Source organism: Mesorhizobium bavaricum, from assembly GCF_056781655.1.
This window is the reverse complement of record NZ_CM165566.1, coordinates 4,133,746-4,246,789: the sequence shown is the minus strand read 5'-3', so window position 1 is coordinate 4,246,789 and position 113,044 is coordinate 4,133,746. Positions and strand designations below refer to the sequence as shown.

At 61.1% G+C, this 113,044-nt stretch carries 107 protein-coding genes and 1 tRNA gene (1 of these 108 cut by a window edge); 37 read left to right on the top strand and 71 right to left on the bottom strand.

Features of this window, described 5'->3' with window-relative positions; translation table 11 throughout:
* From AC1RZR_RS20810 to AC1RZR_RS20795, 4 genes are all read right to left on the bottom strand, one after another.
* Positions 1–844 carry the 5' portion of an ABC transporter ATP-binding protein gene (locus AC1RZR_RS20810; protein ID WP_481825804.1) on the bottom strand. It extends 215 nt beyond the left edge of the window, so 844 of the gene's 1,059 nt are visible here — the first part of the coding sequence; its start codon is at positions 842–844; its stop codon lies beyond the left edge, outside the window.
* 137 nt (positions 845–981) lie between these two features.
* A complete protein-coding gene (locus AC1RZR_RS20805; protein WP_481825803.1) occupies positions 982–1,899 on the bottom strand; it encodes a carbohydrate ABC transporter permease in 918 nt (305 codons plus the stop codon).
* 7 nt (positions 1,900–1,906) lie between these two features.
* Entirely contained in the window at positions 1,907–3,025 is a 1,119-nt protein-coding gene (locus AC1RZR_RS20800; protein WP_481825802.1) for a carbohydrate ABC transporter permease, read from the bottom strand.
* 74 nt (positions 3,026–3,099) lie between these two features.
* Positions 3,100–4,749 (bottom strand): type 2 periplasmic-binding domain-containing protein, encoded by a 1,650-nt coding sequence (locus AC1RZR_RS20795; protein ID WP_481825801.1) that lies wholly within the window; start codon positions 4,747–4,749, stop codon positions 3,100–3,102.
* 741 nt (positions 4,750–5,490) lie between these two features.
* Between AC1RZR_RS20795 and AC1RZR_RS20790 the strand changes: the two genes are divergently transcribed.
* Positions 5,491–6,273 carry a glutaredoxin family protein gene (locus tag AC1RZR_RS20790; RefSeq protein WP_481825800.1) on the top strand — a complete coding sequence of 261 codons (783 nt, stop codon included), beginning with the start codon at positions 5,491–5,493 and terminating at the stop codon, positions 6,271–6,273.
* Between the two features lie 113 nt (positions 6,274–6,386).
* Here the strand turns inward: AC1RZR_RS20790 and AC1RZR_RS20785 are convergent, their stop codons facing one another.
* On the bottom strand, positions 6,387–7,133 hold the full coding sequence (locus AC1RZR_RS20785; protein WP_481825799.1) for an SDR family NAD(P)-dependent oxidoreductase: 747 nt from the start codon (positions 7,131–7,133) through the stop codon (positions 6,387–6,389).
* Between the two features lie 150 nt (positions 7,134–7,283).
* On the bottom strand, positions 7,284–8,258 hold the full coding sequence (locus tag AC1RZR_RS20780) for a LysR family transcriptional regulator (protein ID WP_481825798.1): 975 nt from the start codon (positions 8,256–8,258) through the stop codon (positions 7,284–7,286).
* Between the two features lie 586 nt (positions 8,259–8,844).
* Between AC1RZR_RS20780 and AC1RZR_RS20775 the strand changes: the two genes are divergently transcribed.
* Entirely contained in the window at positions 8,845–9,609 is a 765-nt protein-coding gene (locus AC1RZR_RS20775) for a glucose 1-dehydrogenase (protein WP_481825797.1), read from the top strand.
* Positions 9,610–9,695: 86 nt separating this feature from the next.
* Here the strand turns inward: AC1RZR_RS20775 and AC1RZR_RS20770 are convergent, their stop codons facing one another.
* From AC1RZR_RS20770 to AC1RZR_RS20755, 4 genes are read right to left on the bottom strand one after another with little or no spacing between them, the layout of a single operon-like run.
* A complete protein-coding gene (locus tag AC1RZR_RS20770; protein ID WP_481825796.1) occupies positions 9,696–12,017 on the bottom strand; it encodes a xanthine dehydrogenase family protein molybdopterin-binding subunit in 2,322 nt (773 codons plus the stop codon).
* Positions 12,018–12,042: 25 nt separating this feature from the next.
* A complete protein-coding gene (locus AC1RZR_RS20765) occupies positions 12,043–12,846 on the bottom strand; it encodes an FAD binding domain-containing protein (protein ID WP_481825795.1) in 804 nt (267 codons plus the stop codon).
* A gap of 2 nt (positions 12,847–12,848) precedes the next feature.
* On the bottom strand, positions 12,849–13,331 hold the full coding sequence (locus AC1RZR_RS20760) for a (2Fe-2S)-binding protein (RefSeq protein ID WP_481825794.1): 483 nt from the start codon (positions 13,329–13,331) through the stop codon (positions 12,849–12,851).
* 21 nt (positions 13,332–13,352) lie between these two features.
* On the bottom strand, positions 13,353–13,769 hold the full coding sequence (locus tag AC1RZR_RS20755; RefSeq protein WP_481829088.1) for an SRPBCC family protein: 417 nt from the start codon (positions 13,767–13,769) through the stop codon (positions 13,353–13,355).
* 464 nt (positions 13,770–14,233) lie between these two features.
* Here AC1RZR_RS20755 and AC1RZR_RS20750 point away from each other — a divergent pair, with 464 nt between their 5' ends.
* A complete protein-coding gene (locus AC1RZR_RS20750; protein WP_481825793.1) occupies positions 14,234–15,262 on the top strand; it encodes a zinc-dependent alcohol dehydrogenase family protein in 1,029 nt (342 codons plus the stop codon).
* Positions 15,263–15,298: 36 nt separating this feature from the next.
* Complete coding sequence (locus tag AC1RZR_RS20745) at positions 15,299–16,792, top strand: aldehyde dehydrogenase family protein (protein WP_481825792.1); 1,494 nt, start codon at positions 15,299–15,301, stop codon at positions 16,790–16,792.
* A gap of 243 nt (positions 16,793–17,035) precedes the next feature.
* On the opposite strand, the gene AC1RZR_RS20740 is transcribed toward AC1RZR_RS20745, so the two are convergent.
* Together AC1RZR_RS20740 and AC1RZR_RS20735 are read right to left on the bottom strand one after the other, a co-directional pair.
* Positions 17,036–17,929, bottom strand: a complete 894-nt coding sequence (locus AC1RZR_RS20740) for a LysR family transcriptional regulator (protein ID WP_481825791.1) — start codon at positions 17,927–17,929, stop codon at positions 17,036–17,038.
* A gap of 196 nt (positions 17,930–18,125) precedes the next feature.
* On the bottom strand, positions 18,126–19,121 hold the full coding sequence (locus AC1RZR_RS20735; protein WP_481825790.1) for a DUF2332 domain-containing protein: 996 nt from the start codon (positions 19,119–19,121) through the stop codon (positions 18,126–18,128).
* A gap of 1,060 nt (positions 19,122–20,181) precedes the next feature.
* On the opposite strand from AC1RZR_RS20735, the gene AC1RZR_RS20730 reads away from it, so the two are divergent.
* Complete coding sequence (locus AC1RZR_RS20730) at positions 20,182–20,640, top strand: hypothetical protein (protein WP_481825789.1); 459 nt, start codon at positions 20,182–20,184, stop codon at positions 20,638–20,640.
* Between the two features lie 748 nt (positions 20,641–21,388).
* Here AC1RZR_RS20730 and AC1RZR_RS20725 read toward each other — a convergent pair.
* From AC1RZR_RS20725 to AC1RZR_RS20715, 3 genes are all read right to left on the bottom strand, one after another.
* A complete protein-coding gene (locus AC1RZR_RS20725) occupies positions 21,389–21,661 on the bottom strand; it encodes a hypothetical protein (protein ID WP_481825788.1) in 273 nt (90 codons plus the stop codon).
* A gap of 396 nt (positions 21,662–22,057) precedes the next feature.
* Complete coding sequence (locus AC1RZR_RS20720; RefSeq protein WP_481825787.1) at positions 22,058–23,548, bottom strand: deoxyguanosinetriphosphate triphosphohydrolase family protein; 1,491 nt, start codon at positions 23,546–23,548, stop codon at positions 22,058–22,060.
* A gap of 232 nt (positions 23,549–23,780) precedes the next feature.
* Positions 23,781–23,978 (bottom strand): hypothetical protein, encoded by a 198-nt coding sequence (locus AC1RZR_RS20715; RefSeq protein ID WP_481825786.1) that lies wholly within the window; start codon positions 23,976–23,978, stop codon positions 23,781–23,783.
* Here AC1RZR_RS20715 and socA point away from each other — a divergent pair.
* Positions 23,977–24,528, top strand: coding sequence for a type VI toxin-antitoxin system SocA family antitoxin (gene socA / locus AC1RZR_RS20710; RefSeq protein ID WP_481825785.1), 552 nt, complete (start codon positions 23,977–23,979; stop codon positions 24,526–24,528). The genes AC1RZR_RS20715 and socA overlap by 2 nt on opposite strands.
* Complete coding sequence (gene socB / locus AC1RZR_RS20705) at positions 24,506–25,222, top strand: type VI toxin-antitoxin system SocB family DNA replication inhibitor toxin (RefSeq protein ID WP_481825784.1); 717 nt, start codon at positions 24,506–24,508, stop codon at positions 25,220–25,222. Before socA ends, socB begins: the two co-directional genes overlap by 23 nt.
* A gap of 253 nt (positions 25,223–25,475) precedes the next feature.
* On the opposite strand, the gene AC1RZR_RS20700 is transcribed toward socB, so the two are convergent.
* Positions 25,476–25,551, bottom strand: a tRNA-Lys gene (locus AC1RZR_RS20700).
* A 303-nt stretch (positions 25,552–25,854) separates the two neighbouring features.
* Between AC1RZR_RS20700 and AC1RZR_RS20695 the strand changes: the two genes are divergently transcribed.
* On the top strand, positions 25,855–26,346 hold the full coding sequence (locus AC1RZR_RS20695) for a BA14K family protein (RefSeq protein WP_477277150.1): 492 nt from the start codon (positions 25,855–25,857) through the stop codon (positions 26,344–26,346).
* Between the two features lie 92 nt (positions 26,347–26,438).
* Here the strand turns inward: AC1RZR_RS20695 and AC1RZR_RS20690 are convergent, their stop codons facing one another.
* From AC1RZR_RS20690 to AC1RZR_RS20615, 16 genes are all read right to left on the bottom strand, one after another.
* Positions 26,439–26,915 (bottom strand): DUF6882 domain-containing protein, encoded by a 477-nt coding sequence (locus AC1RZR_RS20690; protein ID WP_481825783.1) that lies wholly within the window; start codon positions 26,913–26,915, stop codon positions 26,439–26,441.
* 27 nt (positions 26,916–26,942) lie between these two features.
* A complete protein-coding gene (gene glpK / locus AC1RZR_RS20685; protein WP_481825782.1) occupies positions 26,943–28,436 on the bottom strand; it encodes a glycerol kinase GlpK in 1,494 nt (497 codons plus the stop codon).
* 93 nt (positions 28,437–28,529) lie between these two features.
* Positions 28,530–30,257 carry an ABC transporter substrate-binding protein gene (locus tag AC1RZR_RS20680; protein ID WP_477277156.1) on the bottom strand — a complete coding sequence of 576 codons (1,728 nt, stop codon included), beginning with the start codon at positions 30,255–30,257 and terminating at the stop codon, positions 28,530–28,532.
* A 79-nt stretch (positions 30,258–30,336) separates the two neighbouring features.
* Positions 30,337–30,624, bottom strand: coding sequence for a DUF2160 domain-containing protein (locus tag AC1RZR_RS20675; protein ID WP_481825781.1), 288 nt, complete (start codon positions 30,622–30,624; stop codon positions 30,337–30,339).
* Positions 30,625–30,626: 2 nt separating this feature from the next.
* Positions 30,627–31,541, bottom strand: a complete 915-nt coding sequence (locus AC1RZR_RS20670) for a carbohydrate ABC transporter permease (protein WP_477277160.1) — start codon at positions 31,539–31,541, stop codon at positions 30,627–30,629.
* 1 nt (position 31,542) lies between these two features.
* Positions 31,543–32,409, bottom strand: coding sequence for a carbohydrate ABC transporter permease (locus tag AC1RZR_RS20665; RefSeq protein ID WP_477277162.1), 867 nt, complete (start codon positions 32,407–32,409; stop codon positions 31,543–31,545).
* Positions 32,410–33,477 carry an ABC transporter ATP-binding protein gene (locus AC1RZR_RS20660; protein ID WP_481825780.1) on the bottom strand — a complete coding sequence of 356 codons (1,068 nt, stop codon included), beginning with the start codon at positions 33,475–33,477 and terminating at the stop codon, positions 32,410–32,412. It abuts the gene before it with no gap.
* 9 nt (positions 33,478–33,486) lie between these two features.
* Positions 33,487–34,566, bottom strand: coding sequence for an ABC transporter ATP-binding protein (locus AC1RZR_RS20655; protein ID WP_477277166.1), 1,080 nt, complete (start codon positions 34,564–34,566; stop codon positions 33,487–33,489).
* A 40-nt stretch (positions 34,567–34,606) separates the two neighbouring features.
* Positions 34,607–36,133, bottom strand: coding sequence for a glycerol-3-phosphate dehydrogenase (gene glpD, locus AC1RZR_RS20650; protein ID WP_481825779.1), 1,527 nt, complete (start codon positions 36,131–36,133; stop codon positions 34,607–34,609).
* 127 nt (positions 36,134–36,260) lie between these two features.
* Complete coding sequence (locus tag AC1RZR_RS20645) at positions 36,261–37,028, bottom strand: DeoR/GlpR family DNA-binding transcription regulator (protein WP_379104259.1); 768 nt, start codon at positions 37,026–37,028, stop codon at positions 36,261–36,263.
* Positions 37,029–37,154: 126 nt separating this feature from the next.
* A complete protein-coding gene (locus AC1RZR_RS20640) occupies positions 37,155–38,567 on the bottom strand; it encodes a pyridoxal phosphate-dependent decarboxylase family protein (protein WP_481825778.1) in 1,413 nt (470 codons plus the stop codon).
* Between the two features lie 110 nt (positions 38,568–38,677).
* A complete protein-coding gene (locus AC1RZR_RS20635; RefSeq protein WP_477277173.1) occupies positions 38,678–39,409 on the bottom strand; it encodes a proteasome-type protease in 732 nt (243 codons plus the stop codon).
* A 155-nt stretch (positions 39,410–39,564) separates the two neighbouring features.
* Positions 39,565–40,359 (bottom strand): transglutaminase family protein, encoded by a 795-nt coding sequence (locus AC1RZR_RS20630; RefSeq protein WP_477277175.1) that lies wholly within the window; start codon positions 40,357–40,359, stop codon positions 39,565–39,567.
* A 64-nt stretch (positions 40,360–40,423) separates the two neighbouring features.
* A complete protein-coding gene (locus AC1RZR_RS20625; RefSeq protein ID WP_379104255.1) occupies positions 40,424–41,365 on the bottom strand; it encodes an alpha-E domain-containing protein in 942 nt (313 codons plus the stop codon).
* Positions 41,366–41,386: 21 nt separating this feature from the next.
* Positions 41,387–42,799 carry a circularly permuted type 2 ATP-grasp protein gene (locus AC1RZR_RS20620; RefSeq protein WP_167392123.1) on the bottom strand — a complete coding sequence of 471 codons (1,413 nt, stop codon included), beginning with the start codon at positions 42,797–42,799 and terminating at the stop codon, positions 41,387–41,389.
* Between the two features lie 294 nt (positions 42,800–43,093).
* Positions 43,094–43,330 carry an Lrp/AsnC family transcriptional regulator gene (locus tag AC1RZR_RS20615; protein WP_010909609.1) on the bottom strand — a complete coding sequence of 79 codons (237 nt, stop codon included), beginning with the start codon at positions 43,328–43,330 and terminating at the stop codon, positions 43,094–43,096.
* A gap of 274 nt (positions 43,331–43,604) precedes the next feature.
* Here AC1RZR_RS20615 and AC1RZR_RS20610 point away from each other — a divergent pair, with 274 nt between their 5' ends.
* On the top strand, positions 43,605–44,024 hold the full coding sequence (locus tag AC1RZR_RS20610; protein WP_477277177.1) for a DUF4864 domain-containing protein: 420 nt from the start codon (positions 43,605–43,607) through the stop codon (positions 44,022–44,024).
* A gap of 3 nt (positions 44,025–44,027) precedes the next feature.
* Here AC1RZR_RS20610 and tgt read toward each other — a convergent pair whose 3' ends face one another.
* The 7 genes from tgt to coaD form a co-directional block, all read right to left on the bottom strand.
* Positions 44,028–45,158, bottom strand: a complete 1,131-nt coding sequence (tgt, locus tag AC1RZR_RS20605; protein ID WP_477277179.1) for a tRNA guanosine(34) transglycosylase Tgt — start codon at positions 45,156–45,158, stop codon at positions 44,028–44,030.
* Positions 45,151–45,420, bottom strand: a complete 270-nt coding sequence (locus tag AC1RZR_RS20600; protein WP_477277181.1) for a hypothetical protein — start codon at positions 45,418–45,420, stop codon at positions 45,151–45,153. The genes tgt and AC1RZR_RS20600 overlap by 8 nt, the downstream gene beginning before the upstream one ends.
* Complete coding sequence (gene queA / locus AC1RZR_RS20595; RefSeq protein WP_477277183.1) at positions 45,410–46,498, bottom strand: tRNA preQ1(34) S-adenosylmethionine ribosyltransferase-isomerase QueA; 1,089 nt, start codon at positions 46,496–46,498, stop codon at positions 45,410–45,412. The genes AC1RZR_RS20600 and queA overlap by 11 nt, the downstream gene beginning before the upstream one ends.
* A complete protein-coding gene (locus AC1RZR_RS20590) occupies positions 46,498–46,947 on the bottom strand; it encodes a DMT family transporter (protein ID WP_477277185.1) in 450 nt (149 codons plus the stop codon). Before AC1RZR_RS20590 ends, queA begins: the two co-directional genes overlap by 1 nt.
* A 12-nt stretch (positions 46,948–46,959) precedes the next feature.
* Positions 46,960–47,472 carry a peptidylprolyl isomerase gene (locus AC1RZR_RS20585; RefSeq protein WP_195174493.1) on the bottom strand — a complete coding sequence of 171 codons (513 nt, stop codon included), beginning with the start codon at positions 47,470–47,472 and terminating at the stop codon, positions 46,960–46,962.
* Positions 47,473–47,512: 40 nt separating this feature from the next.
* Positions 47,513–48,007: a peptidylprolyl isomerase gene (locus AC1RZR_RS20580; RefSeq protein WP_477277390.1), complete on the bottom strand. Its 495-nt coding sequence runs from the start codon at positions 48,005–48,007 to the stop codon at positions 47,513–47,515.
* A gap of 112 nt (positions 48,008–48,119) precedes the next feature.
* Positions 48,120–48,620 (bottom strand): pantetheine-phosphate adenylyltransferase, encoded by a 501-nt coding sequence (gene coaD / locus AC1RZR_RS20575; protein ID WP_477277187.1) that lies wholly within the window; start codon positions 48,618–48,620, stop codon positions 48,120–48,122.
* 194 nt (positions 48,621–48,814) lie between these two features.
* On the opposite strand from coaD, the gene AC1RZR_RS20570 reads away from it, so the two are divergent.
* Positions 48,815–48,967: a hypothetical protein gene (locus AC1RZR_RS20570; protein ID WP_095085054.1), complete on the top strand. Its 153-nt coding sequence runs from the start codon at positions 48,815–48,817 to the stop codon at positions 48,965–48,967.
* Between the two features lie 69 nt (positions 48,968–49,036).
* On the opposite strand, the gene gyrA is transcribed toward AC1RZR_RS20570, so the two are convergent.
* Both gyrA and AC1RZR_RS20560 read right to left on the bottom strand, forming a co-directional pair.
* On the bottom strand, positions 49,037–51,835 hold the full coding sequence (gyrA, locus tag AC1RZR_RS20565) for a DNA gyrase subunit A (RefSeq protein ID WP_477277189.1): 2,799 nt from the start codon (positions 51,833–51,835) through the stop codon (positions 49,037–49,039).
* Positions 51,836–52,169: 334 nt separating this feature from the next.
* Positions 52,170–53,021: a helix-turn-helix transcriptional regulator gene (locus AC1RZR_RS20560; RefSeq protein WP_477277190.1), complete on the bottom strand. Its 852-nt coding sequence runs from the start codon at positions 53,019–53,021 to the stop codon at positions 52,170–52,172.
* Between the two features lie 85 nt (positions 53,022–53,106).
* Here AC1RZR_RS20560 and AC1RZR_RS20555 point away from each other — a divergent pair, with 85 nt between their 5' ends.
* From AC1RZR_RS20555 to AC1RZR_RS20545, 3 genes are all read left to right on the top strand, one after another.
* Positions 53,107–53,643, top strand: a complete 537-nt coding sequence (locus AC1RZR_RS20555) for a hypothetical protein (protein ID WP_477277192.1) — start codon at positions 53,107–53,109, stop codon at positions 53,641–53,643.
* Positions 53,644–53,675: 32 nt separating this feature from the next.
* Positions 53,676–54,053, top strand: a complete 378-nt coding sequence (locus tag AC1RZR_RS20550) for a VOC family protein (protein WP_477277194.1) — start codon at positions 53,676–53,678, stop codon at positions 54,051–54,053.
* Between the two features lie 162 nt (positions 54,054–54,215).
* Positions 54,216–54,845, top strand: coding sequence for a MarC family protein (locus AC1RZR_RS20545; RefSeq protein WP_023670949.1), 630 nt, complete (start codon positions 54,216–54,218; stop codon positions 54,843–54,845).
* A gap of 26 nt (positions 54,846–54,871) precedes the next feature.
* Here AC1RZR_RS20545 and AC1RZR_RS20540 read toward each other — a convergent pair whose 3' ends face one another.
* From AC1RZR_RS20540 to AC1RZR_RS20530, 3 genes are read right to left on the bottom strand one after another with little or no spacing between them, the layout of a single operon-like run.
* Positions 54,872–55,297: an OsmC family protein gene (locus AC1RZR_RS20540; RefSeq protein ID WP_481825777.1), complete on the bottom strand. Its 426-nt coding sequence runs from the start codon at positions 55,295–55,297 to the stop codon at positions 54,872–54,874.
* Positions 55,298–55,346: 49 nt separating this feature from the next.
* Complete coding sequence (locus AC1RZR_RS20535) at positions 55,347–55,760, bottom strand: DUF2306 domain-containing protein (protein ID WP_477277198.1); 414 nt, start codon at positions 55,758–55,760, stop codon at positions 55,347–55,349.
* Between the two features lie 25 nt (positions 55,761–55,785).
* Positions 55,786–56,307: a single-stranded DNA-binding protein gene (locus AC1RZR_RS20530; RefSeq protein WP_379022846.1), complete on the bottom strand. Its 522-nt coding sequence runs from the start codon at positions 56,305–56,307 to the stop codon at positions 55,786–55,788.
* 212 nt (positions 56,308–56,519) lie between these two features.
* On the opposite strand from AC1RZR_RS20530, the gene AC1RZR_RS20525 reads away from it, so the two are divergent.
* The 6 genes from AC1RZR_RS20525 to uvrA all read left to right on the top strand — a co-directional run bounded on the left by AC1RZR_RS20525 (position 56,520) and on the right by uvrA (position 62,511).
* Positions 56,520–56,909, top strand: coding sequence for a cupin domain-containing protein (locus AC1RZR_RS20525; RefSeq protein ID WP_481825776.1), 390 nt, complete (start codon positions 56,520–56,522; stop codon positions 56,907–56,909).
* Between the two features lie 44 nt (positions 56,910–56,953).
* Positions 56,954–57,268 (top strand): ArsR/SmtB family transcription factor, encoded by a 315-nt coding sequence (locus AC1RZR_RS20520; protein WP_095085062.1) that lies wholly within the window; start codon positions 56,954–56,956, stop codon positions 57,266–57,268.
* A 14-nt stretch (positions 57,269–57,282) separates the two neighbouring features.
* Positions 57,283–57,771: an SRPBCC family protein gene (locus AC1RZR_RS20515; protein ID WP_481825775.1), complete on the top strand. Its 489-nt coding sequence runs from the start codon at positions 57,283–57,285 to the stop codon at positions 57,769–57,771.
* A 26-nt stretch (positions 57,772–57,797) separates the two neighbouring features.
* Positions 57,798–58,403, top strand: a complete 606-nt coding sequence (locus tag AC1RZR_RS20510) for an ATP-dependent Clp protease proteolytic subunit (protein ID WP_477277207.1) — start codon at positions 57,798–57,800, stop codon at positions 58,401–58,403.
* Between the two features lie 191 nt (positions 58,404–58,594).
* Positions 58,595–58,897, top strand: coding sequence for a hypothetical protein (locus AC1RZR_RS20505; RefSeq protein ID WP_481825774.1), 303 nt, complete (start codon positions 58,595–58,597; stop codon positions 58,895–58,897).
* Between the two features lie 692 nt (positions 58,898–59,589).
* Positions 59,590–62,511, top strand: a complete 2,922-nt coding sequence (gene uvrA / locus AC1RZR_RS20500) for an excinuclease ABC subunit UvrA (RefSeq protein ID WP_481825773.1) — start codon at positions 59,590–59,592, stop codon at positions 62,509–62,511.
* A 167-nt stretch (positions 62,512–62,678) separates the two neighbouring features.
* Here the strand turns inward: uvrA and AC1RZR_RS20495 are convergent, their stop codons facing one another.
* Positions 62,679–62,864 carry a hypothetical protein gene (locus AC1RZR_RS20495; RefSeq protein WP_481825772.1) on the bottom strand — a complete coding sequence of 62 codons (186 nt, stop codon included), beginning with the start codon at positions 62,862–62,864 and terminating at the stop codon, positions 62,679–62,681.
* Between the two features lie 128 nt (positions 62,865–62,992).
* Between AC1RZR_RS20495 and AC1RZR_RS20490 the strand changes: the two genes are divergently transcribed.
* The 3 genes from AC1RZR_RS20490 to AC1RZR_RS20480 all read left to right on the top strand — a co-directional run bounded on the left by AC1RZR_RS20490 (position 62,993) and on the right by AC1RZR_RS20480 (position 65,646).
* Entirely contained in the window at positions 62,993–63,463 is a 471-nt protein-coding gene (locus AC1RZR_RS20490; protein ID WP_481825771.1) for a GNAT family N-acetyltransferase, read from the top strand.
* A 25-nt stretch (positions 63,464–63,488) separates the two neighbouring features.
* Positions 63,489–64,295, top strand: a complete 807-nt coding sequence (locus tag AC1RZR_RS20485) for a DUF72 domain-containing protein (protein WP_477277215.1) — start codon at positions 63,489–63,491, stop codon at positions 64,293–64,295.
* A gap of 202 nt (positions 64,296–64,497) precedes the next feature.
* Positions 64,498–65,646 carry a GGDEF domain-containing protein gene (locus AC1RZR_RS20480; RefSeq protein ID WP_481829087.1) on the top strand — a complete coding sequence of 383 codons (1,149 nt, stop codon included), beginning with the start codon at positions 64,498–64,500 and terminating at the stop codon, positions 65,644–65,646.
* Positions 65,647–65,697: 51 nt separating this feature from the next.
* Here the strand turns inward: AC1RZR_RS20480 and AC1RZR_RS20475 are convergent, their stop codons facing one another.
* From AC1RZR_RS20475 to urtA, 6 genes are all read right to left on the bottom strand, one after another.
* Positions 65,698–65,874 carry a hypothetical protein gene (locus tag AC1RZR_RS20475; protein WP_477277219.1) on the bottom strand — a complete coding sequence of 59 codons (177 nt, stop codon included), beginning with the start codon at positions 65,872–65,874 and terminating at the stop codon, positions 65,698–65,700.
* A 443-nt stretch (positions 65,875–66,317) separates the two neighbouring features.
* Positions 66,318–67,013, bottom strand: a complete 696-nt coding sequence (gene urtE / locus AC1RZR_RS20470; RefSeq protein WP_481825770.1) for an urea ABC transporter ATP-binding subunit UrtE — start codon at positions 67,011–67,013, stop codon at positions 66,318–66,320.
* 69 nt (positions 67,014–67,082) lie between these two features.
* Positions 67,083–67,829: an urea ABC transporter ATP-binding protein UrtD gene (gene urtD, locus AC1RZR_RS20465; RefSeq protein WP_481825769.1), complete on the bottom strand. Its 747-nt coding sequence runs from the start codon at positions 67,827–67,829 to the stop codon at positions 67,083–67,085.
* Between the two features lie 6 nt (positions 67,830–67,835).
* Entirely contained in the window at positions 67,836–69,065 is a 1,230-nt protein-coding gene (gene urtC / locus AC1RZR_RS20460) for an urea ABC transporter permease subunit UrtC (RefSeq protein ID WP_481825768.1), read from the bottom strand.
* A complete protein-coding gene (gene urtB / locus AC1RZR_RS20455; RefSeq protein ID WP_481825767.1) occupies positions 69,062–70,678 on the bottom strand; it encodes an urea ABC transporter permease subunit UrtB in 1,617 nt (538 codons plus the stop codon). The genes urtC and urtB overlap by 4 nt, the downstream gene beginning before the upstream one ends.
* A gap of 118 nt (positions 70,679–70,796) precedes the next feature.
* Entirely contained in the window at positions 70,797–72,107 is a 1,311-nt protein-coding gene (gene urtA, locus AC1RZR_RS20450) for an urea ABC transporter substrate-binding protein (RefSeq protein ID WP_184874024.1), read from the bottom strand.
* A gap of 312 nt (positions 72,108–72,419) precedes the next feature.
* Here urtA and AC1RZR_RS20445 point away from each other — a divergent pair, with 312 nt between their 5' ends.
* Positions 72,420–72,827, top strand: coding sequence for a hypothetical protein (locus AC1RZR_RS20445; RefSeq protein WP_481825766.1), 408 nt, complete (start codon positions 72,420–72,422; stop codon positions 72,825–72,827).
* A 203-nt stretch (positions 72,828–73,030) separates the two neighbouring features.
* Here AC1RZR_RS20445 and AC1RZR_RS20440 read toward each other — a convergent pair whose 3' ends face one another.
* The 3 genes from AC1RZR_RS20440 to AC1RZR_RS20430 all read right to left on the bottom strand — a co-directional run bounded on the left by AC1RZR_RS20440 (position 73,031) and on the right by AC1RZR_RS20430 (position 75,725).
* Complete coding sequence (locus AC1RZR_RS20440) at positions 73,031–74,602, bottom strand: GMC family oxidoreductase (protein ID WP_477277229.1); 1,572 nt, start codon at positions 74,600–74,602, stop codon at positions 73,031–73,033.
* Between the two features lie 46 nt (positions 74,603–74,648).
* Complete coding sequence (locus AC1RZR_RS20435) at positions 74,649–75,179, bottom strand: gluconate 2-dehydrogenase subunit 3 family protein (RefSeq protein ID WP_477277231.1); 531 nt, start codon at positions 75,177–75,179, stop codon at positions 74,649–74,651.
* A 150-nt stretch (positions 75,180–75,329) separates the two neighbouring features.
* A complete protein-coding gene (locus tag AC1RZR_RS20430) occupies positions 75,330–75,725 on the bottom strand; it encodes a VOC family protein (protein ID WP_379104191.1) in 396 nt (131 codons plus the stop codon).
* A 226-nt stretch (positions 75,726–75,951) separates the two neighbouring features.
* Here AC1RZR_RS20430 and AC1RZR_RS20425 point away from each other — a divergent pair, with 226 nt between their 5' ends.
* Positions 75,952–76,257, top strand: a complete 306-nt coding sequence (locus AC1RZR_RS20425; protein WP_477277233.1) for a ribbon-helix-helix domain-containing protein — start codon at positions 75,952–75,954, stop codon at positions 76,255–76,257.
* Between the two features lie 120 nt (positions 76,258–76,377).
* Here the strand turns inward: AC1RZR_RS20425 and AC1RZR_RS20420 are convergent, their stop codons facing one another.
* Together AC1RZR_RS20420 and cckA are read right to left on the bottom strand one after the other, a co-directional pair.
* On the bottom strand, positions 76,378–77,091 hold the full coding sequence (locus AC1RZR_RS20420; RefSeq protein WP_481825765.1) for a purine-nucleoside phosphorylase: 714 nt from the start codon (positions 77,089–77,091) through the stop codon (positions 76,378–76,380).
* Between the two features lie 86 nt (positions 77,092–77,177).
* Positions 77,178–79,751, bottom strand: coding sequence for a cell cycle histidine kinase CckA (gene cckA / locus AC1RZR_RS20415; protein WP_481825764.1), 2,574 nt, complete (start codon positions 79,749–79,751; stop codon positions 77,178–77,180).
* A 223-nt stretch (positions 79,752–79,974) separates the two neighbouring features.
* Between cckA and AC1RZR_RS20410 the strand changes: the two genes are divergently transcribed.
* Complete coding sequence (locus tag AC1RZR_RS20410; protein WP_477277239.1) at positions 79,975–80,718, top strand: hypothetical protein; 744 nt, start codon at positions 79,975–79,977, stop codon at positions 80,716–80,718.
* 172 nt (positions 80,719–80,890) lie between these two features.
* Here the strand turns inward: AC1RZR_RS20410 and dksA are convergent, their stop codons facing one another.
* Positions 80,891–81,307 (bottom strand): RNA polymerase-binding protein DksA, encoded by a 417-nt coding sequence (dksA, locus tag AC1RZR_RS20405; RefSeq protein WP_006202025.1) that lies wholly within the window; start codon positions 81,305–81,307, stop codon positions 80,891–80,893.
* Positions 81,308–81,649: 342 nt separating this feature from the next.
* On the opposite strand from dksA, the gene AC1RZR_RS20400 reads away from it, so the two are divergent.
* From AC1RZR_RS20400 to AC1RZR_RS20385, 4 genes are all read left to right on the top strand, one after another.
* On the top strand, positions 81,650–82,153 hold the full coding sequence (locus tag AC1RZR_RS20400) for a SixA phosphatase family protein (RefSeq protein WP_481825763.1): 504 nt from the start codon (positions 81,650–81,652) through the stop codon (positions 82,151–82,153).
* A 63-nt stretch (positions 82,154–82,216) separates the two neighbouring features.
* A complete protein-coding gene (locus AC1RZR_RS20395; RefSeq protein WP_481825762.1) occupies positions 82,217–83,695 on the top strand; it encodes a YcjX family GTP-binding protein in 1,479 nt (492 codons plus the stop codon).
* Complete coding sequence (locus tag AC1RZR_RS20390; RefSeq protein ID WP_481825761.1) at positions 83,692–84,801, top strand: YcjF family protein; 1,110 nt, start codon at positions 83,692–83,694, stop codon at positions 84,799–84,801. The genes AC1RZR_RS20395 and AC1RZR_RS20390 overlap by 4 nt, the downstream gene beginning before the upstream one ends.
* A gap of 135 nt (positions 84,802–84,936) precedes the next feature.
* Positions 84,937–85,491: a hypothetical protein gene (locus AC1RZR_RS20385; protein ID WP_379104176.1), complete on the top strand. Its 555-nt coding sequence runs from the start codon at positions 84,937–84,939 to the stop codon at positions 85,489–85,491.
* A gap of 180 nt (positions 85,492–85,671) precedes the next feature.
* On the opposite strand, the gene AC1RZR_RS20380 is transcribed toward AC1RZR_RS20385, so the two are convergent.
* Positions 85,672–85,938 (bottom strand): hypothetical protein, encoded by a 267-nt coding sequence (locus AC1RZR_RS20380; RefSeq protein WP_379104174.1) that lies wholly within the window; start codon positions 85,936–85,938, stop codon positions 85,672–85,674.
* A 245-nt stretch (positions 85,939–86,183) separates the two neighbouring features.
* On the opposite strand from AC1RZR_RS20380, the gene AC1RZR_RS20375 reads away from it, so the two are divergent.
* Together AC1RZR_RS20375 and AC1RZR_RS20370 are read left to right on the top strand one after the other, a co-directional pair.
* The gene (locus AC1RZR_RS20375; RefSeq protein WP_481825760.1) at positions 86,184–88,019 is read left to right on the top strand and encodes a monovalent cation:proton antiporter-2 (CPA2) family protein; all 1,836 of its coding nucleotides are present in this window, start codon (positions 86,184–86,186) and stop codon (positions 88,017–88,019) included.
* Between the two features lie 15 nt (positions 88,020–88,034).
* Positions 88,035–88,580 carry a DUF924 family protein gene (locus AC1RZR_RS20370; protein ID WP_481825759.1) on the top strand — a complete coding sequence of 182 codons (546 nt, stop codon included), beginning with the start codon at positions 88,035–88,037 and terminating at the stop codon, positions 88,578–88,580.
* Positions 88,581–88,658: 78 nt separating this feature from the next.
* Here AC1RZR_RS20370 and folK read toward each other — a convergent pair whose 3' ends face one another.
* The 3 genes from folK to folP are packed head-to-tail and all read right to left on the bottom strand — an operon-like array spanning position 88,659 to position 90,369.
* On the bottom strand, positions 88,659–89,171 hold the full coding sequence (folK, locus tag AC1RZR_RS20365; RefSeq protein ID WP_481825758.1) for a 2-amino-4-hydroxy-6-hydroxymethyldihydropteridine diphosphokinase: 513 nt from the start codon (positions 89,169–89,171) through the stop codon (positions 88,659–88,661).
* On the bottom strand, positions 89,155–89,514 hold the full coding sequence (gene folB, locus AC1RZR_RS20360) for a dihydroneopterin aldolase (protein WP_056582260.1): 360 nt from the start codon (positions 89,512–89,514) through the stop codon (positions 89,155–89,157). Before folB ends, folK begins: the two co-directional genes overlap by 17 nt.
* 3 nt (positions 89,515–89,517) lie before the next feature.
* Positions 89,518–90,369 (bottom strand): dihydropteroate synthase, encoded by an 852-nt coding sequence (gene folP, locus AC1RZR_RS20355; protein WP_477277255.1) that lies wholly within the window; start codon positions 90,367–90,369, stop codon positions 89,518–89,520.
* Between the two features lie 116 nt (positions 90,370–90,485).
* Between folP and AC1RZR_RS20350 the strand changes: the two genes are divergently transcribed.
* Together AC1RZR_RS20350 and AC1RZR_RS20345 are read left to right on the top strand one after the other, a co-directional pair.
* Entirely contained in the window at positions 90,486–91,127 is a 642-nt protein-coding gene (locus tag AC1RZR_RS20350; RefSeq protein ID WP_477277257.1) for a DUF922 domain-containing Zn-dependent protease, read from the top strand.
* Positions 91,128–91,341: 214 nt separating this feature from the next.
* Positions 91,342–92,820 (top strand): MDR family MFS transporter, encoded by a 1,479-nt coding sequence (locus tag AC1RZR_RS20345; RefSeq protein WP_481825757.1) that lies wholly within the window; start codon positions 91,342–91,344, stop codon positions 92,818–92,820.
* A 31-nt stretch (positions 92,821–92,851) separates the two neighbouring features.
* On the opposite strand, the gene AC1RZR_RS20340 is transcribed toward AC1RZR_RS20345, so the two are convergent.
* The 3 genes from AC1RZR_RS20340 to AC1RZR_RS20330 all read right to left on the bottom strand — a co-directional run bounded on the left by AC1RZR_RS20340 (position 92,852) and on the right by AC1RZR_RS20330 (position 94,853).
* The gene (locus tag AC1RZR_RS20340; RefSeq protein WP_481825756.1) at positions 92,852–93,880 is read right to left on the bottom strand and encodes an NAD(P)/FAD-dependent oxidoreductase; all 1,029 of its coding nucleotides are present in this window, start codon (positions 93,878–93,880) and stop codon (positions 92,852–92,854) included.
* Between the two features lie 183 nt (positions 93,881–94,063).
* On the bottom strand, positions 94,064–94,384 hold the full coding sequence (locus tag AC1RZR_RS20335) for a 2Fe-2S iron-sulfur cluster-binding protein (protein WP_095085095.1): 321 nt from the start codon (positions 94,382–94,384) through the stop codon (positions 94,064–94,066).
* A gap of 100 nt (positions 94,385–94,484) precedes the next feature.
* Positions 94,485–94,853, bottom strand: coding sequence for an Hpt domain-containing protein (locus AC1RZR_RS20330; protein WP_477277264.1), 369 nt, complete (start codon positions 94,851–94,853; stop codon positions 94,485–94,487).
* Between the two features lie 270 nt (positions 94,854–95,123).
* On the opposite strand from AC1RZR_RS20330, the gene AC1RZR_RS20325 reads away from it, so the two are divergent.
* Positions 95,124–101,588 carry a kinesin gene (locus AC1RZR_RS20325; RefSeq protein ID WP_481825755.1) on the top strand — a complete coding sequence of 2,155 codons (6,465 nt, stop codon included), beginning with the start codon at positions 95,124–95,126 and terminating at the stop codon, positions 101,586–101,588.
* Positions 101,589–101,741: 153 nt separating this feature from the next.
* Here the strand turns inward: AC1RZR_RS20325 and AC1RZR_RS20320 are convergent, their stop codons facing one another.
* The 4 genes from AC1RZR_RS20320 to AC1RZR_RS20305 are packed head-to-tail and all read right to left on the bottom strand — an operon-like array spanning position 101,742 to position 105,816.
* Positions 101,742–102,380 carry an ABC-type transport auxiliary lipoprotein family protein gene (locus AC1RZR_RS20320; protein WP_477277268.1) on the bottom strand — a complete coding sequence of 213 codons (639 nt, stop codon included), beginning with the start codon at positions 102,378–102,380 and terminating at the stop codon, positions 101,742–101,744.
* A gap of 37 nt (positions 102,381–102,417) precedes the next feature.
* Positions 102,418–103,791 carry an MlaD family protein gene (locus tag AC1RZR_RS20315; protein ID WP_481825754.1) on the bottom strand — a complete coding sequence of 458 codons (1,374 nt, stop codon included), beginning with the start codon at positions 103,789–103,791 and terminating at the stop codon, positions 102,418–102,420.
* 14 nt (positions 103,792–103,805) lie between these two features.
* Positions 103,806–104,627 (bottom strand): ABC transporter ATP-binding protein, encoded by an 822-nt coding sequence (locus AC1RZR_RS20310; RefSeq protein WP_477277272.1) that lies wholly within the window; start codon positions 104,625–104,627, stop codon positions 103,806–103,808.
* 1 nt (position 104,628) lies between these two features.
* Positions 104,629–105,816, bottom strand: coding sequence for an ABC transporter permease (locus AC1RZR_RS20305; protein WP_481825753.1), 1,188 nt, complete (start codon positions 105,814–105,816; stop codon positions 104,629–104,631).
* A gap of 78 nt (positions 105,817–105,894) precedes the next feature.
* Between AC1RZR_RS20305 and dgcA the strand changes: the two genes are divergently transcribed.
* Complete coding sequence (gene dgcA / locus AC1RZR_RS20300; protein WP_481825752.1) at positions 105,895–106,878, top strand: N-acetyl-D-Glu racemase DgcA; 984 nt, start codon at positions 105,895–105,897, stop codon at positions 106,876–106,878.
* On the opposite strand, the gene AC1RZR_RS20295 is transcribed toward dgcA, so the two are convergent.
* Both AC1RZR_RS20295 and AC1RZR_RS20290 read right to left on the bottom strand, forming a co-directional pair.
* The gene (locus tag AC1RZR_RS20295) at positions 106,849–108,063 is read right to left on the bottom strand and encodes an MFS transporter (protein ID WP_481825751.1); all 1,215 of its coding nucleotides are present in this window, start codon (positions 108,061–108,063) and stop codon (positions 106,849–106,851) included. The genes dgcA and AC1RZR_RS20295 overlap by 30 nt on opposite strands.
* Before the next feature lie 123 nt (positions 108,064–108,186).
* Complete coding sequence (locus AC1RZR_RS20290; protein ID WP_481829086.1) at positions 108,187–108,969, bottom strand: UDP-2,3-diacylglucosamine diphosphatase; 783 nt, start codon at positions 108,967–108,969, stop codon at positions 108,187–108,189.
* 152 nt (positions 108,970–109,121) lie between these two features.
* Between AC1RZR_RS20290 and AC1RZR_RS20285 the strand changes: the two genes are divergently transcribed.
* Entirely contained in the window at positions 109,122–109,901 is a 780-nt protein-coding gene (locus AC1RZR_RS20285; protein ID WP_477277278.1) for an SDR family oxidoreductase, read from the top strand.
* A gap of 175 nt (positions 109,902–110,076) precedes the next feature.
* Positions 110,077–112,401 carry an NADP-dependent malic enzyme gene (locus AC1RZR_RS20280; protein WP_477277280.1) on the top strand — a complete coding sequence of 775 codons (2,325 nt, stop codon included), beginning with the start codon at positions 110,077–110,079 and terminating at the stop codon, positions 112,399–112,401.
* A 6-nt stretch (positions 112,402–112,407) separates the two neighbouring features.
* Here the strand turns inward: AC1RZR_RS20280 and AC1RZR_RS20275 are convergent, their stop codons facing one another.
* Positions 112,408–113,028 (bottom strand): DUF1287 domain-containing protein, encoded by a 621-nt coding sequence (locus AC1RZR_RS20275; protein WP_481825750.1) that lies wholly within the window; start codon positions 113,026–113,028, stop codon positions 112,408–112,410.
* Between the last annotated feature and the right edge of the window lie 16 nt (positions 113,029–113,044).

Here is a 113,044-nt window from a genome sequence, read left to right as displayed (position 1 = left end):
GCTCCGGCCGGATCCCGACGATCACCTTGCGGCCAGGCGTCATGCCCGCACGCGCTGGCACAGCCAAGGGCACACCTAGTATTTCGACCGATGCGCCATCGGAACCGACAATACCCTGCAACATGTTCATTGATGGTGAACCGATGAATCGGGCGACGAACGTATTGGCCGGTTCGTCGTAAAGCTCCAACGGGGCGCCCTGTTGCGAGACATGGCCATCATCCATGACGACGATCCTGTCGGCCATCGTCATGGCTTCAATCTGGTCATGGGTAACATAGACCGTCGTGGTCTTGAGACGCAGGTGCAGCTCGCGGATCTCCGTGCGCACTTGCACACGCAGTTTCGCATCCAGATTGGAGAGTGGCTCGTCAAAGAGGAAAACCTGCGGATCGCGTACGATTGCGCGTCCCATAGCAACCCGCTGGCGCTGCCCACCGGATAATTCCCGGGGATAGCGTGCGAGATAGGGTTTCAGACCAAGGATATCTGCCGCGCGGTCGACGCGCTCCTTGATCTTGTCCTTGGGCATTCCGCGCATCTTCAACGGGAAGCCCATATTGGCCGCCACTGTCTTGTGTGGATAAAGCGCATAGTTCTGAAAAACCATAGCAATGTCACGCTCAGACGGTGGGAGGTTGTTGACCCCGCGTTCGCCGATATGGATGGTTCCCGACGTTACGCTCTCCAAGCCGGCGATCATCCGCAGAAGGGTCGACTTGCCGCAACCTGACGGTCCGACGAGCACTAGAAACTGCCCGTCCTCGACCGCGACATCAACGCCGTGGATGACTTCCAGCGTGCCGTAGGACTTGCGTATATCTCGGATCGTTAAACCGGCCATTTTCTCTCCCATAGTAGTCTCGTCAGCTGTTGTTCCAACAGCAAGATTGAATTGCCTCCAGTGCCGGCGATCGCCGTTCGACGCTGCAGTCCCCCGGTCCGGGAACCGCAACGTAGAGAGCCCGCCTTGGCCAAAGTCTATTTGATGGCACCAGCGGCCATACCCTTGATGATGAACCGTTCCAGGAAGATGCCTATCAGCAGAAGCGGTAAGATCGACGCAAAGCTAATGGCCGCCATCGTCCACCACTCGATCCCCTGGCTGCCGGTCTTGCTGGCCACCATTACCGGCAGGGTATTGGCCAGCGTCGATGTCAGTAGCGTTGCAAAGAAATATTCATTCCAAGTCAGCACCAGGCAAAGAATCGTGGCGGCCACCATGCCGGGCAGCGCGATCGGCAGTATGATCGTCATGAAGGCACCCCAGACGGAAAGGCCATCGACCATCGCCGCTTCCTCCAACTCCGTCGGAATGCTTTCGAACTGGTCGCGCATGATCCATACGACGATCGGAAGTACCGACAGCGCATAGATAGCAATCAATCCGGTTTTGGTGTCCAGAAGGTCGAGTTCTTTGTAAAGCGCAAGGAACGGCAGAGCCATGACGACGGGGGGCATGATCAATTGGCTCAGGAAGAAGAAGCTGATGTCGGAATTCCTGAAATGTAGGAATTTGTATTCGAACCGGCTCAGTCCGTAGGCCGCCATACTTCCCAACACTACCGCCAGTGCCGATGACACGCATGAGATGATAATCGAATTCGAGAAACGGTGCAGGAATTCTTCGCGCGCTGCCGAATATTCGAAGAACGTGTCCGGCGACAGCCCCAGCTTCTTCCACCCCAGCCATTTCGGCGTGAAATCGAGCCAGGGAATCAAATTCCCCTTCATCACATCCGGCGCGGTCTTGAACGAGGTGGTCGCGGTCCAGAAGATCGGGAACAGGCAAATGAAGGCCCAAATCAGAAGCGCCGCGTAGATTGCGGTCCGTCCTGTCCAGAATTTTGCCCTGAACAGGCCGTCCGCAGCAGAGTCATGAAAGATTTGCGAGGTCATTTTCGTTTCAGCTCCGGGACCGTGTCGCCCTGTCGGCGAATTTCGTCAGGGCGGTCATGATAATCACGATCACGATCAGGTAGACGAAGGCCAGAAGCGTGCCGTAGCCGACGTTGGAGCGTTCTCGATATTCGCGGTAGATGAATGAGGTCACACTGTCCGTGGCGCCCCCCGGCCCGCCCGCAGTCAATGTGATCACCAGATCGGCAAGCTTCAGCTTGAAGATGATTCGGATCAGCAAGGTGGTGATGGAAACCGGAAGCATCAACGGAAAGGTCACTTCCCAGAATGCGCTCCAACCCTTGGCACCATCGACCCTTGCGGCTTCCTGAAGTTCTTTCGGGATCGCCTGCAACCCGGCGAGAATCATGATCATCATGAAGGGGATGAAGATCCAGGCGTCAAGCATCATGACAATCAGCCGCGCCACCCAAGGGCTCGAGTAGAAGGTCGGCCGGTCAAGACCCAGGAACTGAAGGAAATAGACAACTGGCCCCGCGGGCTGAGTCACGAACATTGACTTGCCGATCATCCACGAGACGGCCACCGGCGACAGCATCAGCGGCAGAAGGAAGGCGACGCGAAAGAACTTCTGCGCCCTGATTTGCGAGTTGAGCATCAGGGCAAGTCCGAACGCAATCACGAATTCCGGCAGGACCGCAAGGCAGTACCAAACCATGTTGCCCATGGAATTCCAGAAAAATTGATCGGAAAGCAACTGCCGGACGTTCGCAAGGCCGTTGAACCGCCGCCCTTCAGCCGAAGCCAGGTTCCAGTCGGAAAACGCTAGGACCAATCCGAAGATCAGAGGAATGATGGCAAGGCTGAGAACGAACATCAACGGTGGCACGATGAACAGGGAGCGCTTGCCATGCTCACCGCCCTTCAGTACCTGGGCGATACACAGGCAAATCGAAAACCCAAGGTAGGCATAAAGCGTCGGGCGCCAGTTCAAGAACCCAAGATTGGTTTCGCCAGAGGATTGCAGGGCCTGGGCCAGCGCCACCAACCCAAGCAAAGCCAGAGAACCCCAAAGCAGCACCGTGCCGAGCGTCCGCCGCGTGCGTCCGATATTGTCTTTTGTCACGACATGTAGCATTTCGACTTGCCGCCCACATTGGCCCATGGTGGGACCGGGCGCTCAACGCGCCCGGTCAGAGGAAGGGTGGCAGAAATGGGCCCCCTTCGATGGAACTACCGTCAAAGGCCCATGGCGGTCTGGTAATTCTTGATCATGGCTTCGCGGCCCAGCTGGTCGGTGATCTTTTCCCAACTGGCAGCGATCGCGTCGCACGCTTCCTGCGCGGTTGCGTATTGGCCCGTGTAAAACTTCGCCAACTCGTCCTCCGCAACGGAGTAGTACTGCGACAGGCCGGGCAGACGCGGTTCGATGGCCGCGTTCGGGTGGTTGTAGCTGTCTTCCAGAGACTTGAGATAGCCCGTGATGTACTCACGGTCATAGCCACCGGCCACCCACTCTTCGATGTTGAAGTGGCTCTTGCGGTAAGGCTGCTGGCCCGAAGGATAGGCCGAAGTCCACAGGCTGATGTCCTTGCCGCCAAGGTGCGCTGCGGCACTCCATGCCGCTTTCCGCTTCAGTTCGTCGCCCGAAACGCGGTTGGTCACGTAAAAGCCCCATCCGATCGTGGCCATGTTCGGTGCCACGTTCGGCTCTGGCGGGGTTTCCCAGGCGTTTGTTGCCAGGTTATAGATGCGGTCGGAACCTGGGCTGACGCCGAACCCGATCACCCCACCCACGACCGAGGCGTCGTCGGTATTGGCGCGCGCGCCGATGTCGCCCCACCATGCGAGGCCCGAACCCGTGCCGGCCAGGAACTGCTGGAACCCGGTCGTCAGCGGGTCTGCATTAATCTGGTCGTCGGGCTGGTTTTGCAACATGTCCTTGTGGTCCTGCATCCCCTGAACCCAGCCGGGCGTGTTGACCAGGGGCTTCATGGTTTTGGGGTCGAACAGGTAGTTCGGGTTCCCCAGCTGCTTCACATAAGAAACCGCACGGTTGGTCAGGTAGTAGAAGTCATAACCGCCCCACGGCTTGTAGGAATCGAGATAGCCATAGGCCGGACCACCCGTCAGCGGGTCTTTCTGGCCCTTGACCTTGATGCTGAACTCGGCCCACTGCTGCCAGGTCTTTGGTACTTCCTTCATGCCGGTCGCTGCGGCAATGGCAGGATCGGTGAAGTAGTCTTTGCGATAGTTCATGCTGAGAACGTCGCCGTCGCCCGAGACGCGATAGGTCTTGCCTCCCCAGGTGCCGACCGGCGCCTTGAGGAAGTCGACGTAGTCGTCAATATCGATCAGGTCGGCGACCCATTTTGGCATCTCGTCCAAGAGCCCTTTGGCCATGACGTCGCCTTCCAGCAAAGCGCCCATTTCCATCAGATCCCAGTCCATGGTGCCGGTCGCGATCGACTGCATCAGACGCGGGTTGTAGTCCATCTGCACCAGGTCGATCCAGGTAATCTTGGCACCGGTATAGGCTTCCCATGGCTTGAGGAATGCACGGAATAGCACGTTGTGCACGCCAGAGGTGACCGCGCCCATGAAGGTCAGCTCGACACCAGCGAATTCTCCCTCCTTGACGGTTGCCTTGGTCGGGCCAAGGCACAATTCGCCGACCTTAATGTGGTCGGATTCCGCCGGCGTGCCTTTTCCGATGCCCGGGATAGCAAGGATCTGGGCACGGATATTCTCCTGCGCGAAGGAAGGACCTGAGCCCAACCCGACGCCGCCAAGTGCGGCAATACCGCCGAGAGCCGTGGCCCCCTTCAGCATGCCTCGTCTCGTCATGGCGGACTGCTTCACCAAAGCTTCGTAGATTTCGATTTTCATTCTTGAACCTCCCTGTCGTTGAGTGACCACACGCCGTCCGTTCGTCAGGCTCGATCCTTGACGGAGCACCTGACTTCGATGACTGGAATGCTGCCGTGGTTGGCCTCCTCCAGCCAAGAAAACCAGGCACGTTGCGGTTTCCAAGAAAATGTTTGCAGCGACGGACTAGCCCGGTCAACAGCCAAGCAGGGGCCCAAATGAGTAGTGATAAATCTTTTTATTATCGGTGATGGTAGTTCAGAACATCGGGTACATATTAGGTGATTGATGCTATCCTTAACTGTACCCGGCATCGGAATTGTCGTTTGAAGGTCAAGCTCTGCGTATGCTTGGCAGAGATCGTTTTCGCCGGTAAAATGTTGCACCGCATCTGGGCAATCCTCATGCAGTCCACACTTTACGATACCCGGCGTTGGTAGCTGCCTAGGATCATGCGACCACTGCTGACGGATACCGATGACCACAGCTGCAGCCTTCCTCGGGCGTCTCTGCACAAACGCCATAGCCAGGCCGACACAATGCCTGTTGATACAACTCGATATTATAGCTCCACTCGTCGGTCGTCTCGGTGCAGGCGTTCCTTATCTAGGAGTGGGTTGACCTGTGATTCCGCCTTCGCAGCTTCGCGAAGAATGCCCCTAGCGGAATTGGGGAATGCCGGGCGGCCGCGGCGCCGCAAACGCAAGCACAGCGATTTGCTTTGGTGCCGGAGCCAAAAACATACGTTGAAAGGAAGCCGTGATGTCTTCAACCGTTTTGTCTTCTTCCATCGTCGGCCGGGCCGAAATCTCGATCTACTGGATCCCTGGGTGCTCTAGCTGCGCCAAGCTAAAGGAGTTTGTTGCAGAGCATGGCCTGGAGTTCGAGTCTGTCAATGTCTTGGAGCATCCGGAGGCAATGGAAGAAGTGACAGCTGCGGGGCTCCGTGGTGTTCCAGCCATACGTAGAGGTAGCACGTTCGCTTACGCTCAATCTCTGGATGAAGTGGCGAAGCTCCTTGGCGTGACGCACAGACACACGAAACTCCCGCGCGACGTTCTGCTCCGGCGATGGGACGAGATATTGGAGAAGGCAAAGCGCATCGTTGCCACTTTCGACGGTGACATTCTGGAACGTCAGGTTATCCCACAGCGAGAGAGGAAAATTTTGCAGCTCGGCGTTCATACTTTTCAAGTCGCCGAATCTTTTCTAAGGCAGGTCGCGGATGACACGATTGATGCGCGAGCGATCTATCTAGATCCCCGGACTGATATCAAAACAAAGGATGATCTACTTTCATATACTGAACATATTCACACCGATTATCGCGAGACTTTTCTGCATGGCAATTCCTTTCCCGCGGCTACCCATCTCAACACGCACTACGGACGACAGCCGTTCGATCAGGTGCTCGAGCGTGGCGTTTGGCATACCGCGCAGCACGCCAGACAGCTAGATTTTGTTGCCGCTGGCATGGGCGCCGAGTTGCAGATCCCGGAGCAACTATACTCTGGCCTCCCTCTGCCCAAGCGCTTGTGGGGGTAGTGACAACAGATCAGCATCAAGGTCACGACGCCGGGGAACCAGCCACGCGAAAAGCGGCACGCCGAAGGATCAACAAATGCGCTTCCCGTATCGCGGTCGCCGCTTATCCCGATTCAGTGAAACGTCCGGCCGCCGTCTACGGCGAGCACTGATCCAGTGATATATGATGCCTCGCTGCAGCTCAGGAACAACATGGCCCTCGCAATCTCACGAGGATCAGCGAGCCTTTTGAGCGCATAGCTGCCCACGTTCTGACGGAACCCATCCGCCATTGGGGTGTCAACCATCCCCGGGCAGACGCAGTTGACCCGAATAGACGGCGCCAGGTCTGATGCCAGTGCTTTCGTTAGCGCGATGACACCGCCCTTTGATGCTGCGTAAGCTGCAAGCCCGGGCGCGTTGGGCAACAGGCCCGCGCCAGACGCAACATTGACGATGGTTGCGCCCTCCTGCTTGAGAAGCCACGGAAGGCATACTTTTGCAACGATAAAACTGCCTGAGAGATTGACGTCAATGACTTTACGCCAAGTTTCGAACGACATGTCTACCGTTGGACCAGTCAACATGATTCCGGCAGCATTTATGACACCGTCGATCCCGCCGACCTGTTTTGCGCAAGAATCGATCACCTCCTGCACATCGCCTTCTCTGGTGATATCCACCTCGCCGACAACTCCATTGCCACCCTCGAGCGTGGCCTCCAGACCCTTCTGATTGCGGTCGAGAAGGATGACGCGTGCACCCTCCTCCATGAAGAGACGCGCAGTGGCGCGCCCTATGCCCGATGCGGCTCCGGTTATCACGATCCGTCGTTCAGAGAGACGCCATTTGCTGGGCGGGTTCGACAATGTTTGCGACATTAGGTTGACGCTCCTGTTGGTTTTTAGCGCGAAGCATGTCGTCCGCTGATCTGACGCGAAGCAGCCCGGAAGATCGCCTTTTCGTGTGGCCTCGCAGGCAATCCGGATTCCATTTGAAACGTGCGGTGTGATGAAGCGCTTTCCACGCGCTCAAAGCACTGGCCGGCTCTCCTTCAGATAACGCAGCCTGCCCTGCTCTTGGATTAGTTCGAGTAGTGCTAAACTCGGCTCATCGAGACAGGTGTTTTCCCGCAAGAAAACAGCGATGTTGCGTGCGAGATTATCCTGATCAAAAGGCAGCAACATTAGCTTTCTACTTAGTATTTCATCTTGTACCGCATGGGCTGGAAGTAATGCCAGATTGTTGGTGTCGGATATAAGCGATTTCAATAGCGAAATTGAGCTACAGACCGTTACCTTATGCTGCAAAGTGAGGCCCTCAGCCTCGAGAATGTGCTCAAGGGCCGTATTCCGCCACCCTGTTGTTGGCGAGACCCACGCGAAGTGGGTCAGATCATCCAATGTAATGGAATCTTGGGTGGCAAGTGGATGCTCAGGTCGGCCTATCACGTAAAGGCGTTCGCGAAACAGAACGCGCTGCCGCAACCCGTAGGCATGATTGTCGGCGTCTACTACCCCAACTGAAAAATCATACTCCCTCCGAAGCAATCCCCACAGAAGCTCGTTCTGAGGCCGTTCCGTCACCTGAAGCTCGAGCTCCGGATGGTCTGTCCTCCAGCGGCAGATGGCTTGCGGCACGACACTACCCGCCAACGTAGGCAAGCAACCGAAATGTAGAGCGGCTTTCTTGGTGGCCCCGCACGCGAACATTTCATCCTCGACTGCAGAAATGCACTCCAGGATTTTCCGCGCATGACGTACTATGGCCTCCCCTTTTTCGGTCGGTTCCACCCCCGTAGGGGTGCGGATCAACAGTTTCGCTTCAAGCTCGACCTCCAGTCTATCCATCGAAATCGACAAAGCAGGCTGGGACATCCGTAGGGCCTTGGCGGCCTTTCCCAGGCTTCCGTGTTGGACGATGAGAGCGAAGTACATCAATTTGCGCGCGTCGATCGTTCGACCGAGAGAAATACCACCTTCGTCCATTTGCGAAATCATCGACATTCTACCCGTAGGAGGTGACCCGCCAAGGCTTAGTCGTGCGCCAAGCTCGAGTTCGCCCGTAGTGCTGTCCAGCTTCGGCTCTACCGTCTTGCAGCATTTTCCATGGACTTGCCACCTAAGGGTATAACCTAATCTATTAACCCTGGAACCGCGCCGAGTTTAGCCGTTGACGTTGCGGACAGCATTGCCTCAGAATTCATCCCCGGAGGCCTGAACATGCGCTTTCTCGGTCCGCGCCCGCGGCGGGTGTTGATCGGAAACATTCCATCGAATCTTCGATGAAAATCGGCGCTTGGGAGAAGGTGATCTCCATGGCGGACCCGCGTATCGCTGTCGTGTTTAGTGGCATCCAGCAGATACGGTGCAGCTAGGCGATCTCTTTGGCCGCAATGGTGCCGGGGAGGTTCACCTTGATCTCGATCATCACCGGGATGGTGTCGCACGACCGGACCAGTGTGTGGCCGCATGATTGGAACGACATCCGCCGTCGTGGAAATTCTGGCTGAATGAGACTGTGCCGAGAACGGTGCCCCGCCGCCCGAAAGACTTGCGCCGATCGGGAAGTACAACGGAAGGATCCCCATCTATGACAATCCAGGAATTCACCGGCAAAGTGGCATTTGTCACGGGGGCCGGCAGTGGCATCGGCCGTGCTACAGCGCTTGCGTTCGCTCGCGCAGGCGCGAGTGTCGCCCTTGCAGACATCGATCAGCCAGGCTGCGAGGGTACGGCACAGCTCATTCGCGAAGTCGGTGGCCGTGCCCTGGTGCTGAGATGCGACGTCACGCTAGAGGCCGACATCAAATCCGCGCTTTCGCGAACGGTGAGCGAGTTGGGCGGTCTTGATATCGCTTTCAACAATGCTGGCAAATTCCAGAGGGTCGCGCCGCTGGCGGATTCCAGGGAAGACGAATGGCGAAGGATCATGGATATCAACGTCAGCAGCACGTTTCTATGCATGAGGAACGAGATACCGATCATGCTCGAGCGGGGCGGCGGCGCAATTGTAAACGCCTCTTCAGGAGCAGGCATCGTTGGCACCAAAGGAGGCGCCATTTACGGCGCCGCCAAACATGCCGTGATCGGGCTCACTCGATCGGCAGCGCTCGACTACGCCACCTCCGGAATACGCATCAACTGCGTCTGCCCAGGGGTGATAGAGACCAACATGATGCGGGAGGTCTCCGGCGGGACTGAGGATGGGCGCGCGGCAATGGTGGCCTTGGAGCCGGTAGGAAGATTAGGCCAACCTGAGGAGATTGCCTCCGCAGTCCTGTGGCTATGCTCCAGCGGAGCCAGCTTCGCGATTGGACATGCGATGGTCGTTGATGGCGGACACACCATTCGATAGGGGCATGGCAAGAATCGCGACCCACTGAGGAGCGGGTCAGAAGGGTTGCGATTGGGTGCCCGGCCTCCTCCCGCCGGGCACCTTTTCTATGACTTCGCGGTACGAAGTGCGTTCCACACCTTCGCTAGCGTCGCGGGCATGTCGACCGGTTGCGCGCCGGCAGTGGTCAACGCGTTGTTGATCGCATTCATCACCGCCGCGAGAGAGCCGACCGTACCGGATTCGCCTACGCCCTTCACACCATACGGATTCGTGGCGGTCGGCACCGGGTGACTTAGTATTTTCATTCGGGAGATATCCGTGGCGCGCGGCATCGCATAGTCCATAAACGATCCGGTCAGCACTTGACCGTCGGCGTCGATTGCAAGATTTTCCATCAGGGCCTGCCCCGCGCCCTGTACGATCCCGCCCATAAGCTGGCCTTTGACAAGCAAGGGATTCAGCTCGAAGCCGACATCATCGCAAATAGTATGGGCAACCATTTCGACGACACCCGTCTCCGGATCGATCTCGACTTCTGAAACGTGGCAGCCGTTTGGAAAGGCGTTAGCATGGATAACGGCTTCCCCCATTGCCTGAACGCCCTCGCCTCCTTCGTCAAAACTGGCGCGTACAACGTCGCCAAACGATATCCGCTGACTTCCGCCCTCGACATTGTAGTGCCCGAGATCGAAGGTCACAATTTCGGGCGCTGCCTGTAGCAGCCGCGCCGCAACGGCCTTGCCCTGCTCGACGCACTTTTCAATCGCGTGCCCGATAGCCGCAGCGTTATAGGCCGCACTGCGTGAACCACCAGTTCCGTCGCCTTTCTTCACACGCCGCGTGTCGGACTCGACCACCTCTACGTCTTCCGGGGGGATCCCGAGTTGACCCGTGACATACTGTACGAATACGGTTTCGTGCCCTTGACCATGATTGGTAGACCCGGCGAGGACTACGGCCTTTCCCTCTGGCGTGAACTTCAGCTCGCAGTTCTCGGTGCCTTTGCCTACCGATGTCTCGATACACATGGCGACGCCGATGCCGCGCAGCATGCCGCGTGCTTCAGCTTTCGCGCGCCGTTTGGCAAATCCCGAATAGTCCGCTGCAGAGATCGCCTTTTCCAGAACCTGGTCAAATTCACCGCAGTCATATGTAAATGTCAGCGCTGTTCGGTACGGCATCGCGCCTGCAGGGATCAGATTGCGCCGGCGCATCTCGACAGGATCGACCTTCAGATCTGCCGCGGCCAGATCAATCAGGCGTTCGATGACATAGGTGGCTTCGGGACGACCCGCGCCTCGGTAGGGAGCCACCGGGCTGGTATGGGAAATTACACCGGTCACTTCCGCGTAGGCGGCGGGAATGGTGTAAGGGCCGACAAGGCCCCCGATGTTCACGAGCGCGGGTGCGATGCCGAAGAGTTCGACATAGGCCCCGTGGTTGTTGATGTTTTCTGTGCGGACGGCAAGAATCTTCCCGTCATCGTCATAAGCGAGCGCAGCATCTGAAACCAAGTCTCGGCCGTGATTGTCTGCGGTGATCATTTCCGTGCGGGTAGCGGTCCATTTTACTGGACGTCCCAGGCGGCGAGCTGCCCAAGGCAGCAAAGCCATTTCCACGGGAATGGAATCCTTTATTCCGAACGAACCACCCAGGTCGCCCGGAACCACATCGATTTTGTCCTTGCCGATTTTGAACACGTGTTCTGCGAGAATGTCCCGAAGCAGGAAAGCATGCTGGGTGCCGCCCCAAATGGTCAAATGATCGGTGCCTGCGTCGTACGAGGCATTGATCGAACGAGGCTCCATCGGATTAGCATGCACACGATTGTTGACCAATCGCTGGCGGATCACGTGCGGTGCCGACGCAAATGCAGCCGCGGTTGCTGCCTCGTCGCCAAATTCATGAATGAAGATGATATTGCGAGGCACGTCATCTCGGACCAGCGGGGCATCCTCGGCGCAAGCGGAAGCCGTATCGGCGACGGCGGGCAACGCTTCGTAATCGACGACGACCTGCTCTGCCGCATCGATGGCAAGGGCGGGCGTCTCGGCGACAACCATCCCGACTACCTCCCCCACGAACACAGCTCTCGCGCCTGCCAGAGGCTTGCGCGGTGGGTTTACGAATTCACGCCCGTCGGGAAGGCGCAAAGGCTTGTCGAGGAAATTGCTAAAGGCAAAGAGCGAGCCGAGGCCGTCCTCTTCCCATTCCCGGGCCGTCAGGACGCCCAATACTCCTGCCGTATTCTCCACGGCCGAAGCGTCGATATTCAGAATTCTCGCATGCGCATGGGGCGACCGGATCATGGCCGCAAAAGCTTGTTCCGGTAACATCAGGTCGTCGGCGTAACTGCCCTTTCCTGTAAGGAATCGTCGATCTTCTGTGCGCGGCGTAGAGGCCCCGGGCAAGAACTTGGTATTCATGTCGTCGATTTCTCCTGCCCCAGGACTATCGCATGTCGGCGATCGCCCGGCGCGTAACTGCGGCGATCAGATGCGCACGGTAGAACGCATCGCCATGAAGGTCGGCGACGAGACCATTGGGATCAGGAATAAGACCGCTCAGAGTTTCCTCCGCGAAGGCGATGTTGAGAGCGGCCTCGGCCTCCTCCCAGCGGAAAACGCCGTTCTCGCCTGCCCCAGTAACGGCGACGCGGACCCCCCCGGCAGCCCTGGCGACAAAGCTGCCGGCCATGGCGTAACGAGACGCCTGGCTGCAGACCTTGGCATATCCCGCCGCACTCGGAACCGGAATTTCGATCCGGACGATCATTTCGCCGCTTTCGAGTGCGGTCGCAAACAATCCGACGAAGAACTCGTCGGCGCCAACGCGGCGTGTGTTGGTAACTACGGTCGCGCCAAGGCCAAGCAGGGCGGAGGGATAGTCGGCGGAGGGATCGTTGTTGGCGACCGACCCGCCCATTGTTCCCATGTTTCGCACCTGGGGATCCGCAATCGATCCGGCGAGCAACGCCAGCGCTGGAATCGCCTCACGGACTGTTTTGGAGGTGGCAACGGCCGCATGCGTCGAGGCGGCCCCGATGATCAGTTGGTCGCCGTTCCGCGAAATGCCATGCAGATCCCTGATGCCCCTCAAATCGATGAGTCCGTTCGGAGCCGCAAGCCGATTCTTCATTGCCGGAATCAGCGTATGCCCACCCGCCAGGAAGGCGGCATCGTCGTATTGCGCAAACAATGTAAGAGCCTCGTCGATCGAGGTTGGGCGGTGATAGCTAAAAGGAGAAGGATACATACCTAGTCCTTCCCCACAGTCCGAAACTCGCGAGCCGCATCAAGAACGGCATCGACGATATTCTGGTAACCCGTGCACCGACAGATATTTCCCTCCAGTTCTTCACGGATGAGACGTTCATTGACTTCGCCCTGGTGGCGTTCAAGAAGCCCTATCGCGGCCAACACCATGCCAGGTGTGCAGAAGCCGCATTGCAAGGCGTGCCTTTCGTGAAATTTCTGCTGCATTGGATGCAAGGTGTCGCCGTCTGAGATGCCTTCGATTGTCGTAATCACGGCGTCACCCGCGGCGGCGACAAGAATAGTGCACGACTTCACAGGAACGCCGTCCATAAGCACGGTGCACGATCCACACTGGGTGGTGTCGCAACCAACATGCGCGCCAGTCAAACGAAGCGTGTCTCGGATGAAGTGGACAAGTAGAGTGCGGTCCTCGACTACATGCTCCACGATCTGCCCGTTTACCGTCAGTCTCGCATGAGCCATGTCAAATCGCCTTCCGCATCGTCAAGCAACCGAGGACGCGCGGGCCGCGAACGCGGCAAAAAACTGGTCAGCCAGTTTTGAAGTCGTCGATTGCAATAGTCGTGATCCAAGTTGTGCCAGCTTTCCCCCGATTTTGACTCCGACTTCGTAGTTCAGAATCGTGCCAGCGTCCGAGGTTCCCAGCCGCACTATTGCCTCGCCGCTGGCAAAACCTGCTGCACCACCCTTTCCCGCCCCCACGATCCGATAACTGCTCGGCGGGTCGAGGTCGACAAGATCAACAGTCCCATTGAACGTAGCCTTGATCGGACCCACGCCGATTTTGACGGTCGCGGCGAAGCCCTCCTCGGCACTTCCCTCAAGGCTTTGGCAACCTGGAATACAAGCACGCAGTATTTCCGGATCATTTAACATGATCCAAACCCGCTCCCGCGGCATAGCAATAGTGTATTGCCCGCTGAATTCCACACGCGCCTCCCGGGAATATATGGTCGATTGAATCGAAACGACTTATCGCCGGATCTCGAACGAGGCAACGGCTCTGCCTTCGCCAATTGCCTGACAATAGGGCTAGGCGCTTTAGGCGGTCAAATTCAAATCTCGCGAGCGCCTAACCATAATAAATTCTTTTATGGGCTCTCACAATGGCCTTACGTGCTTGGTTTTCATCGAGAGCGGGAGCCCTTATTCAGTTGTCATCAAAGGATGCCGTCTGCGGATAGTCGTCGAGCGCCAAGTCGGGTTGGGCACGGTTGGAAGATGGCCTCCGCTAGACGGCCCGCAGCGCAAGCGGCAGGCGTTTTCCCGGACAAGACCGGACAAGAACGAAACCCGGTGGACGCGCGCGTCACGTGTGCGCGGTTCTGCCGCTAGACACGAATTACGATGATCAGGAGGAGATCATGAAGGCAGTCGTTTTCCTTGGAGAAGGAAAGCTTGAAATTCGCGACTATCCCGACCCGGTTCCGGCCCCGGACGAGGTTGTCATCCGGATGAAAGCATCGGGAATGTGCGGCAGCGACCTGCACCATCTGTATGAACCAAAGCGGCGCGAATATCAGATCGTGATCGAAGGACATGAGCCTTGCGGTGTCGTCGAAGCCGTCGGCTCAGCGGTTCGTTCTTCTGAGGCGATAGCTGGCAACAGAGTTATGGTGCATCACTATGACGGCTGCCGCACCTGTGAGCATTGCAGATCTGGCTGGACGCAGTTCTGCGAGACCAATCGCATCGTCTATGGCGGGTTGAATGGCGACGGCGCCCATGCTGAATTTATGAAGGTCCCTGCGCACACTCTGATCAATCTGCACGATAACATGTCGTTCAAGGCTGGCGCGGCTGTTGCCTGCGGCAGCGGTACTGCATTTGCGGCCCTGAAGCGCATCGATCTCTCGGGCGATGAAACCGTTGCTGTTTTCGGGCAAGGACCTGTGGGCCTTAGTGTCACGATGTTCGCCAAAGCTATGGGTGCCCGTGTCATCGCACTTGATATCAGCGATGAGCGCTTGAAGATGGCCGAAAAATTCGGGGCCGACATCCTGGTAAACCCGCTCAAGGATGACCCTGTTCAGGCAATCAGGGATGTAACCCGAGGCGGCTTCGGCGCTGACAAATCCGTTGAATGCAGTTCAAATATCGAGGCAAGACGTCAGGCGATACAGTGCACTCGAACTTGGGGAACGACGTGCATCCTAGGCGTTACGGGCAATCTTGAGTTCCATAGCAACGACATCATCCTGAAAAACAGGTCCGTTGTCGGTTCGCTTACATTCTCCAAGAACCTTCAGGCCGCTTGCGCCGATTTCGTCATGGAGCGCGGGGTCGACGTCGACGCCTTGTTCACCCACGAATTCCGGCTCGAACAGGCCGAAGAGGCCTACGCGCTTTTCGACCAGAAAAAAATCGGCAAAGGCGTCTTTGTTTTTGACTGAGCTAGTTGCCGACACCCTATCGAGGATTAACCCCCTATGCTAGTTGCTCAACACGGCATCAGTGAGAACGCAGAGCGGTTTCTTGCCCGGACCAGACACAGTCTCCTGATCGGCGGCGAGCTTGTCGCTGCGGTCGCCGGCAAACTGATAGAAGTCCGAAATCCGTCGTCAGGAGAGGTGCTCGGTCACCTTGCGGCCGGCGACGCGCAAGACATGGACAAGGCTGTCAAAGCAGCTCGCGCGGCTTTCGAGGGTGAGTGGAGTCGCTGGACACCCTACGAACGCCAAGCCTTGCTGATGCGCGCTTATGATCTGCTATCTAGACGCTTTGACGAAATTGCGGAGATCGAATCACTGGACATGGGTGCGCCTATATCCCGTACGCGGGCATCCAAGGCGGCTGCCCTGCGGATGGTCCAATTCTTCTCCTCAATGGCACTCAGCGTCCGGGGTGAGACCCTCCCAAACGGACTGCCGGGTGATGTCACGACAATGACCCTCAAGGCACCTGTAGGCGTTGTGGGAGGGATCATCCCCTGGAACGGCTCGTTGAGCGCCGTGTGGTGGATCATAGGCGCGGTCCTTGCCACAGGATGCACCACGGTTATCAAGCCCGCTACCGAAGCCTCGCTAAGCGTCCTCTACCTGGTTGAGATGCTGCAAGAGATCGGCATCCCGAACGGCGTTATCAACGTCGTGACCGGTCATGGATCGACGGCGGGCGATGCATTGGCTCGGCATCGGGACGTCGATCGCATTGCTTTCACAGGGTCGACTGAGACGGGCCGACGTATCATCGACGCTTCCAAAGTAAACATTAAGCGCCTGCAACTCGAACTTGGCGGGAAGTCGCCCGATATCGTTTTTGCAGACGCCGATCTGGAAAAAGCCGTTCCAGGGGCCGCGATGGGGATCTTCGCGAATTCCGGCCAGATTTGTTATGCGGGTTCCCGTATCCTGGTCGACCGCCGAATTGCGAAGGAGTTCACGGCTCGGATCGCCGACTTTGTAAAGGGCCTCCGCATGGGGCATAGCCTCGATCCCGAGGCACAGCTTGGTCCGCTGATATCCGAGAAACAACGAGATATCGTAAGGGCCTACGTCTTAAGCGGGAAGGCGGATGGTGCGAAGCTGGTGGCGGGGGGCGAACGGCTCGAGGGTGAGTTTCGAAAGGGCTATTTTGTTCCACCGACTGTCTTTGCCAATGTCGACATGGAGATGACCATCGCGCGCGAGGAAATCTTCGGCCCGGTGGTTTCCATTATCCCTTTCGACACGGTGGACGACGCCGTGCGAATTGGCAATCAAACTGAGTACGGGCTAGCCGGCGCAGTTTGGAGCCAGAACATTTCGACGGCGTTGAATGTCGTTGACCGCATCCATGCAGGGGTCATGTGGGTCAACTGCTATGGCCTGATCGATCCTCTCGTTGGCTTTAATGGAGCCAAAATGAGCGGCTATGGCGCCAAAGGCGGAATTGCCCACCTGGATACATACCTCTACACGAAAAGCGTCTACATCAAGCGCTGACTGAGCGCTTGATGAGGCTCAGGAACGCTATATCCGATTTGCTGCAGGTGTGCGGGCAACAGCGACTTCCCGAACAGCCATTTCCGCACTGGCCAAAGGAGCCCCTCGGGCACTTTGTGGCTCGGGGGAAAAACCCTGTTTTCGTCCGAATGAAGCGCATTGAGGCGGCCTACCTGGGATATCCCTTCCACGATGGCGGCCAGGCGGCCTCAGTTTGAATTCGTGGGCCTCGCGGCGGCTCGGTCAATCGCGATAGCGCAGGGCCTCGAGGATAACGGAGAAGGCGGCGGAGTGTTGCCGTTTGCTAGGGTAATAAATGTAATAGCCGGGGAAGATCGGGGAATGATCCTCCAGCAAGGCGACGAGATCACCGGAACGAAGGTATGGAGCCGCCAGTACTTCGGGCACATAAGCGAGTCCGGCTCCGTCCACCGCCGCTCGTATGACGGGGAGGATGGTATTGAATGTCAGCTGCCCCTGAACTCTGATTTGCATTTCCTTGCCGTCTTTTTCAAACTCCCAGATGTAAATAGCACCCTTCGTCTGATGGCGTATGTTTATGCAATTGTGGGCCGTCAGGTCGGGTGGGGATTGCGGCGCGGGGTTTGCTCGAAGGTATGACGGCGAACCCACGACGAGCAGCCGCATATCGGGCCCAATGCGGGCAGCAATCATGCCGTTCTGCAGCTGCTCGCCAAGTCGAACTCCCGCATCGAAACGATCCGCCACGATATCGGTCAGGCCGTAGTCAATGACAAACTCGATTTCTATATCGGGATAGTCGGAGATCACCTTTTGAAGCTTGGGCCAGAGAACCGTCATCAATGCGGTATCTTCCGCCACGATGCGCAATGTCCCGGAAGGCTTGTCGCGCAGCTCGTTCAACGACGAAAAACCGTCCTCAATTTGTATGAGTCCGGGTTCGATCTTAGTCAGCAGCTTTTCGCCGGCCGGCGTCAATGAGACTTGTCGTGTAGTTCGCGCGACCAGCCGTACACCCACCTGAGCCTCGAGCTGTCGAATTGTATGGCTCAGGGCCGACTGAGATATCCCGAGCTTGCCAGCGGCGCGCGTGAAACTTCCCTCGTTCGCGAGGGCGACAAACGCCCGCAGATCGCGCAGTGAGTCCCTTAGCATCGGTATCCCTTCAGAATGGTGCCTTGATTTCAAGGGCCAGAGACCGTCGTAATCCTGCAGTCAATACAGGGGGGTTCGCGGCCGATTGATGAGCTGTAGATAACTGAAATACGCTCGTACGTGCTATTTGAATCGTCGCGCTTTCGTCTGTCGCTAAAGCGAGGGCCTGATCGGTGAAAGCCACGACTATCGCGGCCTAAGACCCGTCAGCGATCCATTCGAGCGAGGCGCCATGCGGATCAGTCCAAGCGACGAGGGAGCCGTTCACCGACAGGAGGAAGCGGCCCGGTGGCCAGGTCGCTTCGGTGCACGCGGCAATGGTCGGGAATACCCGAGGAAATTCGTTCGATACCCAATACGGACAGAGATTGATGACCTGCTCCGCGAAAGCCAGTCTTTCTGCGGGGTTGGAGACGTAGTCAAGGACAGCCGTGTGGAAGACGACGAGCGTGGCGTTCCTTGGAGCCTGGCGGCAGAGCTGCACGAGGTCGCTACCGCGCAGGTCGCCCTTCACCACCCGGGGCTTGACCGCAGCGGCGATCTTTACGGCCGCCCGCAGATTGGCTAGGCGCTCCGTCTGCTCGGGCCATACCAGCGTCTCTAGCCATGCAACTCGCGTGGGGTCAGAAGCATCAATCGGATTCAGATCCAACCCTGCACGCCAAACGACCTGCGGCGCGGCCGTCGGCAACGGCGTCGTCTCGCTGGCGGAGCATCGAAAGAGAGGCGATTCAGAGCCCATCGCAGGGGCGCGGATGACCTTGCGTCCATAGTCATAACTGTAGAGGTCGGGCAAAAGGCACAACCCTGCGGATGCCCCAACCTCTATGAGGGCGAGCGGTTGCGGCAGCCGCGCTAGGATGGGCAGCAGTGTAGCACACCTCGCGGGCTCGTTGGTTTGCGTTGAGCGCTCGAGCATGAGCGAGCGGACAGCGTCAGGATGCGCCAGAAGCGCTTGGCGAAATTCGGTCCACCCCGTCGGCGTGCCGAAGAGGTGGCGCACCGCGGCGAGCAGAAGGTTCGGTTGCCGCTTCATATCCGGGAGGGACGCCAGGAAGAGCAGTGTCTCCCGATCCCCCGCGACTGCACGCGCCAGATCCTCGTAGAGCGACGAGCGACCGTGAGCTTCCGCATCGGCGAATCGAACGTAGCGGGCCGATATCTCAGCCAAGCCGTTCTCGTCCATATCCATTGGTTCTCGAAGTAGCATCAGTCTACGGACTTATGTTTCGTCATCAGCACCAGCTGTCGCTTGGCACTTAGTCATGAGAATAACGGCCGTCGCAACCGCATTGGCCTTGTGCCCCGCGGCGGTCAGCTCCCTGACCAGCGCCTGAATGCGATCTGCTCGGCGTGCGCCCAAGACGTCGGTCGCGCCTCACTCGGCGAGATGATGCGCCGTAACGTCGCCTAGCCGCTGCTGGCACCGGTAATGACAACGACTTTGTTTTCAATTCCTTGAGATATGACGATCTCTTTCACTTCCGCCCACCAACGCCTTCTTCCTCGGTGGCAAAGGCACTTGTTAACGCGTATTACGATGCGGCCAACGCACTTGTCACCGCCGTTTATCTCGCCGAAGCGGGACGCCGGAACAATGTCACAGTCGTGGGTCTGCGGGAAGCAATGAGCTGGACAATCCGTTGTGTCCATGGCCGTTGACAGTTAAAACGCACCGGGCGTGTTATTTTTCATGAGGCGCAAGGATTCGCAGACCGCGCCTAACGCGGCGACCCAACACACTAGATCGCTCCCAACATCTCCAAGCTCAACCTCGACCGGTTTAACGCCTACAAGGAAGGGCGGCCGCGGTTGCCGGGCGGCACGGCACATTTCCTCTACCGGCGACGGGGTGACGCTGACCCCAGTTGGTCATCCGAACTGCGGCTTTGAAGCGTTCTCCTGCGCCGGGCTGCGCTAGGTCCCGCCAAACCGCTATCGTTAGCCCGCTCCCCTTGGCAGCAGACTGCCGATGATCATTTGAGGGGACTGCATTCGCCGGCGATTAGACGCATGGCAGCAGAAATATTCTTTCGGTGGAGTCTCGCGAAAGTGGCTCAGCAGTCGGTCCGGGATCCTCCAGTTCGCAGAAATTAACTCGCCCCCCTATCCACTCGCCCCCCAAAGAGGGAATAGCTTCGCCATTTTCTCTTTTATTTTCAAAGTGTTATATCCTTGACGAGATCGAGGTGCGGCCCCACACTGTCCCGAGAAACTTAGCCAAGGGACCATCCATGCTCACATTTGGCCCGATGATCGTGCTCGCGGTGGTCGCCATTGTGGCGGTGATCGGCCTTATCCCGGAAAGCGCTGAAGATGCCGCGCTCAAGTTCCGCCGCCAATGTCGAGCCGACGGAATGGGCTTTGCCGAGACAGAGGCGGCAATCGGCATTCGGAAGGCCTTCATCCAACTGCGCCGGCTGTCGTCCGACCAATGCGTTGCGAGAGGCGGCAAGATGGATCGTGAACAGATCAACCAGATTGCGTCCCACGTTGCCATTGGTCTCGCGGCTGCATATGGGCGTGAAGCTGCCAAGTCATTCGTCGGCTGGATCGACTCCTGTTCAGACGAGGAAATCCTTTACGATGACGCCCGCTCGGCGCGGCATCACCACACAGTCGGCGCGTTGCGCGAAATGGGCTTCTGTTATCCGCCAAAGCGCGCCGGCATGAGCGAAGACTTCCGTAATTCCTTCAAGGTAGTCCGATAGCCAATCATCTGTTGAACGGATGCCGCGTCGGAACCGTCTGCGCCGACTTCGCCGCTGTAGCCATGAACCTGAAGAGCGGCTTACGAGCGCGCCAGAGCCACCTGACCGCCATTGCCAAAGCCGCGGCCTTCGGGCGGCGGCTTTTTTTGTCTTTCCGAAGAGGCCCCGTCCGCCGCCTAAAACAACTGTGTTGTGCCGCTTCGTAAAAGGCTGCAATCTTCCGTGCCAGGTTCGGGCGAGAGGGGGAGTTGCCGTGGGCATCTTGGGGTGGCTGCTGGGGTCAAAACGCGAACCAAGATTCACACGCCCAGAATTCGCGGATCTTATCGCTCCAGTCGCTGGCGATGAGGGTTTCCCAGCCACCGAATCTCAAATGAAGGAGCTTCGCAAGCTCGCATGTGGCGAACCGCCTCCAGACCTGACGTTGCGACAGGCATCCTTGATACTATCCGCACGGGACTTTTCACGCGTCCTGCTAGAGGATGCGCTGACAAAGCGCGTCGGGCAGGACGGCTACTATGACCTTCAATCGCACGTGGTTGCCTACATCGTCAGCGACAACGATGTCTCGGCGGCCGTCAGGCGATGGAGCCGGCGAAATTATGAAGGCGAGGACTGGAAACCGCCAAGGAAAGACCAGCATTGGCGACAAGTGCTAGATTTCATCGGCCCCGCGATCGATCGTCTAGGTGGCAGACAAGTTCTGTGAAACTAACCTCCGTCGGGCTTGTGGCATTTGCCAAGGGCATTAATCGCCAGTGCAACCGCCTGCCCAATAATGACTTTCGGAGGCTTGTTTTTCCGAATCCGACCCTAGCTCCAATTTACGGATATCAGCCTCGATATCAGGTGTCTCATAGGTCAAATGCTCTTCGCTGTGGGCAAACCTGTTTCTGATGTCCCTGATCTTTTTTAGTTCCGCGGCCAACGCCGCCGAAATAACACCGGAGGCGCGGGCAATCCTGATTTTCGCCGAGAACGTCGCGAGCGGCCCATTTCCCTCGTAGAGCTCTTTTGCCAATTTTCCCGAAAGATCTCAATGCCCACGATTTGCGCGACATGGCCTTAGAGGACCGCCGCGAGATCCTGGCCGAGATGACCCCGGACGGTGGCCGTATCCAGTTCAGCCAAGCGTTGCCAGGCGATGCCAAGGCGATCTTGATCTTGTCGAACAAGCCGGGCTTGAAGGCATGGTGTCGAAGCGCAGGGACAGTAAGTTTCGCAGCGGCACCTCGACCAACTGGCTGAAGGCCAAATGCTACTCGATTGATGAATATGAATTGCTTAGTTCGAACGTGAAGCAGGCAAGCCGGCTTTCGCTCTGATGGCAGAGCGTGGCACCGGGCGCCATGTCGGGAGCGCCTTTCATTTCCCAGCTATCGCGTGAAGCCATGGGCCGAATACTTGCCTAGCAATTTCAGTGGGGTTTCCAGATTGTGATAGGGGTTTCACTTGTCAGTCTGGCGTACATTTCAACGCAGTATCGGTCGGTCATGCCCGCTATGTAATCGCAGACCACTCTCGCTTGCCATGTTTCATTGTCGATATCGCCATACATCTCTCGCCAGTCGGTCGGCAGGAGATTCCGGTCGCTCATGAAGCAATCGAATAGCGTTGAAATTATCTGATCTCCCCGCTTCTCGGCAATTTTGAGCATGGGGGAGGCAATCAAAAGTTCAAATGCGAAATGCTTCAGCGTTTCGACCCACTTGAACGTTTTGGCGTTCAATGCCACCTGGGATAGGGCAGGAAAATCTTCATTCGGCTGGGCCTCGATGCCTCGAATGAACCGGCCAACTAGGTCGGACGTAAAAGAGGTTCTGAGATAGCCCTTTTCCACTAACGCTTGTGAAGCGGCTTGTGTTTGAGATGACACCACAAACGACAGTTCAGCGAACGTGACGCCTCTGGAAAGCTCTGCGATCTTTGTGTCGTCTAGCTCCAAAAGTGGCCGAAATAGCTCTCCTAAAATGTCGTTGACGTCTCCGAGGTTGAAATTCCGGTCCTCATCTCCCAGTCGGCCCGCCTTGCTTCCCATGCTATCTCGCACTTTGGAGGCTATGCGCTCCTTGAAGGCGTCATCCTTAGAGATCATGGTCAGCGGCGACAGGAAATTCGCCTTGAATGCATCTTCCAGATCATAGGTCGAGTAGGCGATATCGTCGGCGATATCCATAATGCTGCATTCAATAGTCTTGAATTTTCCGGGGTACCCTAGAGCTACGTGGCCCTTGATTCGGTCGACCAACTTTGCTTCCGTGGCATAGAAGCCCTTTACAGGTTTCCTTTCCGATGACGAGCTTTCCCGCGCGGCCTTTGTTTCCGGAATGATCCGGTCATATTTCAGGATCGCCGCCAACGAACGGTATGTGAGATTGAGCCCAAGTCGGATGTCGGTTGATGAAACGGGATCGACTGCTCTCGGGTTGCTGGACAGGCCTGGAAACTCGATGGTTTCCTTCTTCTCGATTTTTGCGAGCAGCCTCAGCGTTTGAGCGTTTCCCTCAAATCCGCCATAGCGCTGCATCAGCCTATCGAGAGTGGCCTCTCCGTTATGGCCAAACGGCGGATGTCCTAGGTCGTGAGCTAAGCCAGCGAATTCGACCAAATCCAGATTGATAGGATTTTTCTGGAAGAACGCAACCGTGTCGTTCAGGCGTATCGCAATCGACTTCGCAATTTGTGCCACCTCAAGCGAATGCGTGAGGCGATTTCTGAAAAAGTCACTTTCATGCGATGGAAAAAGTTGGGTTTTCCCCTGAAGCCGCCTGAAGGAAGGGCTGTGAATGAGACGGGCATAATCTCGCCGCGCTTGATTTCGGTATTTTTCAACCCCCAGACGGCTTGGTTTTAATGTCGATTCACGAACCCAATCATTTTTTTGGTACAACTTTGTTCTTGGCGACATTTCCCCCACCCTTTGCACCCACCGATATGAATCGGCCATCCTTGGAAACTGATACTTTCGCGCCAGTTTGGGGAGAATGAATTCTCACCGTTGAAACAGACGAAAGCTTTTCCGAAGCGAACGACCGCGCTCCATACAGACCTGCAGAATCCACACTCGACGCCATTTTTGCCATAGCCGTTCTCCCAAGTGAATTTTTGACCGCAGCGCGACAGTACGCACTTATTCGTTTTTAACTAGGCTTGACAATTTGCTTGTCCAAAAAAACAACGAGTCGGAAATTTCCGACCCATAATCCGTGATAACGAAATGCCAAAATTGGCTTGGTCACCTGAACCATCACAGTCACCTGAACCATCACACCTGCCAATCGCCCGGAGAAAACAACGCGGTGGTGAGTGCCGGTCGAATGGGCTAGTGATTCCGTCATGAATGGCGTCCCCTCAGACCCGCGATCAATTTGTAACCTCATGTTGGATGAGGCGGCTAGGGACGATCTAGCCATTAGCAATCTCGCCCTGCAGAAGCTGCTCTACTTCGCTCACGCCCGTCATTTAATCGAAACCCGCAGCCCACTTGTTTCTGGGTATTTCGAAGCGTGGCAATTTGGCCCGGTCCATCCTTCGGCATATAAGGCCTTCAGGGCGGCAGGTGACCAGCCCATCTCGTTCCGAGCCCTGCGCCAGAACCCTCTCACAGGAGAGTCCGATACTCTTCCCGCACCGACCGACACGCCAACGATTCGCCTGGTAAGGTGGGTCATCAGTTCATACGGCAAGCTGACGCCGGGCCGTTTAGTGGAAATCTCCCACGCCAAGGGCGCGCCCTGGGAATATGTCGTTGATCAAGCCCGGTCCAAGATGGCGTTTGGCCTCCGAATCCCCGATAGTGTGATTCTTGAGCGATTCAAATTTCACAAGGTCAGCGTAGGCGCTGTGCCGATGAGTGGAGAACCCGGTGAAGATACGCCCTTTGCCTGATATCGATCTAGCTCGCGTCGCCCCGCTACCGCGTGACCAAAAAATCCGCGCCTTGGAACAAATGAAGGGAGGGCATCCACCATACTCTTATGAACCGATGCGCCGATCCGCATTGGAACTGCTCAATGTCGATGCCGGCCCTCTCGGCAAAGTGGACCGCGCATCCTGGGCAAAACTGTCCGATGCAATTTCTAAGCGTTGCCGTTCTGAGGATGAAAGCAAGGCAAATCTCGGGGCCGCAAAGGCGCTTTTCGAGTTTGCCGAAGCCGCTCATCTGCACGGCCGCCGGCATGACATCTATCCCCTGGCTATCGGCATCTCGGAGAAGGTGAAGTTTTGGCTTCCCGCCGTTGTGGCTATCGATGACCAGACTGTAGTCCCCTTTATCGACCCCAGGCGATCAAAGAAGCTGACCGCTGATGGCCGCCGGTTTGCTTTTTCCGTGATGCACGAGCGAATCCGAGCCGCGGACGAAGACTTCGCGGACGTGGAGTTCGCAATTTTCCAATTGGATGCGAATGATGACGGTTCCCGCACGACGCGGCTTCACCTGTCTGGCGGCGTTGAGCTTTATAGCTTTGACGATCTGGATTTGATGGTCCGAGAAACATATGACCTGTGGCGCGCGATCCTTGAGGAAAGGGAACAGGCAACCCGGCGAAAAGGCGCTGGGGGACGCGGATCCTTGATCTGAGATCATTCAATCGAATGGACCCCGTGAGGGGCCATTTTATTTCACCCGGCAATTTCCGTGCGCTGCTAGCACGATGGCTCAAAGCCCATGCTGCCTCGCGATCCGGTTGGTCATGGCCTCATGCCAGTGACCAGACCACGGATTCATCGATTCTGATGGGAAAGGCGCACCGTGCTGCCCCGGTGTTGCCCAGGACAATCTAGGGAAACACAAAATCAGCTGACGCCAGAAGATCCTGATTTATTTGCGATTTTGGTGAGCGCGATGGGATTCGAACCCATGACCTACTGATTAAAAGTCAGTTGCTCTACCGGCTGAGCTACGCGCTCCCGCGGGCGCGAAAGGCGGCCCTCGAAATTGCGCGGAACATAGGGAGAGTGCCTCGACCGGTCAACCGGAAAAAGAGCATCGGCAAGCCAAGCTTGTCCCGACAACGCCATGTCGCCTGCCTGGCAGGTCGACCAGGACATCGAGGTCCGTCCAGAGCCGCCAAACCAATGATCCCTGGTGCCATTGCCAGGCCAAAGAAATATTACAAATCAGCAACTTGATATTTTTGCCCGGAACAATCGCCCGGCTCGCCCGTTCTCCAACCACAAGGGACGTCAATCACCCTTTCGAAGGAGAAGACAATGAACAAGTTCGTATCGGGTACGCTGGCGGCCGCTCTATCAGTTTCGTTCGCCGCGGCTGCCATGCCGGCCAATGCGGCGCAGATGTTCGTGCCGCAGGCACCGGAGGCCTCATCCAATATCCTGAACGTTGAAGCCCGCAACGGTGATCGGAATTTCCAATGGCGCCATAACCGCCATGGCAACCGCAACTTCGGCGTCCGTCGTAACTTTGCCCGAAACAATGACGGCGGCGCCTACTGGAATGGTCATCGTGGCTATCGTGAGTACCATCGCGGCTATCGTCGCCATGGCGACAACTGGTTCCCGCTGGCGGCCTTCGCGACCGGCGCCCTGATCACCGGCGCCATCATCAACAGCGAGAACAATCGTGTCTACGAAGGCAACTCGCATGTGCAGTGGTGCTACGACCATTATCGCAGCTACCGCTCTTCGGACAACACGTTCCAACCGAATTACGGCCCGCGTCGGGAATGCCGTTCCCCCTATTGATCCGCGGATGAGTGCAAGTAGCTGACGGATTTGAGAAGGCCTGTGCCGGAAGTGGCGCAGGCCTTTCTCTTTTCAGTGTTGGCGAGCCAGCTTCAGCCTGCCCAGCTGACGCTCTTGACGATGAGATAGAGCGCACCACGTTCACCACGAGGTGATCGGTACGCTCCAAGGGAATCGCAAATTCGAACCGTTGCACCGGTCAATTCCCAACCGAGCGCTTCCAGATCATCGTTGGTATCCGTCACGTAAGCCTGAGCCAGCTCGTCAATGCTGTTCTTCTCGCCGAAAGATCGAGCCAGCTTTGAGTCGCTGAGGAGTTCGTCGGGTAAATTTGAATTTGCCCAGGCCCAGAGCCAGTTGTCTGCCCTGGCGCTCGTGGAGCCGGCAATCTGGATCTCTGCGATCACCTTGATCGCCCCATCCTTGGAGAACAGGAGTTTTCCGGTCGTCATGTCATAGTCATAGCGTGACCAGCTGCCGAGGCGGAATTCTTTCTGCAAGCGGTCATTCTCGGCATTCAGCTGCTGGAGAGCTTCGTCGCGCCAAGCAGGATACCAGTCCGGCTTCATTCCCCTCGCCCTATCTGATGTGGCTGCTTATTGCACACTCAGGGTCCTGCGCACAGCATCGCGCCAGCCTGCCAGTTTGGCGGAGCGCATGGAGCTCTCCATGTCCGGTTGGAAGCGCCGTTCGAGCGCCCAGCTTCTGGCAAACTTCTTGGCATCCGCCCAGACGCCTGCCTTCGAGCCGGCCAGCCATGCGGCGCCGAGCGCCGTCGTCTCCAGAATGGTCGGACGGTCGACCGGCGCATCGAGGATGTCGGCCAGGCGCTGCATGGTCCAATCCGACGCCACCATGCCGCCATCGACCCGAAGCACGGTCTTGGCCGAAGCACCCTTCCAGTCCTTGCGCATGGCATCGAGCAGGTCGCGCGTCTGGTAGGCGACGGATTCCAGCGCGGCACGTGCAAATTCCGCAGGACCGGAATTGCGCGTCAGCCCGAAAATGGCGCCGCGTGCCTCGGCATCCCAATGCGGTGCACCGAGCCCGACGAAGGCCGGCACGAGATAGACATTCTGCGTTGGATCAGCCTCGGCCGCCAATCTGCCGCTCTGCTCGGCCTTGCCGATCACCTTGATGCCATCGCGCAGCCATTGCACCGCCGCCCCGGCGATGAAGATCGAGCCTTCCAGCGCATAGGTTGTCTTGCCATTCAGCCGATAGGCTATGGTGGTCAGCAGCCGGTTCTTCGAGCGCACCAGGTCGCTGCCCGTGTTGAGCAGCGCAAAACAACCGGTGCCGTAGGTCGACTTCATCATGCCCGGCTCGAAGCAAGCCTGGCCAATGGTCGCCGCATGCTGGTCGCCGGCAACGCCGAGGATCCTTATCTCGGCGCCGAAGAGGTTTTTCTCCGTGATTCCATAGTCATCGGCACAGTCTTTTACCTCGGGAAGCATTTTTGCCGGGATGTCGAGAATCGACAGCAACTCGTTGTCCCAGGCATTCTCTGCGATGTTGTAGACCAGCGTGCGCGAGGCGTTGGTGGCGTCCGTGGCATGAACCTTGCCGCCGGTCAGGCGCCAGATCAGGAAGCTGTCGATGGTGCCGGCCAGCAATTCGCCCTTTTCGGCGCGCCGCCTCGCTCCTTTCACCTTGTCGAGCATCCAGGCGATCTTGGTGCCGGAGAAATACGGATCGAGCAGCAGGCCGGTCTTGCGGGTGAATTTCTTCTCAAGTCCCTGCTTCTTGAGTTTTTGGCAGAGCGGCGCGGTGCGCCGGTCCTGCCAGACGATGGCATTGTGGATCGGCTTGCCGGTCGCCCCGTCCCAGATGACTATGGTTTCGCGCTGATTGGTGATACCGATGGCAGCGACATCCGAAGCGGCGCGGCCGGCTTTCTTCAGCGCAGCCTTCACCGTCGTCACGACGCTCGCCCAGATTTCCTCCGGATCGTGCTCGACCCAGCCGGAGGCCGGATAATGCTGGGTGAATTCCTTCTGCCCGCTGCCCACGACCTTCATCTGGCCGTCGAACAAGATCGCCCGGGTCGATGTCGTACCTTGGTCGATAGCCAGCACAAAACCGCTCATCCAGAAGTCCTCCGCCTTGATACAAACAGGGGAGACGGCAACATGCCGCCTCCCCAATTTTCACACGGGCGCGAACGCCCGCATAGGACAGTCTTATTTCTGCCAGCTCTTCACCAGTTCGTCGTAGTTGATGGTGATCGGCTTTTCTTTCTCGTTCTCGATCTTGAGCTGAGGCGCGAGATTGCCCTTCTTGACCGCGTCGGCGTTCCAGTAGGCGAGGTCATGCTCTTCGGCCATCTTCGGGCCGATATCGCCCTGGACGCCCGACTTCTCGATGCGGGTCATGACCTTTTCCTGCTCGCCGCAGAGCGAGTCCATCGCTTCCTGCGCGGTCTTGGCACCCGACGACGCATCGCCGATCGCCTGCCACCAGAGCTGTGCCAGCTTCGGATAGTCAGGCACGTTGGTGCCGGTCGGCGACCACTGGACGCGAGCCGGAGAACGATAGAACTCGATCAAACCGCCGAGTTTCGGCGCCCGCTCGGTAAAGCTCTTGTCGTGGATCGTGCTCTCGCGGATGAAGGTCAGGCCGACATGGCTCTTCTTCACATCCACGGTCTTCGAGGTCACGAACTGCGCGTAGAGCCAGGCGGCCTTGGCGCGGTCGGTCGGCGTCGACTTCATCAGCGTCCAGGAACCGACGTCCTGATAGCCGAGCTTCATGCCGTCCTTCCAGTAGACGCCATGCGGCGACGGCGCCATGCGCCATTTCGGCGTGCCGTCGTCGTTCAACACTGCCTTGGCGCCTGCGTCGACCATCGAGGCGGTGAAGGCGGTGTACCAGAAGATCTGCTGGGCAACGGCGCCCTGCGCCGGAACCGGTCCGGACTCAGAGAAAGTCATGCCCTGGGCTTCCGCCGGTGCATAGGCTTTCAGCCAGTCGAGATATTTCTGGATCGAGTAGACGGCAGCCGGGCCGTTGGTGTCGCCGCCGCGTGCCGTGCAGGAGCCGACGGGCCGCGAATTCTCGTCGACCTTGATGCCCCATTCGTCGACCGGCAGACCGTTCGGAATGCCCTTGTCGCCGTTGCCGGCCATCGACAGCCAGGCATCGGTGAACCGCCAGCCGAGCGACGGGTCCTTCTTGCCGTAGTCCATGTGGCCATAGACCTTCTTGCCGTCGATCTCGCGGCCGGTAAAGAATTCGGCGATGTCCTCATAGGCCGACCAGTTGACCGGAACGCCGAGCTCGTAGCCGTACTTGGCCTTGAAGTCAGCCTTGTTCTTCTCGTCGTTGAACCAGTCGTAACGGAACCAGTAGAGGTTGGCGAACTGCTGGTCGGGAAGCTGATAGAGCTTCTTGTCGGGTGCCGTCGTGAACGACGTGCCGATGAAGTCCTTCAGGTCGAGGTTCGGGTTGGTGACATCCTTGCCGTCGCCCGCCATCCAGTCGGTCAGGTTGCGCACCTGCTGGTAGCGCCAGTGGGTGCCGATCAGATCGGAATCGTTGACCCAGCCGTCATAGAGGTTCTGGCCGGTCTGCATCTGGGTCTGGATCTTCTCGACGACGTCGCCTTCCTGGATGACGTCGTGCGTGACCTTGATGCCGGTGATAGCGGTAAAGGCCGGCGCTAGCACCTGCGATTCATACTGGTGCGTGGCGATGGTTTCCGAGACGACCTTGATGTCCATGCCGGCAAACGGCTTGGCTGCGTCGATAAACCACTGCATTTCGGCTTCCTGGTCGGCGCGCGAAAGCGTCGAAAGCGGGCCTATCTCCTTGTCCAGAAAGGCTTTTGCTTCGTCCATCCCGGCATAGGCATTGCCCACGCCGAGCAATAGGACAAGGGCAGTCGTTGATGTTAAAAATTGCCGTCGCATTAGTTTCCTCCACTGTTTCAGGTTTCAAGTGCGATCTGGAGCGGCGGCCGGCACGCTGCCGCTCCAACAGTTTCCCCCTCTATACGTAGCGGAACACGCCGATGGCGTAGACCACGGAGAGAGCGAGAGCCCACCACAGGTTGGATCCAACAAGACCCACCCAAGCGAGATGGATAAAGGCGCTGCCAAGCAGCGACAGGAAAAGACGGTCGCCGCGCGTCGTCTCGAAGCGCAGGATGCCCACGCGCGGATTGCCGCCCGGCGAGGCGTATTCCCATGCCGCCATGCCGCACAGCAGCAGCAGAATGGTTGCGAAGAAGGCCGCCGTCGGCCACGTCCACGCCATCCAGGAGAGGTCGAAGTTCATTGTTATACCCTCCCCAGGGCGAAGCCCTTGGCGATATAGTTGCGGACGAACCAGATGACGAGTGCGCCGGGGATCAGCGTCAGCACGCCGGCTGCGGCGAGCAGGCCCCAATCCATGCCGGCGGCGGAAACCGTGCGGGTCATGGTGGCGGCGATCGGCTTGGCGTCGGTCGTAGTCAGCGTGCGGGCGATCAGCAGTTCGACCCATGAGAACATGAAGCAGAAGAAGCAGGCGACACCGATGCCGCTGGCGATGAGAGGCATGAAGATCTTGACGAAGAAACGCGGGAACGAATAGCCGTCGATATAGGCGGTCTCGTCGATTTCCTTCGGCACGCCCGACATGAAGCCTTCGAGGATCCACACCGCCAGCGGCACGTTGAACAGGCAGTGCGCCAGCGCGACCGCGATATGGGTGTCGATCAGGCCGAAGGCCGAATAGAGCTGGAAGAACGGCAGTGCGAACACCGCCGGCGGCGCCATGCGGTTGGTCAAAAGCCAGAAGAACAAATGCTTGTCGCCGAGGAAGCGATAGCGCGAGAAGGCGTAGGCCGCCGGCAGCGCCGCGGCCACCGAAATCACCATGTTCATCACCACATAGGTGATCGAGTTGATGTAGCCCGAATACCAGGATGCATCGGTGAAGATGGTGACGTAATTGGCGATCGTCGGCGCGTGCGGATAGAGCGTCAGCGACGAGACGATCTCGGCATTGGTCTTGAAGCTCATGTTGATGAGCCAGTAGATCGGCAGCAGGAGAACGATGATGTAGATCGTCGGCACGATCCACCACCAGCGCGATTCCTCGCCGCGACGCCGCATCAGCCGGGCGACCTCATCCTGCGACAGCGTGCTGGCCAATTCCCCCGAAGCTGTCGTCTCGCTCACTCTGTTCGCTCTTTCGTTGGCGCCGCTCATCTCAGCGCTCCGCGTCGTAATTGGTCATCACGGTGTAGAACACCCACGACAACAACAGGATGATGAGGAAGTAGACCAGGGACATCGCCGCGGCCGGGCCGAGGTCGAACTGGCCGAGCGCCGTCTTGACGAGATCGATCGACAGGAACGTCGTCGAATTGCCGGGACCGCCGCCGGTGACGACGAAGGGCTCGGTGTAGATCATGAAACTGTCCATGAAGCGCAGCAGGACAGCGATCAAAAGCACGCGCTGCATCTTCGGCAGCTGGATGTAGCGGAACACCGCCCAGCGCGAGGCGCCATCGATCTTGGCCGCCTGGTAGAAGGCGTCGGGGATGGAAACCAGGCCGGCATAGCACAGCAGCACGACGAGACTGGTCCAGTGCCAGACATCCATGATGATGATAGTGACCCAGGCATCGTAGGAATCCTGGACGTAGTTGTAGTCGATGCCGAGCGCGTTGACGTAGTAGCCGAGCAGGCCGATGTCGTTGCGGCCGAAGACCTGCCAGATGGTGCCGACGACGTTCCACGGGATCAGCAGCGGCAGCGACATCAGCACCAGGCAGACCGGCACGCCCCAGCCCTTCTTCGGCATGTTGAGTGCGATGAAGATGCCGAGCGGCACCTCGATGGCGAGAATGATGAAGGAGAAGATCAGGTTGCGGACCATCGCCTCCCAGAAGCGGCTGGAGGACAGCAGTTCCTCGAACCACTCGGTGCCGGCCCAGAAGAAGACATTGTTGCCGAACGTGTCCTGCACCGAATAGTTGACGACCGTCATCAGCGGAATGACGGCCGAGAACGCTACCAGCACCAGAACTGGCAGCACCAGGAACCAGGCCTTGTTGTTCCAGGTCTTTTCCATCTATGCCCCCATCTCGACGCGCCAGGAATCGGCATAGATGTTGATGCCGGCCGGATCGAACCGCACCTTCGGCTCGGCGGGCACGGTCTCGTCCTCGCCGATGACAGCCGCGATGTCGCGGCCTTCCAGCTTGGCGCGCACCACCTTGTGGCGGCCGACATCCTCGATCTTGCTGATCGAAACCGCCATGCCGTCGCGGCCGAGCCGCACATATTCGGGACGGATGCCAAGCTCGATGGCGCCACTGCCGGCCTTCGGCGCGCCCGGTAGTTCGATCCGCTGCGACCCGAGCGTCGCCATCTTGCCGTCGATTGCCACCGGCATGACGTTCATGCCGGGCGAGCCGATGAAATAGCCGACAAAAGTGTGGCGCGGCCGCTCGAACAGTTCCGCCGGCGTGCCGATCTGCACGATGCCGCCATCATACATCACCACAACCTGGTCGGCGAAGGTCAGTGCCTCGGTCTGGTCGTGGGTGACATAGACCATGGTGTAGCCGAAGCGGCGGTGCAGTTGCTTCAGCTGCGAGCGCAGCACCCACTTCATGTGTGGGTCGATGACGGTCAGCGGCTCGTCGAACAGGATGGCGTTGACGTCGGAGCGCACCAGACCGCGTCCGAGCGAAATCTTCTGCTTCTGGTCGGCCGTCAGCCCCCTCGCCTTCTTCTTTGCCCAGGACGCCAGGTCGATCATTTCCAGCGTCTCGCGCACCTTGCGGTCGACATCGGCTTCCGGCACGCCGCGGTTGCGCAGCGGGAAGGCCAGATTGTCGTAGACGGTCATGGTGTCGTAGATGACCGGGAACTGGAACACCTGCGCGATGTTGCGCTCCTGCGTCGACAGATTGGTCACGTCCCTGCCATTGAACAGCAACTGTCCATGCGAGGGATGAAGCAGGCCCGAAATGATGTTGAGCAGCGTGGTCTTGCCGCAACCGGAAGGTCCGAGCAGCGCATAGGCGCCGCCGTCTTCGAACGTATGATGCACTTCGCGCAGCGCGAAATCGGCATCCTTCCGCGGGTTCGGCAGATAGGAATGCCTGACATGATTGACGTCGATGCGCGCCATATCTCTCTCCTATGCCGCCAGCTTCGGCGCGCCGACGGCGCGGCCGTGCTCGTCGAAAACCATGATGTGGCGCGGATCGATGAACACCTCGACCACCTCGTCGGGCTCGAAATGGCGGATGCCGTGGGTCAGCATGACCCAGCGCACGTCGGCGAAGTCGAGATGAATGAAGCTCTCCGACCCGGTGATTTCGGTGATCGTGACCTTCGCCCGCACCGGCACGGCCAAGGCATTGGGCCGCTCGAGCGACAAATGATGCGGCTGGAAGCCGATCGTATAGTTCGCATCAGCAATGCCTGAGAGCTCGGCCGGCACCGGTAGTTTCACGCCGCCGTCGAGCAGGAAATCCGCGCCCTTCTTAGCGAGCACGATGGTGTTCAGCGGCGGATCGGCGAAGGTCCTCGCCGTCACCAGATCGGCCGGTTTGCGGAACACGTCGATGGTCGGTCCGAACTGGGTGATGCGTCCTTCAGAAAGTGTCGCCGTATTGCCGCCGAGCAGTAGCGCTTCGTGCGGCTCGGTCGTGGCATAGACGAAGATGGTGCCGGCGGCGGCGAAGATCTTCGGCAGCTCGGCGCGCAATTCCTCGCGCAATTTGTAGTCGAGATTGGCGAGTGGCTCGTCGAGCAGCACGAGGCTGGCATTCTTGACGATGGCGCGTGCCAGTGCCGTGCGCTGCTGCTGCCCGCCCGACAGGCTGAGCGGCGTACGGTCGAGATAGGGCGTCAGCTTGAGAAGTGCTGCGGCATTGCGCACTTCCTTGTCGATCTTGGCCTGATCGGTGCCGGCCACCCGCAGCGGCGAGGCAATGTTCTCATAGACGGTCATCGCAGGATAGTTGATGAACTGCTGGTAGACCATGGCGATCTTGCGCTTCTGCACCGGCACGCCGGTGACATTCTGGCCGTCGAACCAGACCGAGCCAGAGGTCGGCACATCGAGGCCGGCCATCAGCCGCATCAGGCTGGTCTTGCCGGAGAGTGTGGGCCCGAGCAGGACGTTGAGCGAGCCGTGCTGAAGCGTCAGCGACACGTCGCGGATATGCTCCGCCGCACCGACCGACTTGGTGACGTTTCTCAGTTCCAGCATGACGCCTCCTCCCAGGCCTTCCGCATCAGCTCAAACCTCTTCATTCGGCAGCCGCGACATGTCGCCGGCTTATGCCGCGCATGAATTCATCGAGCGATGCCACTTGCTCGCGCCCAAGATGCAGGCCGCGCTTGGTCCTGCGCCATAGCACATCCTCGGCGGTGACGGCCCATTCGTTTTCAACGAGGTAGCGTATCTCGGCCTCGTAGAGATCGGCTCCGAAATTGCGGCCCAGATCGGCATTCGATTTGGCCAGGCCCAGCAGAACCTGCGCACGCGTCCCGTATAGCCGGGTCAACCTGCGGGCCAGGCGTGCGTCGAGGAACGGGTAGGCTGACTTCAGCTTCCCCACTTGCGCATCGAAACCGGTGGCCGGGAAATCTCCGCCCGGCAGCGGGGCGCTTGCCGTCCACGGCTTGCCGCGCTTGCCGAGAAAGCCCTCGATCTTTTCCAGCATCGATTCCGACAGCCGGCGATAGGTGGTGATCTTGCCGCCAAAAGCATTGACGATCGGCGCGGCACCCTCGCCACCATCGGCCTTGATCACATAGTCGCGCGTCGCTTCCTGCGCCTTGGAGGCGCCGTCGTCATAGAGCGGACGGACGGCCGAATAGGTCCAGACAATGTCCGAGCGCTTGACCGGCTGCGCGAAATATTCGCTTGCCGCAGCACAAAGGTAATCGATCTCGGTGTCGCTGATTTTCACGTCATGCGGGTCGCCGGGATAATCCCGGTCGGTGGTGCCGATCAGCGTGAACTCTTCCTCGTAGGGAATGGCGAAGATGATGCGGCCATCCTTGTTCTGGAAGAAATAGGCGCGCGGATCGTCGAACTTCTTGGAGATGACGATGTGGCTGCCCTGCACGAGGCGGACATTGTGCACGTCGTTGAGTCCGACGACGCCGGAAAGCACGTGATCGACCCACGGTCCAGCTGCGTTGACCAGCAGCTTTGCCTTGATCTCTTCGGTCTCGCCGGTTTGCAGGTTCTCGATCTTGATCGTCCACAACCCGTTTTCGCGGCGCGCGCCGACCACTTTCGTGCGGGTGCGGACGGTTGCGCCGCGATCGGCAGCATCACGCGCATTCAGCGCCACCAGCCGCGCATCGTTGACCCAGCCATCCGAATATTCGAAGGCCTTTTTGAACAGCGGCTTCAAGGGCTTGCCGGCCGGATCGTTAGCCATGTCCAGCGTCCTGGTCGCCGGCAGCAATTTGCGCCCGCCAATGTGGTCGTAGAGAAAAAGGCCTAGCCTGATCAGCCAGGCCGGGCGCAGACCCTTGGCATAGGGCAACACGAAGCGCATCGGCCAGATGATATGCGGCGCGTTCTTCCACAGAACCTCGCGCTCCATCAGCGCCTCGCGCACCAGGCGGAATTCGTAGAATTCGAGATAGCGCAGGCCGCCATGGATCAATTTGGTCGACCCTGAGGAGGTCCCGCTGGCGAGATCGTTCATCTCGGCGAGAAAGACGGAAAAGCCACGCCCGACAGCATCGCGGGCAATGCCGCACCCATTGATGCCGCCCCCTATGACGAAAATGTCACGGATCGGAGATGCGTCCACAAATTCCTCCAACGATTTCGCATTGCACCATTTTTGGCATTTTACGAAACCGTGTCGGAATTATTTCGAAATGATAACGAATGTCAAACGAAATATCACAAGCCCGTGAGAAGGCCGTGAAAAGCTCTCAGCCGAGCGATGTCTCAATCAGCTGAACCTCGGCTTCCTGGCAGATCTTGCGCACCGACGGGATGTCGCAGCGGTCGGTGATGAAGGTGTTGACCTGCGACAGGTGGCCGATGCGCACCGGCGCAGTTCGCTCGAATTTGGTCTGATCGGAAACCAGGATGACATGCCTTGCATTGGCGATAATCGCCTGCGCCACCTTGACCTCACGGAAATCGAAGTCGAGCAAGGCGCCGTCATGGTCGATGGCCGAGGCGCCGATCACGGCATAGTCGACTTTGAACTGCCGGATGAAATCGACCGCCGCTTCACCGACCACGCCGCCATCGGAACCGCGCACAACCCCACCGGCGATCACCACCTCGATCGACGGATATATGCGCATCCTATTGGCAACATTGATGTTATTGGTGATGACCATAAGCCCGTTGTGATCGAGCAATGCCTTGCTGACCGCCTCCGTCGTGGTGCCGATGTTGATGAACAGCGAGGCATTGTCGGGGATCAGCCTGGCTGCCGCCTGGCCGATCGCCTCCTTCTCGTCGGCGGCGATCTTGCGCCTGGCCTCATACTCCATGTTCTCGATGCCTGACGGGAACAATGCACCGCCATGGACGCGCGAAAGCAACCGCTGATCGCACAGGTCGTTGAGATCCTTGCGTATGGTCTGCGGCGTCACATTGAAGTGGGTGGCCAGATCGTCGACCAGCACGCGACCATGATCCTTGGCCATCTGGATGATTTCGGCATGGCGGGGCGACAGATACATTGGCAACCTCCCGTTTTCGTTTTTCTTGTCTATAGTCGAAAACGAAACCAATGAAAAGGCATAAGCCGGCTAATGAAACCCACATGATTGCAAAGGCAAATGCCAGCGCACTCCAGCTTGGCCCGATCAGGCCAGGCCGCGCGCAATTTGGTTGATGACGGAGAAGGCCGCATCGACATCGCCGGCTGTCGCCTCGAACTGTCCGACCTGGAAGCGGATTGCCACCCGCCCATCGACTCTCGTCTGCGTCAAGTAAATGCGGCCGTCGTCGTTGATCGCATTGACCAGCCGCAGATTGTGCTCGTCCGCATCGGCGCCGGTTGCGGCCCTGTGCCGGAAGGAAAACAGCGATAGCATCGGCTCGCTGACGATCTCAAAGTCCGGCTCCTTTGCCAGCCGCGTGGCAAGGCCTTCGCTCCAGGCGACATGGTTGCGGATCATCCTGCGCAGGCTTTCCAGCCCATGGGCGCGCAGCAGGAACCACAATTTCAGCGCGCGGAAGCGCCTGCCGAGCGGCACCGACCATTCGGAATAGTTGATGATGCCGTCATGGCCGTGAGTTTTCAGATAATCCGGCTTGATGGCCAGCGTCCGCACATGGCTTTCGGGATCACGCAGGAACTGGATCGAGCAATCGAACTGCGCACCTAGCCATTTGTGCGGGTTGAAGACGACAGAATCGGCTGCTTCGACACCCGCCCAGAAATGGCGATATTCGGGGCAAATCATCGCCGATCCGGCCCAGGCCGCGTCGACGTGAAGATAGAGGCCATGCCGCCGCGCCACTTCGGCAACCGCGGCGATGTCGTCGGTGCCACCCGTGCTGGTGCCGCCGACGCAAGCGATGATGCCGGCCGGCAGCATGCCGGCTTCCCGGTCAGCAACGATTGCCGCCTCGAGCGCTGCCGTGTCCATGGCGCGAAAGCGACCGTCGACCGGAATGCGCACAAGATTGTCCTCGCCGATGCCCGAGACCCAGATCGCCCGGTCGATCGAGGTGTGCACCTGGTCGGAGGAATAGATGCGCAACCGCGCCTGTCCTGCCATTCCCTTTTTGTTGCCTTGCCAGTCGAGCGCCCGCTCGCGCATGGTCAGCACTGCAGCCAGCGTCGCCGACGAGGCCGAATCCTGGATAACGCCCGAGAAACCTTCCGGCAGGCCGAGCGCCTGGCGCATCCAGTCGACCGTGCGCGTTTCGAGCTCCGTCGCCGCCGGCGATGTCTGCCAAAGCATGCACTGCGCGGCCATCGCCGAGACCAGATATTCCGCCACCACCGATACTGGCGCCGCATTGGCCGGGAAATAGGCGAAGAAGCGCGGATGCTGCCAATGCGTCATGCCCGGCAGAATCTTCTCTTCGAAATCGGCGAAAATCCTGTCCATCGGTTCGGCGTCTTCGGGCGGCGAAGCTTCTATGCTCCTGAGGATGTCGCCCGGCTCGACCAGCGGCCGCACCGGGCGGTCTCGCAGCGTGCTGCGGTAATCGGCGCCCCAGTCGGCGGCGCGCCGCGACCATTGCCGGAAATCATCGTTGTCCATCGCGTCCTCCCGACAGGATTTCTCGCCGCAGCCCGTCACGGCCGGCTCTTCAAGGCTCGATTTTATTTAACATGTGAATTATATGCAAGTGCCGGCGAATGCCGCACGCCCTACCCCGGGAAATCGGGCAGGCTGGCAAACGCTGTCTTCAGCGCACTCGACCAGCCATCCGAGATCGTGCGGTAGTACTGGTCGTCCTGGCCGATCCGTTTCTTCAGCCCGATCTTAAAAGCATCCTTCTCCAGGAAGAGCAGGTCGAGCGGCAAGCCGACCGACAGGTTCGACTTCAGTGTCGAATCGAACGACACCAGGAGCAGCTTCACCGTCTCGGCGAGGCTCATCGTCTTTTCGTAGGCGCGGATGATGATCGGCTTGCCATATTTGGTCTCGCCGATCTGGAAGAACGGCGTGTCGTCAGTCGATTCGATGAAATTGCCTTCGGGATAGATCATGAACAGGCGCGGCTCGCTGCCCTTGATCTGGCCGCCGAGGATGAACGAGGCATTGAAGTAGGAGTCAGCCTTCTCGCCCGCGGGCGACGAACTGGCGATGACCTCCTTGACCGTATCGCCGACGAGCCGCACGGTCTGATACATCGACGGCGTTTCCAAAAGCGTGGCGTGACGATCGGCAATTGCCTTGGTGCGTTCATCAAGCAGGCTGACCACAGCCTGCGTCGTCGCCAGGTTACCGGCCGACATCAGAACGATGACGCGCTCGCCCGGCTGCTCCCAGACATGCATCTTGCGGAAGGTGGAAATCGAATCCATGCCGGCATTGGTGCGCGTGTCCGACATGAACACGAGCCCGCGATCGATCTTCAGGCCGACGCAATAAGTCATGGAATCTCTTCTAGAGCGATTCATCGTTTCACGGAAACGCCGAACCGCTCCATCTCCTTGTTTTGACGCAATTCCCTGGGGAAAGCGCTACGCGCTTTTCCCGGGAAACCGCTTCACACTTTTCCTGCAATTGCTCCGGCGGCAATCTCGGGGGATTACTGCTCCACCGTGACGGTGACCGCAAGCTGTTCTTCCGCCTGTCCCAGCCGAATTCCCGACACCGGTGTCGCGTCCCGGTAGTCGCGGCCAGTGGCCACCTTTACATAGCGCTCATCGGGCGAAATGCCGTTAGCGGCATCGAAAGCAACCCAGCCGAGACCCGTAACATGCGCTTCGGCCCAGGCATGGCTTGCCGCCTGCTCGATGGTCGAATCCAGCATCAGGTAGCCGCTGACATAGCGGGCCGGAAACCCCATGGCGCGCGCGGCGGCGGCAAAGATATGGGTGTGGTCCTGGCAGACACCGGTCTTGAGCGCCAACGCTTCCTCTGCCGGCGTCGCCGCATTGGTGGTGCCGGGCGTATAAGTGACGCGTTCGCCGATCATCGCCATCAACCGATGCAGCCGCTCGATGTCCGTGCCCTTGCCGACCGACGCGGCGAGTTCGCGAATACCATCGCCGATCGCCGTCAACGGCGTTTCATGGCTGTACAGCCACAGCGGTGTAAAGCCCTGGTGTGGTCCGGAGACGCCTGCGGTGTCGCGCGTCACCACTTCGCCGGCCGCTTCCACCGTGATGAAGTCGCGCTCGCCCTCGACGCTCAGCAGCCGTGTGTCGTTGCCGAAATGGTCGACAAAGCGAACCTCTTCGCGCGCGCCTTCGATGGCCAGCGCCCAGGACAGAACGGTCTGCGTCGATCCGCTGACCGGAAGCAGCCGCAACCGCTGCAGCAGGTACTGCACCGGCGCATCGTAGCGGTATTCCGTCCGGTGAGTGATCTTCAGCCGCATGCTTTTTTTCCGCTTGTGAGCATGATCTCGTCCGAAAACCGGCTCCCATTTTTCGGGGCCATGCTCAATTGAACCGGTAATCTTGTGCGATCTCGTCGCCTAGTCTGGTGTTCTCACGAATGAAATTGGCCAGGAATTCATGCAAGCCGGCGTCGAATATGTCCTTGATCGACCCGGCTCGCAGCATGGCTTGCGTCTTGTCGGCGGTCGCATGGCATGCATGGCGTTCGCCGTAGTCGTCGCCGAGGAATTTCAGATGTTCGGCCAGGAAGCGATAGCAGAAGGTCAGCGAACGCGGCATGCGGACATTGAGGATCAGATAGTCGGCAATGTTGGTCGGCTTGTAGTCGGCCTCGTAAACCCAGCGATAGGAGCGGTGCGCCGACACCGAGCGAAGGATCGATTCCCACTGATAATTGTCGAGCGTCGAGCCGACCCAGGATATCGACGGCAACAGCACGTAGTATTTCACGTCGAGAATGCGCGCCGTGTTGTCGGCGCGCTCGACATAGGTGCCGAGTTGAGAGAAGTCGAAGATCTCGTTGCGCAGCATGGTGCCGTAGAACGAGCCGCGGATCAGCGCCGTCTCGCGCTTGATCGCATCGAGCACGCTCGGCAGGTCGCGTTCGTCGATTGGCCTTGCCAGCATCCGCTTCAGCGACATCCAGGCTTCGTTGATGCTCTCCCAGGTCTCACGCGTCAGCGCAGTGCGCACCATGCGGGCATTGTTGCGGGCCGTCTCGATCGCCGCCATCGTGCTCGACGGGTTCGACGTGTCGCGCAACAGGAAGTCGGCGACATTGGCTGCGGTATAGTCCTGGTATTTCTGCGTGAAGGCGACGTCCGAGCCAGCGCTGAGCAGCACCGAATTCCATTCCTCCGAGGCGCTCTGGGTGCGGGTCAGCGCCATGCGCAGGCCGGCATCAACAAGGCGCGCCATGTTTTCAGCCCGCTCGATGTAGCGGTTCATCCAGTAAAGCCCGTTGGCGGTGCGGCCTAAAAGCATCCAAAACCCTTCAAGTGAAAATCAATCATCCAGCACCCACGTATCCTTGGTGCCGCCGCCCTGCGAGGAATTGACGACCAGCGAACCCTCCTTGAGCGCGACGCGCGTCAGCCCGCCGGGCACGATCTGGATGCGGTCGGAAACCAGCACATAGGGCCGCAGATCGACGTGGCGCGGCGCCAGGCCCTTGTCGGTCAGGATCGGGCAAGTCGACAGCGCCAGCGTCGGCTGGGCGATGTAGTTCGACGGTTTTGCCGCAAGTTTCTTGGAAAAATCCTCGCATTCCTTCTTGGTCGCGGCCGGCCCGACCAGCATGCCGTAGCCGCCGGAACCGTGGACCTCCTTGATCACCAGCTCGTCGATATGCTCGAGCACGTATTTCAGGCTGTCCGGCTCCGAGCAGCGCCAGGTCGGGATGTTGCCGAGGATCGCCTTGCGGCCGGTGTAGAATTCGACGATCTCGGGCATGTAGGAATAGATCGCCTTGTCGTCGGCGATGCCGGTGCCCGGCGCATTGGCGATGGTGATGTTGCCGGCGCGGTAGACATCCATGATCCCGGGTATGCCCAGCGCCGAATCCGGCCGGAAGGTCAGTGGGTCGAGGAAAGAATCATCGACGCGGCGGTAAAGCACATCGATCTGCTTGTAGCCTTCCGTCGTGCGCATCGCGACATGGCCGTCGACAACGCGCAGATCCTGGCCCTCGACCAGTTGCACGCCCATCTGGTCGGCAAGGAAGGCGTGTTCGAAATAGGCGGAGTTGAAACTGCCGGGCGTAAGCACTGCAATGGTCGGCGTGCCCTTGGTGCTTTGCGGCCGCACCGCCGCCAGCGACTGCCGCAGAAGCTGCGGATAGTTCTCCACCGGCCGCACCTTGATCTTCTGGAACAGCTCGGGGAACAGCTGCATCATCGTCTCGCGGTTCTCCAGCATGTAGGAGACACCGGAAGGCGTGCGCGCATTGTCCTCCAGCACGTAGAATTCGTCCTCGCTGATGCGGACGATGTCGACGCCAATGATGTGGGTGTAGACGCCGGCCGGCGGCCTGACCCCGATCATTTCCGGCAGAAACGCCTCGTTCTTGGCGATCAATTCCCTGGGAACGCGCCCTGCCCGCAGGATCTCCTGGCGATGGTAGATATCGTCGAGGAAGGCATTCAGCGCCTGCACGCGCTGCTCGATGCCTTGCGTCAGGCGCCGCCATTCATTGCCCGAGATGATGCGGGGAACGATGTCGAACGGGATCAGCCGTTCGGAGGCTTCCTGCTCACCATAGACGGCGAAGGTGATGCCGGTCTTGCGGAAGACGCGTTCGGCGTCCTGCATCTTCTCGGTAAGCCTGGCCGGATCCTGCTCCTTCAGCCAGCGATCATAAGCCGAATACGGTCTTCTCAATCCGGAGACTTCCGGAAGCATTTCATCGAACGCTGCCAATCGCATACTCCCCTGTGGCGCCATTTCACTGGCGTCGCCGGAGAAAATCAAGCGCAATCGGTGATTTGAGGGATAAGGACGATCAGTATGTTGCGGCTGCCCAAAATTGAGGCAGCAGGAATATGACCTTGGTCAGGCTTTGCCTTGTGCCCGGGCAGGTGCGTCCGGCGGCTGGAGCATGATCCGAAAAGTGGGGTCCGGATTTCCCGGACAAACGGAAACCCGCTCGTCCAGAGATCATGCTCAAACAAAGAGATAGAGCCCCTTCCCGATTCTGTCGGGATGGAACGCGCTCTAGAAGGCGCGGAACGTGACGACGGTGAAGGTGTCCTTGATGCCGGGAAGAATCTGCACCTTTTCGTTGACGAAATGACCGACATCTTCCTCGTCGTCGACGTAGAATTTGGCGAGCAGATCGTAATTGCCGGCGGTGGAGTAGATCTCCGAGGCGATCTCGGCGTCGGCAAGCGCGCTGGCAACCTCGTAGGATTTGCCGAGCTCGCATTTGATCTGCACGAAAAACGCCTTCATGGCTTCGTCCCGCTAAACGTCCAAGTCCAAGCGGCCCTTCTGGCAGACTGGAGGCGGGCTTTCAAGCGTTGGAATGAATGCTAAGTCGGCACGGTCCTGGGCTACGGCTTGCCGCTGCTCCGCCACCGCCATGCTGCGCGATGCTCGGAATCCATTGAGGCGAGACGAATATTCGCCATCGCTGAAACCGTGAAGCGCCGCCAAGCGTATGTTAGGATGCCTCTGGAACGTATTCTTTGGAGAGGCAGCCTTCGAGGGACAACGGAGACAGGCCATGCGCCGCATGTTTTTCGCATTCGCGTTCGTTCCGCTCATCCTGGCCACTTCGGCGTTTGCCGGCGATGCCGAGGTCAAGGCGGCGCAAGCCGCCATCGACGGCCAGTTGAAAGCCTTCATCGCCGATGACGGCGCCACCGCCTACAGCTTCGCAGCACCCAACGTGAAGCAGATCTTCCCGACCGTCGACACCTTCATGAACATGGTGACCAACGGCTATCCGCCGGTGCGCAAGCCGCAGACCTACTCCTTCGGCAAGGTCGAGGAGACAAGCCCGACCTCGATCGTCCAGCAGGTGCTGATCGTCGGCCCCGACGGCAAGGACTACGAGGCGGTCTACACGTTGCAGCAACAGCCCGATGGCACCTTCCAGATCACCGGCTGCAGCCTGCGCGCCTCGAATTCGCTCAGCACTTGAACGTCACACGACGGGGATATCGCCCCTTGCCCAGCCTTCAGTGATCTCGGCCGCACGTGCCTCGAAGGCCTTGGCCTCGATCGCAGCGCGGATGTCCTGCATGAGCTTTTGATAGTAGGAAAGATTGTTCCAGGTCAGGAGCATGGCGCCGAGCGCCTCTTGCGAGCGCACGAGATGGTGCAGATAGGCGCGTGAATAGTCCCGTGCCGCCGGGCAATCACTTTCCTCATCAAGCGGGCGCGGATCGTCGGCATGGCGGGCGTTTCGCAAATTGACCTTGCCACGCCTGGTATAGGCAAGGCCGTGCCGGCCGGCCCGCGTCGGCATCACACAGTCGAACATGTCGATGCCGCGCGCCACCGATTTCAGGATGTCGTCCGGCGTGCCGACGCCCATGAGATAGCGCGGCTTGTCCGCCGGCAGTTCCGGACAGGTGATGTCGAGCATCTCGAGCATCACCGCCTGCGGTTCGCCGACGGCCAGGCCGCCAACCGCATAGCCCCTCAGTTCCATCGCGCTCAGCGCCTGCGCCGAACGCACCCTGAGCTCTGCATTGTCGCCGCCTTGCACGATGCCGAACATCGCCTTGCCCGGCTGGTCGCCAAACGCCGTCTTGCAGCGCTCGGCCCACCGCAGCGACAGCTCCATGGCGCGCTCGATCTCCTTCATCTCGGCCGGCAGCGCCGTGCACTCGTCGAGCTGCATCTGGATATCGGAATCCAGCAACCCCTGGATCTCGATCGAGCGTTCCGGCGACATCTCGTAGGCTGCGCCATCGATATGCGAGCGGAAGGTGACGCCCTTTTCGGTCAACTTTCTCAGTTTCGACAGCGACATCACCTGAAAACCACCGCTGTCGGTCAGGATCGGATGCGGCCAGCGGGCGAATTCGTGCAGCCCGCCGAGCCGCGCGACGCGCTCGGCGCCGGGCCGAAGCATCAGATGATAGGTGTTGCCAAGGATGATGTCGGCGCCAACGCCGCGCACCTGGTCCATATACATGGCCTTGACCGTGCCACCGGTGCCGACCGGCATGAAGGCCGGCGTGCGAATTTCGCCACGCGGCATGTCGATCACGCCGCGCCGCGCCTTGCCGTCCGTCGCCAGGACCTTGAAGCTGAACGGCTTAGCCATTGAATTCCTTGTCGTGAACCAGGGCGCCAGGTGCCTGTTTGTCGAGCGACTGGCGGTATTGGATGCAGCCGCGCATGAATCTGGGCCAGGGCGGCACGGCGATCGATGGCTCGGCCTTTTCCGGCAACAAGTCCCACAGGTCCGGATGATGCCAGCAGAGGTCATGGCCGGTGGCGTCGCGATGCTGGCGAATGCCGGCTCGCAATTTTTTCACTTCCGCGATCAGGCTTTCGCGATCAAAGGCTTGCAGATCATCGTCCATCGCTCATCTCCGCTCGATAAAGCAGACTTGCGTCTCCATAGGAGTAGAACCTGTAATGGTTCTCGATGGCATGCGCATAGGCCGCACGCATCGTGTCGAGGCCACTGAAGGCCGAAACCAGCATGAACAGGGTCGAGCGGGGCAGGTGGAAATTGGTCATCAGCATGTCGGCGGTGCGAAAGCGGTAGCCGGGCGTGATGAAGATGTCGGTCGGGCCGGACCACGCGGCGAGCGTGCCATCTGCCAGCGCGGCACTCTCCAGCAGGCGCAGTGATGTCGTGCCGACGGCGACGATGCGCCCGCCTCTCGCCCTCGCGGCATTGAGCGCGTCGGCGGTTTCCTCGCTGACCGAACCGGTCTCGGCATGCATCTTGTGGTCTGCGGTGTCGTCTGCCTTCACCGGCAGGAACGTGCCGGCGCCGACATGCAGGGTGACGAAGCGGCGCTCGACACCCTTGGCGTCGAGTGCCGCAAAAAGCTCCGGCGTGAAATGCAGACCTGCCGTGGGTGCTGCAACGGCGCCCTCCTCTCTCGCATAGATGGTCTGGTAGTCGGCCCGGTCGCGTTCGTCGTCATCGCGCTTCGAGGCGATATAGGGCGGCAGCGGAATGTGGCCGACCGCATGCAGCGCCTCGTCCAGAAAGGGTCCCGACAGGTCGAAGCCGAGCAGCGCCTCGCCGCCGTCGCCCTTCTCGATCACGGTGGCGTCAAGCTGGCCGAGGAAACAGGAATTGCCGTCATGGCCGAAATGGATGCGGTCGCCGGCGGCAATGCGCTTGCCCGGCCGCATGAAGGCCAGCCAGCGGTCCGGCGCCATGCGCATATGCAGCGTGGCTTCGACCTGAGCCTGTGCCTCGCCGCGCCGCCTGATGCCTTTGAGCTGCGCCGGAATGACCTTGGTGTCGTTGAACACCAGCACGTCGCCAGCCCTCAGCAGGGACGGCAGGTCGCCAACCGTCCGATCGTCGAGCCCTTCGCCGGGCTTGACCACCAGCATCTTGGCGCTGTCGCGCGGCTCTGCCGGGCGAAGCGCGATCCGCTCATCCGGCAGGTCGAAGTCAAAAAGATCGACGCGCATCAGTAGAGCCGGACGAGCAGCGCTCCGGCCAGCAGCAGCACCGCGCCGGCGACACGGCCGAGCGAAATTTCACGGACCGCGACGCCGAGGAAGCCGACGCGATCGATGAGCATGCCGGCCAGCAGCTGCCCAGCCACAAGAAATGCCATCAAGGCAGCGGCGCCGATGCGCGGCGTGAGGATTGTCGACAGCGTGACATAGAAGCCGCCGAGCATGCCACCGGCGACGAACAGCCAAGGCGCCGGCGCCTTCCAGTCGAGGGTGATGCCTTGCAGATTCCCCACCGTGACGGAGATGATGCCGAGCACGACGGCGCCCGATAGGAACGAAAACGCAGCCGCCGCGACCGGGAGACCCAGGCCGCGCGCCAGCTGCGAATTGATCGGCGCCTGAATGGCAATGAAGGCGCCGGACAGGATGCCGAGAAGCGACCAGACGACGCCCATCATTGTCGGTTTACCTTACTTGACGTCGGCCGCGACCTTCAGCGACACGATCTTGTCGGGGTCCGGCACCGGCTCGCCGCGCTTGATCTTGTCGACATTGTCCATGCCTTCGATGACCTGGCCCCAGACCGTATACTGACGGTTGAGGAAAGCGGCATCGTCGAAGCAGATGAAGAACTGCGAATTGGCCGAGTTCGGGTTCTGCGAACGGGCCATGGAGCAGGTGCCGCGGCCATGGTTGGCGTTGGAGAATTCGGCCTTCAGGTCCGGCTTCTCGGAGCCGCCCATACCAGCGCGCGACGGCGCGAAGGAAGGCTTGCTCGAATTGCCGAACTTGACGTCGCCGGTCTGCGCCATGAAGCCCTCGATGACGCGGTGGAAGACCACGCCATCATAGGCGCCTTCGCGCGCCAGTTCCTTGATGCGGGCGACATGGCCGGGCGCCAGGTCGGGGAAAAGTTCGATGACGACCTTGCCCTTGGTCGTTTCCATGATGAGCGCGTTCTCGCGGTCCTTGATCTCGGCCATGTCAGATATCCTTTTGAGAAAACAGAGTTATTTGACAACTTTACTTGTCTGCGGCGATGCGCACCTTGATCATCCGGTCGGGATCGGTGACCGTGCCATTGTCCGCTTCGTCGCCCTTCTTGATGTGATCCACCAGTTCCATGCCGCTGACGACGTTGCCGACGATGGTGTACTGGCCATCGAGCGGCGGTGCCGGCGCGAACATGATGAAGAACTGCGAATTGGCGGAGTTGGGGTCCTGTGAGCGGGCCATGCCGACCACGCCACGCTTGTAGTGCTCGGTCTGCGAGAATTCAGCCGGCAGGTCGGGCTGATCGGAGCCGCCGGTTCCGACCGCCTCGGCGCTAAACCCCTTCTTCATGTTGCCGAACTTGACGTCGCCGGTCTGCGCCATGAAGCCGTCGATGACGCGGTGGAACGCGACATTGTCATAGGCGCCCTGGCGCACCAGCTTCTTGATCTGCGCGACGTTCTTGGGCGCGAGATCGGGCCGAAGCGCGATGGTGACGTCGCCATCCTTCAGCGTGATGATCATGGTGTTTTCCGGATCGGCAGCGAAAGCCGAGACCGATGCGGTCACAAGACCGGCAAGCACAATGAGGAGCGAGGCAAGCTTTTTCAGCTGCATGGGTTTTTCTCCGGAGTCTTTATTTCGCGAATTTGGCGGTGAGCGCACCGGCAACCGCCGCCGGCACGAAGGGGCGGATGTCGCCTCCCATCGAGGCAATCTGGCGGACAAGTGTGGCGGTAATGGTGCGCACGGACGGGCTGGCGGGCAGAAAAACCGTCTGCAGTTCAGGCGCCATGGTCTCGTTCATGCCAGCCATCTGCATCTCGTAGTCGAGGTCGGTGCCGTCGCGCAGGCCACGGATCATGATCGAGGCGCCCTGCTTCCTGGCCGCGTCGATGACCAGCCCGTCGAAGGCGACGACCTTGATGCGCGCGCCGTCGCGGCCAAACAATGTCTTCGTCGCACTCTCGATCAGCGCCACCCGTTCCTCGAAGGAAAACAGCGGTTGCTTGCCCGGATGGATGCCGATCGCCGCATAGACGATGTCGGCCACGGCCAGCGACGCCTTCAGCACGTCGAGATGGCCGTTGGTCAGCGGGTCGAAGGAGCCTGCATAGAGGGCGATGCGTTCAGTCATGGCTGGTGCTTCTAGCGAGCCTCTCTCGCAAAGGCAAATCCGATTGGCGAGCGGGGCGTGAACCTTTTCCGGCGCATGAACGACAGATGAACATGCTGATCACGAAGCCTTCACGCAGCGTTCACTAGGTTGCACCTTAATAAGATGAAACCAAAATCCCATCTGTTCGTTGTTAGGCGCAGGAGAACACGCACATGCTGATCTACATGCTTGCCACTGCAATGACCGTCGCCATGCTGATCGCCACCGTATTCGGGTTGCATCAGGAGGCTCAGCGCATCCGCATCAAAGCCAACACCAAGCGCTTCGAAGGTTTCGGCCCCCGCAAGCCATATCGCCACTACTAAGTTTCGCCTGAACTTCCCGCCGCGCCGGCCAATGGGCCGGCGTTGCTATGTCAAGCGCTGGCCCTGGACTTACTCAGCGCTGTCCGGACCGGCGTCCGCCGTCGGATCAATCTCAGCGCCGGCGCTTTCTTCGATTTCCTCGTCCGCCTGCGGCTCCGATATCCGCTCGACCGAGACCACCTTTTCACCTTCAGCCGTGTTGAAGATGGTCACGCCCTTGGTGGCGCGGCTGGCGAAGCGGATGCCGTCGACCGGCACCCGGATGACGGTGCCGCCATCCGACACCAGCATGATTTGGTCGTCATTGCCGACCGGGAAGGTCGCCACCAGCCTGCCGATCTCCGCCACCTTCGACACGTCGGTGGCACGAATGCCCTTGCCGCCGCGTCCAGTCAGCCGGAAATCATAGGACGACGAGCGCTTGCCGTAGCCATACTCGGTCACCGTCAGCACGTACTGTTCGTGCTGCTTGAGGAACTCGTAGCGTTCGTCGGAAAGCTCCGTCTCCTCGCCGACCTCTTCGTTGGTCAGGGCGATCTCTTCCTCTTCGCCGGCGGCGATGCCGGCGGCAAGGCGCCGTTCGGCCGCCGCCCGCTTGAGATAGGCGGCGCGCTCGGCCGGCGGCGCATCAACATTCTCGATCACCGCCATGGAAATCACCCGGTCTGTCTCGGCCATGGCAATACCACGCACGCCGACCGAATTGCGGCTCTGGAAGACGCGCACGTCGCCGACCGAAAAGCGGATGCACTGGCCGGAACTGGCGGTCAGGAGCACGTCGTCATTGTCGGTGCAGGTCTCGACGCCAAGAATCTCGTCGCCCTCCTCCTCCAGCTTCATGGCGATCTTGCCGTTGCGGTTGACCTGGACGAAGTCGGAAAGCTTGTTGCGGCGCACGGTGCCACGCGTGGTGGCGAACATCACGTCGAGCTCGCCCCAGATGGTCTCGTCCTCGGGCAGCGGCATGATGGTGGTGATACGCTCGCCCTGCTCCAGCGGCAGCATGTTGATCAGCGCCTTGCCGCGCGACTGCGGATTGCCGATCGGCAGCCGCCAGACCTTCTCCTTGTAGACGATGCCGCGCGAGGAGAAGAACAGCACCGGCGTGTGCGTGTTGGCCACGAACAGCCGGGTGACGAAATCCTCTTCCTTGGTCGACATGCCGGAGCGGCCCTTGCCGCCGCGGCGTTGCGCCCGGTAGAGCGACAGCGGCACGCGCTTGATGTAGCCGGAATGGCTCACCGTCACGACCATGTCCTCGCGCTGGATCAGGTCCTCGTCTTCCATGTCCGCGCCACCGTCGGTGAGCTCGGTGCGGCGTGGCGTGCCGAACTCGTCGCGCACGGCGGCGAGTTCGTCCTTGACGATCTGCTGAACGCGCGCGCGGGACGACAAAATGTCCAGATAATCAATGATTTCGGCGCCGATCGTGTTCAACTCGTCGGCGATCTCGTCGCGACCAAGTGCGGTCAGCCGCTGCAGGCGCAGTTCGAGGATGGCGCGCGCCTGCTCCTCGGACAGATTGTAGGTGCCGTCTTCATTGATGCGATGGCGCGGATCGTCGATCAGAAGGATCAGCGATTCGACATCTCCGGACGGCCAGCGCCGCTCCATCAACTGCTCGCGCGCCGTCTGCGGATCCGGCGCGGTGCGGATGAGCTTGATCACTTCATCGATGTTGGCGACGGCGATGGCGAGACCGACCAGGACATGGGCGCGGTCGCGCGCCTTGCGCAGCAGGAATTTCGTCCGCCTTGTGATCACTTCCTCGCGGAAAGCGACGAACGCCCGCAGCATGTCGGTCAGCGTCAGCAGTTCCGGCTTGCCGCCGTTCAGCGCCACCATATTGGCGCCGAAGGAGGTCTGCAGCGGCGTGAAGCGGTAAAGCTGGTTGAGGATGACGTCGGCGACGGCGTCGCGCTTGAGTTCGATGACGACGCGGTAACCCTGGCGATCGCTCTCGTCGCGGATGTCGGAAATGCCCTCGATGCGCTTGTCGCGCACCAGTTCGGCCATCTTCTCGATCATCGACGACTTGTTCACCTGGTAGGGAACCTCGGTGATGATGATCGATTCACGGTCGTTGCCGCGCGCCTCGATGTTGACTTTGCCGCGCATGACGATGGAGCCGCGACCGGTCGAATAGGCGCTGTAGATGCCTGAACGGCCAAGCACGATGCCGCCGGTCGGGAAATCCGGGCCCGGAATGATCTCCATCAGCGCCGGCAGGTCGATCGCCGGATTGTCGATGATGGCAATCGCGCCGTTGCAGACTTCGCCGAGATTGTGCGGTGGGATGTTGGTCGCCATGCCGACGGCGATGCCGCCGGAGCCGTTGACCAGCAGATTGGGGAAGCGTGCCGGCAGAACCTTGGGTTCGCTGCCGGACGCGTCATAGGTGTCCTGGAAATCGACGGTGTCCTTGTCGATGTCCTCCAGCAGCTCGTGCGCGACCTTGGTCAGCCGCGATTCCGTATAGCGCATCGCCGCCGGCGGATCGCCGTCGATGGAGCCGAAATTGCCTTGCCCGTCGATCAGCGGTACGCGCAGCGACCAGTCCTGCGCCATGCGAACCAACGCGTCATAGATGGAGGCGTCGCCATGCGGATGATATTTACCCATCACGTCGGCGACCGGGCGTGCCGATTTCACATATTTGCGGTTCCAGTGGTAACCGCTCTCATGCGAGGCGAAGAGAATGCGGCGATGCACTGGCTTCAGGCCGTCGCGCACATCCGGCAGCGCGCGGCTGACGATCACGCTCATGGCGTAATCGAGATAGGAGCGCTGCATCTCCTCGACGATGGATATCGGCTCGATGCCGGAGGGGCCGCCGTCGGCGCCGCGCGGTGTCTTTTGGTCGGTCAAATCGGATCACAATCTAATCAGGAATCACTTGCTGCTTATATAGGAAGCAAGCCCGAAACTCCAACGTCCGCAGCACTTTTCCAGTGTCAATTTTGATGGTAATTTCAAATGGATACCACAGATTGCGACGATATGGCCAAGGCGGTTTTCGCCGCCACAGGGCAAAAGCCTGAAATGGGCCGTTTTCCCCAAGCGAAAGCCAAGAGCGCGACTAATTGGACCTCGTGGCTGCCTTTGCGAGCACTGAGCGGTTGGCGGCCCCGGGGTCTCAATGGCGATCTGATCGCGGGCGGGACACTGGCTGCGATCGCCATTCCCAAACCGATGGCGAATCTCAACGCAGCTTGTGCTGCGAGCTTTGGCGTGCGCCCGCTCGGCGGGAGCGATACTGGCCCGGCGTCTCACCCATGACGCGCCGAAATCGACGATTGAACGTCGACAAATCGTTGAAGCCGGCGTCGTAGGCGATCGCCGAGACCGCATCGTCTGACATGCGCAGCCGCACCGCCGCCCGGTGCAGCCGGGTCTTGAGCAGGAACTGGTAGGGCGTCATGCCCGCGACCTGCCGGAAAATGCGCAGGAAATGATAGGGGCTGGTCGCCGTCTCATCGGCAAGCGCCGAAAGCGAAATCGGTCCGTCGGCATCGACTTCGATCCGCCGCACTGCCTCGGCAACCCGTTTCTGATCGCGACGGCTTGGCGCGCATCTGACAGGTGTGGAGCCAGAGGCTGTTGCCACCGCACCCGCAATGCGCAGCCCGAGTTCCTCGAAGGCGTCGATGTCGGCCATCTCGCGAGCGGTTTCGGCCTCGGCGAGCAAGCACGCCAAGGCCGGCAATGGCGGCAGGCGCGGCACCTTGAAGGCCAGCTTCCTGGCGCCCGGCACACCAGCCACGATGCGTTCCATGTAAGCCGGCCCGAAATGGAACGAGAGGCAACGGTCGCCGCTGCCGTGCTCGTGCCCGCATTCGTAGCACGTGCCGGGGTTGCCGAGCAGGAGCGCGCCAGGCGCCAGCATCGCCGTGCCTTGCTGGGCGCGATATCGGAACGTGCCGCTGGTGACCGCGGCGACACAGAAATCCTGATGTGCTTCCTCGAACGGCCGGTCACCGGCGCTGGCCGTGCAGATCACATCCGCCACGTGCCAGCCGGCCCCGGATGCGAGACTATGCGTGGTCGCTGTCATGATCGAAATATAGCAATTTTTCCCAAGCCCAGAACCCCATCACGGCCTACTCCTCCCGGTCTCCTGACAGGAAGAGACCGTAACCATGTACGAACAATCCTCGTTTGCCGAAGCCTTGCACAGTCCCGGACCAGTCGACGGACTTGCCGAGAAACTGGACCTTTACGGCCGCTTCGTCGGCGCCTGGACGTTTGACGCCTCGCGCCATCTTGAGGATGGCACGGTGCTGACCGGGCGTGGCGAGGTGCATTTCGGCTGGGTGCTGGAAGGCCGGGCGATCCAGGATGTGTGGATCCTGCCCGCACGCGACGCCGGCCCCTCGCCTTCCCTAAGCAAATGGACGTTCTACGGCACGACGTTGCGCCTCTATGACCCCGCCGCGGATGCCTGGCACATCTTCTGGAGCGACCCGCGCAACCAGTATTACAGCCGCCAGCTCGGTCGCGCCGAGGGCGACACCATCGTGCAAGTGGGCGCCGATGGCACCGGCTCTTCGGTGCGCTGGAGTTTTTCCCGCATCACAAAGGACAGCTTCCGCTGGCTCGGCGAGCGCTCCCACGACAATGGCGCGACATGGCGCCTGGAAGTCGAATTCCTGGCGCGCCGAATGGCTACAACCTGACGTCATAAGACATTGCAACAATGGAGAAACACATGTTCGATCATGTCTCGATCGGCGTTCGCGACGCCGCTGCTTCCAAGCGCTTCTACGATGCTGCGCTGAAGCCGCTCGGCTACACCTGCCTCAGCCAGTCGCCAGGCTCGTTGGGTTATGGCGTGCAAGGCGTCGCGCTATGGGTCAACGAAGCCGCGCGGCCTGTGCCACCAGAGGAAGAATCCGGCCTGCATTTCTGCTTCGCAGCACCGACGCGGGCCAGTGTCGACGCCTTTCATGCCAGCGCCTTGCGTGAAGGCGGCAGTGACAATGGCCCACCGGGCCTGCGCGCCGACTATGGCGAAAACTACTATGCCGCCTTTGTCGTCGATCCGGACGGCTATCGCATCGAGGCCTATTGCGGCGCTGCCGGCTAAAGCAGTTTTCCCAGGAAAAGCGCGCAGCGCTTCTCCTTAGGGAATGGCGTCAAGACAAAGGTTGCCGAAGTCCCCGGTTTCATCCCTCCGACTGTTCCCACCGACCGACCTTTGCTCTACCAATATCCTTGTGCGGGCACGGCCCGGCGGGAGGGGTCAGAGATGCCGAGCTTCGACAGCCTGTTCAACGCCTTCGTCACCATTCTCGTGACCATCGATCCGCCTGGGCTGGCCCCGCTGTTCCTCGCCGTGACACGTGGCATGAATCGCGAGGAGCGCCAGCAGGTTTCCGTCCGCGCCTCGATTATCGGTTTCCTGGTCATGGCGCTGTTTGCCGTTGCCGGCGCCTCGATCCTGTCGGTGTTCGGCATCACGCTGCCGGCTTTCCGCGTCGCCGGTGGCTTCCTACTGTTCTTCATCGCCTTTGAAATGGTGTTCGAGCGCCGGCAGGATCGCAAGGAGAAGATCGGCGACGTCGCCATCACCAAGGACATGATCCACAACATCGCCGCTTTCCCCCTGGCGATCCCGCTGATCGCCGGCCCCGGCGCCATTTCGGCGACGGTGCTGCTCTCTGGTTCGTTTCAGGGCTTTGCCGCGCAAGCGGCGCTGGTCGGCATCATCTTCGTCTGCCTCGCCATCACTTATCTGGTGTTCGTACTGTCGGAACGCATCGATCGCATCCTCGGCCAGACCGGCCGTTCGATCCTGACCCGGCTGCTCGGCGTCATCCTGGCAGCACTCGCCGTGCAGTTCGTCGCCGACGGTATCAAGGCGCTGATGGCGGGTTGACGCGCAGCGAGCCGCCGAAGCCGGCCCTACTTCGCCGCCGTATCAATGACCTCGAAATCGTGGGTAATCGTGGCGGTTTTGGCCAGCATCGCGGAGGCGGAACAATATTTTTCGATCGAAAGGTCGATCGCCCTTTTGACCTTGTCATTGGAGAGCGACCGGCCCTTGACGACGAAATGCATGTGGATGCGCGTGAAAACCCTGGGCTCGGTTTCGGCCCGATCGGCGTCGAGCTCGACAACGCAGTCCTCGACCGCCTCGCGGCCCTTCTCGAGAATATGGACGACATCATAGGCCGAACAGCCGCCGGTGCCGATCAGCACCAGTTCCATCGGGCTTGGGCCTGGTGTCTTGCCTTCCGGTCCGAGCGCGGTTCCGAGCACCACCTTGTGGCCGCTACCGGATTCGCCGACGAAGGTGCGCTCTTCGACCCACTTAACGCGTGCTTTCACCTGAGATTTCCCTCCACTTGAGGTCATCCGCCTCAAGAATCAAACAGGATCATGGTCCGGCTCGGGCGACGCCAAAGACGACGTCATGCATGACCCTGCCCGGCAACAGCGTTAAGATGCCGGCGCCGACCAATGCAAAGACATACAGCGCAATCATCGACTTGCGATGCTTGGCGACGCGGTGATTGCGGGCGTGCCACACCGCCAGCGGCACGGTGACCAGCACCAGGATCGACAGGAGATGGATCGGACTGAAAGGGCCGATGAGGCGGATGTCATGAATCCAGAAACTCGAGACGGCGATCACCAGCATCAGCGCAGCCCAGACATAGCCCGCGATGCGATGGCGTGACGTTCCCTTCGGCAGTGCCAGCTGCGTGACGCCTATCGCCAGTGCTGCGAAGGCCGCAAAGGCATGCCAGGGGATTGGTGAGGGTGCGGCAAGCAGCGGTTGCAGCGACATTGCCGCCTCTCCGGGTTGATTGTCCTCAGAACGGGATTTCGTCGTCCAGCTCGCGCGACGAACCGCCGCCACCGCCGCTCTTGGCACCGCCGCCGCCACGATTGAAGCCTTCGCTCGGGCTGGACTGGCCGAAATCGGAACCGCGGCTGCTGCCGCCACCGGCATAGCCGCCGACCTGACCGCCCTCGCCCTGTCCGCGCGCATCGAGCATCTGCAGCTCGCCGCGGAATTTCTGCAGCACGACCTCCGTCGTATACTTGTCGTTACCGGTCTGGTCCTGCCATTTGCGCGTCTGCAACTGGCCTTCGACATAGACCTTCATCCCCTTCTTCAGATACTGCTCGGCCACCTTGGCGAGCTGGTCGTTGAAGATGACGACGTTGTGCCACTCGGTCTTTTCCTTGCGCTCGCCGGAATTCTTATCGCGCCAGCTTTCCGACGTCGCAATGCGGATGTTGACGACCGGCTCGCCCGAGTTCAGGCGACGGATTTCGGGGTCCGCACCGAGGTTGCCGACCAGAATGACCTTGTTGACGCTACCCGCCATGATACTTCTCCGCGCTCATCCGAAACAAATTTTTGTCGCAGCACCTTACAGGCTGCGGACAATCGCCGCCTGCTATGGCTGCCTTTTCCCACAAGGTTTTTGTTCCCTTTTCGTTCTATGATGCAGGCGTCGTTCTGTCAATGTTTGTCAGCAAGATGTAGTGTTCCGGTCCGAAATTTCCATGAAATCGGGAATGGGTCGGGCGCGATCAAATGAAGTCCGTCGCACATAAGGACCAGCAGCGCGAGCAATGGCGAGCAGGTGTGGAGACGCGTATGCATGTGTCGGCCATCAATGGTGCATCGCAACTTTGCATATTTGAGCAGTGGGTCGAACCCATGCTCGGCGCTCCAACGCATTGGCATCCGGTCGAAGAAGTGCTGACCGTTATCGCCGGCAAGGCGGAGATGTGGATCGACGATGAGCACAACGTCCTGACATCAGGCCAGTCGCTTGTCGTTCCCGCGAACAGGAAACACGGGTTCAAGAACGTCGGCACCGGAACGCTTCACATCCACGCCGTGCTTGCGTCGCCAATCTTCGAGGCGACGTTTGATGGGCCTGCCGGGGTAGTGAGGCGCTGGCTTCCGACAATCTCGTAAAAACAGTGCTTGCCAAATCAATAAGTATCGACTTATGCTTTTGCATGATCGAAGCAGAGATTTTCCGCGCCCTTGCCGACCCAACGCGCCGAGCCGTCTTTGAGCAACTCGCCGCTGGCGAGATGAGCGTCTCGGAACTGCGCAGCGGCATGACGGTGTCGCAGCCGGCCGTTTCGCAGCATCTGGCCGTGCTGCGCGGCGCCGGCCTGGTGGTCGAGCGGCGGGCCGGCCGCAACGCCTATTACCGCGCCGATCCGCAAGGGCTTGCCCCCTTGCTTTCCTGGATCGAACGCTACCGGACCTTCTGGCCGGAGCGCATCGAAAGGCTGAAGGCGGTTTTGAAGGACATGGATCAATGAAGAACATGGGATCAATGACAGACCAAAGCCACGCGGACTCCGAGGTAGCACCTGATGCGATCGAGTTTGAGTGCGACCTGCCGGAACCGCCGGAAAAGGTGTGGCGGGCGCTGACCGTGCCGGAGCTGCTCGCCGCCTGGATGATGCCGAACGACATCAAGCCTGAGACCGGCAGCCGTTTTGCCTTTGCCGGACCGGAGGCAGCGATCGAATGCGAAATCCTCGACGCCGAACCCGAACGGTTGTTGCGCTATTCCTGGCGCGAGCGGCCGCAGCCAGGCGATAGCGCGCGGCAAGATCCGCTCGACAGCACAGTCACCTTCACACTCGCCCGCACCCTCTCGGGCGGCACGCATCTGCGCATCGTCCATGGCGGCTTTGCCCGAACGGCGATGCCCGCGGTCGCCATGGCGGGCATCGGCTGCAGGCTTTCGCTCGGCGCAAACAGGCCACGAAAGCCAATCGCCGCGAACACGCCTCGCCTTTTGCTGCGTGCGGCCTGAGCGAACAGCAGCGACGGAGACAGACAATGAGCGGCCTTGCCAATCTGGTGCCGATGGTGATCGAGCAATCGAGCCGTGGCGAACGCGCCTTCGACATTTTCTCGCGGCTGCTGCGCGAGCGCATCGTCTTCATCAACGGTGAGATCAACGACGACATCTCGGCGCTGGTCTGCGCCCAGCTGCTGTCGCTGGAATCCGACAATCCCGACAAGGAGATTTCGCTCTACATCAACTCGCCCGGCGGCGTGGTGACCAGCGGCTTCGCCATCTACGACACGATGCAATACATCAGCTGCCCGGTGTCGACGGTGTGCATGGGCTTTGCCGCCTCGATGGCCTCGTTCCTGTTGATGGCAGGCACGCCGGGACGTCGCATCTCCCTGCCGAACGCCACCATCCTGCTGCATCAACCGCTGGGTGGATTCCAGGGCCAGGCCTCCGACATCCAGCGCCATGCCGAGCGCATCGGCCGGACAAAGCGGCAGATGGCCGAACTCTATGCGCAGCATTGTGGCCGCACCTATGAGGAGGTCGAACGCACATTGGACCGCGACCACTTCATGACGGCCCGCGAGGCCCAGGCCTGGGGCATTGTCGACCACGTTTTCGATACGCGCAAACGGGCCGCGTGAGGCCAATGCATGTCGCCCAAAAGTGGTCTGGGTTTTGGGCGAACGACATGCGTAAAAACAGACGCCGAATGCGCATCGCCTGAAACCGATCAATCGTGATGCGCTTTAGGCGAGATCTGATTCCTGCCGGCTGTCGAAGATTTGACGATGCCGGTCTGGTCCCTTTGGCGGCACGTCACTATGATTGAGCGATGACCGACACGCATTCGTCCAGAACATTGCACCGCAGGATCGCCGTTGTCGTGGTCGCTGTTGCCGGCCTTATGGACGGCACGGCCTTTGCCGGCGACAGTTCGCCGCCGGCGCAGAAAGGCGCCCTGCCTGGCGTGACCGGGGACTATCGCATCGCCAGGCCGGCTCCCGAGCCCGAACCCGACGACGCATTCCCCAGCAAGGGGAACGGCCAGTTCAAGATCGGCAACACGGATGTCAGGATTTCCGGCAGCATCACCGTTGATGTCGGCGCCGGCGCAATCAAGCCGCCACGCAATTGATACCGAGTGGCGGCGTACCGCGCCGCACACAAAAACAGCCCCGCCGTGCTTTGCGCAAACGGACGGGGCTTTTTTGGATCTCAAATCCAATTTTGCCGGGAGTGTACTGCCGGCGTTTGATTTCGGATGCACCGCGGCGTCAGCCGACGATCCGACTAGCAGTCTCTGATTTTTGTGGGATATGGCAGGTCACGGTTTGCCGGGTGGCGAAAACGCTGAACCCTGGCACTTATGCCTGCCGCGGCTCCAGTGACAACTGGAACCCGAGGGGACGATCCGGTGGCGTCATGGCTCCACTCCCTTGTCCGTTGCGACGTGTCGTCCCGAAGCACAAATCGCGAATGCCTGCGGCGTCTCGCAGGCCGCCTCTGGCGGCGAGGCCATCGAAAGACGGCCGGCTTCGTTTGACGCCCGGAGACTGCGCCCGTGAGTCGGTGGCGTCAACCATCAATAGCCGGTTACCGAAAAATGTGATCGCAGGGAGGTTACGTCCACGTCAGTTCTTGCACAGCTTTGTCAGGAGCGTGTTCGGCCTTTGTTCTTTCCGCTTGCCCGTTCACGCGAAAGACGGTTAAACGCTTTTGTCGGGAATTGTGGCGTCTCTCGACGTGGCGGCAATAATACCTACATAGGGGATGGCCGGGAAAACCCGCCATTCCAGGCAATTCCAGATTCTGAGGCGGCGACCGGCGATGGCCGACCATAAATATCTTTCCATTCGCGGGGCGCGCGAACACAATCTGAAGAATGTCGATCTCGACCTGCCGCGTGACAGCCTGATCGTCATGACCGGCCTGTCTGGTTCCGGCAAATCGTCACTTGCCTTCGACACCATCTATGCCGAAGGCCAGCGCCGCTACGTCGAAAGCCTGTCTGCCTATGCGCGGCAATTCCTCGAAATGATGCAGAAGCCGGACGTCGACCAGATCGACGGTCTGTCGCCTGCCATCTCGATCGAGCAGAAGACGACCTCGAAGAACCCGCGTTCGACGGTCGGCACCGTCACCGAGATCTACGACTACATGCGGCTTCTGTTCGCGCGCGTCGGTATCCCCTATTCGCCGGCCACCGGCCTGCCGATTGAAAGCCAGACGGTCAGCCAAATGGTTGACCGTGTGCTGGCGGTCGAAGAAGGCACCCGCCTGTTCATCCTCGCGCCGATGGTGCGCGGCCGCAAAGGCGAATACCGCAAGGAATTGCTGGAGCTGCAGAAGAAGGGCTTTCAGCGCGTCAAGGTCGACGGCGTCTTCTATGAAATCGCCGACGTGCCGGCGCTGGACAAGAAGTACAAGCATGACCTCGACGTCGTTGTCGACCGCATCGTCGTGCGCGGCGATCTCGCCACCCGGCTTGCCGACTCCATCGAGACCGCGCTGAAACTGGCTGACGGGCTGGCGGTCGCCGAATTCGCCGACAAGCCGCTCGACGCCAGCCAGACCGGCGAGGACTCGGTCAACAAGTCGAAGAACGAGACGCATGAGCGCATCCTGTTCTCGGAAAAATTCGCGTGCCCGGTCTCGGGCTTCACCATTCCCGAGATCGAGCCAAGGCTGTTCTCGTTCAACAACCCGTTTGGCGCCTGCCCGACCTGCGACGGTCTCGGCAGCCAGCGCGCCATCGACGGCAATTTGATCGTGCCGGACGAAAACGTCTCGCTTCGCGACGGCGCCGTCAGCCCGTGGGCGAAGTCGACCTCGCCCTACTACGCGCAGACGCTGGAAGCGCTGGGCAGGGCCTATGGCTTCAAGCTCGGCGACAAATTCAAGGATCTGGCCGAAGAGGCAAAGGAAGCCATCCTGCGCGGCACCGGCGAGCGTGAGATCACGTTCCAGTATGATGACGGGTTGCGCTCCTACAAGACGACCAAGACCTTTGAAGGCGTCATCCCCAATCTCGAGCGCCGCTGGAAAGAGACCGAATCCGCCTGGATGCGCGAGGAGATCGAGCGCTTCATGTCGGCCACGCCATGCCCGGTCTGCAAGGGCTATCGGCTGAAGCCCGAGTCGCTGGCCGTGAAAATCGCGGGCAGGCACATCGGCGAAGTCACCGAGCTTTCCATCCGCAAGGCCGACCAGTGGTTCACCGACCTGCCGGCGTCGCTCAACGACAAGCAGAACGAGATCGCCGTGCGCGTGCTCAAGGAAATCCGCGAGCGGCTGCGCTTCCTAAACGATGTCGGGCTCGACTACCTGACGCTGTCGCGCAATTCCGGCACGCTGTCGGGCGGCGAGAGCCAGCGCATTCGGCTGGCCTCGCAGATCGGCTCCGGCCTCACCGGCGTGCTCTACGTGCTGGACGAACCGTCGATCGGCCTGCATCAGCGCGACAATGCACGCCTGCTCGACACGTTGAAGCACCTGCGCGACATCGGCAACACGGTGATTGTGGTCGAGCATGACGAAGACGCCATCCTGCATGCCGACTATGTCGTCGACATGGGTCCGGCCGCCGGCATCCATGGCGGCGAGATCATCGCCCAGGGCACGCCACAGCAGGTGATGGCCAATCCCAATTCGATCACCGGCAAATATCTTTCGGGCGCGCTCGAAGTGGCGACACCCGGCGTGCGGCGCGAGCCGAAGAAGAACCGGCGGCTGAAGATCGTCGGCGCGCGCGGCAACAATCTGAAGAACGTCACTGCCGAAATCCCGCTCGGCACCTTCACCGCCGTAACCGGCGTGTCGGGCGGCGGCAAGTCGACCTTCCTGATCGAGACGCTGTTCAAGGCGGCGTCGCGCCGCATCATGGGTTCGCGCGAGCATCCGGCCGACCACGACCGCATCGAGGGTCTCGAATTCCTCGACAAGGTCATCGACATCGACCAGTCGCCGATCGGCAGGACCCCGCGTTCGAACCCGGCCACCTACACCGGCGCCTTCACACCGATCCGCGACTGGTTCGCCGGGCTCCCCGAGGCCAAGGCACGCGGTTACCAGCCCGGCCGCTTCTCCTTCAACGTCAAGGGCGGCCGCTGCGAAGCCTGCCAGGGCGACGGCGTCATCAAGATCGAGATGCACTTCTTGCCCGACGTCTACGTCACCTGCGATGTCTGCCACGGCAAGCGCTACAACCGCGAGACGCTCGACGTGCTGTTCAAGGGCAAGTCGATCGCCGACGTGCTCGACATGACAGTCGAGGAAGGCGTCGATTTCTTCGCTGCCGTGCCCGGCGTGCGCGACAAGCTCGACACGCTGAAGCAGGTCGGCCTCGGCTACATCCACATCGGCCAGCAGGCGACGACGCTGTCGGGCGGCGAGGCGCAGCGCATCAAGCTGGCCAAGGAACTGTCGCGCAAGGCGACCGGCAAGACGCTCTACATCCTCGACGAGCCGACAACCGGCCTACACTTCCACGACGTCGCCAAGCTGCTGGAAGTGCTGCATGAACTGGTCGACCAGGGCAACACGGTGGTGGTCATCGAGCACAATCTCGAGGTGATCAAGACCGCCGACTGGGTGCTCGATCTCGGCCCCGAAGGCGGCGACGGCGGCGGCGAACTGGTCGCCTCCGGCACACCGGAAGCCATCGTGCGCGAGAAGCGCAGCTATACGGGCCAGTTCCTCAAGGAGTTGCTGGAGCGGCGCCCCGGAGGCAAGCGCGAAGCGGCGGAGTGATGGCTAGAGCTGGTCTCGTCACGGTCCAGAGCCGTTTTGGCGTGGCCAACACCATCAATCGTCTGATGGAGGTGGACATGCGCGCAGGACTGATTGTGTTTGCACGCATTGGAAAAGCCTCACTATGAGAGCCGAACGCCATGGCCAATGATGTCTTTCGATTCTATTCAGACGATCCAGAACTCGTTTTCGGCTACCTGCGCAAAAATTGGCGTGAAGCCATAGTGCGTTGGGATGGCAGAAAGGTTGGCACGAGCAAAATCTGGTTGATGATCATCGTTCTTGATCAGGCGATCGCTGCGACAGCTTTCCGAAACTGGCTCAACAAATATGGAACCTCTGGTGATCTGCAAGTCACGCGACGGCCCCTCCCACCGATGGTTGTCGCCAGCACGATAGTCGTTCGAAGACATGTATTTGTTTGGCGACGGATCATCGGGTCGTTTCGACTCCGTGCCGCTATGGGGTCAGGAAAGGTGCCATGAACCTCAGAGCCGCCAGCCCAAAAAATCTCGCCGCAATCGCTTCGCTGACGGAAGCCGCCTATGCGACCTATACCGCACTGTTCGGCGCACCGCCGATTCCGGTCACGGAGGATTACGCGCCGAGGGTCGAACGCGGCGAGGTCTGGCTGCTGGAGAGCGACAGTAAGTTAGCCGGGCTGATCGTCATCGAGCGGCATGACGACCATGCGATGATCTTCTCCGTCGCTGTCGCGCCAGAATTTCAGGGCAAGGGCTTCGGCATCGTCCTGCTCAGACACGCCGATGAACAGACGCGGCTGTGGGGCCTGCCCGAGGTGCGGCTCTACACCAACGCCCGGATGGAGCGGAACATTGTGCTCTACACGGCCTATGGTTTTCGGGAAACGGGCCGCCGGCCCAATCCCTATCGGCCGGGATGGACGGTCGTCGACATGGCCAAGCCAGTGGCTGAGATCACGACGGCCTGATTTTCTGAACTTGGGAGGGATGACTATGAGCAAATCGGGAACAATCCGCTCCGGCATGGGCGGCTGGACGTTCGAGCCCTGGGATTCGTCCTTCTATCCCGAAAAGCTCTCCAAGGCCAAGCAACTGCAATACGCCAGCCGGCAGGTGCCGAGCATCGAGGTCAACGGCACCTATTATTCGAGCTTTAAGGAGCCGACCTTCGTCAAATGGGCGAGCGAAGCACCGGATGGTTTCGTCTACGCGCTGAAGGGCAACCGCTTCGTCACTAACCGGCGCGTGCTCGGCGAGGCCGGCGAATCGATGGTGCGTTTCCTCGGCTCCGGCGTGGCCGCACTCGGTGAAAAGCTCGGTCCGATCCTGTGGCAGTTCGCACCGACGAAAAAGTTCGATCCGGACGATTTCGAAGCCTTTCTGAAATTGCTGCCGGAAAAGCAGGACGGCGTTGCCCTGCGCCACGCGGTCGAGGTGCGCAACGACAGTTTCATCGTGCCGGAATTCGTCGCGCTGGTCCGCAAATACAAGGTGGCAATCGTCTATGCCGACCATGCAAAATATCCTGATATCGCCGACGTCACCGGCGATTTCATCTATGCGCGGCTGCAGACTGGCAGCGACGACAATGCCGACTGCTACACGCCCAAGGGCCTCGACGAATGGGCCGCGCGCGCCAGGACCTGGGCGGAGGGCAAGCAACCGGTCGACCTGCGGCGCGCGGACCCCAAGACGGACGCACCGGTCCAGCCACGCGACGTGTTCGTCTACTTCATCACCGAGGGCAAGGTGCGCGCGCCATTCGGAGCCATGGCGCTGATGAAGCGAGTGGCCGACTGAGAAGCGCCAGCACAAGACGTTTCACACGCCAGGCACGTCTCATACGCGTTTTGAGCGTAGCAAAGTGTCCAATTGAGCGTAGCAAAGTGACCAATCGTGGCAATTTCGGCGCCGTCGTAACCTTATCGATACCTCCTTGCTGCATGAATTCAGCCTGGCCAAGCCGCAGAGCTGGGATCGCCGCCGGCAAGGAACGAGGGGCATGTCGCTCGACTACACTTCACTTCTGCTGGCTGTCGGTTTTTCCGCCACCTGCCTGGGCCTGACACTGTTTGGGATGTGGCTGACCGCTCGCTCGGAGAAATTCCTGCTGACATGGGCGATCAGCCTGCTGTTGGTGGTCGGCGACATTTTTGCCTATGACGCCTATATCGACATGCCCGGGCGTCTGCTTGGTACCGCGACGCTTGCCCTGCTCCTGCTTGGTTTTTCGGCCATGCTGGGCGCTGCCTACCAGTTCAGGACCGGCGGTTCGCCGATCCCGAGAACGATGTGCGGCAGCATTTCGCTGGCCGTTGCACTGCCTCCCATGGCGCTTGGCTATGACGGTCTCGGCTTCATGTTCGAGAACCTGTTTGCCGCCTTGCTTCTGTTCGCAACGGCGCTCGAATACTGGAAGGGCCGCAACGAAGCCCCAGCGCTCACAATAGGCATCACCGCACTCTATTCGGCCACGGCCACGTCCTTCGCTCTCTGCGCCATGGTTCTCGCCTGGGACGGAAAGCTGATCCTTGGGCATGCGCCAAGCAATTGGGCCGAGGAGTTGAGCCTCATCATCGTCATCGCCAGCATGACCGGCATCGGAGCGCTGTCACTGGCGCTCAATCAGGGGCGTCTGGCCAGGCATCACCGCCACAACGCCCTGACCGATCCCTTGACCGGCCTGCTCAACCGCCGCGCCCTGTTCGACATGCATGGCAATGCACCGGTCGGCGCTTTCACCGCTGTTGTCGTCTTCGACCTCGACGGCTTCAAGGCCATCAACGACGAATTCGGCCACGCCGCTGGCGACGAGGTGCTGAGGGTATTCGCCAGGGAACTCGCCGGCAATCTTCGCCCGGCCGACGTCGCCGCACGTATGGGCGGCGAGGAATTCGCACTGGTGCTGAAGCGGACCTTGCCGGAAACGGTTGAGGCCACCGCCGAGGCCATACGGGCTGCCTTCGCCGCGTGCCGCATCGAAACCGAGACCGGCTCCCTGACATGCACGGTCAGTGCCGGATTTGCTTTCGGCACCAAGGAGGGCCTCAGCTTCGACAAGGTGCTCAGCGCCGCCGACAAGGCGCTCTACGCCGCCAAGCGCGGCGGCCGCAACCGCGTCGCCGCCTCGGCATTCCGGCGGGCGAGCTGACCACGGGCATCATCTCGCGTCTATGACTGTTGGAAAGGGCGAAGGCGGCTTCTATGCCGCCATGACGATTTCGTTGAAGGCATCGAGGTCGACATAGAAGACCTTGGTGATCTCCGCGATCAGTTCGTCGCGTTCGTATCCCTGGGACCTCAATATGTTGATGGCGGTGATGATATCGACGCGCTCGGTAAGCCGCCGTTTCTGGTAGTCCTCGACGTAACGTTCCATGGCTGTCCCTTAGCCTGTGTGCCCAAACGTGTTGAACGACAATCAGATCGCAGGAGGGAAGCTAGGAATGCTTGCTTGCGTGGAACTTGCCCGGCCTTCGCCGCGTCCCTCGATCTGCGATAAAACCAGACTGATACGGAAACGGCCGACTCACAAAAGCCAAGAAAAAGAGTAGCACGCAGCCGCCGGCGCGCCAGAGAGACACGGATGACTGGATCGGAGAAATATTGGGCTTGCGAAAGACTTCGAACCGTCACCTGAAGTCCAGTGCTGATTCTAGTGCATGTCGCCCAAAGTTCGCAGCGGTTTTGGGACAACGACATGCGAAAAAAAGACAGATCTAAGGCGCGTCTTTTGAATCCGTTGGGATGCGACGCGCTTAGAGCAATTCCAGGAAAAGTGTGAAACGGTTTTCCGTCTGGAATTGCGTCAAGACAAAGAGTCTATACGGTCAGGAATTTGCGGACATCGGCCCGGTCGAGATCTTCCGCCGGGCCGGTATGGACGATCAGGCCGCGGTCCATGATGTTGACCTCGTCGGCAAGCTCGCGGCAGAAATCGAGATATTGTTCGACCAAAAGCACGGCGATGCCGGCTTGGTCGCGCAGATAGCGAATGGCGCGGCCGATATCCTTGATGATCGATGGCTGGATGCCTTCGGTGGGTTCGTCGAGCACCAAGAGCTTCGGCCGCATCACCAGCGCCCTGCCGATGGCGAGTTGCTGCTGCTGACCGCCGGACAGGTCACCGCCACGACGGCCGAGCATCTGCTTGAGTACCGGAAACAGCTCGAAGACGTGGGCAGGCACGTTGCGGTCGGCGCGCTTCAGTGGCGCGAAGCCCGATTCGAGGTTCTCCCGCACCGTCAGCAGCGGAAAGATCTCCCTACCCTGCGGTACGAATGCGATGCCCGACCGGGCGCGGTCATACGCCGCGCTCCGGTCGAGCGCCTTCCCCTCGAAGGCAACGCTTCCGCTCGTCAGCCGGTGATGGCCGACGATCGATCTCATCAAACTGGTCTTGCCTACGCCGTTGCGGCCGAGCACGCAGGTGATCTTGCCGGCGCCGGCCTTCATCGACACGCCGCGCAATGCCTGGGCGGCGCCGTAGTGGAGCGTGGCGTTCGAAACTTCGAGCATATCAGTGCCTTCTCCAGAACCTGAGGAAGGACAGATCGAAGCGATGGAATTGAACGCGCCAGACCATGCTCATCTCCCCAGATAGACTTCGACGACGCGTTCGTCGGCCGACACGAAGTCGAGCGTGCCTTCGGAGAGCACCGAGCCCTCATGCAGGCAGGTGACCTTGACGCCGAGCTCGCGCACGAAATGCATGTCGTGCTCGACGACGATGACCGAATGGTCGCGCGCAATCTCCTTGAGCAGCCGCGCGGTTTCCTCGGTCTCCGCGTCGGTCATACCGGCGACCGGCTCGTCGACCAGCAGCAGCTTCGGATCCTGTGCCAGAAGCATGCCGATCTCCAGCCACTGCTTCTGTCCATGGCTCAAATTCGCCGCCAGTTGGTCGCGTTTGTCACCAAGCCGGATGATGCCGAGAATGTCGTCGATCTGCCGCGCTTCGGCGACCGAGCGGCGATGGAACAGCGCCGGGAAGATCGAGCGCGGCCCCTTCAGCGCCAGCATCAGATTTTCCTCGATCGTGTGGCTTTCGAAGACGGTCGGCTTCTGGAATTTGCGGCCGATGCCCATCATGGCGATCTCGGCTTCATCATGCTTGGTCAGATCGACCTGGCCGTCGAAGAACACCTCGCCCTCGTCGGGCCGAGTCTTGCCGGTGACGATGTCCATCATCGTCGTCTTGCCGGCGCCATTGGGACCAATGATGGCGCGCATCTCGCCCTTGTCGAGCACCAGCGACAGGTTGTTGATGGCGCGAAAACCGTCGAAGGAAACCGAGACGCCGTCGAGATAGAGGATCGTGTGCGACTTGCTCATGACCCCTCACTCCGCCGGCTGTGGTTCGGGGCTGGACGACCAGTCGCCCGGCTTTGTCGCCGCGCTGCGAACGATCTTCTGCGGCGGCGGCAGATCAGGATCGGTGCCGGCTTCCTCGGCAATCGAGACCGCACGCAACGCCCTGGCGTTGCCGCGCCAGGAATCCCACATGCCGACAATGCCCTTGGGCAGCAAAAGCGTGACGGCGACGAACAGGCCGCCGAGCGCAAACAGCCAGAATTCCGGCAACACGCCGGTGAACCAGGACTTTCCCGCATTGACCAGCAGAGCGCCGATGATCGGGCCAACGATGGTGCCGCGCCCACCGACGGCCGCCCAGATCACCACCTCGATCGAATTGGACGGTTCGAATTCGCCGGGATTGATGATGCCGACCTGCGGTACATAGAGGGCGCCGGCGATCCCGGCCATCACCGCCGAGATGGTGAAGGCGAACAGTTTTACATTTTCCGCCCGCCAGCCGAGGAAGCGGGTGCGGCTCTCGGCGTCACGCACGGCCATTAACAGCTTGCCGTATTTGGAACCGACGATCGCCCAGGTGACGAACACGGCGAGCGCGAGCGTCACCGCGCTGGCGGCGAAGAGCGCCGAACGCGTTGCATCGGCCTGCACGTTGAAGCCGAGAATATCCTTGAAATCGGTCAGGCCGTTGTTGCCGCCAAAACCCATGTCGTTGCGGAAGAAGGCGAGCAGCAGCGCATAGGTCATCGCCTGGGTGATGATCGAGAGATAGACGCCGGTGACACGGCTGCGGAAGGCGAACCAGCCGAAGACGAAGGCAAGCAGGCCGGGCACCGTGAGCACCATGAGACCTGCGAACCAGAAATGGTCGAAACCATACCAGAACCAGGGCAATTCCTTGTAGTTCAGGAACACCATGAAGTCCGGCAGGATGGGATTGCCATAGACGCCGCGCGAGCCGATCTGGCGCATCAGATACATGCCCATCGCATAGCCGCCGAGCGCGAAGAAGGCGCCGTGGCCGAGCGAAAGGATGCCGCAATAGCCCCAGACAAGGTCGAGCGCGAGCGCAAGCAGCGCATAGCAGAGATACTTGCCGGTCAGCGCCACGATGTAGGACGGCACGTAGAATGCACTGGTCGGCGACACAGCCAGGTTGAGCAGCGGCACGATGATGGCCACCGCCAGCAGGATGAGAATCGTGATGGCGATGCGGCGGTCCGCGCCCGCGGTGAAGAAGCGTCCGGTGATCATGCTTCCACCGCCCTGCCCTTGAGCGCGAACAGGCCGCGCGGGCGCTTCTGGATGAACAGGATGATCAGCACAAGCACGACGATCTTGCCGAGTACGGCGCCTGCATAGGGTTCGAGGAACTTGTTGACGATGCCGAGCGAGAAGGCGCCGACCAGCGTCCCCCACAGATTGCCGACGCCGCCGAAGACGACGACCATGAAGCTGTCGATGATGTAGCCGCGGCCGAGATTGGGCGAGACATTGTCGATCTGGCTGAGCGCGACACCCGCGATACCGGCAATGCCCGAACCCAGCGCGAAGGTCAGCGCGTCGACCCAAGGCGTCCTGATGCCCATCGAGGCGGCCATGCGCCGGTTGGCGGTGACGGCGCGCATCTGCAGGCCCCAGGACGTGCGCTTCATCACATAGAGCAGCACGGCGAAGACGGTGAGCGCGAAAACCAGGATCCACAGACGGTTCCAGGTGATTGCGAGCTGACCGATATTGAACGAGCCCGACATCCAGGAGGGATTGCCCACTTCCTGATTGGTCGGTCCGAAGATTGAGCGCACGGCCTGCTGCAGGATCAGCGAGACGCCCCATGTCGCCAGCAATGTCTCCAGCGGCCGCCCGTAGAGGAAGCGGATGACGCCGCGCTCGATGGCCAGGCCGACAAGCGCTGCGACGAGAAAGGCGAGCGGCAGCGCGATCACCAGCGACCAGTCGAACAGGCCGGGAAAGGATGTCCGGATCACCTGTTGTACGACAAAGGTCGTGTAGGCGCCGAGCATGACCATCTCGCCATGCGCCATGTTGATGACGCCCATGACGCCGAAGGTGATGGCAAGCCCGATCGCCGCCAGCAGCAGCACCGATCCCAGCGAAATGCCGTACCAGATGTTCTGGCCGGCATCCCAGAATGCCAGCGTCGAATTGATGTTACGAATAGCCGCCGTCGCCGCGTCCTTGATCGCGCCTGAAGAATTCGCCTCGACCGAGGTAAGCAGCGAAACCGCATCGCGGTCGCCACGCGCACCGATCAGAGCGACGGCGGCAAGCTTGTCTGCATCCGGACGATCCGAGACAAGAACCGAAGCGGCGCGGGCCTGTTCGAGCAGGGCCTTGACACTCGCGACCGTCTCACTGGCGATCGCCGTATCGAGCGGTCCGATGTTTGCGGCGTCGGGTGTCTTGAACATGGTGTCGGCGGCGGCGATGCGCACGGCTGGATCCCTGGCGCCGAGCGTCAGCGTGCCCAGCGCATCGCGGATGGCGCGGCGCAGCGTGTTGTTGACCTTGATCTTGGTGATGTCCTCCTTGGCAGCATCCGCCGACTTTTCACCGCTCAGCGGGTCGAGCAGCTCAACGCCATCGCCGACTTCCTTGCCGACGAAAACCAGCGAATCGGCTTTGCGGATATAGAGGTTGCCGTCGGCGAGTGCCGCAAGTGGCTGTTCGACAGCCGGATCACCTGTAGCCGCCAGTTCGTGAACGACAGCCCCCGTCTCCGAAAAACCCTTGGCTGTCGCGAATTTGGCGATGATGGTGCGCAGCTCGGCTTCGCCAGCACCCGACGACGACAAAGTCGCCAGCAGGAACAACAGCGTCAGGCCAATCGCGCGGAACAGGTTCATCGGCTTCAGGCGACCTTTGAAGGTTGAATTGGGCGTCCGGACGGCGGAGGAAACCGTCCGGACGCTGGCGGTCTTAGGTCATGGGCCTACGGTCCAGACCTGGTCAGACCTGGGAGGATCAGTTTGTGCCCTTGCCGCCGCATTTGCCGGTGGCGACATTGAAGTTGCCGCACGACAGAGGCGCGCGCCAATCGGAGATCAGGTCCTTGGAGTCAGGCAGGTAGTCGGACCATTCGTCGCCCATCACCAGGCCTGGCGTGCGCGAAACCGTCTCGAACTGGCCGTCGGCCTGGATTTCGCCGATCAGCACCGGCTTGGTGATGTGATGGTTCGGCATCATCGTCGAATAGCCGCCGGTCAAGTTCGGCACCGAAACGCCGATCATGGCGTCGATGACCTTGTCCGGATCGGTGGTGCCGGCTTTCTCGACCGCCTTCACCCACATGTTGAAGCCGATGTAGTGGGCTTCCATCGGGTCATTGGTGGTGCGCTTGTCGTTCTTGATGAACTTGTGCCAGTCGGCGATGAACTTCTTGTTCTCGGGCGTATCGACGCTTTCAAAGTAGTTCCAGGCGGCGAGATGGCCGACCAGTGGCGCGGTGTCGAGACCGGCAAGCTCTTCCTCGCCGACCGAGAAGGCCATGACCGGAATGTCCTCGGCCTTGATGCCCTGGTTGCCGAGTTCCTTGTAGAACGGCACGTTGGCGTCGCCGTTGACGGTCGACACAACGGCAGTCTTCTTACCAGCCGAACCGAACTTCTTGATTGCGGAAACTTCGGTCTGCCAGTCGGAGAAGCCGAACGGCGTGTAGTTGACCATGATGTCTTCCGCCGCGACGCCCTTGGCCTTCAGATAGGCCTCGAGGATCTTGTTGGTGGTGCGCGGATAGACGTAGTCGGTACCTTCGAGCACCCAGCGCTTCACCGAACCGCCGTCTTCGCTCATCAGATAGTCGACGGCCGGAATGGCCTGCTGGTTTGGCGCGGCACCCGTATAGAATACGTTCCGCTCGCTTTCCTCGCCCTCATACTGGACCGGGTAGAACAGGATATTGTCGAGCTCGCTGAAGACCGGCAGCACCGATTTGCGCGACACCGAGGTCCAGCAGCCGAACACCGCGGCGACCTTGTCCTTGGAGATCAGCTCGCGCGCCTTCTCGGCGAACAGCGGCCAGTTGGAAGCCGGATCGACGACCACGGCTTCGAGCTTCTTGCCGAGCAGGCCGCCCTTGGCATTCTGCTCGTCGATGAGCATCAGCATGGCGTCCTTCAGCGTCGTCTCCGAAATCGCCATGGTCCCCGACAGCGAATGGAGAATGCCGACCTTGATCGTGTCGTCAGCCGCCCTGGCGGGTGCCGACATCAACAGGCCGGCAGCGACGACGCTTGCCGAAAACATTTTTGTTATTGTCGAGAAATTACCCCTCATGCCTAACACTCCAAGCTGGTTGATTGCACCGCAACACTACGATGCAACCGCCATGCCAATCGCCGAGATGATGCCGATAAAAGGGTAATAACGACACATTATCAGTCGCTTATTATATTAGCCTTATGGAAACAACGATGGTCGGCTAAAAATTGATTGAGAGAAATTTGCGCAGTGCACAAGGCTTTTGCCTAATTTTCGCCCAAATTGGCAAAATGCCTAGTTTTTGAACTTCGCCGGAGGATCGCATACGACAAATGTTGCGGCTCGGCGCAAAAATAGGGCAAGCTCGCCCCTCAACAGAGCGACGTCATGGCATCAGGCATTTCACGCATTTTTGTCGGCATATTGGTTCTGGCGGCAGCCACCGGTGCCGCGCGAGCCGACTTCAGCGACGGCAAGATGCCCGACGGCATCTACCACTGCGAAGTGTACCTGCTTGGCATGTTTCTCAACCTCGGCGACATCACCATCAAGGGAAATGTCTACAGCGGCCCGGTCACCTTCGGGACCGCCCAGCAGGGCTACAATTATCAAATGGATGCAAATGGCGTGATCTCCTGGCTGGGGCCGCTCGGCGGCTATACCGCCGGCGGCAACTCGCTGTCGCTGACCCAGGCAACGCTGGACGGCGAAACCGCGCCCTCCTTTGACATCATCATGAAGCAGCCCGACGGCGCCTTCACCGCCTCGACCTGCACAAAGGGAGCCGGCCAGTAGGCCATCCCGGGGTAACAGAAGCCGCCTCGGCAGTCTGCCAGTCTTTCCATGTCATCTGGATGTTGCCGCAAGGACGGGCAGCCGTACAGCGCCTGGTCATTCCGGTCCCACAAAAAAGCGGAACGCGTTACGCGTTCCGCCTGACGGTCCGGGAGGACTGAAGCTTGGCACCGCCCCGCTGACCGGGGCAATGTCTTGACGGCTCAGATCGTCTTGGCCGACATTTGCGTAGCGATGTAGTCGGCCTGGCGGATCGCCAGCGACACGATCGTCAGGGTCGGGTTTTCCGCGGCACCCGTCGTGAACTGGCTGCCGTCCGACACGAACAGGTTCTTGATGTCGTGCGTCTGGCCGTGTTTGTTGACGACGCCGTCGGCCGCCTTCCCGCTCATCCGGTTGGTGCCGAGATTGTGGGTCGACGGATAGGGCGGCGTCGGGAAGGTGCGCGTGGCGCCGACCGCCGCGTAAAGCGCCACGGCCTGCTTGTAGGCATGGTTGCGCATCGCGCTGTCGTTCGGATGATCGTCGAAATGCACATCGGCGATCGGCATGCCGTGCTCGTCCTTCATGTCGGCATGCAGCGTGACGCGGTTCTCCGCACGCGGCATGTCCTCGCCGACGATCCACAGGCCGGCCATATGGTCGTAGTGGTCCAGCGCCGTGGTGAACGAACGTCCCCAGGCCCCCGGATCGAGGAAGGCCGCCATGAACGGCAGGCCCAGCGACAGCGTCTCGAACTCGTAGCCACCGACAAAACCGCGTGACGGATCATGGCGCGCCTCGTCGCGGATGATGCCGGCCATGGTGGTGCCGCGATACATGTGCACGGGCTTGTCGAAGATGGCATAGACCGAGCCCGTGGTGTGCCGCATGTAGTTCTTGCCCACCTGCCCCGACGAGTTGGCAAGGCCGTCGGGGAATTTGCCAGATGCCGAATTGAGCAGCAGCCGCGGGCTTTCGATCGAGTTGCCGGCGACGGCGACGATGCGGGCCTTCTGTTCCTGCAGCTTGCCGTCCTTGTCGGCGTAGACGACGCCGGTCACCTTGCCCGAGGCATCGTGGTTGATCTTGATCGCCATGGCGTTCGGCCTGACCTCGAGATGGCCTGTCGCCTCACCCTTGGGGATCTCGGTGTAGAGCGTCGACCATTTGGCGCCCCATTTGCAGCCCTGGAAGCAGAAGCCGGTTTGCTGGCAGGACATGCGGTCGTCGCGCTCGACCGAGTTGATGGCCATGTTGCCGGTGTGGCATTCCTTGTAGCCGAGCTTGTCGGCGCCGGCCTTCAACACCTTGAAATTGTTGTTGCCCGGCAATCTCGGCCAGTCATTGGTGCCGGTGACGCCCATCTTGGCTTCGGCCTTGGCATAGTAGGGCTCCATCTCGGCCAGCGTGATCGGCCAGTCGAGGAGATTGGCGCCTTCCAGTTTGCCGTAGGTCGAAAGCGTCTTGAACTCGTGTTCCTGGAAACGCAGCGACGCTCCCGCCCAGTGGGTCGTCGAACCGCCGACCGACTTGACGATCCAGGCCGGCAGATTCGGAAAATCCTTGGCCACACGCCAGTCGCCGGAGGTGGTGCGCTTGTCCTTCCAGGCGAGTTGGGTGAACGAATCCCACTCGTCGTTGATGAAGTCCTCATATTCGTGACGCGCGCCGGCTTCCAGGATGACGACGTCGACCCCCTTCTGGGCAAGTTCGTTGCCGAGCGTGCCGCCGCCGGCGCCCGAGCCGATGATGACGACCACACCGTCGTTGTTCAGATCAAATGCTGCAGCCATGGTTTCCTCCCATGATTTTCTGTTTGCGGGTGTCGGGACGACGGGCTCAGAGCCACTCGATGTCGTTGAAACCGCGCGCGATGTAGCCGCCCTTGGAAAAGGACTCGCCCTCGTAACCGAAGATCGGCCAGACCTCTTTCTGGTTGTAGAGGCTGACGACGAGGCCACCACGGATGGCCTGGAAGAACGGCGTCGCCTCGATCTGCTTCAGCACCGCGACACGCTGGTCCTCCCAGCCAAGGCCCCGGTAGCCACTGTCCCCCGACTTCTTGTCGAGGTCAGCGATGCCGTCTTCGATCATCGTCTTGTAGGCGGCGTCCTTGCCGGCCTGTTCGTCATGGCCTTTCACGGCGATGGCGTAATATTTGTCGGGAACCTGATCGTGCGGATAGATGTCGCGCGCCAACTGAATCAGCGTCGCCATCGTTTCGGGCTTGAGCGCCGATGTCTCGAGCCCCCAGGCGTGTTCGGGGCTGATGACCGCACTGCCGGAGATGACGAGCAACGCGCCGATCCCACCGCGTCTGAGAAGCTCGCGACGTGAAAGTCCAGGCTTCCCGTCATAGATCGTGACCATGTATTCCTCCCTGCTTGCTATTCGCCCTCTTGAAGCGAGTCACAATTGACGAGCCTCAAGTTCTTGTTTTTGCATGTCGTTATCCCAAAACGACATGGCTTGAGAGCGCCGTTGCTGGCGCCGCACCCGCCGGTGCGGCTGCACCGTCTCCTATTGGAAGCGGCCTGCGCGTTGCAGAACCTCGATCTTGTAGCCGTCCGGATCCTCGATGAAGAAGAAGCGGGCGATCAGCGACCCGTCGCTGTTGAACTCGACGATCTTCTTCGGATTGAGGCCGAGCGCGCCGAGGCGGTCATGTTCGCTGTCGAGGTCGGCGATCGAGACCGCGAGGTGGCCGTATCCATCGCCGAGCCCGTAAGGCTCGGTCCGGCCCTTGTTCACGGTCAGTTCGAGCTCGAACCCCGTTTCGGCATTGCTGAGGTAAATGAGTGTGAACGTCTCGAAGTCCAGCCTGTCGGCGACATCGAGCCCGAAAGCATTTCTGTAGAAGTCGACGGATCGGGCCTCGTCGAGAACCCGGATCATGGAATGGATCGCCTTGGCCAAATCAGTCTCCGCCCTAGTGTGGAACCGATTATGGGCAGAGCGGGGAAAAGGTGGTGGCAGCCGGTTACCACGTCCAAAACTGTGAAATGACTGGCATCGGCGACAGGGACGAAAGTCCGATTGCCGTTCCGGCAATTTTGCCCGACAATGCGAACGGGGACAGGTCAAGCAGTATCAGACTGCACGCCTGCCCGCCCAAGACCAATAAGCATGGGAGGTTTGTCGGATGTGCAGGGTATTTGCGGGCCAGGATCCCGAAGGCTATCGCCAGATCAACCGGTCGATTCGCATTGACGGCCACTCGACCAGCATCCAGCTGGAAGCGACATTCTGGGCGTTGCTTGATGAAATCGCCGAAAACCAGAACCTGACGACGCCCAAATTCATCTCGAAGCTTTATGACGAAGCCATCGAGATCAATGGTGCCATTCCGAACTTTGCATCGATGCTGCGCACCACCTGCGCGCTCTATTTGCGCGGCCATCGGCCAGGCATGGATGAGCAGATGCTGCCGAAGCGGCAAGCCGCCTAGAGCAATTCCACGAAAAGTGTGAAACGGTGTTCTAGGGAAAAGCGAGTAGCGCTTTTCCCTAGGGAATTTGCGTCAGACAAAGAGATAGAGCGGCTCGGCGGTTTCCGTGAAACGGTGAACCTAGCGTCCTTCCACGGCGACCGCGAGCGCCAGCCGGGTCATATCGGCGAACAGTTCCTGGCGTTCGGAGTAGTCGGTCAGTTCACCGGTCTCGATGTTGTCGACCACGGTGCAGATCGACAGCGCCCGGGCGCCGAAATGCCCGGCGATGCGATAAAGCGCGCTGGTTTCCATATCCACAGCCAGGGCTCCTTCTGCCTGCGCATCGGCAAAGCGGCCGCGTCCATCCGGGTGATAGAAGATATCGCTGCAGACCGTCAGGCCGGCACAGTGATCGACGCCAAGTTCGGCTGCCTTGGCCAGCGCGCATGCGAGAAGTGCCGGATCCGGACCGGCGACGGCTTTGTAGAGGCCGAAGACCTGACCGCTTCGAGCGCTTTCCGCCTGCGCCGATTGCGAGATGACAAGGCCGCGCAACTTGGCCTTGGCGGTCAGGCTGCCGCAGGTGCCTGTGCGGATCAACGTCCGGACGCCATAATAGTCAAGCAATTCATGCACATAGATCAGAAACGACGAGACACCGATGCCCGTCGCCTGAATGCTGACGGGTTTGCCGCGAAACAGTCCGGTATAGCCAAGGGCACCGCGTCGGCGATTGATGCAGCGCGGCGCTTCCAGAAAAGTCTGCGCCATCCATTCGGCGCGCTGCGGGTCGCCCGGCAACAACACCGTGTCGGCGTAGGCATCCTTGTCTGCTTCGTTGTGTGGCGTCAACCGCTGCTCCCCCAAGCCCGTCTGCCGTTTCACCCGCAATCATGGCGTTGTCGCGGCATTGTGCAAGGAAAGAACGTCAGGCGGTTCTAAGACTCCAGCACATCCTTGACGATCGTCGCCAGTTGCTTGAGCGAAAACGGCTTTGGCAGGAAGCCGAAATGCGCATCTGCGGGCAGATTTCTGGCGAATGCATCCTCGGCATAGCCGGACACGAAAACGAATTTGATGTCAGGTTGGCGCTTGCGCAATTCACCAAGAAGCGTCGGCCCATCCATTTCCGGCATCACCACGTCCGAAACGACGATGTCGACCTTGCCGCCCAACGCCTCGAACACTTCCAGCGCCTCGACGCCCGAGGATGCCTCGTGCACGGTGTAGCCGCGCGACACCAGCGCCCGCATGCCGCCCATGCGCACGGCGTCCTCGTCCTCGACGAGCAGCACCGTGGCCGAGCCCGACAGATCCTTGGCCGCATCCGCGACCTTCGCCGGTGCCGCCGGCACATCGCCGGGCTCGCCCTCTTTTTTCGCTTCCGCGATATGACGCGGCAGGAAAATGCGGAAAGTCGAGCCCTTGCCGACCTCGGAATCGCAGAAAATGAAGCCGCCGGTCTGCTTGATGATGCCGTAGACCATCGACAGGCCAAGCCCGGTACCCTTGCCAACCTCCTTGGTGGTGAAGAAGGGCTCGAAAATCTTCTTCAGCACGTCGGGCGCTATGCCGCTGCCGGTATCCTCGACCTCGACCACGACATAGTCGGCCGGGGTGAGTTCGCGATAGGAAAAGGCCTCGCACTCCTCGGCGGCCACGTTGCGGGTGCGCACGGTGAGGTCGCCGCCCGCAGGCATCGCGTCTCGCGCATTGACTGCAAGGTTGACCACCACCTGTTCGAACTGCCCAATATCGACCTTGACCGGCCACAGGTCGCGGCCATGGTCGACCTTCAGCTTGATGTCGTTGCCGACCAGGCGGGCCAGCAGCATCCTGAGATCGGCCAGCACGTCGGTCAGGTTGAGCACTTCCGGCCGCAGCGTCTGTTTGCGCGAGAAGGCCAGCAATTGCCGCACCAGCGAGGCCGCCCGATTGGCGTTCTGCTTGATGTTCATGATGTCGGGGAAGGACGGGTCCGACGGGCGGTGGTTGGTCAACAGCAGGTCCGACGCCATGATGATGGCGGTCAGCACATTGTTGAAATCATGCGCGATGCCGCCGGCAAGCTGGCCGACCGCCTGCATCTTCTGGCTTTGCGCCATCTGCCCTTCGAGCGCTTTCTGCTCGGTCGTCTCGACGGCGTAGACGATGGCCGACTCCTCGGCGCCCTCGCCGCCGGTGCCGTCGGCAACCGCGTTGACGTAGAAACGGATGTGCCGGTCGTCGTTGCCGGGCAGCAAGGTATCGATCGGCTCGATGTCGGCCTGCCGCTGCTGCGCCTTTTCGAAAGCCGCGGCGAAGGCCGGCCGGTCCCGCTCATGGATGACCGTGTCGAGCCGCACGCGACGATCGACGGCGTCGCGGTCGACGACCGACGAAAACAGCGACAGGAAAGGCGCGTTGGTGCGCAGGATGCGCCCGCTGTGGTCCACGCCGGCTATCGCCATCGGTGTCGAGTTGAAGAAGCGGGTGAAGCGCACTTCTGACGCACGCAGATCGGCCGAGGCGTCCTCGCCCTGCGTGCGGTTGAGCACGATCGTGCGCGTCGGGCCGTTGAGGCCTTCGCGGCTGGCCGAAACGCGGTGCATGAAGCGCACCGGCAGTGCTTCGCCCGTCATCGTCGTCAAGTCGAGATCGATGACCGCGTTGCGTGTCGTTCCGGGGTCGGCCTTGACCGAGCGGACCAGTGCCATGCCGTCGCCGGCCACGATCTCCGGCAGGGTGACGGAGCCGGGCGTGAAGCTGGTGAGGTCGATGCCCAGCCATTCGGCAAGCGTGGCGTTGATGTAGGTGACGCGGCCGTCCTGGTCGGCCGAAAAGAAGCCGGCTGGCGCGTGGTCGAGGTGATCGATCGCCTTCTGCAGGTCGAGGAAGAAACGCTCCTGCTCGGCCCGCTCCTGAGAGATATCGGCAAGCTGCCAGGCCAGCATCGGCAGCCGCTGGCCCGGAACGCTGAAGGCGCGGGCACGCGCCCGGTACCAGCGGGCGCCCGGCTCGGCGCCCGGCCGAATGGACTGCGCCAGCCGAAACTCGCCGTCGCCCGGCTGGCCGTCGCGCAAGCCCGACGCCAGCCGATAGATCGTCACCGAGGCTTCGGGGACATCCGAGAGCAATCCCTCGACCGTCTTCAGGTCGGCCGCCGACGTCGCACCGGTCATATCGGCATAGGCCCGATTGGCGTAGACGACGCGACCCTTGGTGTCCGTGACGAGAAGGCCTTGCGACATCGAATCAACGAACGCCTTCGACAATTCGTCACCCGTCGAGCGTGGCGTGATCTGCACGAAGCCGATCGCCGTGGCGAACAGGAAGCCGACACCGATCATCGCCAGCACACCGAGCATGCCGAGCAGGAACGGGTCGCCGAGGCGCTCGCGGAAAAGGCCGAAGACGATGGCGGCGCCGGTCAGAACGACGATGAAAATAATGAGCCGGGTAACCGCGCCCGGTCGCGTATTCTGGTCGACGATCGGTACCGGATAGAAATCGCCGCGCGCTTCCTTGGCCATGTGCCCCCTGCTCGTGAATTCCGGTGTTCCGACACCCGCCCCTATCGGGTTGAATCACATTCTCCTAGTCCGGAAAAGGCCTGGGCGGCAAATGTCAGATAAAAATGATGTCTTCCGGCCTTCGGAGTTTTCAAGCTGTTCATCAAGCGCGAAACGCAACTTGCGGTGGCCTGCCGCAACGGTCTAGTGTCGCGTCACTTCCAAGGGCAATCAGGTAAAACCAATGCAATGGCTGGATAGCGTGGCGGGCCCCGGTTATGCCGCAGCACTGTTGTGGACGTTTGCGGCGCTCGTCCTGCTGGTCATCGTTCTCGTCATCATCAAGCTCGTGCGCAATCTGACGTTCGGAACCTTTGTTGCAGGCGGCAGGAATCGCAAGACGCGGCTGGCCGTCATGGACGCCACCGCCGTCGACAGCCATCGACGGCTGGTGCTGATACGCCGCGATGATATCGAACATCTGCTTCTGATCGGCGGCCCGACCGACGTTGTTGTCGAACGTGACATCCGGCTTTCGGCGCTACGCCGACCGGCGCTGACCGGCGACGGCGGCTTGCAGCCGGCCCCGGCCACCGCGGCCCCGGTGGCGAAGCCACGTGCATCTCAACCCGCTGCGCAGACGGCGAGGCAGGCACCCGCTCCGCAGCCGGTGAACACGGCGCAGCCCGCCCGCCCGCGCCAAACAACGCCGGCGCCACCACCAGCACCGAAGTCGCAAAGTTACCAGCCGACCAATGTCACGCCGCTGCCCGCCTATGGATCCGCAAATGCCAATGCCGTCAGGCACGCGCCACCGCCGCAGCCAAGGCAGGACACCGTCGACGATACACTGATGAAGGAACTCGAAGTGTCGCTTGACCAGCCCCGTTCGAGCGCCCCGGCCGGCAAACCAGAGGCGAAGGCACCGCCGTCGCTCGACGATGAAATGACAAAGCTTCTGGGCGAACTCTCCAGCCAGAAGAGATGATTGGATTCTGATCTGCCCGCCAGCCGGGAAATTCGACCGGTCAGGGATCTTGCGCGTGCCTTGGTTTGTTCAGACGGAGGCATGGCGCACCAAACAGAAATGGCCGGAAAACCGGCCATTTCAACATCAACATCGCCGCAAACTGCCTTGAGCGCAGCCCATGGGCGATGCGTTAGTCGTCGCGATAGACCTTTTCGCGGCGCTCATGCCGCTCCTGCGCTTCGATGGACAATGTCGCGATCGGACGCGCATCGAGCCGCTTCAGCGCGATCGGCTCGCCGGTCTCCTCGCAATAGCCATAGGTGCCTTCGTCGATGCGCTGCAGGGCGGAATCGATCTTCGAAATGAGCTTTCGCTGACGGTCGCGAGCCCGGAGCTCGATGGCGCGGTCGGTTTCCGAAGAGGCGCGATCGGCAAGATCGGGGTGGTTGGCGTTTTCCTGCTGCAGAATTTCGAGTGTTTCGCGCGCTTCGCGCAATATGTCATTCTTCCAGGTGACGAGCTTTAGGCGGAAGTAAGATTTCTGCCGCTCGTTCATGAACGGCTCGTCCTCGGAGGGTACGTAATCGGCGGTAACGATGTCGTTCATTCGACTCACCCAAACAGCCCCAAATTTGGCGCCTATATATTCGCGGTCCGGCGCCTGCACAAGCGCAATCGGCGGCTGTCTCACGCAATTGTTAATGTGCGGTGGCGGGCGCCTTTGCAACGGCGCACAGTCGTTTTGATACCAAACTACGCTGCGACACTTTGAATCCCGGGCAACATGCTTCCCGAAGATCGGCTGTGATCTTCGGGCCGATGCACAAACCCCTCTTCCGGCACCGCACCATGGGTGATTCGCTGTATTCGATGAACACGGCCATTGTGCGCAGCGCCCTTCTCGTGACTAATCCTGGAAGCTTCGGCATTCGGCGTGAGCGGAGGTTGGGTGAGTACACTTTATCTGTTACGACATGCCAAGGCCGGCTGGGCATTGCCCGGCATGCGCGATTTCGATCGCCCGCTCGACGCATCCGGCCGCGCGGATGCAGAGATGATGGGCGCCGCCATGCGGTCCCGCTTCTATGTTCCGGACCTGACCCTCTGCTCCAACGCCAAACGCGCGAAAGAGACGCTGGAAGGCCTGGCCGGCCAGACCGACACAGGCCGGGTCCTGTTCTTCGATTCGCTCTACAGCGAGGACGCCGCCGGTTACCTCAGGCTGATCCGGGACAATGGCGGATCCGGTTCGTTACTGGTTATCGGCCACAACCCGATGACGGAAGATCTCGCCATGGCGGTTTCGGGCAATGGCGACGAGACGGCGCGGGCAACGCTCAATCATGGGTTCCCGACGACCGGCCTGGCGGTCGTCCGCTTCGACGGCGATCTGACAAAAGCCGCCCAGGGCGCCGGCTATCTCGAAGCGTTCCTGACGCCGGCCGATCTCTGAAGGCATTTCAAAGCCGGGGTCCAGAGCCTATATCGGACGAACCGAGGCCCGAGAGATCATATTTTGGCATCATCGCTGACCACCTTCACCGACGAGGCGAGGATTGCCCTCGACACGCTCTCGGGCCGCGCCACCGGGCTTTTCTCTCCCTCGATGCGATTGGGTGTCACGGGCCTGTCTCGCGCCGGCAAGACGGTGTTCATATCGGCCTTTGTCCACAATCTGATCCATGGCGGGCGATTGCCGCTGTTCAAGGCGCAGAAATCCGGACGCATCGCGCGCGCCTTCCTCGAACAGCAGCCCGACGACGCCGTGCCGCGCTTCCAGTACGAGGATCACATCGCCGCCCTGGTCAACGACCGCGCCTGGCCTGATTCGACGCGCGCCATTTCGGAATTGCGGCTGACCATCGAATATGAATCGGCCTCCGGCTGGAGCCGCATGTTTTCCTCCGGCAAACTGTCGGTCGATATCGTCGACTATCCCGGCGAATGGCTGCTCGACCTGCCGCTGCTCGGCAAATCCTTCGCCGATTTTTCCCGCGAAGCCTTCGAAATGGCAGTTCTGCCGGTGCGCGAGGACCTGTCGCAGGCCTGGCGGGCGTTGTCGGCGCAGATCGACACGAACGCCGATGCCGACGAGATGACGGCGCGCCGCCTGGCCGAAAGCTTCGCTGCCTATCTGAAGGCGTGCAAGCTGGACGAGCGGGCGCTTTCGACCTTGCCGCCCGGCCGCTTCCTGATGCCTGGCGATCTCGAAGGCTCGCCCGCGCTGACTTTCGCGCCCCTCGCTGGGCTCGGCGACAAGCGTCCGCGTCCAGGGTCGCTACACGCCATGATGGACAGGCGTTACGAGGCCTACAAGACGCATGTCGTCAAACCGTTCTTCCGCGAACACATCACACGCCTGGATCGCCAGATCGTGCTGATCGACGCCATGCAGGCGCTGAACGCCGGCCCCGGTGCCATGGCCGACCTGGAGCGGGCGGTGACCGAGATCCTCAGCTGTTTTCGTCCCGGCCGCGGCAGCTTCCTCACCGACCTGTTTTCGCGGCGCATCGACCGCATACTGGTTGCCGCGACCAAGGCCGACCATCTGCACCACGAAAGCCACGATCGCCTGCAGGCGATCGTGCGGCGGCTTGCCGACCGCGCCGTGGCACGGGCGAATTTCACCGGCGCCGATGTCGATGTGGTCGCCATGGCGGCGGTGCGCGCGACGCGCGAAGGCACCGTCAAGCAGGGTCGAGAGGTGCTTCCCGTCATCATCGGCACGCCGATCGCCGGCGAGAAGATCAATGGCGAAACATTCGATGGAAAGTCGGAAACGGCAATATTTCCCGGCGACTTACCGGAGAATATTGATGCTGTGTTCGATATTTCCGGACCCGATCACAAGCAGGACTCCGTGGATCCGGCAATCCGCTTCGTTCGTTTCCGTCCACCAAAGCTCGAACGCACGGCCGAAGGTGTCACGCTGTCGCTGCCGCATATCCGGCTCGACCGTGCCTTGCAGTTCCTGATTGGAGATCATCTGGCATGACCGCGCCCCGCAAGCCGGCCGCATTTCGCATCGAGCCGGAAGTCGCACCAAGACAAAAGGCGCCAGAGGCGCGCCCAGCCCAGGCCGGCATCCGTGCCCAGGCGGACGCCCAGCGGAAGCCCCGGGCGATGAAGAGCGATGTCGCGATGGTCATTCCGGCGGAAGTCGATGTCTTCGACGAGCCTGACATCGTCGCGGCCGAGCCGCCGCCGGCAATCGCGCCCAGAAGGCGGTCACTGCTCGGCAGCATCTTCTTCGGTGCCTTTGGTGTGCTGGTTTCGCTGGCAGTCGGCCTGTGGACCGATGAGCTCATCCGTGACCTCTTTGTACGCGCTGAATGGCTGGGCTGGCTGGCCGCCGGCATGGCGGCCATCGCCATGCTGGCACTTCTGGTCATCCTGATCCGTGAGTTCCTGGCAATCGCCCGCCTCGCCGAAGTCGAAAAGCTGCAGAAACGGGCGCTCGATGCCATTGCACGCGACGATCCCAAGGCGGCACGATCGGTGGTCGACGAGTTGTCGGCCTTTGTCGCGGCCAAGCCCGAGACCGCAGCCGGCCGGCGCGCACTGGCCGAACTGCGCGGCGAAATCATCGACGGCGGCAATCTGGTGCGCCTGGCCGAAGCCGAAATTCTCGGCCCCCTCGATGCCAGGGCAAAGGTGATGATCCTCGAAGCCGCCAAGCGCGTCTCGCTGGTGACGGCGGTCAGCCCACGCGCGCTCGTCGATGTCGCTTATGTCGTGTTCGAGGCCGGACGCCTCATTCGCCGCTTATCGGAGCTCTATGGCGGACGACCGGGAACGCTGGGTTTCTTCCGCCTGGCGCGCAGCGTGCTGGCGCATCTGGCGGTCACCGGTTCGATCGCCGTCGGCGACAGTTTCGTCCAGCAGATCGTCGGTCACGGCCTGGCGGCACGCCTCTCGGCCAAGCTTGGCGAGGGCGTCGTCAATGGCATGATGACGGCGCGCATCGGAATCGCGGCGATGGAGACGGCACGCCCCCTGCCCTTCAGCGCCGCGAAACGTCCGGGACTGGGCGATTTCCTCTCGGCGCTGACCTCGTTTGCAACCAGGAAAGATGTTGAAACGACACCATCCGGCAAGTAAGCCGGGCGGCAATGTTTGGACCTTCGGAATTGTTGCCGGCCTGCTTTGTGGCGGCCCCGTAGTGACGAAGCATTAACCAATCTTGTTCATGGTCAGACGGGTTCCAAACAGCCTCTTTGTTGCCGGGTGTCGTCGATGAAAAGCGTAATTCTGTCCAGCGTCTTGCCCCTGGCAACCGTGATCACGGCAGTCGTCGGTATTGCCGGAGCGGCTTCCGCGGCGGAACCGGACAAGCAGTTCTTCCAGTCGGCCGAAGGCAAATGGATCGGTCCCGGCGAAATCGTCGCCGGCAAGTACAAGGGCACCAAATTCAACTGCAGTTTCACCGGCTCGACACCGGACGGCAAGGTCGGCATGTCGCTGGACGGTGGCTGCCGGGTCGGCATGTTCACCCAGCCGATGTCGGCCAAGATAGAGCGCCAGGGCCGCGAAGGTTACAAGGGCAGCTTCATGGGCGGCGCGACAGGCTCCGGCCTCGACATCATTGGCGGCAATGTCGTCGACGCCCGCAAGGTGGTCTTCACCATCAATCGCAACCAGTTGCGCGGCGTCATGCAGGCCCGCATCCCCGACGACAATTCAATGACGGTGACCATTGCGGTGCGCGTCGACGACCAGTTGGTACCGGTGATCGGCATGAGCCTGAAGCGCGTCGACGCCGTCGAAGTCGGCTCTATCGCCCCGAACTGAACAATCATCGATCCCTGGAGCAATTCCAGGAAAAGTGTGAAACGGTTTTCCGTCCAAAAATTGCGTCACACGAAAAGATTGAGCGGTTCAGCGTTCCAGGAACCGATGAACCGCTCTGGAGACAAGAAAGGCGGCGACCCACCGGTCGCCGCCTCGTTCAAATCGGTCGAAATCAGGTGCTTAGCCCTTGATCGCGGCCGTCACCTCGTCATAGGCCTTGCAGGCGTCGGCCACCGTCGTGGCGCCCTGATACTTTGTTGTCACGGCCTGCACCTTGGCCGTCAGATCAGCTGCCTTGGACGGGTCCTTGGTGATGGCTTCCTGCAGCGCGGCAGCCATGTCCTGCGCCTTCTTGGTCGCGATCTCGGCCGTGCACTCAGGCGCCTTCGAGCAAGCCGAACCGGCAAGCACCGCCAGGCCGACGGCAACAAACAAAAACTTCTTCATGTCAGTCATCTCCTCAAAAGGGCTCGACTTGATCGTCGCTCACCCTCCATGGCCGAAGCCGAGCGTCCTTAGCCTTCGATTGTGGCAAGATGCAACGCGGTCCCGGCGTCAACTTGTGTAACGCGCCTGCAACATCGCCGGTGATCCTGATTCGGGCTGTTCGATCCCCGCCGAAGCCCCTATCTTCGCCGCTTGTCACAGACCTCCGAAATCGGAATCGGTCCTCAAACGAGCGGAATGGCGGCATGGCGGTAGAGGCATCGAGCAGCGATCTGGTCCAGGTGGTGGCACTGCTTGCAGCCGGCGTTGTCGCCGTTCCCATCTTCAAGCGCATGGGCCTCGGCTCGATTCTCGGCTATCTGGCTGCCGGTGTGGTGATCGGTCCGTTCGGCCTCGGCGTCTTTTCCGAATCGGAAGCCATTCTTCACGTCGCCGAGCTCGGCGTGGTGATGTTCCTGTTCATCATTGGGCTGGAGATGCAGCCGTCACGGCTGTGGGGCCTGCGCCGCGAGATTTTTGGCCTCGGCGCGCTGCAGGTTGGCGTCTGCGCGGTCTTGCTGACCGCTGTTGGCGTGGCGGGCGGGTTTCCAATCTCGCAATCCTTCGTCGCCGGCGCCGGCTTCGTGCTGACCTCGACGGCGATCGTCATGCAACTTCTCGAGGAACGCGGTGAAATCGCCGAGCCGAAAGGTCAGCGCATCGTGTCGGTCCTGCTGCTCGAGGACCTGGCCATCGTGCCGCTGCTGGCCCTGATCGCGTTTCTGGCGCCCGGCGGGGCAGATACCAGCCTGACGGAGCGGTTCACCGAAGTCGGCATCGGCCTTGCCGCGATCGTCGGACTGGTGCTGGCCGGACGCTACCTGCTCAATCCGTTCTTCCGCATCCTGGCGGATGCCCGTGCCCGCGAGGTGATGACAGCCGCGGCCCTTCTGGTCGTTCTCGGATCGGCGCTCGCCATGCAGCTCAGCGGCCTGTCGATGGCGATGGGCGCCTTCCTGGCCGGCGTGCTGCTGTCGGAATCGACCTTCCGTCATCAGCTAGAAGCCGACATCGAACCCTTCCGCGGTATCCTGCTCGGCCTATTCTTCCTTGCCGTCGGCATGTCGCTCGACCTGCATGTGGTGGTCGCGAACTGGCGGCTGATTGCCATCTATGTCGTCGCCTACATGGTGATGAAGGCGTTCGGCATCTACATCGTCGCCCGCCTCCTGAAAACCGGCCATCGAGAAGCGCTGCAACGTGCGGTCTTCATGGCGCAAGGCGGCGAATTCGCCTTCGTCCTCTATTCGGCGGCCGCTGCGGTCGGCATCATCGACAACCAGGCCAACGCGACCCTGACGGCCATCGTCATCATCTCGATGGTGCTGACGCCGCTGGCGATCATCGCGCTGCGGTATTTCACGCCGCGCGACGAGCAGTCGCTCGACGGCGTCGACGTCGCCGATGGCCTGACCGGCAGCGTGCTGATCATCGGCTTCGGCCGCTTCGGTCAGATCGCCAGCCAGCCGCTGCTTCTGCGCGGCATCGATGTGTCGATCATCGACAACGATGTCGAGATGATCCAGGCGGCCGCCGATTTCGGCTTCAAGGTCTACTATGGCGACGGCACGCGGCTGGACATCCTGCGCGCAGCGGGTGCTGGCCGGGCGCGCGCCGTGCTGATCTGCGTCGACAAGCCTGATGTGGCCGTTCGCATTGCCCTGCTGATCAAGGCCGAATTCCCGTTGCTCACCGTGCTGGCCCGGGCTTTCGACCGCGGAACGGCGCTGCAGCTCATTCGTGCCGGCGTCGACTTCCAGCTGCGCGAAACCTTCGAATCGGCGCTGGTTTTCGGAGGCTCGGCGCTGGAATCGCTCGGCGTCGATCCCGAAGACGTCGCCGAGGTGATCGAGGATGTGCGGCGCCGCGATACCGCCCGTTTCGAAACCCAGCTCGCCGAAGGCGTTCGCGCCGGACAACGCTTCTTGAGGGGCAATATCGGCACGCCCATTCCCACACCCCTCACCCAACCGCGCCGTACCGGCCAGGCACTTAATGAAGAGACGGCTGGTGTTCTGCACAAATCCGAACCCGCGGATTGAACAAAGGAACCATGCATGGAATTGGACAGCAGAGCCCTCTCGGTCACCAAATTCTGGCGCGATGCAAGCGAGGATGCATGGTTCGAGAAGAACGAGGCATTCGATGCCGACTTCCGCAACCGCTTTCTCGACCTGCACTACGCCGCCGCGCGGCGTGAATGCGACGACTGGTCGGCACACGCCGAAGGCTCGCTGGCGCTGATGATCCTGCTCGACCAGTTTCCGCGGAACTGCTTTCGCGGCACCGGCCATATGTACGCGACCGATCCGCTCGCCAGATATTTCGCCGCAAAGGCGATCGCGGCTGGCCATGATCTGGCGCTCGACGAGGACCTCCGCGTCTTCCTCTATCTGCCGTATGAGCATTCCGAACTGCTCGCCGACCAGCATTTATCGGTTGGGCTGACGCAGGCCAGGGCGGAGCCCTATCTGAAATACGCTGTCGAGCACCGCGACATCATCGAGAATTTCGGCCGTTTTCCGCACCGAAACAGGATGCTTGGCCGCGAGACCACACCGGAAGAGCAGACGTTCCTGGATGGCGGCGGCTTCTCCGGTTAAAAGATCCCTTTGCCGCCTCGCTCCAAGCAGCGCAGGAACTCACCGTTGCAGGCCGGCATCACCTGAATATCAACGCACCTAGACCAGCCACCAGTCCCGGCCGGATGGCAATCGTTCGATGCCAGAAGTGTCGACGGCGACCAGCCGGTCGGTGATGCTGCGACCACCGACAATCAGGCTGGGCGCGATCTCGGCCAGTGGCGCCAGCACGAAGGCCCGCTCCAGCATGCGTGGATGCGGCACTTCCAGTCCGGTCTCATGGATGACGCGTTCGCCGAACACCAGAATGTCGATGTCGATCAGCCGCGGTCCCCAGCGCTCCTCACGCACCCGCTTCAGCCTGCGCTCGGCATCGAGGCAGAGGTCGAGCAAGGCGCGTGGCTGAAGTCCGGTGGAAATTTTGGCAGCCGCATTGAGAAAGTCCGGCTGATCGAGCTTGCCCCAGGGCGGCGTGCGATAGAGCGAGGAAACGCCGGTGACACGCGTATCCGCGTCGCCATCCAGCATGCGCAACGCCGCGCCCATCGACTTTGCCGGGTCGCCAAGATTGCCGCCGAGGCTGAGATAGACCGTGCTATTCGGGCCAGACAACGGTCACCTCGACGTAATCGAGTACGCCGGGCACCGGGGCGTTTGGCTTGCGCACCGTGATCTCGGCCTTCTTGATCTGCGGAAAACGCGCCGTGAGCGCTCGGGCGACCTCGAGCGCCAGGGACTCGATCAGAAAGCGGCGCTGCCCCGTGATGATCTTTTCGATCACCGTGAAAGCGATACCGTAGTTGACCGTGTCCTCGATCGAATCCTCGACAAGCGCCCGGCCTGGGTCGACGGTAAGAGCGGCATCCACATAGAAGCGCTGGCCGAGCCTTTCCTCCTCGTCCAGCACGCCGTGCCGGGCAAAGAAGGCGCAATTCTTCATGCGGATGACATACATCGCTCAGTCTTTCGCCCAGTCGGTTTGACGCGCCAGCATAGCATCTGCGAGCGCCAATGCGTCCACGTTGAATGCGACATCATGGACGCGAAACAGATTGGCGCCCTTCAGCCTCAGGATGACGCTGGTCGCCGCTGTTCCAACACCTCTGTCAGCCGCATCGCGGCCGGTGACTGTGCCGATGAAGCGCTTGCGCGAAGTACCGGCCATAAGCGGCAAGCCGAGTGCCTTGAGTTCGGAAAAGCGAGCCATCAGGTCGAGATTTTCCTCCGCCGTCTCCTTGGCGAAGCCGAAGCCGGGATCAAGCACGATACGGTCGTCGGCAACGCCATTCTGGTGGGCAATCTCCAGCGACTTCCGCAGGAACGCCAGTTGATCGGCAATCACGTCCGCCAGCTTCGCGCGATCTCGCCCGGTATGCATGATGACAAGCCCGGCGCCGGTGTCGGCGGCGACGCGGGCTATGTCAGGCTCGCGCTGCAAACCCCAGACATCGTTGACGATATGCGCGCCGGCGGCCACCGCGAGCCGGGCGGTGTCCGCGCGATAGGTATCGACCGAAATCAGCACCTCGCCGGCGCTCGCGAGCGCTTCGATCACCGGCAGGATGCGGGCCTGTTCTTCGCTCGCCGATATCGCGGCGGCACCGGGACGGGTCGATTCTCCGCCGACATCGACGACCCGTGCCCCTTCCGCCATCATGCGCCGTGCCTGGGCCAGCGCCTTTTCGGGGGCGTCGAACAGACCGCCGTCGGAAAAACTGTCGGGCGTGACATTGAGGATGCCGACGACCACGGCTTTGCCGCCAAGGTCGAGATGGCGTCCATGCGCCAACTGCCATCGCCTGGCCGTCATTGTTCAGCAACCATGGGGCTCATCAACCAAGAGGCTCATCAACGATGTGTGATCCGCAGCGGATCAATTCCGTTGCGCCGGCAACGGCCGTAAAGCAAGGTGGTCGAAGAGGCAACATGATGAAACGATCCATGCTTGGCGTGAAACCAGCCCTGCTCTGTGCGCAGCTGCTTGCCGTGACCGCGATCCCGGCCGGTGCGGCCAATCTCGTCAAGACGTACAGCTATTTCGCCATTGGCGGGAGCACGCTCGACGACATCGAGGCACAGCTCTCCAAACGCGGGCCGGAGGTGAAAAGCACGGGCGGGCGGCACCCGGGCGCCACGCAGATGGCCTTCACGACCCGCATCAGCTATGCCCAGACACCGAACTCCTGCCGGATCGCCGACGCCGTGGTGACCGTCAAGGTGAAGGTGATCCTTCCCGAGTGGCGCCGCCCACGCAAGGCCGACGCCGATGTCAGGTTGTTCTGGGATACGCTGTCCGCCGACATCAAGCGCCATGAGGAGCGCCATGTCGAGATTGCCAAGAACCATGGCCGCGAACTCGAAGAAACCCTGAAAGCCACCTACCCGCAAAAGAATTGCGATGCCGCCAAGGCCAAGGCCGCCGAAATCACCGCGGCCGTTCTTGCCAGGCATGACCAGGCTCAGCTGCAGTTCGATCGTGTCGAAAGCGTCAATTTCGAAAGCCGCATCCTGAGGCTGCTGCGCTATCGCATCGAACGAATCGAGAGCGGTCAGCTGCCGCCCACCTGACACGAAAGCCAAGCGGCGCCGGCGAAAGCCAAAGTCGCCGAAGCGTAATGCCAGCCTCGAAAAACTTTCGAGCGCCTGTCGAAATCGGCCTATACGGGACGACATATATCAGGCTCGCCAGGGGCGGGCTTCAAAACGCCAAGCGATCGAAATGGTCAAAAGACCGGAACGGCCGAGCAAGGCCGGTCAATCGCAACTTTACGGATGAACGATCATGGACCAGGCTGTCGACAAGCAAACGATGGTGGAAACCGGCACGCCGCTGACCGAAGCCGAAAAGAACGCCATCATCGCCGGCGTGCTCTTGTCGATGCTGTTGGCGGCACTCGATCAGACCATCGTAGCACCTGCCATGCCGACCATCGGGCATGCGCTCGGCCATGCACAATATCTGCCATGGATCGTCACCGGATACCTCTTGACCGCGACCGCCATGGCGCCGCTCTATGGCAAGATTTCTGACGTCTATGGCCGCCGGCCAACCGTATATGCAGCGATCCTGATCTTTCTCCTGGGATCGCTGGTCAGCGCGTTGGCCCCCAATATGTTTGTGCTGGTTGTCGGACGGGCGATCCAGGGCGCTGGTGGTGGCGGCCTGTTCACCCTGACGCAGACCGTCATCGGCGACCTCGTTCCGCCACGCGAGCGGGCGCGCTACACTGCCTGGATCTCCGGCACCTGGGCTGTCGCCAGCATCGCCGGGCCGCTGCTCGGCGGCACTTTTGCCGAACATCTCCACTGGTCGCTGATTTTCTGGATCAACATTCCGCTCGGCCTGCTGGCCATGGCGATCATCAACAAGCCGCTCAAGAAGCTGCCGATCGCCGCAAAGCAGCATCGCATCGACGGCCTCGGCGCGCTGCTGCTTGTCGCGGCTACGGCATTGCTGCTGCTGGCGCTCAACTGGGGCGGCAGCGAATATCAGTGGCTTTCGCGCGAAATTTTCGGGCTGCTGGCCGTGTCGGCGGTTTTCTGGGCTGCTTTCGCACTGCGTCTGCTGCGCGCCGTTGAACCGCTCATCTCGCTCGAGGTGCTCAGCAACCCAGTCGTTCTCGCCGGCACCTTGTCAGTGTTCCTTTTGCAGGCCGCCAACATAGGTCTGGCGGTCTACCTGCCTGTCTATCTGCAGTCGATCGTCGGTCTCTCCGTCAGCTCGTCGGGTCTGGCGATGCTAGGCCTGCTGCTTGGCACTGTGGCCGGCGCGACACTCAGCGGGCGCTTGCTACAGCATTTCACCCACTACAAGCGGATCGCGATGGTGGGCGTGCTCTTCTCCACAATATGCCTCGGCCTGCTCGCTCTTGTCGCCGGCCACGCCTCGCTGCTGGTCGTCGAGATCCTAACGATCTGCATCGGTCTGGGCAGCGGGACGACCTTCCCGGTTGCCACCGTATCGGTCCAGAACGCCGTCGACCGCTCGCACCTTGGTGTTGCAACCGGCGTGCTCACCTTCCTGCGCTCACTGGGCGGCGCGCTGGGCGTCGCCATGCTCGGCGCTGTCGCCCTCGGCTACGGCCTGCCGCTTGCCGGTGAAGGCACGCTGGCCGTCGGACAGGCTATTTCGGCTGCGCCATTCGTCATGATCTTCCTTGTCGCCGCGGCGACGCTGATCATGGCGCTGGTCGCACTCGGCCTGATGCCGGAAATACCGCTTCGCGGCCACGCCGAGCATGCGCCGGTGATGGCGGAATAGCTGTCAAGGCGACACTGAGCCGTCCAGCGGCTCAGTCGACGACGCCGAGCTTCTTCTGCAGGCTGGTCGACGAGGTTGTGTACTGGAACACGATGCGCTCGCCGGGACTGATGATGCGCTTGGCGGCCTGCGCCATCAGCGCCACCTCGTGGAAGCCCGACAGGATCAGCTTCAGTTTGCCGGGATACCAGTTGATGTCGCCGACCGCGAAGATGCCGGGCACCGACGTCTGGAACTTCTCGGTATCCACCGGAATGAGGTTCTCGTGAAGATTGAGCCCCCACTCCGCGATCGGACCGAGCTTCATGGTCAGGCCGAAGAACGGCAGCATACGCGTGCAGGGCACCTCGACATCGCCGTCCGGACCCTTGATGACAGCCGATGAGAGTTGGCCGTCGGCGCCGGTCAGTCCCGTCACTTGCCCGACCTGGAACTCCAGCTGCTTCATCTCCTGCATGGCATACATCTTGTTGACGCTGTCGGGCGCGGCGCGGAATTCGGGCCGCCTGTGCACCAGCGTCACGCTCTTCGCCACCGGCTGCAGGTTCAGCGTCCAATCCAACGCGGAGTCGCCGCCGCCGACAATGACAAGGTCGTGGCCGCGAAAATCCTCCATCCTGCGCACCGAATAGAAGACACTCTTGCCTTCATAGGGTTCGATGCCCGGGATCGGCGGCCGCTTGGGCTGGAAGGAGCCGCCGCCGGCCGCAATCACCACAACCTTGGCCTCGAACACCTCATTCTCGTCGGTGGTGACGCGAAAGCTGCCGTCCTCCAGTTTTTCAAGACTGGAAACCATGCGGTTATGGATGAACTCAGGCTTGAACGGAGCGACCTGCTCGAGCAGCTTGTCGACCAGACCCTGCGCCGAAATCGCAGGCCAGCCGGGAATGTCGTAGATCGGCTTTTCCGGATAAAGTTCGGCGCATTGGCCGCCCGGCCGGTCGAGGATGTCGATCAGGTGGCACTTCATGTCGAACAGACCGAGCTCGAACACGGCAAACAGGCCGACCGGCCCTGCCCCGACAATGAGGACGTCTGTCTTGGTGATGTCGGTCATGCGATGCGCCTCGCTGCGCATGACCCCGAAAATCGGAATCGATTTTCGGAAAGGATCATGCGCCAAATAACAAGTGCTACAGCGTCCTTTGCACGTCCAAGAGGACGCGCGTAGCGGAAACCGCGTGACACTGCATGAGCAATCCCCCGCTGCCAAGCAGCAGCCGGCAAAAAAAGCGGAGTCTCAGCCCTGGCGGGCCGGCACCCGCACGACCAAACCGTCGAGTGCGTCGCGCACCTTGATCTGGCAGGAGAGCCGCGAGTTCGGCTGGACGTCATAGGCGAAGTCCAGCATGTCCTCTTCCATCGCTTCCGGCTCGCCGACCTGCGCCGTCCATGCCTCGTCGACATAGACATGGCAGGTCGCGCAGGCGCAGGCGCCGCCGCATTCCGCCTCGATCCCAGGGACGGCGTTGCGGATCGCGTTCTCCATGACCGTCGAGCCGTTTTCGGCGTCCATGTCGAATTGTGTGCCGTCATGGGCGATGAAAGTCAGCTTGGTCATTTGTCACCTGAAGGGAGTCTCGCCCGAGATAATCACTCCGGCAGACAAGTCAACTGCCGCGCGAAAGCGCCGCTCGGTGACGTTTTTCCACAAACCGGGTTCAGCGATTGATGGCGGCGATGAAATCGCGCACTTCGTCGATCAGCGTGCCAAGCCGCCTGAGCGTCTGGTTGTCTTCCGGCTGGTGCTCGATCTCGGTGGCGCAATCGGCAATGGCAAAGGCGCCGACACCCCGTGCCGAACCCTTCAGCCCATGTGCCAGCATAAGCCGGTCCTTGATGTCGGCATCGACTATTTTGTCGCGCACCGACAGCGCCTGTTGTACAAAAAGCGCCAGTACCTCTTGCTCGAGGCTGCGATCGCCCATGGTCTGGCGGGCAAGATGTGCCAAATCGACCGGCCGTGACCGCCTGGGTCCGGATACGTCGCCCCCGGGCATTGAGAAGGCAATGCCGCTTTCGCCACGCATGAACTCGAACTCCGTTTTCTTCGATCGCCCAAAAACCTAGGCGATTCCAATGGACAACGGGTTAATGAATGGCCGGGAAAAATGTTGCGAAAGCGGCGCCCAAATCACGGTTCCGTTAACCTTATATTTAAAGTTTTACGTATCTCGCGGAATGCATGTTTTCTTTACCCCCCTGTGTCATTACGATACGAGGGGTCCATTTTCAGCCTCCTGCGCGGGGTACGACAAACAAAATTATAAGCCCGCGGCAGCTAGTACAGGGTAGAAGGCATGGCGAAGAAACCAACGACGACGAGAACTCTCGACAACGACGTGGCCAGGGAACTGGAAAAGGCGCTTGATTTCGACCTCAACGGCGACACCGGCGACGGCGACCTCGACATCGCGGCCTCGATGGAAGACCTGGAAGCGCAGATATCCCAGGCCGCCGACGAACTGGCGCGCGAGGGACGCAACGAGAAGCCGGCACCCGCGGTCAATCAGAGCCAGGCCGAGAACCCAGCGCCAAAGGCCAAGCCAGCCGAGTTGCGCCCCGTGGAAACGCGCAATGGCGCCCAGCCGGCCGGTTTCGCGCCGGCCAACGACGATCGCCAGAAGGACTACAAGACGCTCCTGCACGGCCTCAACAGGCGTGCCTCGAACACCATTTACTGGGTCGTTGCCTTTGTCTCGCTCGCCTGGTTCGCCGGCGCAGGCGGTCTGGCCAATCTCCTTTTCGGACCGAGCATCTGGAGAATCCGCACCCTCGACCAGTTTCTTGCCCGTCCCGAACTGATCGGCCTGGTCGTTGCGGCGATCGTGCCCGTCATCCTGTTCTGGGCCTTCGCGGCAATGATCCGCCGCGCCCAGGAAATGCGCATTGCCGCCCAGTCGATGACCGAAGTGGCCTTCCGCCTGACCGAGCCGGAAAACCTTGCCCAGGATCGCGTCATGATGATCGGCCAGGCCGTTCGTCGCGAGGTGGCCGCCATGGGCGAAGGCATCGAGCGGACGCTTGCCCGCGCCGTCGAACTGGAAACGCTGGTCCACAGCGAGGTCAACCAGATCGAGCGCTCCTATTCGGAGAACGAATCCCGCATCCGTTCGCTGGTCGACGGGCTCGGCAGCGAGCGCGAAGCCGTCGTCAGCCACGCCGAGCGCGTCCGCGCCTCGATCACCGGCGCGCATGAGACGCTGAAGGATGAGATCGGCGCTGCCTCGGACATCATCCGCGACAGCATCCTCAATGCGTCGACCAAGCTGTCGATGACGATCACCAATTCCGGCGATACGCTCATTGACCGCATCAACGAAAGCTCGATGTCGATCTTCGATTCGGTGGAAGGCCGGCTCGATACGATCACCGACAAGCTATCGACCTCGGGCGAGGCCTTCGCGAGCCTTCTCGACACCCGCATCGCCAAACTGACGGACACCACGGACGGGCTGACACGGTCGTTGACCGATCTGCTCGACGATCGCACCAACGGCATGGTGTCTCTGCTTGGCGGTGCCGCGCGCACCCTCAATTCCGAATTCGAAGCAAGCCTGAACGGCATCGAGCGGACGCTGGCCGAACGCGGCCAGACGCTGATCAGCGAATTCCAGACCCGCGCCGAAGCGCTGGACACCGGAACGCAGAAGCTCAATGCGGCACTCGAGGCCCGCGCCCGCCAGATCAACGAGACGCTGGTCGAGCGCGCGCGCGAAATCGCCCACACCTTTGCCGAGAGCAAGGACGCGCTGTCGGCGATGATCGATCAGGGCAAGACCCAGATCGGCGCCGACATGGCCGACATCGTCACTTCGACCTCCTCCATGCTCGAAGCCCGCGCCAGCGACTTCGCCGGCCGCATGGAAGCCGCGCGTCATGTCGTCTCGCGTTCGTTCGATGGCGACATTCAGCGGCTCGCCGACGCCCGCGTCGGCATCGAGGAAGCCATCGAAAACCACAGCCGCAAGCTTACCGAAAGCCGCGAGCGCATGGCCGAGGCCATGCAGGCAGACCTGGCGAAGTTCGACGAAGGCCGCGCCGGCATCGATGCGGCGGTGACCAACCAGGTCGAGAAACTGGCCGAAGGCCGCAGCCTGATCTCGCGCGCTCTCGAAGAGGATCTGCGCAAGGTCAATGAATCACGGGCAGCCATCGATGCGTCGCTCGGCAGCCATCTTGAAAGGCTGGAAGAAGGTCGCAACAGGCTCTCCAGTGCCTTGAACGAAGACTCCGGGAAATTGGTACAAGCTCGTACAATCATTGATGAAATGGTTGCCGGTCATGTCGGCAAGCTCGCCGAGGGCCGCAACATCCTGTCGCGCGCTTTGGAAGCCGATCTCGGCAAACTGTCCGATAGCCGCGCCAGCATCGACGGTCTCGTCGCCGGCCAGGTCGAGAAGATCGCCGAGGGCCGCGCGGTACTCGCCAAGGCGCTGGAAAACGATATCGCCGGCATCAATAGCCTCATCGAAGCCCATTCCGCCAAGCTGGCGGACGACCGCACGCAGCTTTCCCATTCGCTCGACAACGATCTGTCCAGCATACGCGGCCTGATCGACAGCCATTCAGGACGGTTGGCCGAGGATCGCAGCCTGCTGTCGCAGACCCTCGAAGCTGACCTTGCCAAATTGGCCGACAGCCGGTCCAGCATCGATGGGCTGGTAGCCGGACAGGTCGAGAAGCTCGCCGAGGGCCGCGACATTCTCAAGCGCGCGCTGGAATCCGATCTGAACACGATCAAGGGCGTCATCGCCAGCCAGTCGGAAAGGCTGGCCGAGGACCGCGGGCAGCTTTCGCGTGTCTTGGAAACCGACCTGCAGAATGTGAACAGCGTCATCGCCGACCACATGAACAAGCTTGTTCAGGATCGTTCGACCCTGTCGAAGGCGCTCGAAGACGACCTCGCCAAACTGGCCGAGAGCCGTTCCAGCATCGACGGGCTGGTCGCTGGCCAGGTCGAGAAGTTGTCGGAGGGCCGCGATATCCTGCGCCGTGCGCTGGAAGCCGACCTCAACGCGGTCAAGAACACCATTGCCGACCAGTCGCAGAAACTGGTCGAGGATCGGGCACAATTCGCCCGTGCGCTCGAAGCTGATCTCGAAAGCGTCAACGGGCTGGTCAACAGCCATTCCGAGCGGCTTGTACAGGACCGCTCGACGTTGTCGAAGGCGCTTGAGGCCGACCTCGAAAACGTCAACGGTCTGGTCAACACCCACGCGGAACGGCTTGTCGGGGAGCGCTCGACCCTGTCGAAGGCGCTCGAAGACGACCTCGCCAAGCTGGCCGAAAGCCGTTCCAGCATCGACGGGCTGGTTGCCGGTCAGGTCGAGAAGTTGTCGCAAGGCCGCGACATCCTGCGGCGCGCGCTGGAAGCCGACCTCAATGCGATCAAGAGCACCGTTGCCGACCAATCGCAGAAACTGGTCGATGACCGGGCACAACTCGCCCGGGCACTCGAGGCTGATCTCGAAAACGTCAGCGGCATGGTCAACAGCCACGCGGAAAGACTTGTCGGGGAGCGTTCAGCCCTGTCGAAGGCGCTCGAAGACGATATCGCCAAGCTGGCCGAAAGCCGTTCCAGCATCGACGGACTGGTCGCCGGTCAGGTCGAGAAGCTCGCCGAAGGGCGCGATATCCTCAAGCGCGCTTTGGAAGCCGACCTGCAGAAGCTCTCCGCAAGCCGCAGCGATATCGACGAGGTCATCGCCGGACATGTCGGCAAGCTATCGGAGGGCCGCAATATGCTGGCCCGCGCGCTGGAAGACGATCTCGGCAAGCTCGCCGAGACCCGCCAGGACGTCGACCGCTCGCTGTCGGGTCATATCGACCAGATCGCGGCAAGAAGCACTGATATCTCCGCGGCTATCGCCGCCGATGTCGAGAAGATCGAGCAGGCGTTCAGCCGCCAGACCGGGGTCATCGAGGAGCGTGCCGGCACCATGGAGCGTGCGCTCTCGACAGGCGTCGAAAACGTCCGCGCCGTGCTCGAGAAGAGTGCGGTGTTCGTTGCCGGCGCACTGCGCCAGAAGGTCCTGGAGGTCACCAGCACGCTGCATGAGCAGGCTGGTGCCGCGTTCAGTGACGCCGACCGCAAGATCGCCGAGCGCGCCGAGCAGACCTCCGCCGCCCTGCTGGCGAGAGCCGAAGACATTGCCCGCACCTTCGAGGAAGCCGATCGTCGCCTCCACGCCCGTGCGGAAGATACGTCGAACACCTTGCTTGCCCGCGCGGATGACACGTCCACCTCCCTGCTGGCCCGCGCCCATGAAACCGCTGACCAGCTGGCCGCTCGTGCAAGCGAGATCGCCGGCACCTTCGACGTGGCGGACCAGAAGATCGCAGCCCGCGCCAAGGAAACCGCCGATCAGCTTACCGCCCGGGCCCAGGACACCGCCAACCATATGGTCGCCCGTGCCAACGAGATTGCCGGCGCATTCGATGCGGCAGACCAGAAGCTGGTCGCCCGCGCCGTCGAAACCGCACAGTCGCTGGCCGCCCGCGCCGGCGACATCCTGCGCAACTTCGAAAGTGCCGACCAGCGGCTCGGCATGCGTATCGGCGAATCCGCCGAAGCACTTGCCGCACGCGCATCGGACCTTGGCCGCATCTTCGATGCCGCCGACCAGCAACTAGTCTCGCGCATCGCGGAAGGTTCCGAAGCACTGTCGAGCCGTGCCTCGGAAATCGGCCGCATCTTCGACGACGCCGATCAGCGTCTGGTGACGCGCATCGCCAGCAGCACATCGACGATCGGCGAGCATGCCGAGACCATCGTCGGCACCTTTGCCGATACCGAGCAGAGGGTCGCCGAACGCGCAAGGCAGACCGGCCAGGAAATGGCCGTGCATGCCCGCGAAATCGAACAGGCGCTTGCCGGCGCCGACGAGCGGTTCGCATCGAGCGCGGCGGCCGCGGCCGCGCGTGTCGAAGAGCAGGTCTCAGGCGTCGAGAATCGCCTCGCCTACACTGCCGCGGCGATGGGCCAGAAGATCAGCGAACAGGTGTCGAATGCCGAGGCGCAGCTCGTCTCGCGCGCCAATGTGATCGCGGAGACCTTCACCGCGGTTGGCCAGCATATCGGCCAGAGCACCAACGATGCCGCCAAGACGATCGGCGCCAACACCCGCGAACTCAACACCATGCTCGCGGCGCGTTCGGCCGAAATGTCCAAGATCCTCGACGAAACCGCGCGGCCGCTGGTCGAGCGCTTCGCCCAGGGCGGCTCGGAACTGCAAAAGAGCATGGAAGAGGTCACCGAACGTGCCACCGAGAAGCTGCGCAGCGAGAATGCCGCACTTGTCAACGCACTCGCCAGCCGCACCGCCGAGACCTTGTCGGCGGTCGAAGGCGCCCGCTCGTCGCTGTCCGACAGTGTCGCCGACCTCATTGGCCGCATGACCAACTCCAGCTCGCAGCTCGGTCAGTTGATCGAGCAGGCCGCGGTCAATCTCGGCCACGTCGACGAACGCCTGAGCGGCAGCACACAAAGCTTCGCCGCCACCACCGAGAAAGCCGCGCAGACCTTCGCCAGCTCGGCACGGCTGGTCGATTCGAACACGACAAGGCTGACGGAACTGTCGTCGTCCACCTTGCGCGAGGTTGCTTCGATCGCCACCAAGTTCGACGAACACAGCCGCCTGCTGGCCAGCGCCTCGGACCTGCTGAGCTCGGCCCAGAGCAACCTCGAGCACACGCTCGAAAGGCAGTCGTCGCTCGAGGATCTCGCCGTCGGCCTGGTCAAGAAGTCGGAAGATCTCGAAAGGGTCATGCGCTCGTTCGAAAACCTCGTCGGCCAGACGCTGCAGAACGCCGAGGGCAAGACGATGGAGTCGGCCGACAAGATCCGCAACGCCATCACGGATGTCGTCGATTCGGCAACCAAGCGCTTCGCCGATGCGACCGAGGAGATCCGGCGCACCGCGGGCTCGATCAAGAGCGAGCTCGACCTTACCCGCGCCGAGCTCAAGAAGGGCGTCATCGAGATGCCGGAAGAGGCAAAGGAATCGACCTCGGCCATCCGCCGCGCCGTTTCCGAGCAGATCAACGCCCTCAAAGAGCTTTCGGACATCGTTGCGAAGTCCGGTCGCGGTGGTGGCGATGCCTCCGAGCAACGCAATCTGCGCCCAGCGCCACAAGCGCCGGCCGCACGCCCTGCCGAGCCACCGCGCCGCGCACCGGCACCGCAGCCGGAGCTGCGCACACCTCAGGCGCCGTTGGGCGGCGCGGCACTGCGCGGCACGCTCGACCTGGAGCGTCCGGCCGAGACGGCACCGCGCCAGCGTCCCGATGCCGGCGCCCGCACACCTCAGGGAGGCTGGGTCCGCGATCTCCTGACCGGGGCATCGCGCGAGGAGGACGCCAGGCCGGCAGCGCCCGCGGATGCACCGCGCGCGGCTCCTGCCCAGCGCTCGCCGCTGCATGTCGTGGAATCGTTGAACTCGCTCTCCGTCGACATCGCGCGGGCCATCGACCACGACGCTTCGATCGAGCTGTGGAACCGTTATCGGCGCGGCGAGCGTGACGTCTTCACACGGCGGCTCTACACGCTAAAGGGCCAGCAGACGTTCGATGAGATCCGTCGCAAGTATCAGGCGGAGGCCGAGTTCCGCACCGCCGTCGACCGTTACTGCGACGATTTCGAGAAGCTGCTCAAGGATGTCTCTCGCAACGACCGCGACAACATCATGGCCCAGACCTATCTCACGTCTGATACCGGCAAGGTCTACACCATGCTGGCCCACGCCAGCGGCCGCCTGCACTAAGGCGCGGCCCCTGCAACAAACAAAAAGGCGGGAAATTTCCCGCCTTTTTTCTTTCTACCGATTTTGTGCCGTTGGCTCGTCTGCTGCGCCGCGCCCTTGCAGAACCGGTACCGGCGCTGTCAGAAGCGTTGCGCGATCAAGCCTTTACGCAGATCAGATCACCGAATCCGTCCAGCGCACGATCTGCTTGGCGGCATCGCCGAAAGCACTGTCGAGCGCGCTGACATACGCGGCATTGCCGCTCCCCGAAACCGGTGCGGATGCGGTGAAGCTCTTGGAGGCACGCACCTCGCCATTGCGGTCATTGAGGATACGCACGAACAGGTCGACCTCGGCATGTTCGCCGCCATCGACGCGCACTTCGAACGAACGGATCTCGACGATCACCTGATAATCGATCGCCAGTCCCTCGCCCGGCTTGCCGACGCCGGCAAAGCTGCCCGAACGCTGGAACGTCTCGGCCAGCCGCGCCTGCACGATCAACGGCAGCCGATCGGCCCATTGCGCGCCCTTGAGATACTGGATCGAGCGATCCGATGGCTTGATGACGATGTTCTGACTGTCCAGCGCCTTGAGTGCCGACGGCTGGGCAATCAGGATCTGACGGCGGCTGTGGCCCTGCGCGTCAACCGAAGGCGCCGACAGCTCGAAGGTGTCGAGCGGAGCAGGCCCGCCACCCGGCAGGGCCGCACAACTGGCGAGGGCCAAGGCAAGCAATGCCACACCCGATTTAACGACGATCGACTTCACGCGCGATCCCTGTTGTCCCCGGATCGTAAATACAACCCGCACCTGCAACGACTGTTTCTGGGGCGCGCGGAGACCGAAGTCAACGCCGTGCCCTGCCATCAAACTGCCGAACCTCGCCGTCGCCACCCGAAAGGATGCGCTGCGGATTGCGGCTGAGGTCCGTTACGGCCTCCTCGATGCGGCTGATCGAACGGCGGCTGTCCTGCACCAGCGCCTCGACATTCGAAAGCCCCTGGCCCGAGAAGCGCGCCAGATTGTCGGTAATGACGCCGAGGCGCGCGTTCAGCGTGTCTGCAACCTGCTTGAACGACTTCAGTGTATCCCTGGCGTCGGCCATCACACCATCGGCTTGGCCCGAGCCAAGCAAGGTGTCGACCTTGGCTAGGATGCCGTCGACGCGCACCGAGGCGTCGTTGAGCCGTTGCGTGAGCTGGCGGGCGTCCTTGATCGTCTGGTCTATGTCGTCAGCCCGGTCGGCGAACTTGTCGGTCACTTTGGCGATGTCGGCGGCAGCCTTGTCGGCGTTTTCGCTGGCCTTCTGGATGTTGGCCAGTGCGGCGCGTACCTGCGTCGGATCGATGCCGTCGAGCACGCCGTCGACCTTGGCCAGGGTGCCTTGCGTCTGCTTGGCGAAATCGTTGACGGACCCGACCGCGGTGTCGACATTCTTGATCACGCCGTCGAGCTGCGTGGACGTTTCCTTGAGATTCGCGGTCACCGTATCGACATTGGCGACGATGCTCTTGATCTTGTCCTTGTCGACAGCGTTAAGCAGGCCTTCCGCTGCTTTCAGCGTGCCGTCGAGCTTGCCGGAAACACCTTTCAGCTCGTCGGAGAGCGCGCTGACGCTGGACAGGAACTTGTCGATGCCGTCGGCATTCTTGGCCAGCGCATCGGAGAAGGTCTGCGCATTCTGCACGGTCTGCGTCAGCGGCCCGCGAACGTCCTTGGTGAAGCCTTCAAGCTCCGTGAGCACCTTGTCGGCGCGGGTGAAGATGTTCTGCGCCGTCTGCAGCAAGTTGGTCACGGCAGAGGGGTTGGCGACGATCTCGGCGACCTTGCCTTCCTTTTCGGCCTGGTCGAGAAGTTTTACTTCCTTGGGGTCGGCGCCCTTGAGTTCGATATTGGCCTGTCCGGTGAGGCCGGCGAGGCCGATGTCGGCCTGCGTCGACTTGGTGATCGGCGTCATGCGATCGATCTCGGTGTCGGCGATGGCGACGGTTGGATTGTCGACGTCGATATAGACGCGCCTGACATCACCGACCTTGACGCCGTTGAACAGAACGAAACTGCCGCGGCCGAGCCCGGAAGCCGAGCCCGGAATGCGCACGCGCAGCAACGTGGTCTCGCCCTTGTCGCCGATCGCCGCGGTCCAGTAGACGAAGGCGAAGGCCGCCAGGATCGCGGCCAGCGTGAAAATGCCGACAATGACGTAGTTGGCTCTGGTTTCCATTGTCCCACTTATGGCTATGCGCGCGCCGCAAGATCAAGTTGCCGGGCGCGTTTTCCGCGGAAATAGGATTTTACCCACGGCTCCTCACTCTTCAGCATGTCGTCGATGGTGCCTTCGACCAGCACTTTCTTGTTGCCGAGCACGGCCACGCGGTCGCAAGCGGTGAAAAGCGTGTCGAGATCGTGCGTCACCATATAGACGGTCAAATCCATCGTATCGCGCAGCTTGACGACCAGTTCGTCGAACTCCGCCGCGCTGATCGGATCGAGACCGGATGTCGGCTCGTCAAGGAAGACGATGTCAGGGTCGAGCGCCAGCGCCCGTGCCAGCGCCGCCCGTTTGATCATGCCCCCAGAAAGTTCGGACGGGAATTTCTGCGCCGCATCCGGCGGCAGCCCGACCAGTTCAACCTTGAGCATCGCCAGCTCGTCCATCAGCTTTCGCGGCAGATCGAGATATTCGCGCATCGGCACCTGGACGTTTTCCAGCACCGTCAGCGCCGAAAACAAGGCGCCGTGCTGGAACAGCACGCCAAGCCGCATGTCGATGCGCAGGCGCTCCACATCGCTCGCCTTCTCGACATCGACGCCGAACAGCTTGATCGTGCCAGACTGCTTGCGCGTCAGACTGAGAATGGTTCGCAACAGAACGGATTTGCCGGCACCCGAGGCACCGACAAAGCCGAGGATCTCGCCGCGCCGGATATCGAGCGACAGCTTGTCGAGGATGAGCTTGTCGGCGAAGGACACGGTGATGTCGTGCGCGGAAAGCACGATATCGCCCTCGCCTGTATCCTCCGCCACCGCAATCGCCTTTGTCCTGCCCCGCAGCTTCATTTCAGAACTCGATCGCTGCGTAGAAGATGGCGAAAAGCCCGTCGAGGATGATGACGACGAAAATGGATTTCACCACCGAGGCAGTCACGTGCTGGCCGAGCGATTCCGCGCTGCCGCCGACCTTCATGCCTTCGACCGAGGCAATCGTGCCGATGATCATCGCCATGAACGGCGCCTTGATCAGGCCCGCGAAAATGGTGCTGAGATCGATGGCGACGCGCAGCCGATCGATGAAGGCGGCTGGCGCGATGTCGGAATAGAGCCAGGCAGCCAGTATGCCGCCGCCGAGCGCTGCGAAATTGGCGATGATGGTCAGGCACGGCAAGGCGATGACCAGCGCCACCAGCCGTGGAAAGACCAGGACGCCGATCGGATTGAGGCCGATGACCTTCAGCGCGTCGACCTCCTCGCGCATCTTCATCGAGCCGATTTCGGCGGTGATCGCGCTGCCGGAGCGGCCGGCGATCATGATCGCTGTCATCAGCACCCCGAGCTCGCGCAGGATCAGCACGCCGACCAGGTCGACGACGAAGATATCGGCGCCGAAATAGCTGAGCTGGTAGGCGCCTTGCTGGGCAACGATCGCGCCGACGATCGCCGACATCAGCACCACCACGGGAATGGCGCCGACGCCCATGCGGTCGATCTGGTTGAAGATCGCCGCCGGGTTGACGGCATGGCCGCGGCCGAGCTTCATTTGCGCGCCGCGGATGGTGGCGCCAAGAATGTTCATCGAGGCGAGGAAATCGTCGCGCATCTCGTAGACGCGCCGGCCGACCGCCTCCAGCGCGCGAATGACGATATTGGGTGGCCGCGCTGGACCGGATTCGGGTTCGCGCCGGACGGCCTCGCCCACAGCGTCCAGCAGGATGGAAGCGATCTCGCTCTGGCCCTGGAGGCTGATCTTGACGCCCTTCTTCTCGAAGACGCTGACCAGCCGGTCGATCAGCCAGGCACCGGCGGTGTCCATCTTCTCGATCTTGGAGAGATCGAGCGCCAAAGTATTGAAACCGCTTCGTTTCTCGATCTTGCGCATCTCCGCGTCGATCAGCGCGACGGTCCGTGTCGTCCAGATTCCCGAGAAGGCGCAGCCGAGAACGCCGTCCTTCTCACCGGTCGCCACGCGCGGTTCGTGGTCAGCCTCCCCTGCGGTCGTACCGCTTGCGTCGCGCTTGCCGATGGTCAACATGGCGTCCTGTTTAGCCTGACGGAACCAAGCTGTCGATTTGCCGACTCGCCCGTTGTTGCATAGCCGGAGCAGAAAAATATGGCGCGTGTCATTTCGGTTGAGGCCGAGCGTTTTCCGATCGCCGGAAGCTTCACCATTTCGCGTGGTTCCAAGACCGAGGCCGAGGTCATCACTTGCGCGATCAGCGAGAACGGCCACACGGGTCGCGGCGAGTGCGTTCCCTACAAGCGCTATGGCGAGACCATGGACGGCGTGAGCGAGGCGATCGAGGCGATGCGCGAGCGGATCGCCGGCGGCATCAGCCGGAGCGCCTTGCTTGACGCCATGCCGGCCGGAGCTGCCCGCAACGCCATTGACTGCGCCCTTTGGGATCTGGAAGCAAAGATCCGCGGAATACCTGTGGCCACTGCAATTGGCGCCATACGGTTGGGGACGATTGAGACGGCCTACACGCTGTCGTTGGGCGAACCGGAGGCGATGGCAGCACAGGCTCGCGCCAATACGGCGCGGCCCCTGCTCAAGGTCAAGATCGGCGGCGACAACGACATCGCCCGTATTCGCGCTGTCAGGCAAGCCGCCCCCGACAGCCGCATCATCCTCGACGCCAATGAGGGCTGGACCGACGACAACATCGTTGCGAACCTCGCCTTTGCCGCAGAGCAAGGCGTTTCGCTGATCGAACAGCCGCTGCCGGCCGGCCATGACGAGATCCTGCGCCACATCGCGCACCCCGTGCCGATCTGCGCCGATGAAAGCGTGCATGAGGCTGAGAATCTCGAAGGGCTCGTCGGCCTCTACGACGCCGTCAACATCAAGCTCGACAAATCGGGCGGGCTGACGGCGGCATTGCTGCTGCGCGATCGCGCCCGCGAACTCGGTTTCGGCGTGATGGTCGGATGCATGGTCGGCACGTCGCTGGCGATGGCGCCGGCGGTCTTGCTGGCCCAAGGCGCAGATTTCGTCGACCTCGACGGTCCGCTGCTGCTTGCCCGCGACCGTGTGCCCGGCCTTGCCTACAACGGATCGCTGGTGTCACCGCCTGAAACGGCGCTTTGGGGCTGAGCGCGCGGCAAGCCCGATCAGCACCAGTCCGATCAAGGCGATCGGAATCATGGCAAAGAAGCCGTCGACGCCGAAACGGTCGTACAGTGGGCCGGACGCCAGTGTCACCACAGCCATGAAAAAGCCGTTGGAGAAATAGGCGATGCCTTGCGCAGCACCTGTCCGCTCCTCGGAGACCGTTTCGCCGATCATCTTCTGCAGGCCGATCAGCACCAGCGCTACCGAGACCGAGTGCAGCGTCTGGACGCCGAAAAATCCAGCAACGCCGAGGCCGAGCGGCCAGACCAGCGGGAAGGCGATCCAGCGCACGATGGCTCCGATCCCCGCCATCATCATGATCGAGACGACGGAGAACGAGCCGAAAAAGCGGGTGAACATCATGAACATGCAGACCTCCGACACTACGCCCCAGGCCCACAACAGGCCGACAACCGAATCGTTGAGGCCGATCGATTTCCAGTAGATGGAGACGAAACCGTAGAGGAATGCGTGGCTGGCGGTGATGACGCCGACGCCAATGGAAAAATACAAAAAATACGGGTTGAGAAGTTTTGGCGCCGCCTGCTGGATGTCGGTGGCTGACAACGGCGAGGCGCGTCGCGGACGGCCAAGACGTGGCGCCAGCAAGCCGGCCGCAAGAGCGGCGGCAAGGGCTGCGAAAATGATCACCGGAACCGCCCGGGCGCCGGTTGCCGACAGGATGAAACCACCGGCGACATTGGCGAACAGATAGGAGATCGAGCCCCATTTGCGCATGCTCGTATAGTTCGAGCCAAAGCGGCGCACACCCGACAGCGCCAGCGAATCGGCGATTGGCGAATGCGGCGTCCAGACAATGGTCAGCGCCAGCGACACCGCCAGCACCATGGCGTAGGTCGGTGTCAGGAAATAACCGGCTGACAGCAGCAGCGACGCCGCCACCAGCGCGACATAGACATCGGCGCGGTCCCTGGCCCTGTCGGCAAGTGCTGTCAGCAACGGCGTCGTCACCACGCGCAGGAACATCGGGGCCGCCAGAATGACTGCTATCTGTTCGGCATGGAAACCCTTTGCCTGCAGCCACAGCGGGAAATAGGGCAGATGGGTCCCGAGCGACACGAACAGCGTCGCGAAGATCAGGCTCATGCGCAGTTCGAAATGGCGCGGCTTGACGAGTTGTTCGGGCGAAAGCGGCGGCAGCGACATGAATCGATCCAATAACGCTGCACTCGACCGGACGGCAACGTGTATCGACCCTTAACATGGGCGAAAACCGGACGAAACCGGCTGGCCTAATCGATTAATCCGGAATCCGTAGCGCGAACGGCGTCAGGCCGCCTGCCCTACCCGGTCTTCGAGGAGCAACGGGACAAAAGGTTCGTCCGGCGCCTCGGGAAGCACCTGCGCCCAGGTCAGGATTTCCATCCGGCCGTCAAAATGTTCGACCACCGCCGTGCAGCTTTCCACCCAGTCGCCGGTGTTGATGTACTGGACATCCCCAAAACTCTCGATGGCAGCGTGGTGGATATGGCCGCAGATGATGCCGTCGACATGCGAGCGGCGCGCCTCTTCCGCAAGCATTGTCTGGAACGAGCCGATGAAATTCACCGCTTTCTTGACGTTGGCCTTGGCCCAGGACGAGAACGACCAGTAAGGCAGGCCGAGCAGTTGACGCAACCGCGTCACCACACGGTTGACCAGCATGGCCGCGTCGTAGGCGTGATCGCCGAGATAGGCGAGCCAGCGTGCATTGTGGACGACGGTGTCGAACTGGTCGCCATGGATGACGAGCAGACGCTTGCCGTCGGCGGTTTCGTGGACGGCACGGTCGGCAACGACGATGCCGCCGAAATGCACGCCCTGGAACTGGCGTGCGAATTCGTCATGATTGCCGGCGATGTAGGTGATGGTGGCGCCCTTGCGGGCCTTGCGCAGCAATTTCTGCACGACGTCATTGTGGCTTTGCGGCCAGTGCCAGCTCCGCCGCAGCCGCCAGCCATCGACGATATCGCCGACGAGATAGATGATGTCGGCGTCGTGGTATCTAAGGAAATCGATCAGGAACTCGGCCTTGGCAGCCTTCGAGCCGAGATGGACGTCGGAAATGAACATGCTGCGGAAAGTGCGGGGCTCTTGGCCGGACATCGCGATTTCACCCTTGCTTTCGCGCAGGCTATGCCCCGATTCATGCAACAACCGTATGACGGTTGCGATTGGTCCAGCCGAAGGACTAGCTTGCCGCCGGCTCAAAGGAGAAAATCATCATGGATCTCGGCATTCGCGGAAAAAAGGCCATCGTCTGCGCTTCGAGCAAGGGCCTTGGGCGTGGTTGCGCCATGGCGCTGGCCGAGGCCGGCTGCGACATCGTCGTCAACGGGCGCAATGCTGAACTGGTGGCCAAGACCGCCGCCGAGCTGCGTGAGCGCTATGGCGTGACGGTGACCGAAGTCGTCGGCGATGTTTCGAAGCCGGAGGTGCAGAAGGCGTTGCTCGCCGCATGTCCCGAACCGGACATCCTCGTCAACAACAATGGCGGCCCGCCATTGCGTGATTTCCGTGAACTCGATCGGGCGAAGATCCTTGAAGGCGTCACCCAGAACATGGTGACGCCGGTCGAGCTGGTGCAGGCCGTCATCGACGGCATGGCGGCGCGCGGCTTCGGCCGCATCGTCAACATCACCTCGCTGTCGGTCTACGTCCCCATCCCCGGCCTCGACCTGTCGTCGGGCGCGCGCGCCGGTCTGACCTCGTTCCTCGCCGGTGTGGCGCGGACGGTGATCGACCGCAACGTGACCATCAACAACATGCTGCCGGGCAAGCTCGACACCGACCGGCTGCGCGGCCCGCATGAGGCCGGTACCGCCGAGGATCCCGCCGCCGCAGCGGCGCGCAAGACCCGCATCAGCGCCGATGTGCCGGCCAAGCGGCTCGGCACGCCGGAGGAATTCGGCCAGATCTGCGCCTTCCTGTGTTCGGTCCATGCCGGGTATCTGACTGGACAGAACATACCGGTCGATGGCGGTCTCTACGTCAGCGCCTTTTGATCGGCATGCCTGCGAGCAGTAAGATCCATATGCGATGAAATCGGCATAAGCATTTGATAAATTGACATTTTAGACGCGTCGACGGGTAAAGCTGCCGGCGCGTCATTTAGCGTCGCGAAAAACCTTGGCCGCATGCTAAAAGGACTTTCCAGGCAGATTTCGAGGGAGCGGCCGCATGGAAGGCGAGATCAAAAAGACGGCACGTTCGGACCTCGACGAAGCCGCCCTCTACTTCCACAAGCATCCAAGGCCTGGAAAGCTCGAGATCCAGGCGACCAAGCCGCTCGGCAACCAGCGCGACCTCGCGCTCGCCTATTCGCCAGGCGTCGCAGCCCCTTGTCTCGAAATCCGCGACGATCCGGCGACCGCCGCCGATTACACGGCGCGCGCCAATCTGGTCGGCGTCGTCTCCAACGGATCGGCCGTGCTCGGTCTCGGCAATATCGGCCCGCTGGCCTCCAAGCCGGTCATGGAAGGCAAGGCTGTCCTGTTCAAGAAGTTCGCCGGCATTGACGTCTTCGACATCGAGATCGATGCGCCGGGCATCGAGCGCATGGTCGAGACGATCTCGGCATTGGAGCCGACCTTCGGCGGCATCAACCTCGAAGACATCAAGGCGCCCGAATGCTTCGAAGTCGAGGAACAGTTGAAAGCCCGCATGGGCATCCCAGTCTTCCATGACGACCAGCACGGCACCGCCATCATCGTCGCCGCCGCCGTACTCAACGGGCTGGAATTCGCCGGCAAGACCATCTCGAACATCAAGATCGTCACCTCGGGCGCCGGTGCGGCCGCCCTTGCCTGCCTCAATCTGCTGGTCTCGCTTGGCGCGCGGGTGGAAAACATCTGGGTCACCGACCGTTTCGGCGTCGCCTACAAGGGCCGCACCGATGAGATGGACCGGTGGAAAGACCCCTATGTGAAGGACACCGAAGCGCGCACGCTGGCCGATGTCATCCCGGGCGCCGACGTCTTCCTCGGCCTCTCGGCGGCAGGCGTGCTGAAGCCCGAACTGCTCCAGCACATGGCGCCGAAACCACTGATCCTGGCGCTGGCCAACCCCAATCCCGAGATCATGCCGGAAACCGCGCGTGCCGCGCGTCCCGATGCGATGATCTGCACAGGCAGGTCCGATTTTCCCAATCAGGTCAACAACGTACTGTGCTTTCCTTACATCTTTCGCGGCGCGCTCGACTGCGGCGCCAGCGCCATCAACGAGGAGATGAAGATGGCGGCGGTGCGGGCGATCGCAGCGCTTGCCCGCGAGGAACCCTCCGATGTCGCGGCCCGCGCCTATTCCGGTGAGACGCCGATCTTCGGCCCCGAGTTCCTGATCCCCTCGCCGTTCGATCCCCGCCTGATCCTGCGCATCGCCCCGGCGGTCGCCAAGGCGGCCTGCGACACTGGTGTCGCGACACGGCCGATCACCGACTTCGCCGCCTATATCGACAAGCTGAACCGCTTCGTCTTCCGCTCTGGACTGGTGATGAAGCCGGTGTTCTCGTCTGCCAAGGCGTCGAGCGCCAAGCGCGTCATCTATGCCGACGGCGAAGACGAGCGCGTGCTGCGCGCCGCCCAGGTGGTGCTCGAGGAAGGCATCGCCGAACCGATCCTGATCGGCCGCCCGCACGTCATCGAAGTGCGCCTGAAGCGCTACGGCTTGCGCATCAAGCCCGGCGTCGATTTCGGTCTGATCAATCCCGAGGACGATCCGCGCTATCGCAACTATGTCGACCTGCTGATCGAACTTGCCGGCCGGCGCGGCGTGACGACGGAAGCCGCGCGCACCATGGTGCGAACCGACAATACGGTCATCGCCGCCCTAGCCCTGAAGCGCGGCGATGCCGACGCCATGGTCTGCGGTCTCGAAGGCCGCTTCGAGCGGCATCTGCGCAACGTCACTTTGATCATTGGGCCGCGCGCCGGCATCAAGGATCATGACCTGTCGACGCTCTCCATGCTGATCTCGCAGCGCGGCATCGTCTTCCTGACCGACACGCACGTCACCGTCGACCCGACGGCGGAGGAGATCGCCGAGATGACGGTGCTGGCGGCGGAAGAAATCCAGCGCTTCGGCATCGAACCGAAGGCAGCACTGCTGTCGCATTCGGATTTCGGCTCACGCGATTCGCCAAGCGCGCTCAAGATGCGGCAGGCGGCGGCGATCCTCGCGCGCATCGCGCCCGATCTGGAGTGCGACGGCGAGATGCATGCGGATACTGCCCTGTCGGAGCACCTGCGCCAGCGCGTCTATCCGCATTCGCGGCTGAAGGGCGAAGCCAATCTGCTGGTGTTCCCCAACCTCGATTCCGCCAACATCACGCTGACCGCGCTCAGGACCATGATGGACGCTCTGCATGTCGGGCCGATCCTGCTCGGCACCGACAAGCCGGCGCACATATTGACGCCGTCGGTCACGTCGCGTGGTGTCGTCAACATGACGGCGCTTGCCGTCGTCGAAGCCGCCCACAAGGCGCAGGCGGTCGTCAATCTGGGCTAGGGGTTCTCAGGTCGGCGCAAAGGAGAAATGTCCCGTCTGCCTGAAGGCGAACAAGGTATCCTCCTCCCGGGCGCCCGCCCCGATGTTGTGAATGACCAGCACCCTTTCCGGCACTTCCGCTGAACGGTTGGAAGAGACGATGGCGATGTGCGGTAGGTTGCCGGGCAGCATCTGGGTGACGAGGGCGCCTGGTTGATAGTCGGCGGGATCCTGGCTGACCGGCAGGGAACCACCCCGGCGCTCGAAAAAGACAGCAAGGTTCTGCACCCGACGGTGGTCGATGTTGCGGTCGGGCGCTTTCAGGCCCCAAGTCTTCGGATAGGCTCCGAAATTGGCCAGCATATCCTCATGCACCAGCCTTTGCAGGTCGAGATCGAAGGCCCGGCGATAGGCGCGGACCACGACATCCGTGCACACCCCCCGCTCCGGCGCGACATCGCCACCTGGATAGGCCAGGCGTGTATAGGCCGGATCGTAGAGGGTGGTGACGCCGATCTGCTCCGGGGCGGCCCCGACCAATCTGGTACGCCAATCCAGTGCGATGGGCTTCTCCTGAGCCATGGCAACCTGCATCGCCAGGCACGAGAGACCCAATTGCAGTGCGGTTCGACGAGTCATCGCGGTCATGCCAAGCCTCCGGGCA

What these genes read in the sequence shown, in the direction of transcription:
- tgt (WP_477277179.1), bottom strand. Translation starts at nt 45,158, where the DNA reads ATGGCTAAGCCGTTCAGCTTCAAGGTCCTGGCGACGGACGGCAAGGCG.
- AC1RZR_RS20555 (WP_477277192.1), top strand. Translation starts at nt 53,107, where the DNA reads ATGTACGAACAATCCTCGTTTGCCGAAGCCTTGCACAGTCCCGGACCA.
- AC1RZR_RS20520 (WP_095085062.1), top strand. Translation starts at nt 56,954, where the DNA reads ATGATCGAAGCAGAGATTTTCCGCGCCCTTGCCGACCCAACGCGCCGA.
- AC1RZR_RS20440 (WP_477277229.1), bottom strand. Translation starts at nt 74,602, where the DNA reads ATGGCTGCAGCATTTGATCTGAACAACGACGGTGTGGTCGTCATCATC.
- AC1RZR_RS20775 (WP_481825797.1), top strand. Translation starts at nt 8,845, where the DNA reads ATGACAATCCAGGAATTCACCGGCAAAGTGGCATTTGTCACGGGGGCC.
- AC1RZR_RS20570 (WP_095085054.1), top strand. Translation starts at nt 48,815, where the DNA reads ATGCTGATCTACATGCTTGCCACTGCAATGACCGTCGCCATGCTGATC.
- AC1RZR_RS20285 (WP_477277278.1), top strand. Translation starts at nt 109,122, where the DNA reads ATGGATCTCGGCATTCGCGGAAAAAAGGCCATCGTCTGCGCTTCGAGC.
- AC1RZR_RS20490 (WP_481825771.1), top strand. Translation starts at nt 62,993, where the DNA reads ATGAACCTCAGAGCCGCCAGCCCAAAAAATCTCGCCGCAATCGCTTCG.
- AC1RZR_RS20380 (WP_379104174.1), bottom strand. Translation starts at nt 85,938, where the DNA reads ATGAAGAAGTTTTTGTTTGTTGCCGTCGGCCTGGCGGTGCTTGCCGGT.
- AC1RZR_RS20370 (WP_481825759.1), top strand. Translation starts at nt 88,035, where the DNA reads ATGGAATTGGACAGCAGAGCCCTCTCGGTCACCAAATTCTGGCGCGAT.
- AC1RZR_RS20590 (WP_477277185.1), bottom strand. Translation starts at nt 46,947, where the DNA reads ATGATGGGCGTCGTCTGGTCGCTTCTCGGCATCCTGTCCGGCGCCTTC.
- urtD (WP_481825769.1), bottom strand. Translation starts at nt 67,829, where the DNA reads ATGAGCAAGTCGCACACGATCCTCTATCTCGACGGCGTCTCGGTTTCC.
- AC1RZR_RS20580 (WP_477277390.1), bottom strand. Translation starts at nt 48,007, where the DNA reads ATGATCATCACGCTGAAGGATGGCGACGTCACCATCGCGCTTCGGCCC.
- AC1RZR_RS20535 (WP_477277198.1), bottom strand. Translation starts at nt 55,760, where the DNA reads ATGTCGCTGCAACCGCTGCTTGCCGCACCCTCACCAATCCCCTGGCAT.
- AC1RZR_RS20505 (WP_481825774.1), top strand. Translation starts at nt 58,595, where the DNA reads ATGACCGACACGCATTCGTCCAGAACATTGCACCGCAGGATCGCCGTT.
- AC1RZR_RS20795 (WP_481825801.1), bottom strand. Translation starts at nt 4,749, where the DNA reads ATGAAAATCGAAATCTACGAAGCTTTGGTGAAGCAGTCCGCCATGACG.
- AC1RZR_RS20335 (WP_095085095.1), bottom strand. Translation starts at nt 94,384, where the DNA reads ATGACCAAGCTGACTTTCATCGCCCATGACGGCACACAATTCGACATG.
- AC1RZR_RS20675 (WP_481825781.1), bottom strand. Translation starts at nt 30,624, where the DNA reads ATGAACTTCGACCTCTCCTGGATGGCGTGGACGTGGCCGACGGCGGCC.
- AC1RZR_RS20480 (WP_481829087.1), top strand. Translation starts at nt 64,498, where the DNA reads ATGTCGCTCGACTACACTTCACTTCTGCTGGCTGTCGGTTTTTCCGCC.
- coaD (WP_477277187.1), bottom strand. Translation starts at nt 48,620, where the DNA reads ATGACTGAACGCATCGCCCTCTATGCAGGCTCCTTCGACCCGCTGACC.
- AC1RZR_RS20350 (WP_477277257.1), top strand. Translation starts at nt 90,486, where the DNA reads ATGATGAAACGATCCATGCTTGGCGTGAAACCAGCCCTGCTCTGTGCG.
- AC1RZR_RS20600 (WP_477277181.1), bottom strand. Translation starts at nt 45,420, where the DNA reads ATGGACGATGATCTGCAAGCCTTTGATCGCGAAAGCCTGATCGCGGAA.
- AC1RZR_RS20345 (WP_481825757.1), top strand. Translation starts at nt 91,342, where the DNA reads ATGGACCAGGCTGTCGACAAGCAAACGATGGTGGAAACCGGCACGCCG.
- AC1RZR_RS20305 (WP_481825753.1), bottom strand. Translation starts at nt 105,816, where the DNA reads ATGTTGACCATCGGCAAGCGCGACGCAAGCGGTACGACCGCAGGGGAG.
- AC1RZR_RS20695 (WP_477277150.1), top strand. Translation starts at nt 25,855, where the DNA reads ATGAACAAGTTCGTATCGGGTACGCTGGCGGCCGCTCTATCAGTTTCG.
- AC1RZR_RS20665 (WP_477277162.1), bottom strand. Translation starts at nt 32,409, where the DNA reads ATGGAAAAGACCTGGAACAACAAGGCCTGGTTCCTGGTGCTGCCAGTT.
- urtA (WP_184874024.1), bottom strand. Translation starts at nt 72,107, where the DNA reads ATGAGGGGTAATTTCTCGACAATAACAAAAATGTTTTCGGCAAGCGTC.
- AC1RZR_RS20645 (WP_379104259.1), bottom strand. Translation starts at nt 37,028, where the DNA reads ATGTATCTGTCGCCCCGCCATGCCGAAATCATCCAGATGGCCAAGGAT.
- AC1RZR_RS20445 (WP_481825766.1), top strand. Translation starts at nt 72,420, where the DNA reads ATGGCATCAGGCATTTCACGCATTTTTGTCGGCATATTGGTTCTGGCG.
- AC1RZR_RS20630 (WP_477277175.1), bottom strand. Translation starts at nt 40,359, where the DNA reads ATGCGGCTGAAGATCACTCACCGGACGGAATACCGCTACGATGCGCCG.
- AC1RZR_RS20805 (WP_481825803.1), bottom strand. Translation starts at nt 1,899, where the DNA reads ATGACCTCGCAAATCTTTCATGACTCTGCTGCGGACGGCCTGTTCAGG.
- AC1RZR_RS20670 (WP_477277160.1), bottom strand. Translation starts at nt 31,541, where the DNA reads ATGAGCGGCGCCAACGAAAGAGCGAACAGAGTGAGCGAGACGACAGCT.
- AC1RZR_RS20730 (WP_481825789.1), top strand. Translation starts at nt 20,182, where the DNA reads ATGATCGTGCTCGCGGTGGTCGCCATTGTGGCGGTGATCGGCCTTATC.
- AC1RZR_RS20435 (WP_477277231.1), bottom strand. Translation starts at nt 75,179, where the DNA reads ATGGTCACGATCTATGACGGGAAGCCTGGACTTTCACGTCGCGAGCTT.
- AC1RZR_RS20680 (WP_477277156.1), bottom strand. Translation starts at nt 30,257, where the DNA reads ATGCGACGGCAATTTTTAACATCAACGACTGCCCTTGTCCTATTGCTC.
- AC1RZR_RS20550 (WP_477277194.1), top strand. Translation starts at nt 53,676, where the DNA reads ATGTTCGATCATGTCTCGATCGGCGTTCGCGACGCCGCTGCTTCCAAG.
- AC1RZR_RS20715 (WP_481825786.1), bottom strand. Translation starts at nt 23,978, where the DNA reads ATGACGGAATCACTAGCCCATTCGACCGGCACTCACCACCGCGTTGTT.
- AC1RZR_RS20615 (WP_010909609.1), bottom strand. Translation starts at nt 43,330, where the DNA reads ATGAAGGCGTTTTTCGTGCAGATCAAATGCGAGCTCGGCAAATCCTAC.
- AC1RZR_RS20330 (WP_477277264.1), bottom strand. Translation starts at nt 94,853, where the DNA reads ATGCGTGGCGAAAGCGGCATTGCCTTCTCAATGCCCGGGGGCGACGTA.
- AC1RZR_RS20585 (WP_195174493.1), bottom strand. Translation starts at nt 47,472, where the DNA reads ATGGCCGAGATCAAGGACCGCGAGAACGCGCTCATCATGGAAACGACC.
- urtC (WP_481825768.1), bottom strand. Translation starts at nt 69,065, where the DNA reads ATGATCACCGGACGCTTCTTCACCGCGGGCGCGGACCGCCGCATCGCC.
- cckA (WP_481825764.1), bottom strand. Translation starts at nt 79,751, where the DNA reads ATGGCCAAGGAAGCGCGCGGCGATTTCTATCCGGTACCGATCGTCGAC.
- AC1RZR_RS20475 (WP_477277219.1), bottom strand. Translation starts at nt 65,874, where the DNA reads ATGGAACGTTACGTCGAGGACTACCAGAAACGGCGGCTTACCGAGCGC.
- AC1RZR_RS20560 (WP_477277190.1), bottom strand. Translation starts at nt 53,021, where the DNA reads ATGACAGCGACCACGCATAGTCTCGCATCCGGGGCCGGCTGGCACGTG.
- AC1RZR_RS20610 (WP_477277177.1), top strand. Translation starts at nt 43,605, where the DNA reads ATGCGCCGCATGTTTTTCGCATTCGCGTTCGTTCCGCTCATCCTGGCC.
- folP (WP_477277255.1), bottom strand. Translation starts at nt 90,369, where the DNA reads ATGACGGCCAGGCGATGGCAGTTGGCGCATGGACGCCATCTCGACCTT.
- AC1RZR_RS20785 (WP_481825799.1), bottom strand. Translation starts at nt 7,133, where the DNA reads ATGTCGCAAACATTGTCGAACCCGCCCAGCAAATGGCGTCTCTCTGAA.
- dgcA (WP_481825752.1), top strand. Translation starts at nt 105,895, where the DNA reads ATGGCGCGTGTCATTTCGGTTGAGGCCGAGCGTTTTCCGATCGCCGGA.
- AC1RZR_RS20310 (WP_477277272.1), bottom strand. Translation starts at nt 104,627, where the DNA reads ATGAAGCTGCGGGGCAGGACAAAGGCGATTGCGGTGGCGGAGGATACA.
- folB (WP_056582260.1), bottom strand. Translation starts at nt 89,514, where the DNA reads ATGTATGTCATCCGCATGAAGAATTGCGCCTTCTTTGCCCGGCACGGC.
- AC1RZR_RS20385 (WP_379104176.1), top strand. Translation starts at nt 84,937, where the DNA reads ATGAAAAGCGTAATTCTGTCCAGCGTCTTGCCCCTGGCAACCGTGATC.
- AC1RZR_RS20765 (WP_481825795.1), bottom strand. Translation starts at nt 12,846, where the DNA reads ATGTATCCTTCTCCTTTTAGCTATCACCGCCCAACCTCGATCGACGAG.
- AC1RZR_RS20690 (WP_481825783.1), bottom strand. Translation starts at nt 26,915, where the DNA reads ATGAAGCCGGACTGGTATCCTGCTTGGCGCGACGAAGCTCTCCAGCAG.
- AC1RZR_RS20760 (WP_481825794.1), bottom strand. Translation starts at nt 13,331, where the DNA reads ATGGCTCATGCGAGACTGACGGTAAACGGGCAGATCGTGGAGCATGTA.
- AC1RZR_RS20545 (WP_023670949.1), top strand. Translation starts at nt 54,216, where the DNA reads ATGCCGAGCTTCGACAGCCTGTTCAACGCCTTCGTCACCATTCTCGTG.
- AC1RZR_RS20525 (WP_481825776.1), top strand. Translation starts at nt 56,520, where the DNA reads ATGAAGTCCGTCGCACATAAGGACCAGCAGCGCGAGCAATGGCGAGCA.
- AC1RZR_RS20660 (WP_481825780.1), bottom strand. Translation starts at nt 33,477, where the DNA reads ATGGCGCGCATCGACGTCAATCATGTCAGGCATTCCTATCTGCCGAAC.
- AC1RZR_RS20770 (WP_481825796.1), bottom strand. Translation starts at nt 12,017, where the DNA reads ATGAATACCAAGTTCTTGCCCGGGGCCTCTACGCCGCGCACAGAAGAT.
- AC1RZR_RS20790 (WP_481825800.1), top strand. Translation starts at nt 5,491, where the DNA reads ATGTCTTCAACCGTTTTGTCTTCTTCCATCGTCGGCCGGGCCGAAATC.
- AC1RZR_RS20530 (WP_379022846.1), bottom strand. Translation starts at nt 56,307, where the DNA reads ATGGCGGGTAGCGTCAACAAGGTCATTCTGGTCGGCAACCTCGGTGCG.
- AC1RZR_RS20515 (WP_481825775.1), top strand. Translation starts at nt 57,283, where the DNA reads ATGACAGACCAAAGCCACGCGGACTCCGAGGTAGCACCTGATGCGATC.
- AC1RZR_RS20740 (WP_481825791.1), bottom strand. Translation starts at nt 17,929, where the DNA reads ATGCTAAGGGACTCACTGCGCGATCTGCGGGCGTTTGTCGCCCTCGCG.
- AC1RZR_RS20735 (WP_481825790.1), bottom strand. Translation starts at nt 19,121, where the DNA reads ATGGATATGGACGAGAACGGCTTGGCTGAGATATCGGCCCGCTACGTT.
- AC1RZR_RS20750 (WP_481825793.1), top strand. Translation starts at nt 14,234, where the DNA reads ATGAAGGCAGTCGTTTTCCTTGGAGAAGGAAAGCTTGAAATTCGCGAC.
- AC1RZR_RS20315 (WP_481825754.1), bottom strand. Translation starts at nt 103,791, where the DNA reads ATGGAAACCAGAGCCAACTACGTCATTGTCGGCATTTTCACGCTGGCC.
- AC1RZR_RS20655 (WP_477277166.1), bottom strand. Translation starts at nt 34,566, where the DNA reads ATGCTGGAACTGAGAAACGTCACCAAGTCGGTCGGTGCGGCGGAGCAT.
- uvrA (WP_481825773.1), top strand. Translation starts at nt 59,590, where the DNA reads ATGGCCGACCATAAATATCTTTCCATTCGCGGGGCGCGCGAACACAAT.
- AC1RZR_RS20745 (WP_481825792.1), top strand. Translation starts at nt 15,299, where the DNA reads ATGCTAGTTGCTCAACACGGCATCAGTGAGAACGCAGAGCGGTTTCTT.
- glpK (WP_481825782.1), bottom strand. Translation starts at nt 28,436, where the DNA reads ATGAGCGGTTTTGTGCTGGCTATCGACCAAGGTACGACATCGACCCGG.
- AC1RZR_RS20275 (WP_481825750.1), bottom strand. Translation starts at nt 113,028, where the DNA reads ATGACCGCGATGACTCGTCGAACCGCACTGCAATTGGGTCTCTCGTGC.
- AC1RZR_RS20485 (WP_477277215.1), top strand. Translation starts at nt 63,489, where the DNA reads ATGAGCAAATCGGGAACAATCCGCTCCGGCATGGGCGGCTGGACGTTC.
- AC1RZR_RS20800 (WP_481825802.1), bottom strand. Translation starts at nt 3,025, where the DNA reads ATGGGCCAATGTGGGCGGCAAGTCGAAATGCTACATGTCGTGACAAAA.
- AC1RZR_RS20755 (WP_481829088.1), bottom strand. Translation starts at nt 13,769, where the DNA reads ATGCCGCGGGAGCGGGTTTGGATCATGTTAAATGATCCGGAAATACTG.
- AC1RZR_RS20325 (WP_481825755.1), top strand. Translation starts at nt 95,124, where the DNA reads ATGGCGAAGAAACCAACGACGACGAGAACTCTCGACAACGACGTGGCC.
- AC1RZR_RS20390 (WP_481825761.1), top strand. Translation starts at nt 83,692, where the DNA reads ATGACCGCGCCCCGCAAGCCGGCCGCATTTCGCATCGAGCCGGAAGTC.
- AC1RZR_RS20720 (WP_481825787.1), bottom strand. Translation starts at nt 23,548, where the DNA reads ATGTCGCCAAGAACAAAGTTGTACCAAAAAAATGATTGGGTTCGTGAA.
- AC1RZR_RS20425 (WP_477277233.1), top strand. Translation starts at nt 75,952, where the DNA reads ATGTGCAGGGTATTTGCGGGCCAGGATCCCGAAGGCTATCGCCAGATC.
- AC1RZR_RS20625 (WP_379104255.1), bottom strand. Translation starts at nt 41,365, where the DNA reads ATGCTTTTAGGCCGCACCGCCAACGGGCTTTACTGGATGAACCGCTAC.
- socA (WP_481825785.1), top strand. Translation starts at nt 23,977, where the DNA reads ATGAATGGCGTCCCCTCAGACCCGCGATCAATTTGTAACCTCATGTTG.
- urtE (WP_481825770.1), bottom strand. Translation starts at nt 67,013, where the DNA reads ATGCTCGAAGTTTCGAACGCCACGCTCCACTACGGCGCCGCCCAGGCA.
- AC1RZR_RS20640 (WP_481825778.1), bottom strand. Translation starts at nt 38,567, where the DNA reads ATGGACAACGATGATTTCCGGCAATGGTCGCGGCGCGCCGCCGACTGG.
- AC1RZR_RS20290 (WP_481829086.1), bottom strand. Translation starts at nt 108,969, where the DNA reads ATGTTCATTTCCGACGTCCATCTCGGCTCGAAGGCTGCCAAGGCCGAG.
- AC1RZR_RS20375 (WP_481825760.1), top strand. Translation starts at nt 86,184, where the DNA reads ATGGCGGTAGAGGCATCGAGCAGCGATCTGGTCCAGGTGGTGGCACTG.
- AC1RZR_RS20510 (WP_477277207.1), top strand. Translation starts at nt 57,798, where the DNA reads ATGAGCGGCCTTGCCAATCTGGTGCCGATGGTGATCGAGCAATCGAGC.
- AC1RZR_RS20635 (WP_477277173.1), bottom strand. Translation starts at nt 39,409, where the DNA reads ATGACTTATTGCGTCGGCCTGAAGATCGATCGCGGGCTCGTGTTCATG.
- dksA (WP_006202025.1), bottom strand. Translation starts at nt 81,307, where the DNA reads ATGAACGACATCGTTACCGCCGATTACGTACCCTCCGAGGACGAGCCG.
- AC1RZR_RS20280 (WP_477277280.1), top strand. Translation starts at nt 110,077, where the DNA reads ATGGAAGGCGAGATCAAAAAGACGGCACGTTCGGACCTCGACGAAGCC.
- queA (WP_477277183.1), bottom strand. Translation starts at nt 46,498, where the DNA reads ATGCGCGTCGATCTTTTTGACTTCGACCTGCCGGATGAGCGGATCGCG.
- AC1RZR_RS20780 (WP_481825798.1), bottom strand. Translation starts at nt 8,258, where the DNA reads ATGTCGATGATTTCGCAAATGGACGAAGGTGGTATTTCTCTCGGTCGA.
- urtB (WP_481825767.1), bottom strand. Translation starts at nt 70,678, where the DNA reads ATGAACCTGTTCCGCGCGATTGGCCTGACGCTGTTGTTCCTGCTGGCG.
- AC1RZR_RS20410 (WP_477277239.1), top strand. Translation starts at nt 79,975, where the DNA reads ATGCAATGGCTGGATAGCGTGGCGGGCCCCGGTTATGCCGCAGCACTG.
- AC1RZR_RS20340 (WP_481825756.1), bottom strand. Translation starts at nt 93,880, where the DNA reads ATGACCGACATCACCAAGACAGACGTCCTCATTGTCGGGGCAGGGCCG.
- AC1RZR_RS20295 (WP_481825751.1), bottom strand. Translation starts at nt 108,063, where the DNA reads ATGTCGCTGCCGCCGCTTTCGCCCGAACAACTCGTCAAGCCGCGCCAT.